Genomic DNA, 115,343 nt, shown 5'->3' with positions numbered 1-115,343 from the left:
GCTGATATCTATGAGCATCACGCTGGCTGCATGTATTATTGGATCGTCATTGATATTGGCATCCTCTAATATCGAAAAGAATGCCACGATAAGATATGTAAGTATAAGTGGATTTATTCTATCGTTTATAATAGGCATAGTTCTCATTTTCATGATTTTGAAAGATAACTACAAAAATAGATAAAAATTAATAAAATATATAAATGAGTGTATAAAAATTAGATGCAAAACAAATTATAAATAAAATGAATTAGAAACAAAACAAATGAGTATTAAAATAAAGGTAAATAAAGTATGAAAAAATGGACATTAAAATGTAAATCTAAGCCCAGTGGCAATAAGTTTACAATTGAAAAGGGAATTTCGGATGAAATTGCTCAAATAATGATAAATAGATCGGTTGCAGACGATGGTCTAGATATGTTTTTAAATCCAAATCTAGATTTTTTAAGAAATCCATTTTTGCTTAAAGATATGGATAAAGCAGTCGAAAGAATATATTCAGCTTTTTCGAGAAATGAAAAAATATTTGTTTACGGCGATTATGATGTTGATGGAGTATCTTCAACATCAATTATGATGATATTTTTTGATAATATCGGATACAAAAACGTAGATTTTTATATTCCGAACAGGCTAGAAGAAGGATATGGACTTAATACAGATGCGATCGACTATTTAAAAGAAAATAATGCAGATTTGATAATTACGGTAGATTGCGGAATTACGTCTGTAAACGAGGTGGAATATGCTAGAGAAAAAGGAATAGATGTTATAATAACTGATCATCATGAATGTCAGGAAAGACTTCCGAATGCGGTTGCAGTAATCGACCATAAAAGACCTGATTGTGATTATCCTTTTAAAGGTTTATGTGGCTGTGGAATTGCTTTTAAATTAATTCATGCTTTGAGCGGAGATGATTTTTACAAGGATATCTACAAGTATCTGGAAATAGTTTCGATTGCTACAATATGTGACATGATGCCTGTTCTAGATGAAAATAGGATCATTGTAAAAAATGGTTTTGAAATGATAGGAAAAGGCGAAAATATCGGAATGAAGGCTCTTATTGAAGTATGTGGATTGGTGGATACAAAGATTAATAGCTCACATTTGGGATTTGCATTGGGACCAAGAATTAACGCTTCCGGAAGGCTAGGCTTTTCAAATTTGGGGGTTAAGTTATTTACGACAAAGGATACAGAGGAGGCAAAGCGAATTGCCGAAATTATGGATATTAATAACTCGAAAAGACAAGAAATAGAATCAGCTATTTTTTTAAAAGCGGAGGAGCTGATTGAAAAAAATAGCTCTAGCAATGACAAAGTACTCGTCTTGGCTTCTGAGGGATGGCATCATGGAATAATAGGTATTGTAGCTTCGAAAATAACTGAAAAGTATTATAAGCCTTGTGTTTTGTTGTGTATAGAAGATGGTGTGGCAGTTGGCTCTGCAAGATCCATTAAAGGCTTTGACTTGTTTTCAGCACTGCTTCAATGTAAGGAATATATGATTAAATTTGGTGGTCATGAGCAAGCTGCTGGAATGACAGTAAAGGAAGAGGATATCGAAAATATAAGAGTTAGGCTAAACCATGCTGCAGAATATTCTTTGTCAAATGAAGACTTGATTGAGGAAATTAAAATTGAATATGAAATATCTGAGGATAGTCTTAATCTAGAATTTGTGGATAGCCTTCATGACTTGGAACCATTCGGAATCAATAATCCAACACCGTATTTTTTGATGAGGGACTGCATTGTTAAAAGCAAATATCTTATTGGAAAAGATAAAAAACATTTGAAGATAGGCATTGAAAAAGAAAAAAGCTTCGAGTGTGTGGGATTTGGTATGGCTCATTTATCGGAATTATTTGAAGCTGGAGACAGTATAGATTTGGTATTTAAGGCGGATAAAAATACATTCAATGGAAGTACAAAAGTTCAGCTTTTAATAAAGGACATTAGGTTAAATAAAACAAGGTCGGTTTATAAACATACTAATTTTTTTCGTGAGTATGCTAATAATGTTTTGAGCTATTGTGAGAGGGTAATAAATGATAATAATAGTGATTGTGCCAACAATCATTATTATTTAGAAAGACCATCCAAAATTGTAGATAACATAATCAATCGTAATAATAAAAGAGTGGAAAATATAGCCGAATTATTCGATGGAAAAAATTTGATTATTATAAATACCTTAAACGGAATGTTTAGATTATTTTCCGACATAAATATATTGAACAATGAAAAAATAGAGTTCATTTTCATATCAAATATTGATAAAAGAGATATTAAAGGATATAATAAAATTATTATGTATGATTATCCAAATAATTTAGATGAAGTTTATTATATACTTGAAGAAAAAGATGAAAATACTGATATCATTATGAATGTTAATGAAAGTGATTTTGTGCATTTAATGAGAGAATTTTCTAGCATGAAATTTGACAGAGATAAATTTGTTAGAGTTTACAAGTATTTGGACAATCTGTCAATTGGTGAGCTAAATATTGGAGAACTGGTCGAAAATACTGGAGTACCAGTAGTTAGTGCATTGTTGATTATCAATATTTTGAAAACAGAAGATCTAATAGATTTTAATATCAATTTGGAAAATGGAGCTGTCAGCTTCAAGCTGTTGCCAAGACCTGAAAAAAAGGTAAACCTTGAAGACAATGTTATCGTAAAAAAGATATCTAGTGATTTAGAAAAATTCATTAAAATGTACAGCTTGGATTAAATTGGTATTGATTAGATTAAATTAAATGTAAAGAATTATATTAAACATATAGAGATTTAATCATATACAATCGAATTGAATAATATTAAAAGAAAATAAAATAAATATAGACTAAATATATAAATATTTATGGAGGGAAGCATGGACTTATCAAAAAAAATTAGAGAAATTAAGGATTTTCCAAAGCCAGGGATTGGATTTAAGGATATTACAACACTTTTAAAGGATGGAGAAGCCTTTAGATATACAGTTGATTGTATATCCGAGAATCTTAGAAAGCATAATGTGGATATTATTGTAGGACCTGAGGCCAGAGGCTTCATTCTAGGAACACCTGTTGCATATAACCTGGGTGTAGGCTTTGTACCGATAAGAAAACCAGGAAAATTGCCTGGAAAAGTAGAATCCTATGAATATAGCCTTGAATATGGAACAGATGTTCTTGAAATACACGAGGATGCGATAACAAAAGGGATGCGTGTAGCAATAGTTGACGATTTATTGGCTACAGGTGGAACTGTTGCAGCTACCACAAAATTGATTGAAAAGCTTGGTGGAGAAGTGGTTTCTATAGAATTTTTGATTGAACTGGACTTCTTAGATGGTAGAAAAAAGCTTGATGGTTATAATGTAAATACTTTAGTTCATTATTCTGAAGAATAATCAGATGACGGTCAGTTTGAAAGGGGTGAAATTATGAGCGATAACGAAATAATTTATGATGAAGATTTGAAAAAATTAATAAATAAAATATTGTCATATTCACCTAATGCTGATTGTGAAAAGGTGGTAAAGGCATATTATCTCTCCAGGGAAGCTCATGAGAACCAGTTCAGAAAATCTGGAGAACCGTATTTTATTCATCCTGTAGCTGTTTCAAATATCTTGGCAGATATGCAGCTGGATGTTGATACGATTTGTGGAGGACTTCTACATGACGTTGTAGAAGATACTGAATATGAAGAAAAAGATATAGAAGAAATGTTTGGCAAGGATGTCGCTATTTTGGTTGATGGGGTAACTAAGCTTGGTAAGATAAAGTATATGACTAAGGAAGAATCTCAATCTGAAAACCTAAGAAAGATGTTTCTTGCAATGGCAAAGGACTTGAGAGTTATTCTGATAAAGCTGGCGGATAGGCTTCACAATATGAGAACCTTAGAGTATATGAATCCAGACAAAGCCAAGTACAAGGCTCAAGAAACCTTGGATATATACGCAGGTATTGCTAATAGACTTGGTATTTCTAAAATCAAATGGGAATTGGAGGACCTGTCTCTAAGATACTTGGATCCAGATGGATACTACAGCCTAGTAAAAAAAGTAAGAATGAAAAGAGAACAGAGAGAATCCTATATCGAGGATATTGTAAAGCTTTTAAAAGAAAATTTTACAAGCTCAAGCATTCCTTGTGATGTATACGGGAGACCAAAGCATTTTTATAGTATATATAGAAAGATGAAAATCAAGGATAAAAGCTTTGACGAGATATACGATTTGATAGCAATAAGAGTAATTGTAGATTCTGTGAAGGATTGCTATGGTGTTTTGGGTATTATTCATACTCTTTGGAAACCAATGCCAGGTAGATTTAAAGATTATATAGCTATGCCAAAGCCTAATATGTATCAATCATTGCATACTACTGTTATTGGCTCTGATGGCGAGCCACTTGAGATACAAATTAGAACTCACGAAATGCATGATATTGCTGAATACGGTATTGCCGCCCACTGGAAATATAAGGAAGGTAAGTCCGATGAGGCAATTTCAAGTGTCGATGAGAGATTACAGTGGCTTAGAAGGATGATGGAGTGGGAGAAGGATGTTACCGACCCTCATGAATTTCTTGACGCTTTGAAGGAGGATGTATTTAATTCTCAGGTTTATGTATTTACCCCTCAAGGTGAGGTGGTAGAATTGCCAAATGGATCTATTCCAGTAGATTTTGCCTATAGAATTCACTCAAGCATAGGAAACAAATGTATTGGAGCAAAGGTAAATGGAAAAATTGTTTCCTTTGAATACAAGCTGAGGAATGGTGATATTGTTGAAATTCATACATCTTCAAATTCTCCGGGACCTAGTAGAGATTGGCTTAATATGGTCAAAACCTCCAATGCTAGAAATAGAATTAGGCAGTATTTTAAAAAAGAAAGAAGAGAAGAAAATATTGAGCGTGGTGCTGCCATATTAGAAAAAGAATTCAAGAGATTGAATCTAAATAAAAATGATGAAAATGTTCAAGCTGCTTTGAGAGAGATTTCTAAAAAGTTTAATCAGCCAGATTATGACGATTTTTTGGCAACAGTCGGGTATGGTGGAATTGCAGGAAATCAAGTCGTAACAAAGGTTAGAGATTTTATTTTAAAGGATGCTAGAAAGCAAGAAAAGGAGCAAAAAATAAATCAAGAAGAAGATATTGAAAAGCATAATGCTCTTGAAAATGAAAAGCTAAAAACTGCAGCAAAATCAAAAAAGAGAGAAAAAAGGCATACAGGTGTTCAAGTTGATGGTTTGGACGGTATTTATGTAAGATTTGCAAAATGCTGTAGTCCACTTCCAGGTGATGATATAGTTGGATATATCACTAGGGGAAGAGGTGTGACAGTTCATAGAACTGATTGCGAGAATATTATTAGAGATAAAGAAAATAATGCTGGAAAAATGATTAATGTTTCATGGGTTGAGGATAATGATTCGAGGTTTGAGGCTGACATTCAATTGAATGCAAATAATAGAAGAGGAATTTTAAACGAGATAACACACGTGATTTCAAATGAAAAAGTAGGGCTAAATGGAATTTATGCTAGAAAGGGTTCGGAGATCGGCATTACGATTGATTTGACCCTAGAGGTAAATGGGATTGAGCAGTTGAATTACGTGATGAGAAAATTAAACAATATACCTGGTGTAGAGGATACATACAGAGTTCATAGTAGATAGAGGTGTATATGAGAGCAGTAGTTCAAAAGGTGACAGCTTCAAATGTCAGCGTTGATGGAGAAGTGGTTGGAAAAATAAATTCAGGCTTGCTCGTGCTGTTGGGTGTGGGCGAGGATGATGAGATAAAGGATGTCGACTATATGGTTGATAAGATTGTGAATCTTAGAATTTTCGAGGATGAAAATGAAAAATTGAATTTATCGTTGCTTGACGTTAGTGGTGAGCTGTTGGTGGTAAGTCAGTTTACTTTATTCGGTGATTGTAGAAAGGGAAGGCGTCCAGGATTTTCTGATGCAGCAAGACCGGATAAGGCAGATGAGTTCTATATTGACTTTGTGGAAAAGGCAAAAGCTTATGGCATAAATGTACAGACTGGAAAATTTAGAACACATATGATGGTTGAACTGATAAACGATGGTCCTGTGACATTGTTGATAGATTCGAAAAAAAATTTTTAGGAGGTCTTATGAAATTAGAGGTAATAGTGGACTCGATGATGCAAGAGAATACTTATATATATTATGATGAAAATACACTTGAGGCTGTCGTGATTGATCCAGCCCTTTGCTTTGATAAACAGAAAGCTTTTATAAAAAAGCATAATTTGGTCGTGAAATATATAATGTTGACCCATTCTCATGCAGATCATATTGGAGATGTGCTGGAGCTGAAGAAGCTTACAAATGCTCAAATAGTGGCAAATATCAATGAAAAAGAAATGTTAAATGATGCAAATAAAAATTTAAGTAATCAGTTTTTTCCATACCCAGTGGAGATAGAAGCTGATATCTATGTTTCAGATAGAGAAAAGCTGAAGATGGGAGAACATACTTTTTCATTCTTCGACACTCCAGGACACACTGAAGGTGGAATGTGTATTAGATGTGGAATGGATATGTTTACTGGAGATACTCTATTTATGGGGTCTATTGGAAGAACAGATTTATATGGCGGCGATTATAACCAGATGCTGAAGTCTTTAAAGAAGCTGTCAAAGATGGAAAATGATTTGGTTATCTACCCTGGTCATGGTCCTGCCAGTACCATTGGCAGAGAAAAAAATAGTAATTATTATATGAAATTGGTGATATAATGATAGATATACTTTTGATTGGACATGACTATAGGTATGAATTGTCTGAATTTTTAAAGCTATTTTCTTCTGAGTTTTCATTTCTTGAAAGCTCAGAAGTTTTTGACGTTAATAATGAAGATGAGTTTGACTCATTGGCAATATCAAAAAAAATTTATGAATTGAGTGATTTAGATAATGATATTTTGATCAATAGGCTGCATATTGATAGAGCTACACACTCTATTAAAATAATTTCAGAAACTATTGTCATAAGCAATAATATAGTAGCCTACCAAAAAGAATTATCCGAGCATTTAGATTTTGAAAAAAAATTTGCAAATAACGAAAAAAAAATAGATAATGTAATAAAGAGTGTTTCAAAGAGATTGATTCAAAAGAGTATGTTTGAATTTCTAAAGAATAGGTTTGATGCATACGTACCATGGGGGATTTTGACCGGAATAAGACCATTAAAAATAGTGCATTCATTGTTGGATGATGATTTATCTGAAGCTAAGGTCATTGATATTTTGAAAAATAATTATTTAATATCTGATGAAAAGATAGATTTGTTGATGAAGGTGGCAAAAAGGGAAAGAAAATACATTTATCCAGTAGATGAAGACAAAATCTCATTGTACGTAAGCATTCCGTTTTGTCCAACAAAATGTCTGTATTGTTCCTTTCCATCCCACCCTCTTGCAAAATTTGGCAAGCTGAGAGATTCATATTTAGAAAAATTGATACATGAGGCAAAGGGGCTTGGAGATTTAATTAAATTTCAGGGAAAGAGAATAGAAACTCTTTATATCGGTGGAGGTACTCCAACAGCATTAGATGCCGAGCAGCTCGATTTTTTGATAAGGGCTATTTTTGAAATATTCGATTTAGAACAGCTTGAGGAGTTTACTGTCGAGGCTGGTAGACCTGATAGTATAACGAGAGAGAAGCTAGAAGCTTTGAAAAGAAACAAAGTTACGAGAATTAGCATCAATCCCCAGACTATGAATCAAGATACACTTGATAAGATAGGGCGTAATCATACAGTTTATGATATAGTTGATTGTTTTTTGATTGCACGAGAGCTTGGCTTTGATAATATAAATATGGATTTGATACTCGGTCTTCCAGGGGAAACTCCTGATATGGTTGAAAATACGATGAAAGAAATCGTAAAATTAAATCCTGAAAGCGTGACAGTCCACACTCTTGCATTAAAGAGAGCATCCGATTTAAATATTAATATTGAGGATTATAAGAGTGATTTGACTTCCTATAAAAGTATGATCAGGATGATTGAAATATCTCAAAAATATATGAGTATGCATGAATATTTCCCATATTATTTGTACAGACAAAAACATATGCTTGGAAATTTGGAAAATATTGGATATTCAAAGGATGGAAAGGAATGTTTGTACAATATGCAGATAATGGAAGAAATGCAGTCTAATTATGCGATTGGAGCAGGTGCTGTTTCAAAATTTGTGTACTTAAAAGAAAACAGAATTGAAAGGGTAGACGATGTTAAAAATGTTGAAATCTACATTGATAGAGTCGACGATATGATAGATAAAAAATATGCGGAGGTAAAGAAAAATGGTTATTAGTGCTCCAAGAGGAACAAAAGACATAACTCCAAAAGAATCTTATAAATGGAATTTTTTGGAGAACAAATTCAAAGAGATTTGTTCGATTTACGGCTATGAAGAAATTAGGACTCCAATTTTTGAGCATACTGAATTATTCAAAAGAGGCGTTGGAGATACTACTGATATCGTTCAGAAGGAAATGTATTCCTTTGTCGATAAGGGTGATAGAGAGATTACATTGAAACCAGAAGGTACAGCAGGTGTAGTGAGATCTTTTATCGAGCATAAAATGAATGCTGATGCTCAGCCGACCAAATTATTTTATATAACACCTTGCTTTAGATATGAAAGACCGCAATCCGGTAGACAAAGGCAATTTCACCAATTTGGGATCGAGGCAATAGGGGGTGATTCTCCGTCACTTGATGCTGAGGTAATCGCTCTTGCTATGCAGTTTCTGAATGAATTGGGCTTGAACGATCTAGCTGTTTCAATAAACTCAGTTGGATGTCCTGTTTGTAGAGAAAGCTACAACAGACTTCTAAAAGACTACCTATTGCAGAAATCAGATGTTCTTTGTGATTTGTGTAATGATAGAAGAGAAAAAAATCCTATGAGAGTTATCGATTGCAAGAACGAGACTTGTCAAGCAAATATTGTTGATATACCTCTAATGGCTGATCATTTGTGTGAGGATTGTCAGAAGCATTTTGAAACACTAAAAGAATATCTTGATGAGATGAACATTAAGTATTCTGTTGATAAGAAAATTGTAAGAGGGTTGGACTATTATAAGAGAACTGCCTTTGAGATAATATCAAATGACCTTGGCTCACAATCTACAGTTTGTGGTGGTGGTAGATACGATGGACTTGTAGAGTTAATCGGTGGTCCAAAAGGTTTTAGTGGAATAGGATTTGGTATGGGTGTTGAGAGATTATTGCTGACACTTGAAGCAAACGACATTGAGATTGAAAATCCAAATAGGACTGATATATTTATTGTGACTATCGGTGAAAAGGCAAAATTGAAATCATTTAGTTTATTAAAGGAATTGAGAAAAGAGCATTTCTCTGCTGACAAGGACCACTTGGATAGAAGTGTAAAGGCTCAGTTTAAATACTCGAATAAGATTAACTCAAGGTTTACGATCGTTATTGGCGATGATGAACTAGAAAAAGATGAAGCAAGCCTAAAGGATATGGAAACTGGAGAACAGAGACTTATTAAAATCAGCGAAATAGTTGATGAATTGAAAAAAAGGAATCTAGATTTGAACAATGATTTGGATGCCTAGAGTAACTATCAGTTCGTTTGAGCTGGTAGTTATTGGATACAAACTAATAAATAGATGATTTAAAGCTTGGAGGTAAAAAAGTTGGATACTATTAAGGGAATGAAAAGGACTTGTTATGCAGGTAGTCTTAGACTTGACGATATAGGTAGAGAGGTTGTGCTTATGGGTTGGGTTCAGAAGAAAAGAAATTTAGGTGGATTGGTATTCGTCGACTTAAGAGATAGAGGTGGCATTGCTCAGATAGTTTTTGATAATGATGTCAGTAAAGCTGCTTTTGAAAAGGCAGAAAAATTAGGTAGTGAGTATGTAATAGCCATCAGAGGAAAGGTTTTTGAAAGGGAGTCAAAGAATAGTAATATTCCTACTGGTGATGTTGAGGTTTTTGCAGAGGAAATAAGAGTATTAAATGAATCTCAGACACCACCTATTTACATCAAGGATGATGATGAAGTGGGTGAGGCTTTAAGACTTAAATACAGATATCTTGATCTTAGAAAACCGAAGATGCAAAAGAATTTGATGCTGAGAGCAAAGGTCGCAAATGTAGTAAGAAATTATTTAACAGACAATGATTTTTGTGAAATAGAAACACCATTTTTGATAAAACCTACTCCAGAGGGTGCCAGAGATTACCTTGTACCTTCAAGAGTAAATCCTGGAAAATTTTATGCATTACCACAATCACCACAGCTTTATAAGCAGCTGTTGATGGTAAGTGGTATGGATAGATATTTCCAGATAGTTAAGTGCTTTAGAGATGAAGACTTGAGAGCTGATAGACAGCCTGAATTTACTCAGATAGACTGTGAAATGTCATTTGTCGATGAGAATGATGTTATGGAAATAATGGAAGGAATGTTGAAAAAAATATTCAAAGAAGTATTGGATAAAGACATCGTGACTCCTTTTCCAAGAATGACATTCGCTCAAGCAATGGATAAGTATGGCTCTGATAAGCCAGATACAAGATATGGACTAGAGCTTGTGAATCTTAGTGATGTAGTGAAAAGCTGCGGCTTTAAAGTATTTGCTGACTGCGCTGCAAGGGAGGGATACTCGGTTAGAGGTATCAATGTCGTTGGTGAGGCAGATTCTTTTACAAGAAAAGCAATCACACATTTGGAGGAACATGCAAAAACATATAAAGCAAAAGGCTTGGCATGGATGAAGATTACAACTGAAGGTGTTACATCGCCAATTGCAAAATTCTTTAGTGAAGATGAGCTGATAAATATTCAGAATGCCATGAAGGCAAAGGTAGGAGATCTTCTGCTATTTGTTGCGGATAAGGATTCTGTGGTTTATGATTCATTAGGGCAGGTTAGAATAGCTGTCGCTGATAAATTAAAGCTTGCAGATCCTGATAAGTTTAATTTACTATGGGTTACTGAGTTTCCTGTATTTGAGGAGGATGAAGAAAACGGAAGATTTATCGCAAAGCACCATCCGTTTACGTCACCGATGGAAGAAGATATAGATAAATTAGAAGACAATGATAAGCTTAAATTAAGAGCAAGAGCGTATGATATAGTATTAAATGGATACGAAATCGGTGGAGGCTCTATTAGAATTTCTGATGCAAGGGTGCAGGAAAAAATGTTCAGAGCGCTAGGACTTTCTGATGAAGAGGCGAATAACAAATTTGGATATTTGTTGGAAGCATTTAAATTTGGAACACCTCCTCATGGTGGTTTAGCGTTTGGGTTGGATAGACTGGTAATGCTGTTGGCAGGAGCTGAAAACATCAGAGAAGTCATCGCATTTCCAAAAAACCAAAATGCTGTCTGCACAATGACAAATGCACCTACAGAGGCGGAGATCAATCAGCTAGAAGAATTGAGTATCAGAGTATCCCTAGAAGACAAGGAGTGATAACTATGGATCAAAGAGGCTATATTCTTGAAGTAACGAGTGATGATACAGCGATGTTCAAGATGCAGAGACTATCTGCGTGTGCGAGCTGTGGAAAATGCATTGGGGCTAGCAATAGCGAATCTCAGGATATTATTGTCGAGGTACAGAACAAAATCGGTGCAAAAAAGGGACAGTATGTTGAGGTGTCAATGGAACAGATAGATGTGATGAGAGCAATATTTATCGTTTATGGAATACCTCTTATAGCGTTGATAGTCGGCTCGGTAGCATCATTTTATCTGCTTGAGAATATCGGATATACTGGAAACAAATTAGAAATATTGTCATTTGTTTCTGGGCTTGTATTGACGGGAATTTCGTACATTTTCATCAAGAGGAAGGATAATTCTTTTAGAGAAAGCAGGAGATATATGCCAACTGTCACAAGGATAGTGGGAGATATTAAGCCTGAGAATGTTTTAGATCAATTTTCGAATTAGAAAAAATAATAAAAAATAATAGACAGTAATAAACAATTAATCGTTATAAAAATTTTTGACGATAAAATTATAGGAGGATAACAATGGAATTATTAGAAGGATTAAAAGCACAAATCGAAGGTAAGAATATTAGGATAGTTCTTCCAGAGGGGACTGAGCCTAGAATATTAGAAGCTGCAGCAAGATTAAACAAAGAAGGTATACTAGTACCTGTATTGGTAGGAAAGGCTTCAGAGGTTGAAAAGGTAGCAAATGAAAATAATTTTGATATATCTGGAATAGAAATTTTAGATCCAGCAAGCTACGGAGAGTTTGATATGATGGTTGATTCCTTTGTTGAGAGAAGAAACGGTAAGGCGACAAAGGAAGATGCTCAAAAAATATTATTGGATGAAAATTATTTTGGAACAATGCTTACATATATGGGTAAGGTTGACGGAATGGTTAGTGGTGCCATTCATTCAACTGGAGATACTGTAAGACCAGCTCTTCAAATCGTAAAGACAAAGCCAGGTGTTTCCAGAACAAGTGGTGCGTTTGTAATGCTAAAGGATAATACAAGATATATATTCTCTGACTGTGCTATAAATATCGAATTGGATGCTGAAGGATTGGCTGGTGTTGCAGTTGAAAGTGCCAAGACTGCAAAAATATTCGGTATAGATCCCAAAATTGCAATGCTGAGTTTTTCGACAAAGGGATCTGCAAAGCATGATTTGGCGACTAAGGTTGAAGAGGCGACAAAGCTTGCAAAGGAAATGGCACCAGAGCTTCCAATAGAGGGTGAAATTCAATTTGATGCGGCAATAGTTCCATCAGTTGGGCAGCAAAAAGCACCAGGCTCTGAAGTGGCTGGATACGCAAATGTATTTGTATTCCCATCTCTGGAAGCAGGAAATATAGGCTACAAGATTGCTCAGAGATTGGGAGGCTTTGAGGCTTTAGGTCCAATACTTCAAGGCCTAAATAAACCGATTACAGATCTTTCTCGTGGTTGCAGTGCTGATGATGTGTACAAATTGAGCATAATTACTGCTTGTCAGAGTTTATAACAAAAATTTTAGGTATCCAAATAAAAATATTATTAAAGTGTTCAGTTATGGGTATCATAGAATTAATAACAAAAACAAATTGTTAATAATTTTTGGAGGATACATATGATAAAAGAAATAAGTCCATATATTGTATTAAATGGAAACGGTAGAGATGCAGTGGAATATTATAAAGACGTACTAGACGCTGAGGTTAGAAAGAAAAAATATGTTTAGCGTTAGACTGTACCCTTAATGATGTTGTTGAAATCGTAAATGATACAGAATAACAACTGTAAAATCACTTAATTATATATTAGGTGGTTTTATTTTTTTATCCTAAAGTTAATACCGGAGTTTTTAATGATGGGAGATTTCTTAAATAGTTTTCTTAAAAATTCCTTTTCATCTTCAGATAGCTTTTTATATTTTAGCTGAAAAGAATTACAGAAAATTTCAATGAATTTATCTATATTGTTTCCGGAAGAAATCATAATCTGACGAATTTTCTGTAATGATAGGGTATTATCATCTTCAGGAATACTATCAATATCCTGTTCATGATTTTTGCAAATATCTTTTATAATACTATTCCATATTTTATGGGTAATATGACAAAAGAAGTCTTCTTCACTTATCTGTGCAGCCAAGAGAGTTTTTAATGGAACATCTTCTTCTATATCGGGATTTTGACTGATAATTTCAGTTCTGACATTCTCAAGAGAAGTATTTAGGTTATTAAAACGCCCTGTAGCAATACCATCAACAAAGATTTCCGTATCAGCCATAAGCTCCTTAAACTTATCGTGTGTAGCAATTTCACAAAGTAAACGGTTATTGATAGAACCACTTAACAATAAATCAATCATATCATCACTCAAGTGTAGATTAGTCAGCTCTGTATTTGGGTGATTTTTATTTTCCGTAAGACAAAGTAAGTAATCAGTAGATACATTGTAAAATTGTGCAAGTGTAACCAAATTACCATGATTGATTTCTTTATAGTCATCATTTTCATAGTTTCCTAAAGCAGATTTTGAAATGCCTGTTAGTTTAGCAAGCTCTTCTAAATTTAGATTATGTGCAACTCTTAAATCTTTTAAGCGTTCCTGTAAGGTTATTTTACACTTCATAACAGATAACCTCCTTGATACAAAATATTCTCATAAATATTATATCACGCCATTTCCACAATCGTGGAAAAGTGGGAACAAAAATGGATATTCCAAGATTTAGGATATCGGGAATAGAAACAAAAATGCAATATCATACAGACATAAAGAAAAATTATTCTTTGACAATTGAATGATCGGTATGTAAGGATATGTATCTATGGGGAGGCGGTGACATTTTGAGTATCAGAAAAGAGCCTGCCAAGTAGAAAAAAACGTCGCTGTAAGATACAGGGGCAGGAACTATACCAGGCGAAACCGACATAAAATTAAAAAAATTTTGCAATAAATACTTGCAAAAATTTTTTGGAATGATATATTATATAGATAAATAGAGATTAGAGGTGACTAACGAGATGAGAAATAGAATTAGAGAAGTTAGAAAGATTAAAAAGATTACACAAGCAAAGCTTGTTGAAGATATAAGCATTACAAGGCAATATATAAGTTTAATTGAGCTAGGAGAGGAAACACCGTCATTAAAAGTTGCAAATGAAATAGCAACTGCTTTAGGAACGTGTATGTATGCAATCTTTGATTTAGATGGTACTGGTAGATATAGGTGTCCATCTTGTAATTGTAGCTAATAAACACTAGTTAAAATAGTGATTAAAATTTACAAGGAGGTGAGGTTTATGAATTATATGAATCCTCAGCGGTACAAAAACGGAGACAGAGAGGGTTTGAGAGGTTGAGAAGAAATTTAATATTTAAAGAGGAGGCTTTTATGAACAAGATACAAAAACATATAGCAGTGATGCTTTCGATGGTGATGTTATGCACAGTTGTTTTACCGAATGCAGTTTATGCTAGCGAACTAGGTTCGGAAAGTCTGATAATTAACAATGAGAGGACAAAGGTTAACACTGATGTGGTCTATGTGGATGACGAGGAGGGAAATATAGTTCCTGTAGAAATAACAGAAACTATATATTATAACGGAAATAGTGGTATAGTTCCGATGGATTTTTCACCTAAGGCGAAAGTAGGTGAGAGGCGTACTTACACAGTAAAAATATCGAATGAAGCTATGGGCGTTCCGTCATTAGTTGGTGGAACATTGAGCTTGGCTGCTAAGAAAAAAGCGGTTAAGATTTTGGCAAAAGCCATAGCAAAAAAAATAGGATCTAGTTTTATACCGGGATTAAACTTTGTGTCATGGGCTTTGGGAGCAGCAGCTTTTGCTAATGCAGTTAGTGGTAAGGCTGGAATTTCAGTAACAGTGGGTCTCAAATATACTAGAACATATTTGCATAAAGAAGGATACCATGTTTACGGATGGTCTCCTACTAGCTTATCGGTGAGAAGATATTAGTAGGTATGGATTATGGGAAGTAAGTACAGGTATGTTCTATCAATACTACAAATAGTAGTTGGAATACTTGCCGCGATAGTTTTTATTAAAACTATTGTATATGGAGGCAAAGTGGAATTGAAACTAATATCGCTAATGGCAATGATATTAGGTGTAGTAAATGGAGTTCGATGTATACGTGAAATAAATAAACATTGATAACAATGATTATTGCAACTCATGATGATAGACTATTCTAATCATGCAACAAGATAATTTTAATGTAAATATAACGAAATGTTTATAAATAATGGTTCTTTGTCAAATAACGTTGATGAAGTCAAAATTAAAATATTTTTATTTTTTATGCTGCAGTATCAAGCTCATTTGAGCTTGAACTGTAGCATATTTTATATCTATTTCTTAATAATATTCTTGCTCTCAAATTTCTAAAGCTTCTAAATCCGAAGGATACTTTCTTAAATGTCTTAATAATGTTATTATTACCTTCAACAGAGGCATTTGAATATGTCGTATCTATTGCATTTATTACATACTCTCTATGTTTTTTCAATGTTGAGATGCTTGTATGGAAGCACTCTGGAATATAGCTTAAATCTTTGTCCAGTATCTTATTTATTTCATCTACATCTCTTAATTCAACAGATTGAAGGAAGTGTTGATAAAACTTATGGGCATCCTTCAGTTCCTAGTTGAAAGAAAGTATTTCTCTTAATATTTCCGAAGAATTAGTCAGATTCTTGTAGCATCTATATGAATAGAACTCCACACTATTTAACTCCCATTCCTTTGCCAGTATTATTCTCCAATATCTCTTTAAAACCCTGTAATTATGCGTATTGGTCTTCATAGTCTTCATAATATTAACTCTTTTTATATTCATATTCCTTGTCATTAGCTGTACTATATGAAATTTATCTAATACTATCTTTGCGTTAGGGAACATTTCTCTTGCAATATCAATATATGGAGCGTATATGTCTGTAGTTATATATCTTACCTTTTCTCTAACCTTTAACGGATACGAAGAAAAATACTCTTTTAGGTTGAATTTCCTTCTATCTGATACAAGGTCAATTATTTTGCCAGTACTAACATCTACTAAATTAACGCTCATTGAAGCCTCTACAGATTTTGTAGACTTGAATTTTTTAATGCCCTGTGGGTACATCTATTCCTAAAACTTCGGGTAAATGATGCTTTCTATTCGTTACCTCTGTGCTTCTAAGAACCCTATTTACAGTAGAAGAAGACACGTAATGCTCCTTAGATATTAATTTAATTGACTTGAATTCACAAAGATCACCAATTATTGAACGTTTTACATCATTACTGATGAAACAACCCTTACTAGTCAAAGATGTTTTTGCCATAAATGTTTTTTTACACGATTTGCAATAGAATCTCTGTTTTTTTACTCTTAGCAATATTGGATTATTTCCAGCTCTATTAAAAATAATTTTGACCATTTGGCTACCATTTTTTACGATGTTATGTCCTTCTTTATTAGAATTGCAATGTGGACAGTGTGATGGTTCATATGTCAAAATGGCATTTAATACACAATATTTTACACTTTTTATTGTTTCGAAAATTTCTTTTCCAGTTAATACTAAATTTTTATCGCCAATTCCTAAAATATTTGATATACTATTACTTGAAAACATGTTGAATCCCCTTTACTATTGTTTTTGACGACTTTATAGTACAACGGATTTGACATGTTTTCAATTTTTTTGAAAAAAATAGCGATGATGGTTTCCGAATTCATCTTTCGATGAATTTGAAAATTTTTACCATCAACGCTAAATATTATACAACCCTTTTTATTTGGGTCTATTATGAGTCAGACCCTACTTATATTATTAATACTATTTATTATTCTTTTTTACTTGAATCGTCAATCTTTCTATATGGATTGATATCATATCTACTTGACGTTCTATTCTTACCTAAGTTTACCCAAGCTACATATTTTAGCTTATCGTTGGTAGTTATGGCTTTTTTTAGCTGATATAGGTTGAAAACTCTTGAAAGTGATGCCATTACAAGTATTCCAAGTGCTATTCCAATACTTATTATTACAGAACGAGTACCTGTTGTAGCTGCTACTATATAGTTTTTCTGTAATATATTATATATTGTGTTGTAAAGACCGATTCCAGGTATAAGAGGAAGTATTCCAGGTATTACAATTATTATTGCAGGCTGCTTTAATTTTCTAGCCAAAATCTCGCCAAGCAGAGATACTGTAGCGGCTGAAATAAATGAGTAAATAATAGGATTGTCATAGTGAAAAGTGAGTACATAATACACAATCCATCCGATTCCTCCGACGATTCCATCATAAAGCAGAAATTTTTTTTGAATATTGAAAAACACTGCAAAGCCACAGGTAGCTATTGCGGAAAAGAAAAAATGTTGCCATATTGGTAGATCTGCCATTTTATATTCCTCCTATTCCAAGTATAACAGCCACACCGAATGCTATGGCAGTAAAAATCATAAATACTTCAAACAATCTTGCCGTTCCAGCCATCAGGTTTCCAGATATTAGATCACGCATAGATTTAATAAAAGCAACTCCAGGAATCAATGGCATAATTGAGCCGACTATCAAAGCAGAAGGCGTGTCAATATATCCTATTTTATGGAAAAATACACCTATCGAAGTAATTATGACTGACGATAGTATCGTGGAAAACATTACTATAGAGCTATATTTTATTGTCTTATCATAAATATATGTTGCCAATATCGATGTTAAGAATGTTAAAATATAGGTTAGTATCTGATTACCTCCAAGAATTGCAGCAAAGCTTGCAGAGCCAATTCCCGTTCCAGCAAGGTACAACCATGTCGGATATCCTTTTTCCTTGTCTATTTGTCTCAATTCTTTGATTTCTTCATTGATATCAGGGTCTATTTTATTTACGAAATCTCTTGAAAAGTTATTCAATAACGCTATTTTATGTAAATTTATTCCTCTTGAATTTATGGTTTTCATAAAACATAGACCGTCGAATTTATCATCTGAGATAATTAAAACAGTCGGAGTAGTAAAGCAGTTAATGTGATTATATCCCCTTGATTTACATATTCTTATTACGCTATCTTCAACTCTATAGGTTTCAGCACCATTTTTTATGAGCAATTCTCCCAAATATAAGGCCAATTTCAATGTACTCATCTTGTATTCTTTATCTTCAAGTCTGGCTGTTATTTTCATTATTCTCTCTTGCTCTGGATCTAGTATCATGTCTTCAACAGTTTCTTCCTCAACAATATCTTCTTTAATAGTATCTTCTGCTATAGTATCATCGTTTTGGATTTCATTGTCAACGTTTGAAGTTATGCTGTCAGAAGCAAGCTTATTTTTTTCTAAGTCCTTTTTATTTTTTTCAATCATCTCTTGATTATTTTGAAAATCGTTGCTTGTGCTCAATTTATTACCCCCTTCCATGATTTTTTACATATACTAATATACACTATTTTATAGTAATTTTGTACATATTTTTTCGAAAAATTGTTTATTTTTAATCGAATTGTTGTTAAAAATATAAAATAAGATAGTTAAGTTTAATTTTAGTATTATAATAGATAATAATTACATTTGAAAGTATGATAGAATATCATATTTCAAAATTAAGAAGGAGGTAGCTATGAATAAAAAGATAACGTGTGTTTTATCTATGTGTTTAATCGCAGGTATGACATTAGCATTGTGCGAAAATATAGTGAATGCAGATGAACTTACAAATAATTATTCTGTTGATGAAATACTAAGCTCTGAAAATATAAAAACAGAAGATATTTCGTCGAGTATACCAAAGACAGAAAATCCTGTAAATAATTCAATTAAAATTTCGAATATTGATGACAAAATTAATAGTTTATATATGGATTTAGGGAGGGATATTAAACTTCCAAGGACTGTCGACTTAGGCTCAAGCACTATTAGTGGAAAGCTGGCAAATGGTGTTGGAGTTACGGTATATAAAGTAAGTAGTGAAGAATTGGAAAAGGGTAGTATTGTTTTAAATTCCAGTATGAGCCTGAGCGATACGAAATATAGTATTCAAAGTAAAAATGGAGAGTTTTCAATTAGATTTGATAATACAAAGCTAAAGGAAAATGAACATTTTATAATTTGTGTTTCGTACTCTATTACAGATTCGTCTGGAAGGGACATTCACAAAACATTTTTATTTGACACTGTATATCAGAAGGATAGTGCTGAAAATGATCCTGCTGAGCCTCAAAACGAAAATAGGATAAGTGGTAGTGATAGATATGTGACAAATTTAAATTCGATAAAGAAGAGCTATAAAAAGGGTGATTTTGACACAGTTATAGTGTCATCAGGTGATAATTTTGCCGATGCTCTAGCTGCTGGACCGCTGTCAATGAAAAATAAATATCCAATTTTGTTTGCAGGAGGAAACGGAATTAGCTCTGATGGGTTGAAATTTCTGAATGAGTATGGAGTTAAAAGTGTCTTGATTGTCGGTGGTGAAAGCTCCGTACCGAAGAATGTCGAAACACAGCTTGTCAATATGAACGTTAGGAGAATTTCAGGAGTTGATAGATACGAAACATCAAATAAGCTATTGTCAGAATTTGGAATGGCTAGGCATCTAATTTTGACAGATGGAAGAAAATTTGCTGATGCACTTTCTGCAACACCGCTTTCAAAAAAATTAAATTCTCCGATATTATTGGTAAATAATTTGACTAATGTACCGACAAATATCGATAATTATTCGGATGTGTATATTATCGGTGGTAAAAGCTCTGTAAATCAATCGGCTGAAAACAAATTAAAGGAAATTAGCAATGGAAAGAGTGTATATAGAATATATGGGGGAGATAGAGTACAAACCTCATATCAGGTTGCCAAGCAAACAAAATATGTTTCGAATTTGGTTGTCAATGGAAACAATTTCCCTGATGCTTTGAGCTCTGCGAATTTGGTTGCATCTAATCCCAGTAATCTTTTACTGATAAATAAGGCTGGTTATCCTACTTATATGGCTGAGCTTATAGAAGGAAAAGCAAACATTGTAGTGGGTGGATACAATTCGGTTATGAAAAATGTATTTAATTATTAAAACCTAGTAAAGAAAAACATCTAATTTGATATATGAAAGCCAAGTATATTGGAATTGAATTTTATTAAAAAAAGCATAATGGATTTTTACCGTAGGCAAGAATATTGCCTACGGTTTTTCTATGTCTAAAACATCGGATATACATTGAAAAAACTAAAGTATAAAAAAATATTAAAACTATCTTGATTTTTTCTTAATTTTTGTATATAATCTTTATTGTTTAATAATAATAAACCTTAAGTTTAGTTTTTGGTTACATGCTGTTTAGTCATAAATGACAAATAGTTTATTTAAAGTAAATAATTTTAGGTATAGATTAGGAGGTGTAGGCGGCTATTTTAAGATGGTCGCACATTATTATGGATATTGGAGAAAAAATTAAGCGCTTGAGGAGTGAAAAACAACTCACCCAAGAAGAGCTGGCAAATAGATGTGAATTGTCAAAGGGGTTTATTTCACAGCTGGAAAATAACCTTACATCTCCATCAATTGCCACGCTTATTGATATATTGGAAATTCTAGGTACGAATTTAAGAGAGTTTTTTGCTGATGAGGTAAATGAGAAAATTACTTTTAAAAAAGATGATATGTTTGAGGTCGAAGATTTTGATGATGGATACACATTTAGATGGCTGGTTCCAAATTCACAAAAGAATGATATGGAGCCTGTTATAATTGAGATAAAACCTGGTGGTAGATACAAAGAGGAAAAGCCTCACGAGGGTGAGGAGTTTGGTTATGTAATAAAGGGTACAATTTGCCTTTATATGGGAAATAAGAAATTTAAGGTAAGGAAGGGTGAAAGCTTCTATTATAAGCCAAAAGAAAACCACTATATATCGAATGAGGGAAAGACACCTGCTGAAGTTATCTGGGTAAGCTGTCCTCCTTCTTTCTAATTTGAGTATTAAAGGAGTGTAGAAAGTGAGTAATAAATTAATTGAATTAGTAGATGTTTCAAAAACTTTTGATGATAATACGGTATTGGATAAGTTTAGCTTGGCAATAAGTGAAAATGAGTTTTTGACTTTGCTGGGACCAAGTGGCTGTGGAAAGACGACACTTTTAAAAATTATTGCCGGCTTTGAATTTGCTGATGAAGGGGATGTTTATTTTGGTGGGTATAAGGTGAATAATGTTCCCGCATACCAGAGAAATATAAATACTGTTTTCCAAAAATACGCATTGTTTCCACATATGAACGTTTTTGAAAACATTGCCTTTGGACTAAGGATAAAAAAGATAAACGAGGCTGAAATTGCTGAAAAAGTTAGAACTATGCTTTCGTTGGTATCTTTATCAGGCTTTGAAAAGAGAACTGTGCAGTCTTTGTCTGGAGGTCAGCAGCAACGTGTAGCAATAGCAAGGGCTTTGGTAAATGAGCCAAAGGTGCTTTTGTTAGACGAGCCACTAGGAGCATTGGATTTGAAATTACGCCAAGAAATGCAGGTTGAATTAAAAAAAATTCAGAAGAAGCTGGGAATAACTTTTGTATTTGTTACTCATGATCAAGAAGAAGCGCTAAGTATGAGTGATACTATAGTAGTGTTAGACAAGGGCAAAATTCAGCAAATAGGAACGCCTGTCGATATTTACAATGAGCCTGAAAATTCATTTGTTGCTAATTTTATAGGAGAGAGTAACATAGTTGACGGAATTATGCATGATGATTTTGATGTAGAGTTTTGTGGTAGGAGATTTGTCTGTGTAGACAAGGGCTTTGAAAAAGGAGAAAAAATAGAGGTAGTTATAAGACCAGAGGATATTCAGATGGTGAAGGCAGAAGAAGGAATGTTAAGAGGCATTGTTAAATCGTCGATATTCAAGGGAGTTCACTATGAATTAGAGGTTGAAGAAAATGGAAGAATGTGGCTTCTGCACAATACAAAAACTGCAAGCGTTGGAACAGAGCTCGGAATGTCATTAAATCCGGAAGATATTCATATTATGCATAAAAGGGAGGCATAATGGATGAAAAATAAAAGAATTAGAACGACTGAGGTCGATAAAAAAGAAGCTAGATTGGCTTATCCATATGCTGCATGGTCACTTATTTTCATAGTAGTTCCACTGGTTTTGGTTGTATTTTATAGCTTGACTCAAAAGGATGCAGATGGAAATTTATTTTTTACTGTGAGCAATTACGGAGATGTTTTTGAGCCGTTGTTTTTAAAGGTATTTGGAAGATCTTTTCTACTATCTGGTATTGCAACCTTGGCATGTATATTGATTGGCTATCCAGTTGCATATATCATATCACAGATGAATTTGAAAAAAGGTGGAATTTTGATACTGCTATTTATTCTTCCGATGTGGATGAATTTTTTGTTAAGAACATATGCTTGGATTGCAATTTTAGGAAAACATGGACTATTGAATAATCTACTTGGATTATTTGGTATACATCCTAGCTCAATACTATATACTAGTGTGGCAGTTCTGCTCGGGATGGTGTACAATTTTCTACCATTCATGGTTTTGCCGATATATACTACTTTACAAAAGATAGATAAGGAGCTTATCAACGCTGCAAGAGATTTGGGTGCAAATAGCTTTACCGTATTTAGGAAGGTTGTCTTTCCTTTGAGTATGCCAGGTGTTATGAGTGGAATAACTATGGTCTTTATGCCTTGTGTTACTACATTTGCAATATCAAGACTTTTGGGTGGCGGTAAAACCATGTTGGTCGGTGATTTAATAGAGCAGCAGTTTACTACTGTTGGTGATTGGAATTTTGGATCATCTCTTTCGATTGTAATGATGATAATAATATTGATATCAATGGCGATAATGAATAAAATTGACAGAAATGTAGAAGGAGGAGAATCAAATGCAAAGAAATAGTAGAAAACTTGATATTTTCAAAAATATCTATTTGGTGCTAGTGTTTATATTCTTGTATGCACCGATTGCAGCATTGATTATATTCTCTTTTAATAAGTCTAAATCAATGGGGCATATCACGGGTTTCACCTTGCATTGGTACAAACAGCTATTCAGTAATGAATCGATTTTGAGTGCTTTATACTATACAATAACGATAGCAGTGATTGCTTCAGTAGTTTCCACTATTTTCGGAACAATTACGGCAATTGGAATATACAAAATGAATAATAAGCCCAAAAAGATATTGCTAAATATAAACTACCTGCCAGTTCTAAACACTGAAATTGTAACAGGTATAGCAATAATGAGCCTTTTTGCATTTTTCAAAATGGATTTTGGCTTTAGGACGATGCTGATATCACATATTATGTTTTGTGTTCCTTATGTTATTTTGTCAGTTCTTCCAAAGCTAAGGCAGCTGCCTGAAAATATTGAAGAGGCGGCACTTGATTTAGGAGCAACACCTTGGTATGCAATTAGAAAAGTTATCATTCCACAGATTAAGCCTGGTATTATTTCTGGATTTTTGATGGCATTCACTATGTCTATTGATGATTTCGTAATTTCTTTTTTTAATACTGGAAATGGAGTGAGTAATTTATCTATAGAAATCTATGGCATGGCAAGAAGAGGTATTAAGCCAGAAATAAATGCGTTGTCAACATTGATGTTTACAACAGTATTAATTTTGATAATATTAGCCAATAGAAAAGATTCAATAATTAGAAATACTGTTAACAGAAGTGAGATTGATTAGGAGGATAATTTTTTGAATAAGATATTAAAAAAATCAAAAATATTTGTAATGATTTCAGCAGTACTTAGCTCCTCAATATTATTTGTAGGGTGTGGTGCTACTAGTCAAAATTCTTCGAAGGTGTTGAATGTTTACAACGTTGGTGATTATATAGATGAAGCTTTGATAAATGAATTTGAAGAAAAAACTGGAATAAAGGTTCAGTACTCAACATACGATACAAATGAAATGATGTATCAAAAGGTCAAGAGTGGTAGTACAAAGTATGATTTGGTTTTTCCTTCAGACTACATGGTTCAAAAGATGAGTAGAGAAGGGCTTTTAAAGAAAATCAATTACAATAACATTCCAAACTACAAATATGTGGATAAGGAGTTTCTAAAAAATACCTATGATCCAACAAATGAGTACTCTGTGCCGTATATGTGGGGAACTTTGGGTATTGTGTACAATAAAAAGAGGGTCAAGGATAAAGTTGATTCTTGGGATATATTGTGGAATCCAAAATATAAGAAGAATATTTTGATGTTTGATTCTGTTAGAGATACTATGGGAGTTGCTCTGAAGAAGCTTGGATATAGTATGAATACAACGAATCAGGAGGAAATCAATAAAGCTAAGGATTTGTTGACAAAGCAGAAGGCTTTAGTTTTGGCATATGTAAATGATGATGGAAAAGATAGAATGGTTGGAAATGAAGCTATGATGGGAATTTTCTATTCTGGTGATGTACCGATGATGGTTGAAGAAAATGAAGATTTAGCATATGTGATTCCAAAGGAGGGCTCCAACAAGTGGACCGACGCAATGTGTATTCCAAAAACTTCGGACAATCAGGATTGGGCAGAGGAGTTTATCAATTTTCTTTGCGATCCGGATGTAAATGCGAGGAATACAGAGTATATTGGCTATTCAACACCTATCAAAAAGGGCTGGGAGCTACTTCCAGATGATGTCAAGTATGATAAATCTCTTTATCCTGATGAAGAAATACTCTCAAAGTGCGAAGCGTTTTTGGATTTGGAGGAAAATATCAAAAAATATGATAGAGCATGGGTTGAGCTAAAGAGCAATTAGAAAAATTTTGATGATATTAAGATGATATTGAACGGATAGAAAATATATCATTATTTTGTTCTTGAATTGATGTGTACTTTATGGTAGAATTACAAAGTATTAAGTATGGCAGATGATCGCGTGTTTTCACACGAGGAAAGTCGGAGCTCCACAGAGCAGGGTGCTAGGTAACGCCTAGTGAGAGCGATCTTAAGGATAGTGCAACAGAAATAAACCGCCATTTTTGGCAAGGATGGAAAGGCGAGGTAAGAGCTCACCAGCATATAGGTGACTATATGGCTATGTAAACCCCACCTGGTGCAAGGCCAAGATAGGATTAAGAGATGTTGCTCGCATCTCCCGGATGGTAGGCCGCTTGAGCTTGCCGGTGACGGTAAGTCTAGATAGATGATCATCTAATACAGAACTCCGCTTATAGCCATGCTTAATTAAAATAAAAACAGGGTCGATATTAATCGCATTTTTCGTAGGTAAGATAGTCTTGCCTACGTTTTTTTGTTAGAATACATGTTCTAGATATGCGTGACACTGTTAGAGTTCTATCGTGCTGAGATGCTTTTATCGGCAATAATAAAAGGTACATTGCGTAAAACAGATTAATTTTTTTATCAAAGGCTTGATTTTGCAAGATAAGCTACAAAATTTAATATATTTTATTTCATTATTACTCTTGTTAGTGTATAATAGTAAGTAATAATGTTTATTTGTAAAACTTGACTATATTATAAGGAGTGAAGGTTTTGAATGATTTTGGTAAAATAACAATTAAATCGGTTGTATCCGATGTTGATAAAAAATATATAAGAGATAGAGAAGAATTGAGCTTAAATTTGGATGAGGCTTTAAAAAATAAATATATAAAAGTTGGAAAAGACGAAGAAAAATATATAGAGCTTTTGAGATATAATATTATTTTCTATAAATCTATAATAAAAAAATTGGAAGTTATTATAGAGATGTGGGTTCAAAATGGAGTTATTTCAAGTACACAGTCGGTTGAAAAGAGCATTGTGAATATTACAAACTCCTCAAAGGAATACGTAAATATCGCAATGAAAAAGGGTAGATTATATTTGAACGACAAGGACAAGAAGATTTTTGTATCTTATGACAATTCAGTTGGTTTAAAGAGAATTGAAAAAGTAGAAAATGACTATAAGATACTTAACCTTTATAAAGATATATTGAGTATGATGATAAGCGTTATATCTGAGGATCCTATAAAATATAACGTAATTTTGGATATGAGCATTGAGAAGCTGAAGATAGATATAATGAATGAAGTATTTGTGATGATAAATGAGATACTTTTTAGTGTAGAAAGAGAAAAGGATAGCTTTACTGATGAGGCTTTGGTGGATGAGGACAAGCTTTATGATGGAAATATCGATGATGAAGAAAAATGCTTAGGATTTAAAAAATATGTTGCAATGATAAGCTCACCTGAAATTTCTGTCAGAATAAATGACATTTTTAGATCGTCGGTGGAATTGGAAAATATCGATGAAGAGGATGCGAATTTGTTTAATCCAGATTTCAAGGATTATATTTCATGTGCTGTTATTTTGATGGATTATGTTTCAGCTGAAAACAGAGTATTATTAAAAAATATTTTTAGAATGTTTATATCCAATAATATTACACAGGCTCAATTTGAAGAAACGTTTGATAAAATAGTTATTGATAGGACGTTTGTTGATAAGAGAACTTGGCTAGAATGTCAAAATATGGTTAAGGCTGAGTTTAATCTTGAAAATAATAATTTCTTTGGAGAAAGCAAAATTGAGACTGAGGAGATACTGTCTCTTAGCGATAGACTGGATATTGTCGAAAATCTTACTGAAGATATGAGTGTTGAAGAGTGTATTGATTACATGAAATATAGTAAGCCTAGATTTGGAGATGGAGACTATTCAGATACAGAAGGCGGCTTTGCTAGTAAGCTAAAGCAAGGCTTATTCAGTTTTTCTGAGAAGCTTAAATCTAAGGAGGACTCTTACGATCTAACAGATGAGTACGGCGAGGAAGAATATCACGAATATGATGAGTATGATTACGATGCTTCATATTATGCTGACGATGAGGATTTGGAGGACTATGAAAAAGGGAAGTCAGGCTTTATGTCAAAGCTTAAGAATTTCTTTAAAGGGAATGACTATGATGAATTTGACGACTATGAAAACTGCGACAAAGACGATGATTTTGATAATGAATATGATGATTTTGTCGATGGTGAGGATGAAACAATAGATTCAAGGTTTGACGAAAAATCTCCAATTCAGGATAAAAATGCAGTTGCAATTTTGAAGCTACGTGAGAAAAACAAGAAAAGAGAGTTAGCAAAGCAGAAGGCCGAGATAAAGGATCTCAAAGATGAAAGAAAAATAGCTGAGGAAATCAATAAGGTTGGTATTGGTAGCTTCAAAAACAGCGAAATTGTATTTACTGAGAATGATGTTGTCTATAAAAAGAGTGACGGGAATTTCAAGTCAAAAAGTGAGGAAGTATTCCAAAGCAAAATAGATGGTCAGATATCGTTTGACGATTTCAATGGAAGGGTTATTCCACAAATTGATGATAGAAAAATAGAAGCTAAGGATATGAAAAATGACGATGAGAGAAGCGACAATGAAGCTATAATATCAAAAAGTAAAGATGTAATAAAGCATAAAAATGAAGATAGCAAAAAAGTTGAAGTTGAAGCTATTGACGACAAAAAAGAGGCTTTCGAGTCTGAGCTTAAAATAATCAATTCGAAAAAAATTGAAAAAAATGGATCTGTAAAAAATAATGATACCTTTGAAGAGCTAGAGAATCTAAAATCTATGAACACTTCTGATTTGCATGTATTGAATAAGTCTTCATTGAGAAAGGCTAATATTGAAGAAAAAAATTCAGTAAAGGCAGCTCGTAGAGCTTTGGATAAAGCTATAGTCAAAAATGAAGATGAGGATATAGAAAAGAGAGAATCAAGTGCCTTATCTAGAAACCTTGGTAATTTTAAGGATAAGATAATCCAAAAAAATGAGGAAAGGCGAAAAAAGAAAGAGGATAGAGAATCCGAAGGTGAGATGTTTCCAAAATCTGTTGTGATAAGAGATTTTGTTATTGTCGCAGTTTTACTTGTGGCGATCTTTGCTTCTTATGTATACATGATAAAAGGATTCAATAGACCTAGTGTTGAAGAAACGAATAGAGCTGCAAAGCAGACTCAGACAACTGGAAAGACAAAAAATACTTCTAATTCAGATTATGATGGTGCTGCAAGCAGCAATACAAAATCAACAACTGAGATTACGCAGAAAACAGAGGCTGAAAAAGAAAAGGATGAAATTGAAAAGAAAGCCAGTGCACTGGACAGAGAAGCTGAAAATTATAAATCTGGAAAGGGGACATATTACACCGTTTTCGTAGGTGCTGTGAAATCAGAAGATGCAGCAAATACATATGCAAACAGCTTTGCAAAGAGAGGCGTAAATTCAAAGGTTGTAAGAAATGGCGGATTTTATATGCTAAAGGTTGGAGAGTATTTTGACATCAATCAGGCATATTCAGAATCATATAGAATAACCTCTAAGGGAATACAGAATTATGTTGCGACTCAGAACAAGTATTATGAGTTAAAGATAGAAGCATTCAAAATTAGAAGTAAAAACCTAAGTGTTGATCAGATAAAAACCGATTATAATGATATTAAAAATCAAATTTCATCTACTGGGAAAAATGATCAATATATTAAAAATTTAGATGAAATATATAATGAAGCATTAAAGAGTAAACAATAATCTACTTGTAAAAAGACGAAATAAAGGAGGAACAGATTTTGTTAAAAAATAATGAGAAAATTATATTTGAAATGAAGTCTGGATATAGTCTACTTGGTCTTGAAGGGTATGATTTGTCTGATAAATGCTTGCAAATTACTAACCTTGGAAATATTTTTATTTCCAAGGTTGATTATTTAGAGGATAATGAGGTAGACTATATAGGATATAGCTTCGAAAATGAACAGATAAAGCTAGAGGCTGAAATAGATAGAGAGAGTGTAAATATTATTGCTGAAGGTCTTAATTTTAAAATGATAAGAGAAAATTTTGAGCTTGACTTGAAACTCGATTTAATAATGGTGCTGGATTTAGAGGAGATAATTTCTATTTCAAGTGAGCTTGAAAACAATATTTTTGAATATAAAAATAATGCAATCATACTGAATAATGAGAAGCGAGCTATTGTCGGAGCTATAGAACACGACACTGATAAAGTGATTTTTTACAATATAAATTTTAGCTTTGAATTTAGGTTTACAGATATTGAATATTACTTGCCTAAAAATGACATTATATACTTTAAGGGATATTTTTATTCGGTCCACAGAAAAGATATAATAACAAAGATTTTATTATTGGGAAATGAAATAGAAAGAAAATTTCCAAAGGATATTTTTTATATAGTGGATAATAATGATAAAATAGGGGTTTTGCCCACAGAAGATGTTGTTTCTTATTGCAAACTGAGTGGATTGATAGCTTCTACTGGTTATGTTGATGCTCCGGCATTGATAATAAGACATTCTGATATGATAGTTATTTTCGACTTTGTATCCAAAAAAGAATTAAAATTTAGTAAAATGTCGTCTTTGATGATGTTAATCTCAGAAGGTGGAAGTTATATACTTCACGATGGCAGTGATTTTTTTAGTATAGTTATTGACCTAGAAGCTTTAAAGAAAATAGGCTTGGATAGATTGGGGAAGATAAAAAGCAAACACTTGGGGTTTACAAAAGGATTTATGCCAGTAGTCGTGGAAATCAACGATGAGAATATATTAATAAAAAGCTCAAATAATGACGAAGGTAAAAATAAGATATTTTCTATTAAAAAATCAGATGTATCAAATATATCGGTAAAAGAGACAAATACAGCTGGAGATAACTATGTAGAGGCAGAATTTAGATTTGGTGATAAATTTATCAAAATTAACTTAATGAGAGAATTTGTGACAGAAATCTCTACAGAGGTGTTTTCTGACTATCAGAATTCAATAATAGATGTAGTTCCAAGAAAAGAAGTCTACGATAATTGGACAAAATCGGTGTGTGATATGGTTGCTTATAATTTTTTTGGACATATTTATGATTTAAAAAGGAGATATTCTCATATAACTGAAAATTCGAGCTTGCAGGACATGATCAATTTTATGAACAATTTATACGATGATATACATTTCCAAATCGAAAATGTGGATTTTTCTGCTGTCAGTATGTTTGATATACTTTTTAATAGTGAAAAAAAATACTTTAGCTCTAATGGATTTTCGTATGATATTTCGATAATGGAAAATTTGGAGAGAGTTTTCTATGATGTTAGAAACGATATAAAGATAGATTTGATTGATATATCGTCCTGTTTGGAGAATATTAATCACTTTATTTTACCGGAAAAATTGAGAGCATCAACTATAAATAAAATTAATGAAGGACAATCCTATCAGCTTGCATATTTTAGTAGGTTGGCATTGTCTAAGCTGAATCATCTCATTTATAATTTACTTCCTTCATATGTTTCTAGAATCGTGAGTAATATTTTTAGGATTTATGACACTATATATGATAACTACTCGATTTTATCTGATGAGGAGTTAAAAAATGAGATTATAGCTAGGATAAGAAATGCATACATTTTCAAGCAATATATTATAGAAGCTAATTCAAATGTAATTAGAAATGATATTATAGAGGATTTGTACTCTATTGTAAAATTTTCCTCTATGAAGATAGATAGTGAGTTTTATTATTCCGGCGGTTACAGGTAGGTGATACTATGGTTATAGATGATATTTTGAATAGAGATTACAGGCTGTGCAATTTTTCAGATAGAGAAAAAAGCGTTCTATATAGGGAGGTTGATTTAGATAATTTAATATTGGAAAATTTAAAATTAAACGAAATTTCCACAAAGGATACAAAGTCTCATGAAAATTATTCAGTTGGCTTTGATTTAACAGAAGAGAAAGAGGTAAAAAAGGATGAGTAGTATTTTATTAGCTGGTGGAGCAGGATATATTGGAAGCCACACCGCAGTTGAATTATTGTTGAGGGATAAAGATGTGATAATTGTTGACAATTTTTCAAACAGTAATCCAAACGTTATTGAGAGGATAGAAAGTCTGGTTTCAAAGAGAGTCAAGTTTTATGAATTGGATACAAGAACCTCAGAGCTTGAGATTGTGTTTAAGGAAAATGAAATTGATGTCGTAGTTGATTTTGCTGCTTATAAGGCAGTTGGCGATTCCGTAAAGGAGCCCCTTAGCTACTATGAAAACAACCTGTGTTCTTTAATAAATACATTGAAATTAATGAAAAAATACAACGTAAATAAATTTGTTTTTAGCTCTTCGGCAACTGTTTATGGTGATGTGAATGTTGATATGTTACCTACAAGAGAAGATTATCCCAGGAGTGCAACTAATCCATATGGAAATACCAAGCTTATAGGAGAAGATATTATAAGAGATTTGGGAAGGGCTGATGTAAATTTTAATAGTATTGTGTTGAGATATTTTAATCCTATTGGGGCACATCAAAGTGGTTTGCTAGGTGAACAGACAAATGGTGTACCGGCGAATATTATGCCTTATTTAACGAAGGTAGCTATTGGAGAACTACCTTTTTTGAATATATTTGGTAATGATTATGATACAGAGGATGGAACGGGTGTAAGAGATTATATACATGTGGTTGATTTGGCAATTGGTCACGTCAAGGCAATTGAGAGACTTTTGAAAGTAAATAACGGTGTTGAATTTTTTAATCTTGGAACCGGCAAAGGATATAGTGTCATGGAATTAGTAAGAGCCTTTTCCAGAGCATCGCACATGGAAATACCTTATAAAATTGTTGATAGAAGGGATGGAGATGTTGCAATGTCATATGCGGATCCAAGTAAAGCCAAAGAAATTTTAAATTGGGAAGCAAGTCTAGGCATTGATGAAATGTGTAGAGATTCTTGGAACTGGCAAAGTAAAAATCCAAATGGCTATGATGATTAATTTTTAAGTATTGATATTAGGCTTGTAGATATTGATCAAAATAATTCATGTCGATAAGCCGGGAGGAAAAAATGATAAAGAAAATAGCATATCTATTTACCATTGTCTTTGTTTTACTATCTCTTGGTGCTTGTACTACACATGACAAGACATCAAGCAGCGATAAAGAGTCAGTGGAAAAAATAACTAATAATAAATCTGAAATTACTATTTATTTACAAGAGGGACAAAAACTAGATGAAAAATATCTTAAAGATGAAAAAATCGCTGTGAATTATCTGCCCAAAATTGAAGGTAAATACACCGAAAAGCAGGCTGATATGATTGCGAATAATATTGATAAGCATGTGAAGGTCTTGATTATTTCTTCAAGTAATAATGGGTTATCATCAGTTTTCGAAAAGGTTAAGGATAGGTTACCAGGAGTAATAACAATTTCTTGTGATATGGAGGAATTTAACAACCATTCTCTTGACGATCTGTTAAAGGATTCCAGTATAGATGTTGGCTTATCTGTATCTAATACAAATAACTTGCTTATTGGTGTAAAAAATTCAATACTGATGAATGCAAAAAAGTTTGCTTATATTTATAATACAAATGATATTGATATCACAGATCTTGAAAAAGCGAAAAAATACTGTAAGGAAAATAATATGGTTTTCGATGAGATAAAGGTCGATAAAAAAATTGATGACAAATATTTTAATGAGATTGTCGGTAAAATTAGCAACATAGAAGATACAGCTGTTTATTCGTCAAGCGAGGATGTTTCTACATTGCTGTTAAAGAATTTCTTTAGATATAAGTATATCCTTCCGAACCTTAATAGCGGAAATGATGGCAGTATTTTTTCGCGAGAATTTGCTATGGAAAAAGAATATGAGTCTATGGAAAGAAAAGAATTTGAATCTCTTGTTTCAAAAAAACTTAAGGAGGAAGGCTTGGCAGGAAAGCTGGGTATGATAATTGAGGATAAAAAGTCAGTACCAATAGAGATATCAATTGAAATCGCAAAATATATGTACGAGAATAATTTTATGATTGAGGAATGCTATAGAGATGTATCTCTTGTGGCTAGAGGCAATAGAAATTTAAATCTTTCTATAGCACCACAAAAAATAGGAAATTCAGCTGGTTATTTTAGATATCTTAATATCGTGCCGAGAGTATATTAGGAGGAAGATGATATGATGTTTTTTAGAAAAATAATGACAAGCATGTCTCTGATGCTTGTTGCTACATTTTTACTGACAGCATGTAGTAACAAAAATAACTCTACTACTGAGATTTTAGATAAAAGTGGAGATAATAAAACAAAAATTGCTTTGCTGATACAAGATAAATCCGAAAATAAAACAAATTTTGATGCTGCAGAGTCTATTATTGCAAGCAAGGAATATCAGCGTGAAAAAATGGATAATTCCAACGTTGATATCAAGCTTTTTAAGCTGCCAAAAAATTACAACGAAAATGAAGAAGAAGTTTCAAAGATTTTTGGTGATATAGAAAAGGATAAGGATATTAATGTTCTAGTAGTATCGTCAAATGAAGCTGGTTTGACAAAATATGTTAAAGGCTTGAAGGGGAAAAGAAAAGATGTATTGACTATAAGTGCAAATCTTGCTGATAATGACGATGAATTAATAAATACCTTTGATTTAAATTTCAAAAATATGGATGTGAATAAAGCGAAGAGAGTAGTAGACTTTTCAAACTCGTTAGGAGCAGAATTCTTCTATTATTTTGTTGATGAAGGTCAGAAAAGTGATAAAAAGACCAAGGAGACTATAGATCTTATGAAAAAAACGGCATTTGAAAACAGTATGCCAATAGTAGAGATTGTAGTTCCGGATAATTTGGATAGATATGGTAAGAAAATGCTTGTATCAAATAAGATAGATGAGCTGATAATGGAAAAAGGAAAAGAGATTAATGTTTTTGCTTTCAATCAGGACTATGATGATATATTGCTAAGTAAGGTCATAAAAAACGGAATATATATTTCTGAATTTTCAAGTCCGAACATAGATAAGAAAATGTTGAATTATTTTGGTATTGGATATTTATCTAGAAATTCCGAGGATTATGGATGGATGAATACTCAAATAATAAATTATCTGGGAAAATATGGAATAGAGAGACATATAGGCTCAATAGGGGCATTGCAAGAGCCATTTGTTTTACAATTTGCAATCGAGCTCGGTATAAGCATGAATGCAAAGGAGCAGGCTGTGAGTAAGGCGTACAATTCCTATTATCTGGAAAAAATATCAAATATTAGATGTAACATTTCGTCAGGATTTATCAACAAAAAATCAGGTGTGGGTAATTTTAAATATGTTATTCCAGATCAGATATCATATTAATAAAATAGATTTCTATTATAAATAAGAAAAATTTGTGAAAAAACGAAAAAAACTATAAAAAAATTTAAATTTAGTATATAATAAACACTTATAAAAATACTTTATTAAATTATGCATTAAAAAAGATTAAAAGGAGTGATTTTGTGATGGTTATGATTATACCGAAGAACTACAAAAGTGAGTTGGATGTTTTGGAGACTCAAAAAGCTATAAAAAAACTGAAGGACTTTTTTCAAAATGAATTGAGTAAAGAGCTTAATTTATTGAGAGTATCATCTCCACTGTTTGTATTACCAGAAACAGGAACAAATGACAATTTAAATGGAATTGAAACTCCAGTTAGTTTTAATGTGCCATTTATGAATAAGAAAGCAGAAATAGTTCAATCACTTGCAAAATGGAAGAGAACAGCTATAAAGAAATATAATATTCCTCAAAATGAGGGAATTTATGCAGATATGAATGCTATTAGAAAAGACGAGGAGCTAGATAACCTTCATTCTCTATATGTGGACCAATGGGATTGGGAATATAATATTCCTAAAAGTGACAGAACATATGAAAAGCTTGTTTGGATAGTTGAGAAAATATTTGACGTATTTAAGAGAACTGACGAATATATGTTGTCTTTGTATCCATATTTCAAACCGCTATTACCAGAGAAAATTACATTTGTTTCCACTCAAGAATTAGAAAACGAATGGCCAAATCTAACTCCAAAGGAGAGAGAAAAAAAAATCGTTAAAAGACATGGAGCTGTTTTTTTGACTGGTATTGGAAAATCATTGGAATCAGGGGAAAAGCATGATGGAAGATCTCCTGACTATGATGACTGGGATTTAAATGGTGATTTTTTATTTTTCAATCCTGTTTTAGATGACGTTATTGAGTTATCTTCTATGGGAATAAGAGTGGACGAGGAATCCTTGGAAAGACAGTTGGAAATAGCAGGAGCTGAAGATAGAAAGAATATGGACTATCATAGAGATTTATTAAATGGTGATTTGCCATATACTATAGGCGGAGGAATTGGACAATCGAGAATATGTATGTTCTTTCTTAGAAAAGCCCATATAGGAGAGGTTCAAGTAGGAATTTGGCCTAAGGGTATGATTAAGGAATGTGCGAATGCAGGAATTCATTTATTGTAATAATTGATTTATAGTTTGATAAGGGAGGAAATATGTACAAGCTATCAGGTGTATTATTGAGCGAAGATGAAATTAAACAAAAAGTCAACGAGTTGGCTCAGGTTATCGAATCAGATTACGAGGGACAAGATATTTTGCTAGTTGGAATTTTGAAAGGTGCGAGTGTTTTCGTTGCAGATTTAATGAGAGCTATAAAATTGGATGTTAATATAGATTTTATGAGTGTATCTAGCTATGGAAGTGGTACGACTTCATCTGGAACAGTGAAAATACTAAAGGACTTAGATGTAGATATTGATGGTAAGAATGTGTTGATAGTAGAGGATATTATAGATTCTGGAGCTACATTGAGAAATCTATATGATACCTTGATGACTAGAAATCCAAAAAGTTTAAAGCTATGTACTTTACTTGATAAACCTAGCAGGAGAAAGGTTAAGATTGATGTAGACTATGTAGGATTTGTGATTGAGGATAAATTTATTGTAGGTTATGGAATTGATTACGATGAAAGGTACAGAAATCTTCCATATATAGGTATAGTCGAGGATTTATAAAATGTTTCGAAAAAAATATTTTTTCTTTGACATAGATGGTACGATTGCTGTAAATTTTCCGAGGGTAATTCCTGAATCCACCAGACGAACAATTAACGCACTTATTGAAAGAGGACATTTTGTAAGTATTGCAACAGGTAGAATGCGTGCAATGACGAAGGAATTTGTAGATGAATTTGGAATTACAAATATGGTGACCGATGGAGGTAAAGGGATTGTACTAGATGGTAAATTTGAGGTTGAGCCACTTGAATATTATCCTATAAAACAACTGATAAGGGAGCTGGACGAAAAAAACATTCCTTGGGCAGTATGCCTGAGTGATGAATTGATTTGTTACTCAAAATATTCAAATTTTCAGACCTTGATGGAAGGTGCTATAAAGATTAAAGGCTATATTGATTTCGTAGCTATGCCCGACTTGGACATAGATATCGAAAGGAATATTTATAAGGGTTTTGTATATATACGAAAAGAACAAGAGAAGGATATTGAATCACTAAAGCATGTGCCCTATACCAGATATCAAGAAGACTATATTATTTTGGAAGATGATGATAAATCTATAGGAATAAAAAAAATAAGAGATAGAATGAATATCGATGATAGAGATATTGTGGTGTTTGGTGACAATACTAATGATATAAAGATGTTCAAGCCTGAATGGACTTCAATTGCAATGGGAAATGCTGTGGAAGAATTGAAAAAGATGGCAACCTTCGTTACGAAGGATGCTGATGATGATGGAATAGAATTTGCTTGTAAGCATTTTGGCTGGATTGATTAATTGATTTTTTAAGGTATTGCAAATAGAAGGTGATTTTATTTGCAATACCTTTTTTAGGAAGGATTTATTGATAAAAATGAGTAAGGTTATTGTTATTGGAGGAGGACCTGCAGGGATAATGGCTGCATATTTTGCATCTCAGGCAGGCTCTAAAGTCGTATTGATTGAAAAAAATAAAATGCTTGGTAAAAAGCTGAGAATTACGGGTAAGGGAAGGTGCAATATTACCAATGCGTGTGATTTAGATGATTTTATTTCTAATATTTACCACAATGGAAGTTTTATGTATAGTTCATTATACTCGTTTACAAACGATGACCTAATAAATTTATTTGAAAAAAATGGTCTTAAATTAAAGATAGAGAGAGGAAAAAGAGTATTTCCGATGAGTAATAAAGCCATCGATGTAGTAAATACATTAGAAAAATTGATTAACAATAGAAATATTGAAATAATTTTTGGAAAAAGAGTAGATTCAATAATTGTTGAAGGTAAGCTTGCAAAAGGTGTAATATTGCGAGATGGCAAAAAAATATTTTCCGACACAGTTATATTGGCAACAGGTGGAAAAAGCTATCCACTGACAGGCTCTACTGGAGATGGGTATGCTATTGCAAAGAAATGTGGTCATACAATAACAGAGCTAAAGCCTGCTTTGGTTGGGATGAATACAAAACCAATTCCAAAATCAGAAATGATCGGTCTACTTTTAAAAAATGTATCAATTGTGCTTTACAGAAATGGTAAAAAGATATATGAGGATTTTGGAGAATTGGAATTTAGAGATTATGGTATCGATGGAGCCATAGTAAAATCAGCCAGCTGTTATGTGAAGGCCGATAAATCGGACTATAAGGTTATTCTAGATTTAAAGCCTGCACTAGATGAAAAAAAGCTTGATGACAGGATTCAAAGAGATTTTAGAGAAATGAACAACAAATGCTTTAGAGAGACGCTTAGGAAGCTCCTACCAGCAAAAATAATCGATTGTGTCATAGACTATTCAGGTATAGATCCCGATAAAATGGTTCATCAGATTACAAAAGAGGAAAGAAGGAGACTCTTGAATGCGATAAAAAATATGGAGATTGCTATTGAAAGTTTAAGACCAATTGATGAGGCGATAGTAACCTCAGGCGGTGTTAGTATAAAAGAAATAAATCCTAGTACAATGGAATCAAAAATTATTGAAGGTCTTTTTTTCGCTGGTGAGATAATAGATGTTGATGGATATACTGGTGGCTATAATCTACAGGTAGCATTCTCTACTGGTTATTTAGCAGGCATAAACTCAATTAAAATTTAGACTTGTAAATTATCTCAAAAAATATAGTCTATAGCTTTTATAAAAAATGATAACCTATAATAGATAAAATAAACAGAAAAATAGAGACTACAAAAATAGAAGAAAAATGTAGTCTCTATTTTAGATTGTTAAATCTTTGTTACATAGTTATAAATTTTTTCATTTCCAATATCAATAACACCAGTGTTAATATACTTGACAATGCAATCTATGTCCCATTCTGTCAAATATTGAGTCGGAATTTCAAGAACATAACCGTGATTTTCTAGCTCTGACTTGAGTTTGAAAATACTTGAACATGGTGCTTTATTTGAATAATATTCTGTATATTTACCTTTATTATTCAATAAACTTTCATTTTGTATTCCTATTAAAGTTTCTACATAGCTCTTGTAACACTCTTCAAAATCACAAACCGAAATTTGATTTTCTGAAAGAATTTTTTTAAACGAAAAGTCATTCATCATATAGCGAACAAATTGTTCAGATGTAAGCTTGCCAGAAATAATACCTTTTTGATATTTTCTCAATACTTTTTTTGTCTGGGCATAGATTTTATAACGTGTATTAAGATCAAATTCAATAAACAGCATAAAACCACCCCTCAATCTAATTCTACAATAAAAAATGAAAAAAAGCTATAACTAAAATATAAAAATATTATAAAAATTAATTACAATTGAAAAAATAAAAAATTCATTTTACTATATAGAAAAAAATTAATATGTTATATATGCTTAATTATTAATATTTCAATAAATTTAAATACGAATAAATAGATATTTTGTTATTAGGAAAATATTAAGAATAGAAAAAAACTATATATATTATTATATTATTAGAAAAAAACTATAGTTAGAATTATTGAATATTATTTTATTGACATAGCAAGTTTAATAAGATATACTTTAAGAAATTTGTGTTGCAATTATTGATGAATTATTTAATATTCTTGGTATAATTCGGCAAATATATTAAAGTATAAACATCAGGAGGTATTATGTTTAAAAAAGAAAAAAGTACTGAAAAAATAAAATTAAAGGATATAGATGACAGTACACCAGAAGAGAGAGAGCAACAAAGGCAAAAACTGAAGAAAATCAGATATGCTGCTATTGCGGTTGTAGTTATTTCTGCCATTGCGTATTTTCTTGTGCCAGGAGTGAGAGAGAATGTATCAAATGCAGTAAAGGTTTTATCGCAATTTGATTTGAAAGTCGTGATCAGGTATATAAGGAGTTATGGAGCCTATGCAGCAGTCATTTCTTGTTTGCTGATGATACTTCAATCTATTGCAGCTCCGATTCCTGCATTTATAATAACTTTGTCAAATGCTGCAATATTTGGTTGGTGGAAAGGTGCGATATTATCTTGGTCAAGTGCCATGCTAGGAGCAGCACTGTGTTTCTTTATTGCCAGAGGATTGGGTAGAGAGGTTGTTGAAAAGCTTACTTCAAAGGGATCTTTGGAAAGCATAGATGTGTTTTTTAAGAGATACGGCAAACACACTATAATGATTTGCAGATTGTTGCCATTCGTTTCGTTTGACGTTGTAAGCTATGCAGCAGGTTTAACCTCCATGGGATTTTGGGAGTTTTTTATAGCAACAGGCATAGGTCAACTTCCAGCTACAATAGTATATTCATATGTGGGTGGAACCTTAAGTGGAGGTGCTCAAAAACTATTTATTGGACTTGTATCTCTATTTGCGATTTCAATTTTAGTTGGAATGATAAAGAAGATTTATAATGATAAGCAGAAAAAGAGAGAAGAACGATTGGCAAAGGAAGAACAATAGAAAACGAGCCAAAGAAAATTTATAAAAAAATAAAAGCTTGGTAATAGAGATACTCTATTTATCAAGCTTTTATTTAATCAAATTTATATTAAGGGTGTGTTTTTTAGTTAAATAGTATGATTTTTAGTCACACTATACTATTTTGTTGCCATCCTTTATAAAAAAGAACGAAGAGCCCGAAATAACAATTAAAGACGAAATCACTCTTATTGAAATTGATGTAGAATGACATGCCATTGAATGGTTATTACATATTCCAATAATTGAATTTGATGGAATAATAAATAGTATCAATCCGATAGCTATTATTGTAAGTGGGAGAGAAGTTTCTTTTCTCCAGCACTCTATTGATATTACAAAAAGTATTATGGAAATTAATACTATACTGATACTCGTATAGTGACACTTCATAGGCATTGATGACATAGATTTGCTGTGATTACAAACTGGAGTAATGATTCTAACAAATAATATCATCAATAGGCTAAGAAGAGCAACTAAGAGATTTATTTTCTTTTTCATATGCTTTTCTCCTGTAAAAAAATTGTTACTACTATTATATAATATAGTAGGTTTTTTTTGTTATTTTTTTATAAGTATTGAAAAAAACAATAGTAATATTTTATGATATAGAAAAAACAAAAACTTGAAGAAAGTATACGTCGAGGAATAGAGGTGAAAAAATGAATTTGTTTAGGCTTGGATTTCTAAATGTTTGGAGAAGAAGAAATAAAAACATATTATTAGGTGTCGTTTCCGCTGTTTCAATGTGCATTTTGGTAAGTGTCATATCGGTGTTTTTTTCCATAAAAACATCCTTGGATATTTCTTCACGACGGTTGGGTGCAGATGTTGTCATAGTTCCAGATTCTGTGGAAGCTGATGGAGAGGAAATAATGTTTACAGGAGTTCCAAAAATGATTTATTTAGAAGAAAGTAAACTTAAAAATATTCCCATAGACAAGATAGAAAATATAACAAGCCAGTTTTTTATTAAAACCTTATCAGAATTTGCATGCTGCACCTTTGAAAAATCATACAGAGTCGTTGGGATTGATCAAAAAAGTGACTTTATTATGAAGCCATGGATGAAATCAAATATCATACCAAAGCTTGATGACAGGGATGTGATTTTGGGTGCAAATGTCGAGCTGGAATATAAGGATGAAATATCGATAATGGGAAAGGATCACAGGTTTAAGGGTAGGTTAGAAAAAACAGGAACAAGCATAGATGATACTATATTTGTTTCTATGAAGGAAGCAAGATATTTGGCAAGAGAGTATTATGACATAGAAAATAAAAACTATTTTCATGGAATACCTACAGATAGATTGATATCTGCGTCATTTATCAGGCTAAAAAATGGTATTGATGCTGAGAAATTTGCTAGTGATATAGAAAATTCGATTGATGGAGTAAGAGCATATTCAGTTGTTGTTAGTTCTCAAAATATGAAGGATAGGTTTTATGGTTTTGGAAAATTATTGGCTTTTTTTACAATAGGAGTTATCATTATATCATTGGCATCATTATTTGGCATGTTTAGCTTGATGATTGGTGAGAGAAAAAAAAAAATTGGTTTTTTGAAAACTATGGGGTTTGAAAATACAGAGTTGATTGCTGAAATTTTATTTGAAATTATCTTGATTGTTGGCGCTGGAGGAGCTGCGGGTAGTATATTTGCAATTTCAATTTCTTCCACGATAATAAGATATCTGAGTTCATTTATGATAATTCCATCAAATTCTTATGATGTTATTGAGTTTGTTCAGTATGGAATTGCCGGTGTGATATTATCGTTGGTATTTAGTGCTGTTATTTCAAGCCTTCCTATTTATTTTTTACTCCACAATGATCCAAAGGATATTTTTTCTAACGGAGGTATGACAAATGACTGATAAGGCTATTACGCTAAAATGTATTTCGAAAAAATTCTCGCTCGGAGATCAGGTAAAAAGTGTGCTTCAAGACTTAGACTTTGTTATTGATAAAGGGAGATTTATTTTAATTACAGGTGAATCGGGGGTTGGTAAATCAACCTTGCTCAATATCATGGGATTGCTTTCAAAGCCGAGCGATGGTGAAGTTACAATCTTTGGGAATGTTTCGGTTAACGATAATTCTGATTTATTGAGAAAAGTGTTTGTAAGCTTTGTTTTTCAAGAAACTGTGCTGCTGGAAGCATTGACGATTAGAGAAAATATCGATTTAATGAGATGCTTGTGGAAAAAGAACAAAAGAAGAAATTCTTGCTTCTATGAAAATGTCAATGAAATTGATTTAGAAGACGCGATAGACAGCCTTGGTATGAGAGATTACTTGGAAACTCTGCCAGGAAAGCTTAGTGGCGGTCAAAAAAGAAGGGCGATGATACTTATGGCAGTAGCGAAAAATTCACCGATATTGTTGCTTGATGAGCCTACAAATGATCTCGATTCAAAATGGGTTGATAGGGTGCTTGATTTTATAAGAAGACTGGCAAATTGCGGTACGACAGTCGTAATGGTGAGTCATGATAAAAGAGCTGAAGGCTATTGTGATGAGATATATGAAGTAACTAATGGAAGATTGAGATTGATAAGAAAAGAAAATGGTAAAAATCTCATAACTATAGATAAAAACAATCGACATTAATATAATAATTGTTTTTATCTATAGCTTGCAAGATAAGAACGTATTATTGTCAAATGGATAGAAAATTGGTGTATAATAAGAGGAAAATTAATATCTTTGGAGGTAATCATGAAAAATTTAAAAAGATTATTTTTAAGTACAGGACTTGCATTGGTAGTTGGCTTATCATTAACGGCTTGTGCAAATAAAACAGAAAATGCTGAATCTAGTTCAGAAACGAAATCAACAGCTGCCCAGGTAGAAAAAGCTGGTGTAACAGAAGAAAAGCCTATTTTGGTTGACAAGGAAAAGAAGACAGTTACGGTTTTGGCAAAGGTAAATGGAAAATATTTCGATCAAGGTACTAGACATGCCCTGGTTTTTAAAGATGGGAAATTCGGAGACAAGCCAATACTTGTTTCAATGGCAGATCAAAACACATTCTATAACAGTCTAATCGAAATCGGTGCAAAACCAGGTAACAATATGAATCCTGAAAATGCAGAAAAAACTCAGGTTGAAGGTGATAAAATCAATGTGAGTGTTACATGGGATGCAACTGAAAAAAATTATGACATCAATGAAGTTGTAAAGGATAGTAATGGCAAAAAAATAGATATGAGATTCGGTGGTAACCAGGAAAGAGCAAAGGATAAGAATACAGGCTGTCTTGCATGCTTGGATAGCTGTCCAGTTGGTATAGTTTCAAATCATACATATGCTTATGGATCAGTTGAAAAGAGAATGGAAGCATCTTTTTCAGGAAATTCTGAGGTACTTCCAGCTGATGGTACATATGTAGCAGTGACATTTGCACTTGCTCAGTAATATCAAGATGAATTTGGAGAAGGCTAGAGGAATACTGTTTTATCTTGTCTGTGGTTTTTTTCTAGGCATATTGGTGGACTATCTTATCACACTTAGTGTTTGGCTGGAAATGAGAGTACATTTAAATCAGATAGTTGTTGTATTTTCTTTGCTTGGTGGTGTCATAGGATTTTTTTATAGGAAGATAAGGTATGCGGTGTTCTTTCTTATTGAGATATTGACGTTAATAGTAGCGATGTTGCTTGGAAAAGTTGAATTGTTTTTTTATTATGTAAAAGAGATTTTTTATTTAGAAATAGGCGTTGAAAATATTAAATTACCGACACTATTGATACTGCTTTCTATCAATGCTTTGTTTTTTGTGTCCTATATAGCTAGTAAAATGCGGAAGCGATAAAATAGGTGTATATTAGTGCTTTGATAGTAAGAAAAAATAATTGATTAGTTGTTTACATAAAGAGAGTTATTATATTTTGGAAAAACATCGATGATGTCAATTATACCATCACTCAAGTGTAGATTAGTTAAATCTATATTTGGGTGATTTTTATTTTATGATAAAGCGAGAAGATTTGCACTTCATAAAGGATATCCTCCTTGATATAAAATATTATTAAAAATTTTATACCATATCAATTCCACAATCATGGAAAAATCGAAAAACAGGCTTTAATTCCAACTTTATGGACATACGGGAAAAATAGCAAAAATAACCGACGAAAATTAAAAATAAATTATGCAATATATACTTGAAAAATTCTTTTAGATAAGGTACATTATAAACAAATAGAGTTAGAAGCGAATAATAAAATGAGAAATAGAATTAGAGAAGCTAGAAGGATGAAAAGATTATACAAGCAAAGCCTGTCGAAAATATGAGTATTACAATACAATAATATCAGTTTAATAGAGTTAGGAGAGGAATAGGCTATGAGGAATAAGCAGAGGTATGCTCTAGCAATATTACAAATAATAGTTGGTATGCTTGCCGCTATAGTTTTTGTTAAGACTATTGTGTATGGAGGCAAAATTGAAATGACATTAATATCACTAATGGCAATGATATTAGGTGTAGCAAATGGTGCTCGAGGTATATGTGAGATAAATAAAGACAAAGCTTGATAATAGTGAGCTTAAGTATTTTTTCACTTACTATACTCTTACCACCTAAAGTTGAAATCTTTTCAACTTTAGTCTTAGATATAAAGTCTTTAAGTGATTTAGGTAAAGAATTTGCTTGCGTTAATAAAATCGGAGTACCATTAGTTCCAGCTACTGGTCCAATAACTAATGCGTCCATCCAGTGCTGTCCATTAGCTACAAAAATTTCATTAAACTTGGAGAATTTTTTACTGGCTATCTCAGTAGCTGTTTCATATCTTGATGATTTGCTCAGTCTCTCTGACACTGTTGGCAATGAAGCTTCAAGAGCTTTAGCTACCGAATTATATCCACCAGCTATAGTTACCTTCTTTATTTGAAGCTCTGAAATAGTATCCTTTATTACTTTAGGTAGTTTATTGGAATCAACTAATAATATTGGAAATACTTTTTCAGCTTCAAATGGTCCAACTGTTAATGCATCTGGAAAGTTTTCTCCTGATGCTATAACTGCATTCCCCAATTTGCCAGTTATTCCTGCTACTACCTTGGCAACTTCTGATGATGTAGCATATCTATCTTCACCTGATATTCTCTCTATATTGTCCTTGTCAAATTAGATAACTGCTTTTGAATATTTTCTGATACAGAAGACCTTCCGCCTACAATGATTTACTCCAAGTTTTTGAATTTCTGAGGCTACTTTTGTATCCAATTTATCTCTATTTACCAATAATATTGGTGCTTTTAGTAATTTTGCGATAACAGATGAAGTCATAGCATCCGGAAAATTATTGGATTCAACTATTATTACTTTATCAGACTTATTATAATACCTCTTAGAAACTTCTATAGCAGTTTCAATTCTATCTACGCCACTTACTCTAACTACATAATTGCTTGCAGTATATGCTTTTGATGATGCATCTGATATTGGTTTTACCTGACTTGCTTTTAATAAAACATTTATTATATGTTCCTTTCCGCTGTCCGAAAAACCTTGACTTAGGATTGTATATTCTTTATCCATAGATTTTAGTATTTCCATACTTTTGTCATTTAATTCTTCAGCAGTTAAATCCTCTATAAAATGAACAAACTGTATTGGGTTACCATTTTTATCTACTTCTCTTACCTTTAAGTTATATCTATTTTGCACAGGTTTTTCATCGCTTTCAGATATAACTTCCATGACGTAGCTAAACCCATCTTCTGGATATAGAAATCCTTGCTTAGATACTTTGTATTTTTTTCTATTTCATTTATTTTTTCATTTTTTACCTCCTGATTAAAATAATATATAACACATACATTTGACTCATATACAAATTTCAATTATTTTAGTTTATAAATATAAATATATCATTCAAAAATTTGCACTTGATTTAACAGCTCAGCTTGCATAAACATAAGTCAGTCATTGAAATCAAATATCCTAAATAAAAGCTGACGGGCTATAAAATCGTTTTCAAAAAATATTACGTAAAATTTACTCTGCTTTTTTTTACATTTTTTATTGTTTCGAAGTTTTCTTCTCCAGATAATATTAAATTTTTATCTTCAATTTATAAATATTATACAACTCTTTCCTAATAAAATCTTCAAATTTTGAAATTATCAACATATATTTTTATATTATTTAGTTTGTGGTATAATAATAAAGACAGCTTATTTGAGGCAAAGATTATTTTATGGTTTATATTGTAGGTAAACAGTTAGAAAATATTTAAAATAAATATGAGGTGTAAAGATGATTGAATTTAAAAGTGGCAAATTAAAAGAAGGAATATTAAAAAATTATGTTGAAAAAATTGATCCTTTCTATATGGAAAATGAAGTTACAGCAGAAATGATGGAAAAATTTGAGTTGCTTGATTTGAATGATTTGGAAATCGATGATTTGAGTGGTATTGAGTATGCAAAGAATATTAGACTTCTATATATAGCAAATAATAATATTGAGGATATATCACCTCTTGGCAGTTGTTCAAAATTGGAAATTTTGGATTTTCATAAGAATAAAATTTCAGATATTTGGCCATTGGAAAAATTAAGAAGGTTGGAATATTTAAATATTTCATACAATGATATAACTGATGTAATGGCGTTAAATGATATACCGAATATAGATAGTATCAATATTAGAGGAAATACTATTGAAAATAAATTACCTCTAAGACATATAAGATTTGTCAAAAAATAAAAAACTGGAAAGGTAACAATATGAGAAAATTAAGCACATATGAGTTAGGTGAAGGCATTAGTCTTGCTCTTATAAAAAATAATAAATTCAAATCCAATATTATTTCTATTTATTTTATAAAAAATTTGAATAGAGATGATGTTACACAGGTTTCGCTTTTGTCCAATATTATGTCTTCCGGGTGTATGAAATACAAGAGTATGAAAGCAATCTCAACGAGGATGGATGAATTATATGGGATGTCTATGACGAGCGGAGTTTATAAAATAGGAGAAAAATCTCTTTCATATTTTAAATTTCTAAGTATATCAGATAGATATTTGGACAAGCCGATTTTGAACGATGTGATCGAATTTATCAATGAGATTGTATTTAATCCGTTAATTATTGATGGTGGGATAAATCCAGACATGTTAGAGCTTGAAAAGATGAATCTAGTAGATGAAATTCAATCAAAAATTAATGATAAAAAAACATATGCTTTGATTAAATGCATAGAGAATATGTGTGACGGTGAACCATATTCGATTGAGAGAAGTGGTTATATTGATGATTTGGATGCAATAACTTCAAAGGATTTGTATGATACATACAAAAGCTTGATATCGACATCAAAAATACTAGTTACGGTTGAAGGTGATATTGATCTAGATCGCACTAAAAAAATTGTTGAGAATACCTTTAATTTTCAGAGAGCAAATGTTGTCAACATAAACAGAGAAAAATTTGATATAATACCGAAAAAGGTTAGGTATATTTCTGAAGATTTGGGAACTAATCAAGGAAAGCTTGTGATTGGGTATAGAACACGAGTCGATTACAAGAATTTCAAAGAGTATTATAGTTTGATAGTAGGAAATAGCATTTTTGGAGGAGGTCCACATTCCAAGCTATTTAACAATGTGAGAGAAAAAGAAAGCATCTGCTACTATGTATCCTCAAGCATCGAAAAATCAAAGGGATTGATGATAGTTAATTCAGGGATAGATGCGGATAACTACGAGAAAGCACTCGAATTAATAGATAGAGAATTTGAAGCAGTTTGCATGGGTGAGTTTACAGATATGGAAATGGATAATGCAAAAAAGAGTATTATCAATTCCTTAAAATCGTCTTGTGATTCGATTTCAGGAGAAAGCGAATTTTTCTGTAATCAATTTATTAGTCAGACAAATCTTGATTTGAATGAAATAATTTATTTTGTGGAAAATACAAGTAGAGAAGATATTGTAAAGATCATGAATAAAATAAGGAAAGACACTGTGTATTTTCTAAAATAGAGATAGATATAGATTGGAGGTTATATGGAAAAAATATATAACGATAGCATTAATGAAGAGCTGTTTTCTGAGGTATTAGAAAATGGATTGGAAGTATATTATCTGCCAAAGAAGGGATTCGAAAGCAAATACGCAATATTAGGTGTTAATTTCGGATCAAATGACTTGGACTTTATTTCAATAGAAGATGGAGGTAGAGTGAGAGTGAATGAAGGCATAGCCCATTTTCTGGAACACAAGATGTTTGAACAACCAGATGGTAAAAATGCCTTTGATAAATTTTCAGAGCTTGGAGCCAGTGCAAATGCATTTACAAGCTTCAATATGACGGCATATCTTTTTTCGGCAACTGAAAATTTTTATGAGTCTTTGGAGCATTTGATTAGCTATGTTCAAACTCCATATTATACTGATGAAAATGTCGAGAAAGAAAAAGGAATTATTGCTCAGGAAATAAAGATGTATGAGGATGATCCAGAATGGAATGTTTACTTCAACTGTCTAAAGGCTATGTATTCGAAGCATCATACTAATATTGATATCGCTGGAAGTGTTGAAAGTATTTATAAAATAACTCCTGACGAGCTATATAAATGTTATAATACATTCTACAATCCTGCCAATATGAAATTATTTGTAGTAGGTGATCTGGATTTTGAAGAAATAATCAAGGCTGTAAAAAAATCCAATAATGTTGAAGCTGTTTTTTCAAAAGATATAACGAGATTTATGGATGAAGAGCCACAGGAGATAAATAAAAAAATTATAGAACAGGAATTTACTGTCTCTTTGCCGATGTTTTATTTTGGATACAAGGATTCAAGCAAAATAGTATCACCTGATGAATCGTTGTTTAGAGAGGTTGTTACTGATATACTTTTTGACATTATTTTTTCTGAAAGTGCACAGCTTCATGAAAATCTATATAATAGTGGTTTGATAATCGGTAATATAAATGGTGGTTATACGTCAAATATTGATTATTCATATGCTGTGGTCACTGGAGCTTCAAAGGATCCTCATCAAGTAAAGAAAATCATCGATGAATATATCGATGATTTAAGAGAAAATGGGATTGATGATAGAGAATTCGAGCTTAATAAAAGAAAAAAAATCGGAGGATTTTTGAAGTCATTTGATTCCATACCATTTATTGCTAATAGCTTTCTAAGATATAGGTTTAAGGGCATTAACCTTTTAGATTACTTAGACGTTCTTAACAGAGTTCAAAAAAGTGATATAGAAAGGCGTTTAAATGAATTTTTTATTGAAGAGCAGAGTGTAATTTCAATCGTAAAACAAAAGGAAGATGGCGAATAATATGCTATTAGGTGAAGTGAGGGGGAATTTTTTTGAATAGAGTTGCTTTTTCGATTTTTGGAATAGATGTCATGTGGTATGGGATATTGATTGCTATTGGTATGATATTGGCTATAGTAATATCATCTAGAGAGGCGAAGAGAGTCGGTTTTGATGAGAATAGTGTAGTTGATCTTTCAATTCTCTTACTTCCGCTTTCGATTGTAGGTGCGAGGCTGTACTATGTTATATTCAACTGGGATTTATACTCTCAAGATTTATCTCAGATAATTAATACAAGAGGTGGCGGTCTAGCCATTCATGGTGGTATTATCGTGGGGATAATTATCACGTTTTTGTATGCGAGGCATAAAAAAATAAATTTCCTTAAATTTTCTGATGTCATAATATTGGGATTACCAATTGCTCAAGCAATAGGCAGATGGGGGAATTTTATTAATCAAGAGGCATATGGTGGTCCAACAGATCTACCATGGGGAATAATAGTAGAGGGTCAAAAAGTTCATCCTACTTTTTTATATGAATCAATATGGAATGTTATGGTATTTGCATTGATATTTTATAAGAGGAAAAACAAGGAATACGATGGACAATTGCTTGCATATTATTTAGTTATATATTCCTTGGGGCGTTTCTTTATTGAAGGATTGAGGACCGATTCATTGATGCTCGGACCACTTAGAGTGGCTCAGGTAATAAGCTTACTTGGAATTGTTTGTGGATTTATTGTTCACTTGATTTTAAAGAAAAGAGGCAAAGATGGAATTTAATCATGTTTCTGTATTATTGGACGAATGTATCGAAAACTTAAAAATAAAGACAGATGGAGTTTACGTTGACTGCACGATGGGAGGAGCAGGTCATAGTAGAGAAATTGCAAAGAGAATTACTGGAGGTGGTAAGCTGATATGCTTTGACCAAGATATAAATGCCATAAACGTGGCGAGAGAGCGATTGGCTGAGTTTGGCGATAAGGTAATATTGGTTCACAGTAATTTCGAGAATATTAAGGATGAATTGGCAAAGATAGATATTTTTGAAATTGATGGTGTTTTAGCAGATTTGGGAGTATCATCTCATCAGCTTGATGAGCCTATTAGAGGCTTTTCATATATGAATGATGCACCATTGGATATGAGGATGGACGATAGAAATTCAATTTCGGCATGGAATATTGTCAATGAATACTCTGAGGAGAATTTGCACCGAATAATTAGAGCTTATGGTGAGGAAAACTGGTCTAAAAGAATTGCAAAATTTATTGTGGACTACAGGAAGGAAAAAAATATTGATACTACCTATGAATTAGTTGAAATAATTAAAAAAGCAATTCCTCAGAAAGCCAGACAAAATGGACCTCATCCTGCTAAGAGGACATTTCAAGCTATAAGAATAGAGGTAAACAATGAATTGGGAGCTATAAACACTCTTATTGAGGATGCAGTTTCATTATTGCGTAATGGAGGAAGAATGTGTATTATTACATTTCATTCTTTGGAGGATAGGATTGTGAAAAATCAATTCAAATATTTATATCAGGATTGTATATGTTCACCTGATTTGCCATTTTGTGTTTGTAATAAAAAAAGGGAGATAGAAATAATAACAAAAAAACCAATACTCCCTTCTGACTATGAGGTTGAGATTAATCCAAGATCGAGAAGTGCGAAATTAAGGGTAGCGGAAAAATTGTAAAGCTGTTATTATATAATTTGGAAAAATTGTGGGGAGCCATAAATTTTAGGAGGAAAGAATGAAGAGTTTAACTGTAGCGGAGATAGTCGATTCCACCGCCGGAAATTTAATATCACAATGTGAAGCTGACACCATGGATAATATAGTTATCGATAGTAGAGATGCAGGGGAAAAATCAATGTTCGTTGCCATTATTGGCGAAGCACTTGATGGACATTGTTTTGTTGAATCAGCATATGCAAATGGTTGTAGAACATTTCTAATAAGTTCTGTGAAAAATATACCTGAAAAAGTATTAAAAGACTCCAATATTATTTCGGTGGAAAACACTGAGCTTGCTCTTGGAAAAATATCAAAATATTATTTGAGTAAATTTGATGTAAGAGTTATAGGTGTTACTGGAAGTGTTGGAAAAACAACTACAAGAGACTTTGTTTATTCTGTGGTTTCGAATAAATACTGTTCAATAAAGAATGAAAAAAACTTTAACAATCAATTTGGTGTACCACTGACTATATTCAATATAAATGCTGAGCATGAAGCAGCGGTTATTGAAATGGGAATGTGTGGCTTTGGTGAAATAGATTACTTGGCGGAGATCACCAGACCACAAATAGCAGTAATATCAAATATTGGTCTATCTCATATTCAGAGTCTCGGATCGCAAGAGGGTATTTTTAAAGCTAAAATGGAGATATCAAACTATTTTGATGAAGAATCTATTTTAATAGTAAACGGTGATGATGAGTTTTTGTCAAATATATATAGAGACAGCAAACTCGACAAAAATAAATATAAATTTGAGGTTCAGTCTTTTGGAAAACTGCCAACGAATACGATTTATCTGAAAGAATATAGGGTGCTAGAAAATAAAGCCACAACATTTATTGCAAAAATTGAGGGTATTAAGGATGGTGTGGAATTCACTATTCCGACTGTTGGAGAGCACAATATATACAATGCTCTTTCTGCTATTCTTGTCGGTATAAATATGGGTATGAGCGTTGATGAAATTAGAGATGGATTTAAGAATTTTATTCCAACGAAGGACAGACAGGATATATTAAATACTGATGACTTTACTATAATCAACGATGTATACAATGCCAGTCCAGATTCCATGATAGCTTCTTTGAGAGTATTGTCAATGTATGATGATAAAAGAAGAGTAGCAATTCTTGGAGATTGCCTTGAAATGGGGGATTTTGCAGAGCTTGGTCATAGAAAAATTGGCTTAGAGGCAATTGGAAAGGCAGATATTGTGATTACAATTGGTGATAAATCTCAGTTTATTGGAATTGAAGCAAAGGAAAAGGGCTTTGATCTTAGCAATGTATACCATTTCGAATCAAAGCTGGAATTGTTTGAAGAGCTAAGGACTATATTGGAAAAAGATGATGTTATTCTTGTAAAGGCATCAAGAGGGATGAGATTTGAAGAAATTGTAGAGTATTTAAAGGAGGGAATAGATGATTAGTTTAAAGGCTTTGACGGTAACATCTATTATGTCATTTTTGCTTGTAATTGTTGTGGGTCCAATGCTTATACCAGTTTTGCACAAGTTTAAATTTGGACAGACTGTTAGAGATGATGGACCACAATCACACTTAAAGAAAAATGGAACTCCTACAATGGGTGGATTGATGATTATTATTTCAATACTTCTTGTTAGCTTGATTAGAGTTGGATTTGGTAATGAGATTTTGATGGCATTATTGTGTATGCTTGGTTTTGGCTTGATAGGTTTTCTTGATGATTTCATAATTATTAAACGAAAAAGATCATTGGGTCTAACTCCAAAACAGAAAATTGTATTACAGGTTGTTCTATCATTTGTGTTGGCTTATTATAGATATGTAACTATCGCTGATGAGATTCAATTTATTGTACCTTTCTTAAATACTGGAATCAATATCGGTATAATGTATATTCCGATAGTAATGGTGGCGATTATAGGTACAGTAAATGCTGTGAATTTGACTGACGGTCTTGATGGATTGGCTAGTGGTATAACGGCTGTGGTTTCTGTGTTTTTTATTTTATTTGCATCAGTAGTCGCAAATAATTTTGAAATTTCCCAAATGGGAGCAGCTACTTTGGGCGCCTGTGTTGGTTTTTTATGCTTTAATGTTAATCCCGCAAAAATTTTTATGGGTGATACTGGTTCAATGGCACTGGGTGGTGCTGTTGCTGCTTTTGCTCTTTTTACGGATACAGTGCTTGTCATTCCAATAGTCGGAGGTATTTACTTTGCTGAGGCACTATCAGTGATGATTCAGGTTGGATATTACAAGAGAACGAAGAAGAGAATTTTTAAAATGGCACCTCTACACCATCATTATGAACAGTCAGGATGGCCAGAAACAAAGGTTGTCTTTGTGTTTTGGATTGTTGCAATTATACTGGCTTGGATTGGTATTGTTGCGATGTTTTAGAAAAAATAATCATAGACATAGTTTTAACTATTAAAAGCTTGTAAAGCAAACCACATTTGTAAGTATAATATGAATGTGGTTTGTTTTTTTGTTATGATATTATTTGATGAGATTTTTAATAATATAAGAAAGATTTAAATTAATTAGTATTTATGATATAATTAATATGTAAATTTTGAATGAATTTTACTTATAAATTGAAATAGAGGTGAAATAATTGTTTGGAGAAAACAAAGTATTGGTAGTTGGTTTGGCCAAATCGGGACTTGCTTCAGCCAGGTATTTATTGGAATGCGGAGCAAAAGTAATAGTATGTGATTCAAAGTCTCAGGAGATGTTAGCAGATACAATAGAAGATTTAAAAAAGCTTTCAAACATTGAGTTTATTATAGGAAGGAATGCAAATTATGACGAAATAAGAGATGTAGATTTTATCGTTGTATCTCCAGGAGTTCCCTTGGAGTTGGATTTCTTGGTTAAATCAAAGGAAAATGGAAAGAAAATAATAAGTGAAATTGAGCTGGCGTATAATGTTGGATTGACAAAAGGTATTTCTTTTGTCGGCATTACTGGAACAAATGGCAAGACAACGACAACTTCAATTATGGGCGAAGTATGTAAGGCTGCAGGCAAGGAAACATATGTTGTTGGAAACATAGGGAATCCAGCTATTGAAGCAGTAAAGAATGCTGGTAAAGGAGCTTATCTAGTGACCGAGTTATCAAGCTTCCAGTTGGAGAGTATTGAAAAATTTAAGCCGGTGGTTTCTACTGTTTTAAATCTCACTGAAGATCATTTGAATAGACACCATACGATGGAAAATTACGCAAGTGCAAAGGCAAGAATATTTGAAAATCAAACAAAAAATGAAATTTGTGTTCTCAATTATGACGATTCCATCACGAAAAAAATGGCTACTGACAACAATTCAAAAATTATGTTTTTCTCTAGAAAAAATAGAGTTGAAAATGGCGTATTCTTAAATGAGAAAAATGAAATAATATTCTCAGAGGATGGGTGCGAAAAATATTTTATGAAAGTAGAAGAATTAAGTCTACCAGGTGGACATAATGTTGAAAATTGTATGTCTGTGATTTGTATGTCCTTGGCAATTGGAATAGAAAAGGGTGTAATCATAGATGTACTAAAAAAATTTAAGGCTGTTGAACATAGGCTAGAATATGTTGATACAATCAAGGGTATTGATTTTGTAAATGATTCAAAGGGAACTAACCCTGATTCTACTATCAAGGCTGTTCAATCATACAAAGCTCCAATAATTTTGATTGCAGGTGGGTATGACAAAAATAGCGATTTTAATAAATTGTTTGAAATTGCAAAAACAAATGTGAGAAGTGTTCTTGTCTTGGGGCAAACCGCAGAGCTGATTGAGACTACGGCGAGAAATCATGGGATAAAAGAGGTTATCAGAGTATCTACAATAAAAGAAGCTGTTGAGAAATCAATTGAAATAGCAAACGAAAAGGATGTAGTACTTCTATCTCCGGCTTGTGCTAGCTGGGGAATGTACAACAATTATGAGGAACGCGGGAATGACTTTAAAGAATGTGTTAGAAAATTGAGAGGGTACTAAGATGAAGATAATTTTATCTGGAGGCGGAACTGGTGGACATGTTTATCCAGCGATTGCAATTGCAAATAAAATCAAGGAGGAACACCCTGATTCAGAGATAATTTTTGTAGGTACAAAGATGGGAATAGAATCAGAAATCATTCCGAAATACGGTTACGATATTAAATTTATTGAAGTCAAAGGCTTCAAGAGAAAGATAGACTTTGAAAATGTGAAGAGAGTATTTATGTTTTTGAAATCTTTGACAGATTCAAAGAAAATAATAAAGGATTTTAAACCAGATTTGGTAATAGGAACAGGTGGCTATGTAAGTGGTTCAATAGTATTAAAAGCCAGCAAAATGGGTATAAAAACCTGTATTCACGAGCAGAACTCTTTTCCAGGTTTAACAAATAAAATGCTATCCAAAAATGTTGATTTTGTGTTGACGAGTTTCGAGGATTCTCATAAAAGATTTCCAAAGGAAGCTCAAGATAAATTATTTATCACTGGAAATCCTGTTAGAGGAGAGATTCTAACTGCAAGGAAAGATGAATCTAGAAAAATATTAGGGATTCCATCTGATAAAAAGATGTTGCTTGTAGCTGGAGGTAGCGGAGGCTCTGAGGAAATCAATGATGCATTGAAAAATACGATAACCAAGCTAGTTGAAAGAGATATTGCCTTTACAATTGCCACTGGAAAAACATATTACGATAAATTTGTAGCTGAACATAAGGATATTGATTATAAATCTTACCAAAAAATAGTTCCTTATCTTGATGATATGGCAAACAATCTGGCTGCCTGTGACATTGTGATAGGTAGTGCTGGTGCAATTTCTATGGCTGAAATGACAGCAGTTGGAGCTCCAGCTATAATAGTTCCTAAAGCATATACGGCAGAAAATCACCAGGAATACAATGCGAGGAGTCTGGAAAATGCTGGAGGAGGGATCTGTATAACTGAATCAGAGCTAAATGCAGATAGGCTTGATAAGGAAATATTTGAATTGCTGGGTGATGATGAAAAGCTGAAAAAAATGTCAGAAGCGAGTAAATTATTCGGAAAAAGAGATGCAATTGACTTAATATACAAAAAAATTCAAAAAGAATGCATTTTCTTGCAAAAAAAATAAAAAATACCTTGCAATAAGTGTGTTTTTTAGGATATTATAGAATAGATAGAATATTATTTTTTGAAAAGAGTATATTAGTGATTGTTGAGTAAAATTGATAATAGACTTTTTGATTATATATATTAGTGCGAATGGAGGTTTAAAAATGTTAAACTTTGTAGAGGAAAGTACAAACTCTGCCAATATTAAGGTAATTGGAGTTGGAGGCGGAGGAAATAATGCTGTAAATGTCATGATTAGCTCTGGTGTAAGAGGAGTTGAATACATAGCAGTAAATACCGACAAACAAGCTTTAGATAATTCTAAGGCGGAAAATACATTACAAATTGGAACTAAATTGACAAAGGGTTTGGGTGCTGGTGCGAATCCAGAAAAAGGTAAAAAAGCAGCAGAGGAGTCTGCTGATGAAATTTCAAAAGCGATTGAAGGTGCAGATATGGTGTTTATCACTGCCGGAATGGGTGGTGGAACAGGTACTGGCGCAGCTCCAGTTATTGCTCAAATTGCAAAGAATGCAGGAGCTTTGACTGTTGCTGTTGTGACTAAGCCATTTTCTTTTGAAGGTAGAGTTAGAATGAATAAAGCCGAAGAAGGAATTGCAGAGTTAAAAAAGAACGTTGATACTTTGATAACAATACCAAATGATAAAATCCTTCAGATAATAGAAAAGAGAACTTCTATAACAGACGCTTTATCAAAGGCGGATGATATACTAAAGCAAGGTATACAGTCTATTTCAGGACTAATTTCAGAGGCTGCATTAATAAATCTTGACTTTGCAGATGTTGAGGCTGTGATGAAAGATCAGGGATTAGCTCATATGGGTATGGGTACTGCTTCTGGGGAAGACAGAGCAATTGTTGCTGCTAAACAGGCTATTGAGTCTCCATTACTTGAAACTACAATAGATGGTGCTAAGGGAGTGCTTATCAATGTAACTGGTGGAAGCGATCTTGGCTTGTTAGAGGTAAGTGAAGCTACTGATATTATTAGGCAGAAATGTGATCCAGATGCTATGATTATTTTCGGTGCTGCAACTAGGGATGATTTTGGAGATGAAATTGTAATAACAGTTGTTGCAACGGGGCTACAGGATGCATCGGATGATTTTTTTAATACTCCGCAGTTGAGAAGACAGCCGGTTTCTTCTACTCCGAAATATAATGAAATTCCAAGAGTTAGTGATACTCCTAAGGTTGAGACAGTAGCTCCTGCAGAAGAAACTTTTGCCAACAGCTTTGACGACAATGTCACTGCTGGAGATGACGATATGGTTATTCCGACTTTTTTAAGAAGAAAGAAATAAATATCTATATAAACAAAATAGGCTCAACATTAGTTGAGCCTATTTTGTTCGGTGATTTTGGAAGGAGATGAATTTATGCTTTGTCCGTTTTGTGAATGTAAAGAATCAAAGGTATTAGACTCAAGACATATAGATGCAACTTCAATAAGAAGAAGAAGGGAATGTGAAAAGTGTAGAAAGAGATTTACTACATATGAAAAGATAGAGCTGATACCTGTTATGGTTATAAAAAAAGATGGAAGTAGAGAGTCATTTGATAGAGATAAAATTAAATATGGACTTATAAGGTCTTGTGAAAAACGACCAGTTCCAGTTTCTAAGATCGATGCAATTGTCGATGAAATCGAATCAGAAATCAATAAAAAATGTATTGATGAGATTGAAACGACGAAGATAGGTGAAATGGTTATGGATAGATTGAAAGATGTTGATGAAGTCGCATATGTCAGATTTGCATCTGTATATAGACAGTTCAAGGATTTAAATACATTTGTAAACGAGTTGGAAAACATCCTAAAGGAAAGAAGTCGTGACGATGAAAAGTAGTAGTATAATTAAGTGTGGGTTTTTAGATCTATTCTCATCAGGAGAATATGACAGTTCAAAATATCTGTACTCATATATAGATGGAGTTTCAGTGGCAATTACCAAGAGAAAATACGATGCGAAAAATGATGCTGATATGAAAATAGTTTGTGACGAGCTGGGCTTTAACTTCGAAAAGCTGACTTATAATAATCAAATTCATTCTTCAATAATACGAAAAATAGATGAGTCAAATATTTCTGAAATAAAAGATGCAGATGCATTGATAACAGATTTGAGGAATGTTCCCTTGGTTGTATTTACGGCAGACTGTGCACCTGTTGTAATCATCGATGAGAAAAATTCTGTTGGAATAGCTCATGCAGGCTGGAGAGGATCCTATGGAAATATAGCTGTTAAAACCATTGATGAAATGGTAAATAATTATAATTCAAAGGCTTCAAGTTTGAAGGTTATAATTGGACCATGTATAAGTGAAGGCTCTTATAATGTTGGTTACGAATTGATAGAAAAATTTTCATTGATGCTTGAAGAAAATGGAATTAATGTAGATGAGGGTAACAAATTCTATTCCGAAATCGATGGAGTTTACTATTTGAATTTGGTTCAGGTAAACAAATTGCTGTTGATCAACAGAGGAGTTAATCCTGAAAATATTCTTGAAGCAAATATTTGTACTGCTTTGGATGACGATTTTTACTCCTACAGAAAAGATTCAAGGACATCTAAGAGAATCGGTACAATTGTTGAAATTAGAGAGGAAGTGTAAAATTGAATAATGAAAATAGAGCAATAGTGGCTGTTGTTGGAAGACCTAATGTTGGGAAGTCTACTATATTTAATAGGCTTACTGGGAAGAAAATATCTATCGTTGAAGATACTCCAGGTGTTACAAGGGACAGGATTTTTGGAGAGGTTGAATGGCTTAATAAGTACTTTACAATTATCGACACTGGTGGTATTGAGCCAGAATCTGATGATGTAATAATATCACAGATGAGAAATCAGGCATTGCTGGCGATTGACATGGCACATGTTATTCTATTTATTGTTGATGGAAAAGGAGGACTGACTGCTGCCGATAAGGAAGTAGCTGAAATTTTAAGAAAAACAAACAAACCAGTTATATTAGTAGTAAATAAGATTGATTCTATGAGTCAGTTTGATAACATCTATGATTTTTACGAATTGGGGCTGGGTACTCCTTTTGCAATTTCTGGTGCAAATAGTATGGGACTAGGCGATTTGTTAGATGAAGTTGTGCTAAATTTCCCAGAAGGTGTAAATACGGAATATGATGAAGATATAATAAGAGTTGCTATAACAGGAAAACCAAATGCTGGAAAGAGCTCGATATTAAACAATATTTTAGGTGAAGACAGAGTCATCGTGTCACCGATAGCTGGAACGACTAGAGATGCGATAGATACATACTTTGAAAGTGGGGGCAATAAATTTCTTTTGATAGATACAGCTGGTATAAGAAGAAAAAGCAAAGTATACGAAAATGTGGAAAGATTTTCTGTAATAAGATCTATGAGTGCAGTTGATAGGGCGGATGTTGTTCTTATTGTAATAGATGCAACTGAAGGTGTTACTGAGCAGGATACAAAAATTGCAGGTATTGCGCACGATGAAGGTAAGGGCTGTGTTTTTGTAGTCAACAAATGGGATCTAATAGAAAAAGATAATAAAACTATGGGTAACTTCAAAATGAGTATTCGTGAAAAATTTCCATTCATGAGTTATGCTCCAATTGTATTTGTTTCTGCTGTAACAAATCAGAGGATTAAGAAGATACTTGAAACAGTCGTGGAGGTTTCTTATGAGCAAAATAGAAGAGTTACTACTTCTGTGCTAAATGAAGTAATTGGTGAAGCGGTAATGTTAAATCAACCGCCGTCTGATAAAGGTAGAAGGCTGAAGATATACTATGGTACACAAACAGGTATCAAGCCTCCAACATTTACGCTATTTATCAACGATATAGAATTGACACATTTTTCATATACAAGATATTTAGAAAATAGATTAAGAGAAAATTTTGGGTTTGAAGGAACATCTATAAAGATCGAATATAAACAAAAAAGCAGATAGGTAGGAGGATTAACTATGATTGGCTATATTTCTTTTATAGTAATATCGTATTTGTTGGGTAATATTTCTAGCTCCTACTTTATCAGTAGGCTTGTTTTTAATACAGATATAAGAACTATGGGATCAAAAAATCCTGGAACTACAAATGCATTTAGAGTGTTTGGTAAAAGAGCCGGAATCTTAACTTTTATAGGTGATTTTTTGAAGGGAGCAATTGCTGTGCTAATTTCAGCATACCTTGCTAATAGATTTAATTTTGATGCTAATTTAGCGAGATATATCGCCGCAATTTCCGTGGTTTGTGGACATGATTGGCCGATATTTTTAAAGCTTAAAGGTGGGAAGGGTGTTGCAACGACGTATGGGGCTATGCTAGTGATTGCACCATTACAGACTGTTGCAAGTGGTTTGTTCTTTTTCATCTCGTTGTTTACAACAAAATATGTTTCGTTGTCGTCAATGTTGGCAATAATGCTATTTCCAATTTTGATGCTTACTGTAAAGGATTTGAGTGGACTATGGGTTTGCTTAATTCTTTCAGCAATGGTAGTATATAGACATAAATCAAATCTACTAAGATTGATAAACGGCACAGAACCTAAAGCTGGGTTAGGTTTTAAGAAAAAAAACACTGAGAGTGGTAAGTTATAAAATCTGCTAAATTTATAGAAGGAGATGTACTGAAATGAGAAAAGTTTGTGTTCTTGGAGCAGGCAGCTGGGGGACTGCTTTGTCGATGGTTTTAGAAAAGAATGGATATGATGTCTGCTTATGGACTAGAAGAGAAGAGCAGTGTGACGAAATTAATATAAGACATACGAATGAAAAATACCTGGATGGAATAGTATTAGGTAAAAAGATCAAATCCACAACGAATATTTTTGATGCCATAAAAGATGCAAAATTAATAGTTTTGGCAGTGCCTTCTCAAAAAATTAGAGAGATATGTAAAAAAATTTGTGGTGACATTGCTCGAGACCAAATAATTGTAAATGTGGCAAAGGGAATTGAATCAAAGACAGGAAAGAGAATTTCTGAAATTTGTTTGGAGGAAATGCCAAATAACAAATATTGTATGTTATCCGGTCCCTCTCACGCAGAGGAAGTATCAAGGAATATTCCGACTGCCGTAGTCGTAGCTGCAGATGAACTCGAAATATCACAGAGAGTTCAGGATTATTTTATGAATGAGTTTTTTAGGGTTTATACTAATGATGACTTGATTGGAGTTGAGCTGGCAGGGGCGACAAAAAATATTATCGCTTTTGGAGCAGGGATACTGGATGGTATAGAGTTTGGAGATAATTCCAAGGCGGCTTTGATGACGAGAGGGCTTACCGAAATAAGTAGATTTGGCGTGGCTCTAGGTGCCGATTTATCTACATTTTCAGGTCTTGCTGGCATAGGTGATTTAATTGTTACCTGTACGAGTATGCATTCTAGAAACAGGAGAGCTGGTATACTGATAGGCGAAGGCTTAACTGTTGAAGATACTGAGGAAAAAATCAATATGGTCGTTGAAGGTATAACAGCGACGAGAGCAGTTTTTAAAAAGGCAAGGCAGCTCAATATCGAGATGCCGATAACTGAATGCATTTATCGTGTATTAAATGGAGAAATTGATCCGAAAACAGGAGTTACGGAATTGATGACAAGGTCAAAAAAGCACGAAAATGAATTTATTTTCAAGCTTTAGCCCTAAAATTCAATAAAAAACTCTGATATATGAATTATTTTTCAAAATAATAGATACAAGAATAGAAGTTTTTGTTATAATATTATATATGTGAGTTTATGCTTATTTTCATTTTTGAAGAAAGTATAAAATATTAATAAACTATTGTGTGGTGATTGGATGAATAGCAATTTATTTGATAATATAGAGAATGTTAAATCAAAAATTGAAAATGCTTCAAAGAGAGTAGGCAGAGCTTCAAATGAAGTCTTACTACTAGCTGTGACAAAAACTGTTGATACTGATATCATCAATGAGGCTATATCTATGGGGATAGTAGCTGTGGGTGAGAATAAGCCTCAAGAGTTAACAAGAAAATTTGATGAAATTGGACCGATAGTTAAATGGCATCAGATAGGAAGCTTACAGACCAACAAAGTTAAATATATTATTGATAAGGTGGATTTGATTCATTCATTGGATAGATTTGCGTTGGCTGAAGAAATTGAAAAGAGGGCATCTGCTATTGATAGGGAAATAGAGTGTCTGGTTCAAGTCAATATTTCCGGAGAAGAGTCAAAGCATGGCTTACCAAAAGAAGAGGCAATAGATTTTATTAGAAGCTGTTCTGAAAAATATCATAGAATAAAGATAGTTGGTCTTATGACGATGGCACCATTTGATTCATCAGAAGCTGAGATTAGAGCGGTTTTTTCTGAGCTGAAAAAGCTATCACAAGATATTTTAGCTCTCGATTTTGAAAATGTCGAAATGAGAGAGCTGTCCATGGGAATGAGCAATGATTTTGAGATAGCTATCGAAGAAGGTGCGACAATCGTTAGAGTTGGATCGATGATTTTTGGAGATAGAAAATATTAGAGTTATTCATAAATAATACAATTTAAATTTAGAGATTAATTGCTGGGAGGTAAATTATGGCAGGTTTTAAGGATAGAATGGGAAAACTGAAAAATTGGATGATTATCGATGATGATAATACGGAAGAATATGAAGCCTATGATGATGGATATGATGAGTACGAAGAGTATGATGATGGGTATGATGATTATGATGAATCAGTAGATAGTTCGTATTCATCTGTTTCTGCGAGCTCGATATCAGAGTATCATGGTCACAATCAGATGAAGGTTGTCATCGTCGAACCTAAGCTTTATGATGATGCTGCTGTTATAGCTGATCATTTAAAAATGAAAAAGACTGTTATCGTAAACTTGGAAAAAATGACACAATCAGAAACAAAAAAATCTATTTTTAATTTTATGAATGGTGCTGTCTATGTATTAGATGGAAACATTCAAAGAGTAAATAAGTCAATTTTTATTTTGGCACCAAAAAATGTAGATGTTGATTCAAACATGAAAACAGAATTGGAAAGTAAGGCGACATTTCCTTGGCAGAAGTAAGTTGCGAGTAGATAGGGGACAAATAATATGGAAGTCTTAAAGATAGCACTTATAAAACTTATTGATATAATAATTTGGGTAGTTATTGCGAAATCAATATTATCTTGGTTTCCGGGAACACAGGATAGTAGGTTTTACAGAATATTAGACGATTTTACCAGTCCTATTGAAATTCCAGTGAGGAAAATATTTGGACGATTTATGACAGGACCACTAGATTTTACTCCAATGGTCGTGATAATCGTTCTAATGATAATATCTAGATTAGTGTATATGTTTCTATAGATAAGTGATAATTATGGATAAACAAAAAGTAACATCTTTTATCAGAGATGAGGACCTAAAGCTTAAGATGTATAATATCGTCGATTTGTGTAGCTTGGTTTCGAAAAAGCACATACCTAAAAACACAGACTTTCTGAATCCTTTTGAAGTGAAGACTGCAGTGTCTATAATTAATTCCGAGCCTGATTTGAAATATATTGTAGACGGTGGTTACTCTGGTTGTGAAAGAGCTATTATTCACATTTTTCCTTATTATTGCGATATAGATGATGTTGGTGCAGGGTTGCGCTTTTTAGAGATAAAAAATAACGACAAATTTGGATCTGCAAATCATAGAGACTATATGGGAGCTTTATTGAGCTTGGGGATAAGGCGAGAAAAAATAGGTGATATTTTAGTACATGAAAAATATTGTCAAATTGTTGTTGATGAAGAAATTTGTGATTTTTTATTATACAACTTTAAAAAAGTAAAAAAATCCAACGTTGATGTTAGAGAGATACATAGGGAATTAGTTGAAGCTCCTCAGCAAAATTACAAAGAGAGTTCAATTTCAGTTTCTTCGCTGAGAATTGATAGCATTGTTGCTTCTGCATATAACCTTTCGAGGAGTGAGTCTATTAAATTAGTCAATTCTGAATGGATTCAGGTAAACTATGAGAAGATTACTCAGCCGTCGTTTCAGGTCGAGGAGAACTCAATCGTATCTGTGAGGGGGTACGGAAAGTTTTTGATTAAAGAGCTTGGTGGAATTTCAAAAAAAGGAAAATTTAGATTATCAATTAGCAAGTATTTGTAAATTTTTATAGTTAGGAAGTGGTATATATGATAACACCCGATATTTTAGAAACAAAAGAATTTAAGAAAGGCTTTAGGGGATATAATGAAACAGAAGTAGATGAATTTCTTGATGAGGTAAAAGAGAGCTATGAAGTTATACTTAAAGAGAATGATGCTTTGAAAGAAAAGCTTGCCATGTATATGGATCAGCTGAGCAAGTATTCAAGTATTGAAGATACTTTAAAGGAAACTCTTATAACAGCTCAGAGTGCAGCTGAAGATACTACGAATGCAGCGAATAAGAAGGCAAGAATAATAGTTCAAGAAGCTGAGCTGCAGTCAAAGCAGATGATTGACAAGGCGAATAATAAGGTAGTTGAAATAAGAAATGAATATGAAGCTTTGGTAAAAGAGTTCAAAGTTTTTAGAATAAAATTCAAGTCGTTGTTGCAGGATGAAATCAAAAATGTAGATGATATTTTTAGTGATATAGAAATCGATGGAGACAGCTTTAACAGAGCTACTACACCTGTTACTTTTGAAGCGACTGGAACTATGAGAATGGAAGTTTTGGAAGATGTTCAGGAAAAAGAGGAAATTAATAATGTTTCTAGTGAATCGACATTAGTTATGGAGCAAGATGATGATGATGTGCCTAGCATGACAGGTTCACCTGAAGATATTTTCAACATAAAGTAGAATAATTCATTTGTCGTCAAGTTATAATTTTTGTGTATTTTTAAAATTTTTTGAAAATTTTAGAAAAATTTTATCAAAAATACTTGACGATTTTAATTTATTGCAATACAATATTATCTAACAAAAGAAAAAGCGATGACGAAGACAGTATCATATTTATAGTTTCGAGCGAGTCGGGTATGGTGTGAGCCGATAAATGATGAAATATGAGAATATCACTTCCGAGCAGAAGGCTGAAAATAATAGTAAGCCGACCGGGTAGTTCCGATATGGACTGAAGAGAGCCTATATTATTTATAGGAACTAGGGTGGTAACGCGATTTTAACTCGTCCCTTGCATATGCAAGGCGACGAGTTTTTTTATGAAAAAAGAGTTACTAGGATATATTTATTTTTAGAGAAGGAGAATCAATATGGAAAAAGAATTTGTGTTTGAGCCGCTTAGTGATTGTGGTATATCAAGAGCAGAAGAAGACACTCTTAAAAGGTGGAGAGAGGACAACATTTTAGAAAGAGTTTTGGAAAAAGGAAAGAATGATCCTACATACGTATTCTATGAAGGACCTCCAACAGCAAATGGTAACCCAGGTATTCATCATGTAATATCAAGAACTCTTAAAGACTGGGTTTGTAGATATAAAACTATGAGTGGTTATAAGGTTCCAAGAAAAGCAGGCTGGGATACTCATGGTCTACCTGTTGAATTGCAAGTAGAAAAAGAGTTAGGACTTTCTAGTAAGAAAGCGATAGAAGAATACGGAATAGAAGAATTTTGTACAAAATGTAGAGAATCTGTATTTACATATGAAAAGCAATGGCGTGAAATGACTGAGAGAATGGCTTATTCAGTTGATTTGGACGATCCATATATAACATTAGACAATGATTATATTGAATCTCTTTGGTGGATTCTAGATAAGTTTAATAAAGAAGGTCTGCTTTATGAAGGTCATAAGATACTTCCATACTGTCCAAGATGTGGGACTGGTCTTGCATCACATGAGGTAGCACAGGGATATAAGGAAGTAAAGAGCAATACTTTGGTAGCAAAGTTCAAAAAGAAAGGAACTGAAAATGAATACTTCCTTGCTTGGACGACAACTCCATGGACATTGCCTTCAAATGTGGCCTTGACAGTAAATGCCGATGTTGAATATCTAAGAGCAAAAAAGGGTGACGAAGTATATTATTTGGCAAAAGTATTGGCAGATAAGCACTTGGGTGAGGGTGAATATGAGATCCTAGAGGTCTTGAAAGGTAAGGATCTTGAATACATGGAATATGAACAGCTAATGCCATTTGTCGAAGTCGATGGTAAGGCATTTTATGTGACTTGTGCAGATTATGTAACTGTTACTGATGGTACTGGTATAGTTCACTCTGCACCAGCATTTGGTGAAGATGACTATAATATGGGTAGAGCATATTCACTTCCATTTGTTCAACCAGTTGATTCTGAAGGAAAATTTACTGCTACACCATGGCAAGGAAGATTTGTAATGGAGGACGGACTTGATATTGAAATAATAAAATACTTGGCTGGTGAAAATAAGCTTTTCTCAAAAGAAAAAGTAGAACATAATTATCCACACTGCTGGAGATGTGGAACTCCATTAGTATACTATGCTAATCCTGGCTGGTACTTAGAAATGACAAAGCTAAAGGACAAATTAATAGAGAACAATAACGGTGTGAATTGGTTCCCGGAATTTGTCGGTCAGGGTAGATTTGGAAACTGGCTTGAAGAATTAAAGGACTGGGCTCTTTCAAGATCAAGATATTGGGGTACTCCGCTTCCTGTTTGGAAATGTGAATGTGGCAAAATTGAAACGATTGGATCGAGAGCAGAATTGGCTGAAAAGGCAATAGAAGATGTAGATCCTGAAACAATAGAATTACATAGACCATACATAGATGAAGTTCATTTGACTTGTCCTGACTGCGGAAAGTCAATGTCAAGAATACCTGAGGTTGCGGACTGTTGGTTTGATTCTGGAGCAATGCCCTTTGCACAGTGGCATTATCCGTTTGAACACAAGGAAGATTTCGACAAATTGTTCCCGGCAGATTATATCTGTGAAGGTATAGATCAGACTAGAGGCTGGTTTTACTCATTACTTGCGGTATCGACATTTGTTACTGGAAAATCACCATACAAAAATGTACTTGTAACAGATCTTGTATTGGACAAAGATGGCAAGAAAATGTCTAAGTCAAAAGGAAATACAATAAATCCGTTTGAAATGTTTGATAAATATGGTGCAGACGCATTAAGATGGTATTTGTTATATGTTTCTCCACCATGGACTCCAATAAGGTTTGATGAGGATGGCTTGAAGGAAATTATGTCTAAGTTTATAGGAACGTTGAAGAATACATATAACTTTTTTACACTATATGCAAATACAGACAAGCTAAATCCTACTGATTTCTTTGTTGAGTATAAGGATAGACCTGAATTGGATAGGTGGATGCTTTCTAAATTCAATAACCTCGCAAAGGAAATTGAAGAATATCTAGAAGTATTTGATGTAAATAAGGCAATAAGAAGAATGACTGAATTTTTGAATGATGATTTGTCTAATTGGTATATAAGAAGATCTAGAAGAAGATTCTGGGGAACTGAATTAACAGAGGATAAGAAGTCTGTTTACAATACAACCTACGAAGTGTTAAATGGATTTGTAAGAATGGTGGCTCCATTTGCACCATACTTATCTGAAGAAATGTATAGGAAATTAACTGGAGAATATTCTGTACATTGTGCAGAATATCCAAAGAGTAATCCTGAATTAATTGATGCAGAATTAGAAGCAAAGATGGATTTAACAAAGAATTTGGTAACCTTAGGAAGATCTGCAAGAGAAAGCTCAAAAATCAAGGTTAGACAGCCAATAGCAGAAGTATTGATAGATGGTAAATATGAAAATACAATATCTGATTTGGTAGAATTGATAAAGGAAGAGCTTAATGTAAAAGAAGTAATGTTTGCAAAAAATCTTGATGAGTTTATGAATTTCTCATTAAAACCAAATTTTAAGGTTTTAGGACCAGTTTTGGGTAAGAATGTAAACGAATTTGCAAAAATTCTTTCATCACTTGATGCACACAGTGTAGTTAACAAGTTAGAAGCTGGAGAAACTGTTAAGGTTGAAGTTGCTGGAAAAGAGTTTGAATTTGACAAAGAACAGGTGTTAGTGAATATAGAATCTAAGGAAGGATTCAATGTTTCAATGGAAAACAACTTGTTCGTAATATTGGATACTACACTGACTGATGAGTTAATAAAAGAAGGACTTGCGAGAGAATGTGTATCCAAAGTTCAGCAGATGAGAAAAGCCAGTGGATTTGAAGTTCTTGATAATATTAAGATATACTATAATGGTGATAGTGAAGTGGAGTCTGCATTGAGAGCTTTCGAAGACTATATAAAGACAGAAACTCTTGCCGTATCAATAGAAAGAGTTGAATCTTCAGATTTAGAGGTTCAAAACTTAAATGATCATGACACAGGTTTAAGGGTTGAAAGGGTAAAATAAAAATATTTTCTCTTTTAGATATTAAATAAAGTTTAATTATTTAATTATAATATTGCTTACAAGAACAAAATAATAACAACAAGAAGCTGCTGACAATATTAGCACTGATACAATAACAACATTGATTGAAGTGGACTATTGATTCAGCATCTTTTTGTTTGTGCATATTTTTTTATTATTTAGTGAAAATTGTGTGGTATAATATTGATAAGTGGGAGGTGTTATTATGAATAGATTTATAAATATAGACTCAAATTTGGATTCACTAAAGCTGAAAAGCATGGAGAAGCATTTGTATGAAAATATTGGTGAAGATGAGTTTATAATTCCTAAGGCTATACCTTTTAAGGGGATAAATACTGATATGTTGTTGATAAAAGATAGCAGAATAGTTTTTATTAAATTTATGGACACCTCTGAAGAATTGTTTTATGTTCTTGACGAAGAAATAATAGAAATCATGAACGAAGAGTATAACCAGCTTGCTGAGAATATGAAAAAAAATTATCCACAAATAAATTTCAACTATATATTCGTTATGCCATATATTGATTTGATTGAAGAAAAGTACGATAGAGATGAATTTGTAGATTCTCATATTATTTTTGGTAAGTCTGCACGAGATGCTTTGCTATCATTTGATAGTATGGGTGAATATTTTTCAAAAGAGAATGATGAGGTTATTCTAACTATGTTTATTTATAAAGTATGTACGGAGTATTTCACATTCACAAATGGGTTGAACCTATCAAAAAATCTAAAAAAGCTATCGTTTTCTGACAGCAACTTAGATTATAAGATAGCTATGATGGATGATGAGCAAATTGTTGACGTATCTTCTGTAAATTATGGTAATCATTTGATACAGGGAGGATCAGGATCTGGGAAGAGCTCAATTATGCTTGGTAGAGTAATAAAATTATCAAAAATATATCCACACCATAAGTTTTTACTGTTGACTTATACGAAGCATCAGTATGTAAAATATAAGGAACAGCTAGAATTACTACAGGTGGATTCCGACAACATTGAAGTACACACGCTTAGCTCCTTTGTTTTTAAGCTGGCAAAGATTTATGAACTTGTTATCGACTATAATCTATTTAAGAGAAATTATGATAAGGCTTTTAGCAATATCATGAAGCAAATTAAAAACAGTATTAAAAATAAGAGAGTATTTAAAGGAATATTCGTGGACGAAGGTGAAAACTTTACTGAAGAGGAAATTGAGCTAGTTTATGAATTTCTTTATAAGACGAAGAGAATCTTCAATGTCAATTTCTGTAAGGCATATAATATAAACAATAATTTAAATATTTTCAAGTGCAGATTAAAGGTGCTGGATTTTGAAGATGAAAAAATATTAAACAACAACTATAGGCAATCAAAAGGCATTGTTGAATTTGTAAATAGATATTGTGAGAACGCAAATAACTTTATTGCAGATATAAGAGGTAATTTGGCAACCGATGTATTTACAAAAACTAATCCAGTATGGAGCTCGTCAAAAAAGGTTAATATTGTTAGAGTGGATGACTTGGATGATCAAATAAATTCAATAGTATGGGAGGTTCAGCATTTGGTAAATGATTTGGGCTATTCGTACAATGATATTGCAATAATTTTCCCTTACAATAAAAAGAAATTGAAAAATGGTAAGATAATTTATTTTCAGTATATGCTGAGGAAAAGCCTTGAGGATGCAAATATAGAATATATTTTACCAGACGAAGATATAACTGATATCACTATCAAGAGAGGAGTGACTATTTCAAATATATATTCAGTTAAAACACTATCCTTTAAAGCAGTTGTTGTTTGTGAGTTGGAAATGCTGTATAATCATTATGTGGATTTTGATAAGCATGATTATCAGGTAAATGATTTTGTAGGAGATTTAAATAAGGTTTACACAGCGATGACTAGGGCGGAGGAAGCTTTAAGTCTGATTGTGTCGTACACACCGGAAACAAGCCATATTATTAAGCTAATACATAGCAGTGAGCTGGATTTAAAATAATAAAGGAATATAAAAATAAAAGCACTAGTAGTCAAACTTAACATCGTAGTGTAGTTTGGCTACTAGTGCTTGTGTTATTTACGAGAAAAGGAAAAATGCAAATACAATTATTCCTAAGATTATTCTATATATACCAAATGCTTTAAAGTCGTGTTTCTTTATATAGCCCATAAAAAATTTGATGACTATAAGAGAAACTATAAAAGCAGTTAGAGACCCAATAAACATTATCAACCATTCAAATCCTGAAAAGGCGAATCCAGCCTTCACAAGTTTTAGTAAACTTGCTCCTAGCATAGTAGGTATTGCTAGAAAAAATGAGAATTCTGCAGCAATAAATCTCGACGTTCCCAAAAGCAAGGCTCCTATAATAGTTGAGCCAGATCTAGAGGTACCGGGAACTAGTGCTAATATTTGAAATACACCTATCAATAAAGCAGTTTTATATGATAAATTACTGAACTTTGTTATTATTGGTCTCTTATGTCTAGCTTCAATCCAAATCATTATTATACCATAAATAATTAAAGCGGCAGCAACGACTGTCGGCTTAAAAAAGACTGCATCAATTTTCTTTTCAAATAGTACACCAATCACACCAGAGGGTATAACGGCTATTAAAACCTTAATCCATAAATCCCAGGTTGCTTTTTTTGCTTTTTTACTTTTGCTACTAGAAAATGGGTTAAGCTTATCGAGGTAAAGTAAAATAACTGCAAGTATTGAACCAAATTGAATTACTACCAAAAATGTATCAACAAATTTCTTATTTCCCGCTAGATGAAGAAATTGATCTACTAGTATCATATGTCCTGTACTACTGACAGGTAACCATTCTGTAATACCCTGGATTACGCCGAGTATTATCGCTTTCAAAATTTCTAACAATGTTTTCCCTCCAATTCAAATTTTCATATTAAAGTATAATATAACATAAAAGAAAGATATTATCAACTTAAATGAACATAATTTCACAAAATAAATGTTTAGAACTAACTTTTCATTTGTTATTAATATATCTTATTTATTAGTAAAACTATTAATAATTAAGTTATTATAAAAAAGAATGAGATAAATATATTAATAAAATTTTTAAAATTTACAATATACATATTGTAAAAAAATCATTTTTATATTATACTAATATACAGAATAATCAGGGAGGTAAATATGTATACTGATGTTGATACTACTATTTCATTTTTGGTAAAATCATTACCAACAATCTACAACAATTTTTACTTGGAGTACATCAAACAATTTATTCAAGGCAAAGACATTAACAAAACTCAAATTAGAGCAATTACCTTTATTTATAACTACGGTTCGATAAGCATGACTAATTTATGTAGTATGCTCAATATCGAAAAAGGTAGTCTGACGAGTATGATTGACGATTTATCAGATAAGGGATATTTGTTAAGAATTAGAGATAAAAAGGACAGACGAAAGTTCAATATTGCGTTGACTAGAAAAGGCGAATTGCTTTCTGAAGATTTTATCGAACTATTGAAGGAATCATTGGAAGAACGAATTAGAAAAATAGATATTGATGATCTTGATTCTTTTATTGACTCTTTAAAAAATATTATGGGGGTTATGGAAAAATTTGAAAAAGATGAACAGTAAGCTTACGTTTTCTATGATTCAAAATAAGCTGACCATTAATACGAAAGATATTGATGATCAGCTTTTTGATATAATAAATGATTTTTTATTTCAATTTTTTTATTGTTATTTATTTCCAGCAGCTTTATAAGCTTCAAGACCTAATCTCAAGCACTCAGCAGATGCTTTTAAATCGTCACAATTTAAGATATATGCAAGTCTAACTTCATCCTTACCAAGTCCTGGAGTAGCGTAGAAGTTTTCAGCAGGAGTAGCCATTGTAGTAGCTCCATTGTGTCTGAATTCCTTCAACATGAAGATAACAAAATCTTCAGCATTTTCAACTGGAAGCTTAACCACCATGTAGAATGCACCTGTAGGTTTTTCGCAAACTACACCAGGTATTTTCATTATTTCTTCATATAAAGTATCTCTTCTCTTGCAGTATTCTTTGTTTACTTCTTCTAAATAAGATTTAGGTGTTTTGTATAGCTCAGCAGCACCAATCATTTCTAGAGTTGGAACGCAAAGTCTTCCTTGGCAAAGCTTCAATACTTGAGCTATAAACTCTTTATTTTTTGAAGCCAAGGATCCGATTCTAGCACCACATGCAGAGTATCTTTTTGAAACAGAGTCTACAATTATTACTCTGTCCGCAACGTTTTCTAAGTTTCCGAAGCTAGTGTATTTTAATCCATCATAAACGAATTCTCTATAAACTTCATCAGAAATTATCCATAGGTCTTTTTCTATAGCAACTTCAGCTAACATCTGCATTTCTTCGATTGTATATATAGCACCTGTTGGATTTCCAGGATTTGAAATCAATATTGCTCTTGTGTTTTCGTCAAGTGAAGCAAGAACTTTTTCCTTTGATGGAAGGTGGAATCCTTCTTCAGCCTTTGTAGTTATTGGTTTTATCTCAACGTCAACGCTAGTGGCAAAGCCATTGTAGTTAGTGTAGAAAGGTTCTGGAACTAATATATTTTCTCCAGGGTTACATAAAGTCATCATAGCGAATAATAATGCTTCAGAACCACCGTTTGTAATCAGTATTTCGCCTGGTTCATAGTTTATATCGTAGCCTCTATAGTACTCGATCATAGCATTTACTAACTCATCAGAACCTACTGAATCGGCATATTCTAGAACAGATTCGTCGAAATCTCTGACAGCATTCATAAATCCTTCTGGAGTCTTTATATCAGGCTGACCGATATTTAAGTGATATACTTTAACCCCGTCTTTCTTTGCTGCTGTAGCAAATGGTACAAGCTTTCTTACTGGTGAAGCTTGCATTGAACCTACTCTGTTTGAAAATTTCATTTCATACCTCCATAAATTAACATTTTGAAAATAGTAAAGAAAAAAATAAAAAACGTTTTTCCTTTATATTTTATAATATAGCACATTTTTTTATAAAAATAAATATTAAATAAATAAAAAACAATTGATTTTTTTAGTATATTAATAAGTGATAATAGCTCAATACAGCTAAATGCTTAATTATTACAAGAATTCTGATAAATCAAAAAAATTTTTTAAAAAAATCTACATAATTTAGATTAAAAGCTGTAAAGTATGTTAATATATATATCATAGTAATAAATAATAGATTTGTATTTATTGTAGGAGTTTTATTATGAAAGAAATTAGAAAAGATGTAATGACAGGGGATATAGCTATTTATTCGACAACGAGAAATAATAGACCACACGACAAAGTGAAGATAAATGCAGCTTTTGAAGCAACAGAAGAGGAGTATGTTGAAGGCTGTCCTTTTTGTAGAGGAAATGAGTCTTGGTGTGGTATTCCAAAGGGCGAGATTATAAAAAATGGAAAATGGGTAGCTAGGTCAGTAGGTAATAAATTTCCAATCGTGGATATGACAACAAAAGATATTTTTGGTCAACATGAAGTTTTGATTGAAACACATAGACACAACGGCAGCTTTTATAACATGAGTGATGAAGAGCTTTGCGATTTTTTTAGTCTATTAGTATCAAGATATAAGGAGCTTAAAAACCTAGATGACATTAAATATGTCAACATTTTCAAAAATTCGCAAAAAAACTCTGGAGCATCGCTTTTGCATCCTCATACTCAGATTATATCATTTAATATAATTCCACCAGAGGTTCAAAAGGAGCTTGATATTGCGGAGAATTACTATACTAGAAACAATGAGTCACTATACGATAATATCGTAAATGAAGAGCTAGAGTATGAGAACAGAGTTGTATTTGATGGAAAATACTTTATAGTATTTGTTCCATATGCAACTAGATATAGTGGTGAAATAAGAATAGTGCAAAAAGACAAAAACAATTTTGATGAATTGTCTGGAATTTATATTGATGAGCTATCATTTATAATTGGCAATTTATTTAGAAATTGGGGAAAATATCAAGGTGAAATACCATTTAATATGATCATACATACTTGTCCAGTTGGCGAAAAGTATAGAGCTGTATACAGAACGCACTTTCATATAATACCGAGAATATATAATTTCGGTGGATTTGAGCTGAGCTCAAATATTTTTGTTTGTAGCTCAGATCCAAATGAGCTGGCAAAAGAATTAAGGTTTAATTCTAAAAAATAATTAAAGGGTAAAAGGAGAAAAATTATGAAATTTATTTCGTGGAATGTAAATGGGATAAGAGCTGCTTTGCAAAAGGGATTTTTGGAATATTTTAAGGATATTGATGCAGATATATTTGCCATTCAAGAAACTAAGTGTCAAGAAGGTCAGGTTGAGCTTGAAATAGAAGGCTATTATCAATATTGGAACTATGCAAAGAAAAAGGGATATTCAGGAACTGCGATATTTACAAAAAAAGAACCATTAACAGTATCCTATGGAATTGGAATTGAGGAACACGATCAGGAGGGCAGGGTTATTACTTGTGAATTTGATGATTATTACTTCATAACAGTATACACACCAAATTCTCAAACAGAACTGAAAAGGCTAGATTATAGAATGAAGTGGGAGCTTGATTTTAGGAATTACCTTTTAGGCTTAAATAAAAATAAACCAGTGATAGTATGTGGGGATCTAAATGTTGCCCACAAAGAGATTGATTTAAAAAATCCAAAAAACAATAGAAAAAATGCCGGATTTACTGATGAGGAGAGAGAGAAATTTACAGAGTTTTTGGAAAGTGGCTTCATTGATACATATAGACACTTTTATCCAGATGCTGAAGGTGAATACTCTTGGTGGTCTTATAGGTTTAATGCTAGGAAAAACAATGCAGGGTGGAGAATTGATTATTTCTGTACTTCGAAAGATTTCGAAGATAGATTATTGGATGCTAAAATTCACAATGATGTTATGGGGTCAGATCATTGCCCAGTAGAATTGAAAATAAAGTAGTGTTTGTATTATTGAAGCAAAATTCATAAAAATATTACGATAATATCTATATTTTTATTGAAAATTGATTAGTAATGTTATATAATAAATAGAAAAAATATGTATGCGAATAAAAAATATTTTTTTGAAAAAATAATTCGCATTTCAGGAGGTTAGTATGTCGGAGTTATTATATTACATAAAAAAGAACGAACATTCGTCTGATGCTCTAGAAAGGATTCTTAGTGACAACAAAAATATTAAATTTGTTTCTCTTATGGGTGTCGATTTGGGGGGGCATGCGACTGATGAAAAAATTCCAGTTAGCTTATTTCTAGACGACATTGATTCTTTTTTAAATTCTAGTATTCAAACGGATGGCTCTTCTGTTGAGCTGCATGATATAGCAACATTAAACAATGCCAAGGTAGATTTAATGGCGGACAAAGATGCGACATGGTTTGTTGACTATAATCACAATTTCTATGATGAAGAAACGGAGAAACCGATCGGAACCTTAAAGATTCCAGCATTCCTTATTCACGATAACAAAAAAGTTTGTTCTAGAGCTACGTTGAAGAGGGCTGAGGAGCATTTCAAGCAAAGCATCCTAGATATTATCAACAAATATCCTCAGGTTTTAGATAACACAGATATAAATTCTCCTGAAGAAATAGAAGAAATAGGGCTGACATCTGCTACAGAGCTGGAATTTTGGGTTAATACTCCAGAAGATAAAGCAGATTTGGAAAAATTGTTCGTTTCTCAAAGTCTAAAAGAGCAGTACTGGAAGAGAACCCATGGTATAATCAGAACTTGCTTGGAAATGTGTTTAATTGAGCTTGAAAGATACGGACTTGAACCTGAGATGGCTCATAAGGAGGTAGGTGGTATACATAGCTCAATTAACAATGAAGGATCGACAAATCATGCAATGGAGCAGCTTGAGATTTCATGGAAGTTCAATACGCCTTTACAGGCAGCGGATAACGAGTTGTTAGTTAGAGAGGTAGTATATGATATATTTGAATCACATGGACTTGAGGTTAGTTTTAAAGCAAAGCCAATTCATGGAGTAGCAGGAAGTGGAGCACATGCTCATGTTGGAGTTAGTGCAAAGCTAAAAAATGGTAAAATTGTAAACCTATTTGCTCCCAAGAATCTTAGAGACGATTATTTGAGTCCAATCGGATATGGGGCATTAATGGGTATATTAAAGAATTATGAGGTTTTGGCTCCAATTGTAACAAATACGAATGATGGATTTAACAGACTAGTTCCTGGATTTGAAGCACCTGTTTGTACTGTTACATCTTTGGGACATTCATATGAGATACCATCAAGAAATAGATCAGTACTGGTAGGATTAATCAGGGATATTGAAAATCCGAAGACCTTGAGATTTGAATTGAGGTCTCCAAATCCTCAGTCGAACAAGTACCTTGTAATATCAGGTTGCTATCAAACTATGTTGGATGGTATTTTGGCAGTAGTGGAAAATGGAAAATTCGATACAAAGGAATTGGAAAAGGAAATATCAAAGTCAGAGGAAGAAATAGGTTTTTATCTTGAAAAGGGAAGAAAGTATAGAGATGAAAACAATGTATTTGAATTCTACACATTGGAAGAAAGAAACAAAATGTTCGGTATTCCACCAGCAACCGTATATGAAGCGATGTTAAATTTTGAGAACTATCCAGAAAAGCTAAAGGTATTGACTTGTGGAGATGTGTTTACAGAGAGTATCTTAAATTCTTTCAGGGCCGGATCTCTTGATAAATGGAAAAAGAAGCTTTCTTCAAGAATAATTGATAGAAATATTAGACTGCTTAGAACCTTCGTAAAGCTTCATACAAGTGAAAATATGGATGCATTGGATGAGGTAATGTGGGATTCAATTGTTCAGATTAAATTTGATTTGATGAAGAACACGTTAAAAGGTCCTTCAATATATGGTATGATAAAAAATGCTATAGATCTTGGCAACTATAAGGAAGCATCGGATTTGCAGATAATTGCGAAGTCAAAAATGGAAGAAATACAGCAGCTATATGTAAATTATAGAAAAAATATCTATTAAAAAATTAAGATATAAAAAAGTACAGAAACAAAAAATATATAAAACTGAATTATCTAGTTGAATATATTTGATGAACACAAAAAGGTAGAGTATCAGAGGGTTATTATTCTGATACACTACCTTTTTATGTTTAAGCATTTTTGAACTATGTTAATTTCAATTAGATATTATATAGATGTTAAGTCTGATAAGAAAAGCTCGAACATTATACCATCATTTCTGTCAAAGCTATCAAGCTTTGAGGTATATTCCACTGCTTTTTTTATAAAGCCTGTTGCCGCTGTAACAGCCTTTTTTAGTTCGAGGCCTCTTGTAATCAGCCCTGAGACTATCGATGTGAAAATATCTCCCGTTCCGCTAAAGCTCTGTTTATTGTAAAAGCTGCCGACCCTAAAGAATTCTTCATTTGTAGCACTATAACAAACATTATAAATTGTATCTCCTTCAATATATCCTGTGATAATTACAGTTTCAGGACCCAATTTTGATAATTCTCTACAAATTTCATATAGGCTATCATCTGAAGAATATTTTTCATCAGCTCTTTTTCCGAGTAATAGATTTGCTTCGGTTAAATTAGGTGTAATCATATTTGCCATTCTAACAAGCTTTTTCATTTCCTCGACATTTTCTTGAGAAAAAATAGGGAATATCTCTCCAAGATCTCCTAATATGGGATCTACTATTACAAAAGAGCTAGGATTAAGCTTTATTAAATATTCAACCGATTTGATTTGCTCTAGCGACCCAAGAAATCCACTGTAAATTGTATCAAAATTCTTACCTAAGCTGTTCCAAGTTTCAATGTATTTTTTCATGCTATCTGTCAAATCTACAAAAGTATATTCAGGGTATCCGGTTTGGCTAGAAAGGACAGATGTAGGTAAGGGGCAACATTGGCACTTTAGAGCAGAAATTATCGGCAAAGCAACTGTTAATGAACATTTTCCTATTCCAGAAATATCGTTGATACAGGCTATTTTTTTCTGCATATTGACCTCCAAATATTTTTATTCATATACTATTGATAATGATACCATATAAAATACTCTTTAACAACTTAATCGATATTTTAATTTTAATTTGGCTGATTGTTGTTGACTAATTGTCAAAAGTATGTTATCTTAAGTAAAGATGAGTCACATAGCTTTGTGGTGACTCATTATACTTTAGGAGGAAATATTTAATGAAAAACGGAGTAGTAAAGTGGTTTAACAATGAAAAAGGATTTGGATTTATATCTGTTGATGGAGAAAATGACGTATTCGTACATTTCTCAGCAATCCAGGGAGAAGGATTCAAGTCTTTAGAAGAAGGTCAGAAGGTTGAATTTGAAATCGTTGATGGTTCAAAAGGCCCTCAGGCAGCTAACGTAACAAGAATATAAGGTTGGATTTATTATAATATAGATTATTTTATAGAATAAATACATTAATAATTTTGGATTACAAATGCGAGGATTGGCTTATGCCAATCCTTTTCTTGTTCTTACATAATAAAAATATATCACCAGGTATAAGTCAATTTTGGTATATAGACTATTATGTGGATACTTAATTTTTTTCATTGAAAATATTGTATTAAAAATATCGTATTAAAAATATCGTATTAAAAACTGCTCACAATTTTTGATATTTTAATGATAAAAATAAGGCTTGAGTTAAGGTACTGTGTTATACTGATTATAGAAAATATGTCATTTTAAGAGACGTATCTTAAAATGCTTAAAAAATATCACAATGTTTTATTAATTTTTAGAAATTGATAATTTATAAAGGAGTAAGTATGAATATTTTGTTTTTTTTAACACCGAAAAGCGAGGTTGTACATGTGTTGGACACAGATGAAATAAGAGAAGTATTGAGAAAGCTAAAGAGTCACAAGTTTTCCTCAATACCTATATTAAACAAAGATGGGAATTATTTAGGTACAGTAAAGGAAGGAGATTTGCTTTGGTTTCTGGAATCAGCTCAATCATTTAGTGATACTGTACTGACTACGAATATTATGGAAATTCCTAGAAGACTTACTAATGAAACCGTGAAAGTCGATACAAATGTAGAGGATTTATTTACTGCCTTGATTAGCCAAAATTTTGTTCCGGTAATAGATGACTCAAATATATTTATTGGTATAATAAAAAGAAGAGACGTTCTTTCATATGCTTGTATGAGATTAAAGGAAGAGTAGTCTACTTACAAAACTCATAAAGAAGGTACAAATAAAAAAGCATACCCTACATTCATTTTTCATACGTGGAGAATGTGGGTATGCCTTTTATTTGAGACTCTTATGAGTCTGCCCTTTTTAAAATTCAACCAGTCAAAAAAGATTGGTGTATGTATTTAGTTAAAAAGTTATTGCTTTGTAACAAGAATTGCTATTTTTCCTTCTGGGTTATATGATACCTGTACTAGAGAATTTCTTTTGACTTTTACAAAATCTTCTCCACCATACTTAACATCTAATTTGACAGGTTTCTTTCCCTGTTTAATCAATAAGACGTACTCGTCTTTATTTTTCTTGTCTACACTTATTAAATTACCAACATAAGGCAAAAATTCTTGATATTTTTGTCCTGCTTTTTTCATGTAGAAGTAAGCAGCTACTGCGACTAAAACATCAGCTATTAGTATACCCCACCATGGGACTTTTACGACAACACCTATTATCAAAAAAACTATTAGAAGAATCAAAAAAGGTGCTACTTTTTTCATCATCAGTTTTCCTATAATATCATTTGCTTTTTTTTCTGGTCCAGACATTGTTTTTTGTCTGGCATATTGTTCGGCGAATTTATCTCTTATGCCCATATAAGCCTCCAATCATTAATAATTATTAAAAATACCCTATTAATTTTATCATAAATATTATAAAATTAAAAGTGAATATTGAAAGTTTGGAGGTTACACCTTGAAAAAAATATTTGAAAGCATCAAGAGCTTGTCCTTTTTAGAATTATATTTTAGACTTATATGCTTGGTTTTTTGGCCAATTTACTGGTACGATTGGATTGTTATAACAATACAGAACTATAATTTAATTCTGTTTAATATTTATTTTGCAATGGATATAATCTTCATTGTGTTTTTGATTATAAAGCGCTTTGTAAATGCAAAAGCAACCAAATGGTATTTTTGTTTTATGCTAACTACATCGTTAGCATATTTGGTTTCGCTATATAGTAATATGATTGCTCCGCGAGATGTTACTTTTTTATATATAAAAATAATGTTATGTCTTTTGATGATTTTTTCGTCATGGAGACTTATCAAGGCTGAGGAAAATGATGTTGGAGTAGTGGGGGTACTGTCAGGGATTCTGCTTTTGGTTCTGACCTACTTTTATTGATACCTATAGACATATTTAGAAAATAATGTTATTATTAGAGCGTATGCAAAAGTTAATATAACGGAGGAAAAATATGACAGATACTAATTTTTTGGCCAAAATAGGCGATAAGATAATCACAAAGGAAGATATTGAAGCGGCAATGAATAGCTTGGATCAATTCCAAAAATCTCAATTTGACAATGAAGAGGGAAGAAAGAGAATATTGGCTGATTTGATTAATCAGGAATTATTCTATCTTGATGCAATTGAAAACAAGCTAGATCAGGATGAAAATTTTATAAAAGAGATTGAACTAATTAAGGCGAATATGTTGAAGCAGTATGCTATTAACAAATTATTGTCTGCTGTTACAGTTGATGAAGATGAAAAACTAAAGTTCTTTGAAGAAAACAAGGAACAGTTTATTGAAGAAGAAACTGCTACTGCAAAGCATATATTGGTTGACAATGAAGATTTGGCAAAGGAGGTTGAATCTAAAATAAATAAAAAAGAAATTTCTTTTGAAGATGCAGCAGTTCAGTATTCAACTTGTCCATCTAATATGAATGGCGGTGATTTGGGTACTTTTGGAAGAGGTCAGATGGTTCCTGAGTTTGAAGAGGTAGTATTTACTATACCAGTAGGAAAGCTTTCTTCTCCTGTAAAAACTCAGTTTGGATATCACTTGATTCTTGTCACAGAAAGAACTGAACAGAAGCAAAGTGAGTATGAGGACGCAAAAAAGGATGTTGAAACGTCTTTGATATATAAAAAACAAGGAGAAGCCTTTGTAGGAAAATTAGACGAATTGACGAATAAATACAAAGATATTCTTGTGATAAATAAAGCTGAATAGTATTAGGGCAAAATTTTAAATTCTTGTTCATGTAGAGAACTTACATTCATTCAGAAAGTATGAATGCTGTGAGTTCTTTTTTATTATGCGAGTATGTATATTTGTAAATGGTGTGAGGAAAATTATTATTTAAAATAGAATTTGTGGTATAATTAATAGTGAGAATTTGCGTCAAATTAATAATATATTTAGATTTTTTTGATAGCATATTATAATGACGTTTTTAACGATGAATAACTAGATTTAGAAAGCTAGCCGCTAATTGCTTTTTTAAAGGAAAGGATATTTAAAAATATGAACAGGGTACTCAGTTATTACAAAAAGTATATCCTATATATACTATTGATGATAGTAGTTTTGATAGTGCAGGTGAAATTTGAGCTTTTGTTGCCTAAATATACATCCAATATCGTAAATATAGGAATACAGCAGGATGGATTGACAGATTCAATACCAAAGGTTATGGATGAAACTACTTACGCAATGGTTATTTCCCTATCTGAGGAAAAAGAAAAGAGCAGTATTGCAAAGTCATATGAACTATGGCAACCAAAATCAAACGATAGTAAGAATAATAAAATAAAGCTTGAGAATAGTAACACAAAAATGATTCCTGAGGACAGATTCAATACGAATTATTATGTGCTAAAAAATGAGGCGAGTACAGCTACTCTTGGTAAATACATGAGTAACTCTTTGGTAAATTATGCAAAATATGTTTCTTCAAGAGTAGAATCCTCCTCAAAAACGAGTTATCCAATAATCGGAAATGCAAAATCACTACCAGATTTTATGAAAAAACAGATTGGTATTAAAATTGTAAAATCAATTTATAAAAGAAATGGTATTGATATTAAAAAAATACAGAAAGATTATTTGTGGAAAACTGGATTATTGATGGTTATTTTGTCATTGGTTACAGGTGGGCTATCAATTGCAGTTAGCTATTTGAGTTCAAGAGTTTCTGCTTCCGTTTCGAGAGATTTAAGAAAAGATTCATACAAAAAAGTTCTTACATTTTCTAATAATGAATTAAACAAATTTTCGATTGCGTCATTGATAGCGAGGGGAACAAATGATATTCAACAAGTGCAGCAATCCTCTGTTATGCTGTTGAAATTTATATTCTATGGACCAATTATGGCAGTCGGTGCCTTGTACAACGTATTTAAACTTGATGTATCAATGGTTTGGATAATCGCTTTGTCTGTTGCAGTGACGATTACAGTAATAATAATTATCATGAGTAGAGCATTGCCAAAGTTTAGATATATACAAACCTTGGTCGATAAACTAAATTTGGTAACAAGAGAATTTATTTCCGGTATTGAGGTAAATAGAGTTTTTGGAACTCAGAAATACGAGGAAAAAAGGTTTGATGACGTTAATTTAGATTTGACTGAATCAAACTTATTTATGAATAGATTGATGTCAATGCTTCAGCCTGGAATGATGTTTATTATGAATGGAACAACACTTCTTATCATATGGATTGGAGCAAAACAGATAGATTCTGGTAGCATTCAGGTTGGTGATATGATGGCATTTATAGAATATTCTATGCAGATAATAATGGCATTTTTATTTATTTCCATGGTGTCTGTGATACTACCTAGAGCGATGATTAGTGCGAATAGAATTGGTGAAGTTTTAAATACTGAAGTATCGATAAAGGATGATGGCGAATTGACTAGAGTGCATAATCTAGGTACGGTGGAATTTAGAGATGTTTCGTTTAAATATGATGGAGCTGCAAAAAGTGTATTGGAAAATATCAGCTTCTCAATAGATAAAGGACAAACTCTTGGTATTATTGGCTCAACAGGATCTGGAAAATCAACAATAGTAAATCTAATTCCTAGATTTTTGGAAGCTTCATCTGGAGAAATATTTATTAATGGAGAAAATATTAAAGATATATCTTTAAAGACTCTTAGAAATATAGTTTCGATTGTGCCACAAAAATCTGTTATTTTCAGTGGTACGATAGCTTCGAATATAGAATATGCCCAATCAGTTAGAAATAACAAACGATTGATGATAGCATCGGATATCGCTCAATGTGACGAATTTGTGAATGAAAAAAAGGATGGGCTAGAAAGCTCGGTATCACAAGATGGTTCGAATCTATCAGGTGGACAAAAACAGAGAATTTCCATCGCCAGAGCAATTGATAGAGATTCTGAAATATTGGTCTTTGATGATAGCTTTTCTGCATTGGATGCAAATACTGATAAAAAATTAAGAAAATCTTTAAAGAAAAATTTATATGACAAGACGGTAATAATAGTGGCGCAAAGGATAAATACTATTATCGATGCGGATAAAATAATCGTTCTTGATGATGGTAAAATAGTAGGTCAGGGTAACCATGAGGATTTAATAAAGAGTTGCGATATATACTATGAAATTGCGAAATCACAGCTGTCAGAGGAGGAAATAGAAAATGGAAAACAATAGAAAAAACTTCTCTAAAACAAGAAAGCAAAAAAGAGAAAAAGAGAATAGCTCTGTAAAATTCTTTGGAGTTATGAAAAGATTGCTTAAATATGCTGATGAAGACAAGATGAAAGTAATTTATGTTTTTGTATTTTCAATTATTTCAACGGTGTTTACGATTGTAGGACCAAAAATATTGGGAAAGGCTACTACTGAAATATTTAATGGAGTAATCAGAAAGATAAATAATATTAATAATGGAATAGACTTTTCATATATATTGAAAATAGCATTGATTCTCCTTGTGTTGTATGTAATCAGCTCTATTTTCTCATATCTACAGTCATATGCTATGAGTTCAGTTGCATTGAAGATATCATATAGATTGAGGAAAGAAATTTCGGAAAAATTTAATAGACTACCGATTTCGTATTATGATAACAATGAAAGAGGAGAGATAATTTCTAGAGTTACAAACGATGTAGATACGTTGAGTCAATCTCTAAATCAAAGCTTGGTTATGCTTATTACATCGATAATCACTGTCGTAGGTGTTTTTATTATGATGTTATCCATAAGCCTAGTCATGACTATTTTTGCGTTGCTAATGATTCCCTTGATAATGATTGTAATGTCGATGGTTATTCGGAAATCACAGCATTTCTTCTCACTGCAGCAGAAGTATTTGGGAAGAATAAATTCAAAAATAGAGGAGTCTTTTTCAGGACAAAATGTTATAAGAGGCTATAATGCTGAAAAGTTTGAGCAGCTTGATTTTAACAAAACAAATAATAAGCTATATAATTCTGCATGGAAATCACAATTCTTATCTAGTGTAATGATGCCGGTAATGCTTTTTATAGGAAACCTAGGCTACGTAATGATAGCTATACTTGGGGGATATATGACTATATCTGGAAAGATTGTTGTTGGTGATATACAAGCATTCATACAATATATGAGATCCTTTACTCAGCCATTAAGCCAAATTGCTCAGATAATGAATATGTTTCAGTCGACGGTGGCTGCTGCAGAGAGAGTATTTGAGTTTTTAGATCAAAAGGAGCTTGATTTTTCAAGTACAGATACAATATGCGAAGATAAGCTTGAGGGGCATATTGAATTTAGCCATGTTGACTTTGGGTATGATAATAATAAGCTGATAATCAGAGATTTTAACTTGGACGTAAAGCCTGGACAAAAAATTGCAATCGTAGGTCCGACTGGAGCCGGAAAGACAACTTTGGTGAAATTGTTGATGAGATTTTACGATATCAGTTCTGGAAATATCTATATTGATGGGAAAGACATATATTCAATAGATATAGAAAGCTATAGAAAGAATTTTGCTATGGTTCTTCAGGATACATGGCTGTTTAGTGGGACTATAATGGAAAATTTAAAATATGGAAACGTATCTGCTAGTGATGAGGATGTGTATAGAGCTGCTAAGGCGGCATATGCTGACAGATTTATACTGACTCAGAAAAACGGTTATGACACTGTATTATCTGAAGATACAAAAAACATATCTCAGGGGCAAAAACAATTGTTGACTATTGCTAGAGCAATCCTTTCAAACCCCAAAATATTGATTTTGGATGAAGCCACTAGCTCAGTTGATACGAGAACAGAACAGATGATACAAAAGGCAATGGATAATTTGGTTAGGAATAGTACTAGCTTTATTATCGCTCATAGACTATCTACCATAAAAAACGCAGATTTAATATTGGTAATAAAAGATGGTAATATAATTGAGTCTGGAACTCATGAAGAATTGATGGAAATGGGGAGCTACTACAGAGTACTGTATAATTCTCAGTATGAAAATTTGGAGGAAATTAATTGATGAAGATAGATTGGAATAAAAAATATACAACCATTGCAATATATTCTTTCTTGGTAATCTGTGCAAGCATTTCGTTTTATTTGGCTGTTGTACAGTTTACAAAACTAAGCGAGTTGTTAAATTCTTTTTTTACAATATTAAAGCCTTTTATCATAGGTTTTTCAATGGCATATTTGCTCAATTTTGTTCAAAGCTTCTTTGAAAGAAATATTTTGAGAATTTCGAACGGAAGTATGAAACTAAAGGTAGTTAGGATTTTATCGTTATTGGTAACGTATATCACAGTTTCTATAGTTATAGTTTTATTTTTCAAATTTGTGCTTCCACAAATTGCAGAGAGCATCTCAATTTTGATTAGAGACTTTCCGACGATTGTCAATAATTTATACCAACAGGTTGATAAATTTATCAGCAATGTAGATATTTCGTCCTCTGCTAGAGATGCAATAAACACTCAGGTCAATATTATTGGAAAAAAATCAATTGACTTTGCGACAAATTTCATGCCATACTTTGCAAACTTCTTTGTAAATATTGTTAAGGGAGTATGGAATTTAGTTCTTGGATTGATTATTTCGATTTATATATTGGCAGATAAGGAAGGATTCTATTGTCTTTGTAAGAAGTTTTTGTCTGCGATGCTTACAGATGAAAGAACTGATAGAATTTTGTATATTGTCAGACTATCCAATGACATATTTGGAAAATTTATCGTTGGAAAGATTATAGATTCTGCCATAATTGCTTTCATTACATTTATAGCATTATCAATAACAAATATGCCATATAAGATACTTTTGACCTTTATTATCGGCGTAACAAATGTGATTCCGTTTTTTGGACCTTTCATCGGTGCCGTTCCATCTATATTTATCGTTTTATTTGTAGATCCAGTGAAGGCTCTTTGGTTATCAATTATTATATTGATAATTCAACAGCTAGACGGAAATGTAATAGGTCCGAAGATTCTCGGTGGATCAATCGGAATATCATCGTTTTGGATATTGTTTTCGTTGCTGCTTGCTGGCAAATTTTTTGGAATTGTGGGAATGCTATTGGGAGTACCTGTATTTGCAATCATTCATACAATAGTAGGAGAAAATGTCAACGATAGATTGATAAAAAAAGGACTACCAACGAATAAAAGAGAATACGAGAATAGATAGTGTATATTAGGAGAGATTGATATGGAAAAAATAGCATTAGCAGGTGGCTGTTTCTGGTGCATGGTGAAACCATATTCTTCATATGAAGGTATAGAGGCTGTTATTAGTGGTTATACTGGTGGCTCTACAGAAAATCCAACATATAATGAGGTTTGCTCTGGAAATACTGGACATTACGAAGCGGTCGAGATTTCATTTGATAACAGAAAAATTAAATTGGAAGAAATATTGGACATTTTTTGGAAACAGATTGATCCGTTTGATGATGGAGGTCAATTTGTGGATAGAGGAAGTCAATATTCTTCTGCAATATTTTACACAACTGATGAACAAAGAGAAATAGTAGAAAAATCGAAAAGGGAAATTGAAAAAAATTATGGAAACGGAAAAAAAGCCTTTACTGAAATACTTCCATTAAAGAAATTCTATCCTGCAGAAGACTACCATCAAAAATACTATGAGAAGAATAAAAATCACTATAATACTTACTACAAGAATAGTGGAAGGTACAGCTTTGTAAAGTATTTTTGGGATAGGAATAACAAAGCTAGAAACATTCTTAAGGAAAAACTGACAGATCTGCAATTTGAGGTTACTCAAAATGATATGACAGAAGTACCCTTTGAAAATGAGTATTTTGACAAATTTGAAAAAGGTATTTATGTTGATATTGTTGATGGAACGCCACTGTTCAGCTCTACTGATAAATTCGATTCGGGATGTGGATGGCCAGCTTTTTCAAAACCAATTTTTGATACATCAGTAATGGAGAGAACAGATTTTTCTCATGGTATGGAAAGAGTAGAGGTAAGGAGTATGTCAGCAAATAGTCATTTGGGGCATGTGTTCGAGGATGGACCAACAGGACTAAGATACTGTATTAATTCAGCCTCTCTAAAATTTATTCCTGTTGAAAAGATGGATGAGCTTGGCTATTCTGAATACAAGAGATTTGTTGAGTAAATTGAATAACCTGTAAATTATAGTAAAATAGGAAAGAAATGGAAAGATCATATTATGGAAAAATTGTACTATAGAAAAAGATATTTAGATTCATTGGAAACGACTATCAAAGAAATAGTGCTTTCAAATGGTAAAGTTGGTCTGAGGTTTGAAGAAGATATTGTTTTTCCAGGTGGTGGAGGACAAGCAGCTGATATAGCAAGCATTGTTGATAATTCTAATAAAATATTTGAAATTCTTTCTGTAGAGGAAGATGAAGTAAATGGAAATTTGCATTATGTAAATGAAGCTTCAGATTTTAATGTTGGAGACAGAGTGAATATAAATATCGATTGGAAGCATAGAGAGGATAATATGCACCAGCATTCTGGACAACATGTATTATCAGGGTGCTTTTATAAGCTCTTTGGTAGAAATACTACTGGACTACATATTGGAAAATTGATTTCGCAGTTGGATATAGAAGGGTTATTTGACGATGAAATGGTGTCGAAAATTGAACTATATGCAAATGAAATAATCCAACAGTCTATTGAAATAGAAAATTATGTATCAGAAGATGATAATATTGTGACGAGAAGGAAGCTTCCAGAAACAGATAACGGAATCAGAATTCTTAAGATAGGAGATCTGGATATAAATGCTTGTTGTGGTATTCATGTTTATAATACAAGCGATCTAAAGCTTATAAAAATAGTGAGGTACTATAAAAATAAAAACGGAACCAGATTTGAATATTTGGTTGGCAAAAGAGCTGTAGATTTCGTATTGAAAAGAGAGAATGTGTTTGGAAAAATATTGAACCTTTATAGCTGCAATGAGGATACGATAATTAATGCTTTGATGAATGAAAGGCTGAAAAGGGATGAATTAGTGCTGGAAAAGAAATATCTAGAGAACAAGCTATTGCCAACAATTTCGAATGAGCTTATGGATAGTGGTGAAAGCACTTTCGGTGAAATAACATTGATAACAAAGGTTTTTTCGAACGATCAAAAATGGTTAATTGAGGATTTAGGAAGATATATTACCGAAAATAATAGAGCGATCGTTTTTATTGCGAATGAAAAAGAAAATAATACGGAGATACTACTACAGTGCTCTAAAGCTATATCCGATGAATATCATATTATAAATATGGGACAGCTGTGGAAGGAAAGCTCACATATAGTTAGAGCCAAGGGCGGTGGTTCAAGGTTTTTGGCTCAAGGCATTTGCGAAAAAGCTGAAGATATTTTAGTTTTTTTTGCAAATATAAAAAGTAGTATAAAAAATGAAAAATAAGAAAAGGAGTGTTTTATGACAAAAACTGGATTAATTATTCTTGGCATTTTGCTAGTGTTCTTCTTGTATTGTTGTATCTCTAATACACTTGCTAAAAACTATGTTGTAAGAAACGTCGTCGGAATATATGTTTTAATTCTAGGAATTCTTTCTGTTATTAGATCGTCTTCTGGTGTAATTCATGGTTTTTACTTGGGGATTGTTGCGATTATACTATCGTTCTTGTCATTGATAGTTTTCAAAAAAGATTATAATAAATGCAGAATTATCAATATTATTGCTTTGATAATATCATCAATTGGAACATATTTTGCCTATATTAGGTAAGGTATGTATTATTGGGTTCTTGGGTTCCTGTATGCTAGATTGCATTCAGGAACTCAATTTTAACTTCATATATTAATTTTTGTTTAAGATTATATTATTTGTATTATTTATATTATCTGTATTATTTATATTATTATGTTTAAGATTATATAAAATATGCTACAGGCTGAGTTAAACTAGACCTAACACTGTAGAAAAATACTTCTATTCCATTATTTTATTAGGTTGTATCCATTTATAATCAAAGATGTCAATTTATCTGATACAATTGTTGCATCAAAGAATATCTTGTCATTATTGTTGGGATATGTGAAATACCCATCAGCAAAAACATACTTGTCGTTTTTGTGAAGAGAAGAGGTTACAACCTCAATATCACCATCACTAGAAATCAAATTCTTTAATCTGGTCTCAATAATTGATTCATATTTCACAGTATCTTCAGTGTCCAAGCTCTTTGATTGGTATTCGAACCTAGAGGGTATATTGCTTTTTTTAGCAATACCAAAGTTATTAGTGAATTTAGCTAATACGAGCACTGCGAACACAAGTATAATGCCAGCATAAATCAGCTTTACCCAAAGAGGTAACCTATCGGAGCTAAAAAATTTCATCCTTTTTTTTGTTTGTTGATTTATCTGTTCCCTCATTTTGTTTATGTCATACTGTATTACGCGATTGTCGTTGATAACATTTTTATGTGAAGAAGCGTGAGAATGTCTACTGTTTATTGTTTTTTTTCTTTCGGCAAAATTAATTGTTTTTCCAGAATTCTTTTTCGAATTATCACCCATATTAATCAACTCCTTTACAATAAAAATGGAGGGTATATAATACCCAAATTATCACTTACATTATATTAAATTTAAAGCAAATAGTCAATAAAATACTTGATAATAGTCGACAATATTTTGATAAAAAGTGAAGTTAAATTGTGGAAAATAATTAACTTTTGAGTTTTATTAATTAGATGATACTATAGAAACAATTCTGTAAATATGATAAAATATTATAGTAATATGAAATCTACTGAAGCAGGAGGGGTAAATGTGATATTTATTGGTAATAGATATGAGATAACAGATAAGCCAATTTACATAGAAGAAAACAAACTCTACAATGCATATGATTCTGAAAAAAATGTGGATGTAAAGATAAAAATAATTGAAAACAATAGATATATAAGTTTAGATTTTATTCCCAATTTGATAGATGAGAGTGTTGTTGTTAGCGAATTAAAATGTCCATACATTTTGAAAATAATCGATGTTGGAGTGCATAGAACTGTCGACAATCTTTTATACTACATAGTGTATGAAAATTTCAATGGAGTTTCACTAGCTACTCTTAATAAGGGAGCATATCTGCATTTAGAAGCGTTGATTAGGATTTCAACTCAGGTTGTTAAGACATTGCAGGCCTATAGTTCGCTAGGAAAAAATCACGGCTCGTTAAAGCCTAATGATATACTAGTTGATGATAAATACAATATAAAAATAGCTGATTTTGGTATAACAGAGGCAAATAGAGGAACAAATATAAGATGCTCAGGTAACTTGAAATACCTTTCGCCATCTCAGTTAAGTATAGATTTTACAGATATGAAGACTGATCTTTACTGTTTGGGCCTAATCTTATATGAATCGACGTTTAAAAAATTTCCTTTTAATCAAGCAAACACTGAAAAACAATTGATAAGGGCAATTGATAAAGGTGTAATTTGGTCAAAGATTAATTTGAGTGGACAAAATAGAGATTTCATTGAAATAATAAAGAAATTATTAGAAAGAAATGATAATCTTTGCTACAAAAACTATAATGAGGTAATTCTCAGCTTGAGTCATTTTATGTATAAAAGCCAAGAGGAGTTAGAAAATGCCGATTTATCTGAGCCTGATTTGGAATCTGTGTTACATAAGACAGGGAGAATTAGTCCAGAAGAAATGTACAAGACTAGCAAAATCAGTTTAACAGCTATTGAAAAAGCACTTGAAAAGCCAAGTAAGGGAAATAATCAATTAGAAAAGAAAAAAAATAGCAAAAAAGAATCTAAAAAGATTAATAAAAAGCAAAATCAGCAGAAGAAAAAGAAAAACGGCATGTTAAAAAAATTGGTGGTTGTAACGATTGTACTTCTAATAATAGGAAGTATGCTGTATTCGTTCCTTATTTAAATTCATTTTGTTTTTTATCTTGACAATAATTTGCTTAAATGATAAAATAATAAAGGTTATTTAAAAAATATAAAATAAACACAGCAACGGGATTCTTAAAAGGTGCCGATGGTTTTTTAGGAAGTTGAGCGTGCTGGAGGTAGAAACCAAGGAGGAAAAATAATGTCAGTAATTTCAATGAAACAATTACTAGAAGCTGGTGTTCATTTTGGTCATCAGACTAGAAGATGGAACCCCAAAATGGCGAGATTTATATTCACAGAAAGAAATGGAATATACATCATCGACTTACAGAAGACAGTTAAAAAAATTGATGAGGCTTACAAATTCATGCAAGAGGTTGCAGAAACTGGAAAGCCAATCCTTTTCGTAGGAACAAAGAAACAAGCTCAGGAAGCTATCAAGGATGAGGCTATTAGATGTGGAATGTTCTACGTAAATGAAAGATGGCTAGGTGGTATGTTGACAAACTACAAGACTATCAAAACTAGAATTCAGAAGCTTAGAGAGCTAGAAGCTATGGAAGAGGATGGAACATTTGATGTTCTTCCTAAGAAGGAAGTTATAAAATTGAGAGCTGAAAAGGAAAAGCTAGAAAAATTCCTAGGTGGTATCAAGGATATGCCTGAATTACCTGCAGCAATTTTTGTAGTTGATCCAAGAAAAGAAAATATAGCTATACAGGAAGCTCACAGATTAGGAATACCTGTAATAGGAACAGTTGATACAAACTGTGATCCTGATGATTTGGATTTCCCAATACCAGCAAATGATGATGCTATAAGAGCTGTAAAATTAATAACTGCTGCAATGGCAAATGCTGTAATCGAAGCTAGACAAGGTGTTGACGATGTGGCTGATGAAGTGTCTGAAGTAGAAGAAGCTGAAGATGTTGAATCAACAGAGGAAGCTTCAGAAGTAGAGTAGTTAATACATTATTGAGAATGCTTATGGTAAGGGCTTTGCCCTTACCATTTTATAAATAATAAAAACTAATTAAAAATTATTTTACAGGAGGATTTTACGATGGCTATTACTGCACAGATGGTAAAAGAATTAAGAGAATCAATAGGCGTAGGAATGATGGACTGCAAAAAGGCTCTTACAGAAGCTGATGGGGATATGGAAAGAGCAATAGACATTTTAAGAGAAAAGGGATTATCTAAGGCTGCGAAGAAGGCTGATAGAATCGCTGCAGAAGGTTTAGTTACAATTAAATTAAACGCTGATAATACTGTTGCTTCGATAACTGAAGTTAACTCTGAAACAGATTTTGTTGCAAAGAACGAAGATTTTAAGGTTTTCGTTAACGACGTTACGGAAATGGTTCTGGATGGAGATTTTTCAGATGTTGCTACATTACTTTCTGCACAGCATAAAGAAGGAAAAGCACTACAGGATGTATTGAATGATAGAATTGCTACTATTGGTGAAAAGCTTGATGTGAGAAGATTTGAAAAAGTTTCAACTAATGGTGTTATCTCTGGATATATCCACGGTGGTGGAAAAATTGGTGTTCTTGTAGTATTAGATACTGATTCTAAGGATGAACAGATTTCAAAATTAGGAAAAGATATTGCTATGCAGGTTGCTGCGATGAATCCAAAATATATATCAAGAGATGATGTAGACCAAGAATACATTGCTCATGAAAAGGAAGTATTAACTCAGCAAGCGTTGAACGAAGGAAAACCAGCTGAAATCGTTGAAAAGATGGTTATTGGTAGATTGAATAAGGAGCTAAAAGAAGTTTGTTTGATGGATCAGGTATATGTAAAGGATTCAGAGCTTACTATCTCTAAATTGGTTGCTTCTGTAGAAAAGTCAGTTGGAAGCTCTATCAAAGTATCTAAGGCTGTTAGATATGAAGTTGGAGAAGGAATGGAAAAAAGAGAAGAAAACTTTGCTGACGAAGTTGCAAAGCAATTGAAGTAATTTTGAATTTAAGAGAACACTTTTGTGTTCTCTTTTTTAAAAAACAAATGTAATAAAGGAGATATAAAATGGCTGAACCGGTATACAAAAGGGTATTATTAAAAATAAGTGGAGAAGCACTATCTGGTGGAACTGGATTTGGAATAAATAATGAGGTACTTAGAGAGATTTCACAAGGTATAAAGGAATTAAACGATGTAGGAGTAGAAATTGCCGTAGTTGTAGGTGGAGGTAATTTCTGGAGAGGAAGAACTAGTCAGGGTATGGACAGAACAACTGCTGATTACATTGGTATGCTGGCGACTGTTATGAATGCGATGGCATTACAGGATTCACTAGAAGATATAGGAGTACCTACAAGAGTTCAAACTGGAATAGAGATGCGTCAAGTTGCTGAGCCATATATTAGAAGAAGAGCGGTAAGACATTTAGAAAAAAAACGTGTGGTAATTTTTGGTGCTGGTACTGGTAACCCATATTTTTCAACTGATACTGCTGCAGCATTGAGAGCCGCAGAAATGGAGGCCGATGTAATTTTATTGGCGAAAAATGTTGATGCGGTATATGATAAGGATCCAAAGATTCATCCAGATGCAAAGAAATTTGTAAATCTTTCTTATATGGAGGTTATCAATAGAGAGTTAAAGGTTATGGATTCAACTGCGACTTCACTTTGTATGGATAACAGAATAACAATAAAGGTCTTCGAACTATCAACAGAAAACATCATAAAGGTTGTATATGGAGAAGATATTGGTACTACAGTTGAATAAATTAATTCTTGAATAAGAATTATATGATGGTGTAAAATAAATATAACGGTTGATATTATAATAATTTTTTAAAAAATCAGTAATGTTTTTATGGAGGAAATATTATGAAATTAGATGTACATGTACAGCTTGAAGAGCAAATGGAAAAAACAATAGAGGCTCTAAAATTTGAGTTTGGAACAATTAGAGCTGGTAGAGCAAATCAGTCTATGTTGGATAAAGTTAGAGTAGATTACTATGGAACACCTACTCCTGTTAATCAAATGGCGGCTATTGCAGTATCAGAAGGTAGAATTTTGACAATAACACCTTGGGATAAATCTAGTATCCATGCAATAGAAAAGGCAATTTCCGAATCTGATATTGGTATTGCACCAACTAATGATGGCTCAGTTATAAGACTTGTAGTTCCACAGCTTACAGAGGAAAGAAGAAAAGAGCTCGCAAAGAAGGCTTCTAAAGCTTCTGAAGCCTTCAAAGTAAGAATAAGAAATGAAAGAAGAGATGCTAACGACAAAATCAAAAAACTGGAAAAATCTGGTGAACTTACTGAGGATGATGCTAAAAAAGCAACTGAAGAGGTTCAGAAAATGACTGACAAATATGTAAAAATAATTGATCAGTTGACAGATGAAAAAGAAAAAGATATTATGGCTGTATAATAAAAAAATGCAATCAATCCTACCATGGTAAAATAGCTGTGGTGGGATTTTTTATTTGTTGTATATTATTTTATTTTTATCTATCCATAGGTGATGAATATGGGGTATAATATAGTTATACACTTTTTAATATTGAAAGTGATTTGAAATTATAACGGAAAGGACTTATTTTTAATACATTTAGCTATGAAACAGAATTATTATGATATTGATATAGAAAAAATTCCAAACCACATTGCTATTATTATGGATGGTAATGGGAGATGGGCAAAATCAAAGTTTATGCCGAGAACATATGGACACAAAGTCGGAGTTGAAACGATAAGAAAAATAGTAAAAGAATGTTCACGATTGGGCGTAAAATATCTAACGTTATATGCATTTTCTACTGAAAACTGGAAAAGACCTCAAGAGGAGGTATCAGCTTTAATGGGACTTTTAGTTACCTATTTGAAAAATGAATTGGATGAATTGCATAAAAATAATGTAAAAATACTGACTATTGGGGATATTTCTAAATTACCAAGTGTCTGTGTTGATGAACTGGGAAGATCAATTGAAAAAACAAAAAATAATACGGGAGTTACACTAAGTCTTGCGCTTAACTATGGTTCAAGGGATGATATAAAAAAAGCAGTCAAAGAAATTTCTAGAGATGTTTCAGATGGTAAAATTAGTGTTGAGGATATTGATGACGATATGATTTCTAAGTATTTATATACAAAAAATATAATTGACCCTGATTTGGTTATTAGGACGAGTGGTGAACAGAGATTGAGTAATTTTTTGTTATGGGAGGTTGCTTATTCGGAGTTTTATTTCACAGATATTCACTGGCCGGATTTTGATGAGAAAAACCTACAAAAGGCTATTTATTCGTACCAGAAAAGGGATAGAAGATTCGGGGCAGTAAAATAGGAGGAAGCTTATGAAACAAAGGTTAATATCAGCAATGTTTTTGTTGCCTTTATTGATATTATTGGTCATTAAGGGTATACCACTATATATTGGTGGAGTGATTTTGATGTGTATTGCATTGCACGAATTTTATTGTGCCTTCGAAAACATGGATATTTACCCTGTAAAGGAATTGGGGTATATATATTCTGTGATATTACTCTTCGGAAATATATATCAATGGAGAAGTGAAACTTTTTCATTGCTACTTTTCGTTGTATTTATGGTTGGAATGATCTATATTCTTACGCAAAAAAGAAATATTCTGGAAATTTCAATCACTTTTTCAGGGATAATGTATGTATGCTTTTGCTTTAATTATATTATCAATACTATTGACTATATAGATGGTGGAAATATTTATGTCTGGTTGATTTTTATTATTGCATTTGCTACGGATACTGGAGCATATTTTGTAGGAAAAAGCTTTGGGAAAAAGAAGCTGATTCCTAATATTAGCCCTAATAAAACCATTGAAGGTAGCTTGGGTGGGGTTGTATGCTGTGTGTTATTTAGTTTGATATTTGCATTAATTTTTAGGCTAGATATAGGTAAGGTACTTGTTCTGTCTGTTTTTGGATCTGTATTTGGTCAAATAGGAGATTTGTTGGCATCTTCAATAAAAAGATATGTTGGAATAAAGGACTTTGGAAAATTGATTCCAGGTCATGGAGGAGTATTAGACAGGTTTGATAGCGTTCTTCTAGTAGCACCATACGTGTATTTGGTTCTGCTATATTTCCAACATAAGCTGTAATCGGATTGTTATTTTGGAGGGGGTATTTATGAAAGCTTTTAAGAAAATTTCTCTCATATCGATGGTTTCGATAATTTCGCTTACTGTATTATCTGGATGTTCTGAAAAGAATGACTTGAATTCAAAAAATGAAAATAAAAAATCAGCGATTTCAAAAAAAGTAGAGACAGATGTAAATACAGACTTACTAAATAAATCTGGTATGGATATTGAATCAAGATATCTACTGCCAGAGGGATATAAGAGAGTAGAAGCTAATAATGATTCTTTCGCCTATTTTTTGAGACATGAGAAGCTGAAGCCATACGGAGAAAAATCAAATTATTATAATGGCGACAAAAAACCAAATCAAGGTGTTTATGATTCTGTATTTGATGTAGATTTGGAAGGAAAGAATTTACTACACTGTGCAGATGCTTGCTACAAGTTTATTGGAGATTATCTGTATAAAAAAGGAGAATATTCTAAGATGAGATTCAAATTTGTTTCAGGTGGTGTTGCAGATTTTGGAAAATACACTAGAGGATATAGAGTAGATCCGGAAACTGGAGAATATTTTCTAATGTCAGAGCCTTCAACAAATGAAAGCGTATATAAGAGGTTTATGACTGTGGTATACGCGTATAGTGGAACTCTTTCCTTGGTGGAGGATACATTTAAGGTAAATATAGATGATATAGAAATAGGCGATATGTTCGTAATAGGAGGAACTCCAGGGACTAAGAGAGTAGGACACGCTATTATGGTGGTTGATATGGCAGTAAATGGTAATAAAAAAATAGTTATGTTAGCACAGTCATATATGCCTGCACAGCAGACTCAAATATTGATCAACAAAAACAATAAAGCTATTTCACCATGGTACAGTATTGATGAAATAAAAGAAAATGGAGAATTAAAGACACCACAATGGACATTTAAATTGGATGAGTTAAGAAGATTTAATGCTCAACAATAAAATTTAATGTTTAAAAATAGACTTTAATATTTAAAAGCAGAAATTAATATTCAAAAAATAAAATTTCTATTGATACCGATTGTTATATGTAACAGAAAAGCTCATAATATACCCTTATAAGAGTATATATGAGCTTTTGATATTGGATTATATATTATCAATTTCCTTTAGAAGTGTATTTACTATTTCTTCTTGAGGAACTCTCTTGATTATTTCTCCTTTTTTGAACAATAGACCGACACCATTTCCGCCAGCAATTCCAATATCAGCTTCCTTTGCTTCTCCCGGTCCATTTACAGCACATCCCATAATGGCAACAGTAATGTCCTTTTCGAGATGTTCTATTTTTTGTTCAATCTCGCTTGCAAAATTAATCAAATCAATTTGACACCTTCCACAGGTAGGACATGAAACTATTTTTATTTTGTCATTTAACAGTCCTATACTTCTCAGGATTTCTTTTCCAACGCCTATTTCCTCCGTTGGATCGCCTGTCAAAGAAACTCTGATAGTGTCTCCAATACCATCTACCAAAAGTCCGCCTATGCCGATAGAAGATTTTATTGTTCCCTTTTTTATACCACCTGATTCTGTTATTCCCAAATGGAGTGGATAGTTTACCTTTGATGATATCAATCTATATGCTTGAACTGATTTTATTACATCGGAATTTTTTAATGATATAACAATATCATCGAAATCCAAATCCTCCAGTATTTTTATATGGCTTAATGCGGATTGAACCATTGCTTCCGGAGTAGCTGAGCCAAACCTTTCGATAAGCTCCTTTTCAAGAGAACCTCCATTTACTCCAATTCTAATCGGTATGGATCTTTTTTTACAGCTTTCCACAACCATTCTTACCCTTTCTATATCACCGATATTTCCAGGATTTATTCTTATTGCATCAATACCCTGGTTTACTGCTTCAAGAGCAAGTCGATAATCAAAGTGAATGTCAGCTACAATTGGAATATTTGTGTTATTTTTTATTTCACCTATATTTTTTGCTGCTGATAAATCGGGAACAGCAATTCTTACAATATCACATCCTACATCTTCCAGTTTTGCTATTTGATTGATAGTGGATTTTGAATCCCTTGTGTCGGTATTGGTCATCGACTGTACTGTTATTGGGGCGTCACCACCTATAAAAATATTTCCAACTCTTATTTTTTTTGTATGTTTTCTAAGATAATTCATTTTTTACCTTTCTGATATTAATTTCTAAAGAATAGTCTAACTATGTCCTTGTAGGTTATGAATAGCATGAATCCCATAAGTGCTATTAGACCAATTCCATTTATGTATCCTTCAATTTTTGCTGGAACTTTTTTACCACCTCTTAGACCCTCAAAAATTAGCATAATGATTCTCCAGCCATCAAGTGCAGGAATTGGAAGTAGATTCATAATTCCAATGTTCAAGCTTATCAGTGCCGTCATAAAAACTAGATCCAAAATCCCAGTTGTAGCTGCTTTTGAAACCATATTTACGACTCCAACTGGTCCAGAAAGCGAGTTCATTATTTTTCCGGATAACTGTCCAGTCACTAACTGCCACAAGAATATCAACATAGTTTTGGATATTTGATAAGTCGATACGATTGCTTGCTTTGGTGCTTGTAGCAAATCTGTCTTGTATTTTGGATTGATTCCAATTATATATTTTCCAGCACTTTTTTCTGGAATTACTGTTGTGGATTTATCTTCGCTTCCTCTTTTGTATCGGATAGTCAATTTCTTGCCGCCAGATTCCGAAATTAGCTTGCTAACGTCATTAAACGAATCTAAATTATTGTTATCGATTGAAATCAGCTTATCGCCAGACTGCAATCCCGCTGAATAAGCAGGAGAATTTTTTTGAACGATATTTAATGTCGTTGTAGGGAATCCAACAATTGCATAAAATGGTATCAATAGCAAAACACAAAGAACGATATTTGCCAGCGGTCCTGCTACTATGGACAAGAATCTTTCTTTTAAAGTCTTTTTGGCAAATGAGTTTGGATCATCTGATTCTTCGTCTTCACCTTCCATTGCGACAAAACCACCAATAGGTAATACCCTGATTGAATAAACTGTACCATTTTTTTTCTTTTTGAAGAGAGTAGGTCCCATTCCAATCGCAAACTCGTGTATAGTTACACCGGCTCTTTTTGCGAAATAAAAATGGCCTAATTCATGTATAAAAATTATTATGCCAAATACTAATATGGCTGCTATTATATTCATTTATTCACCTTCCTTATAATCAATTTAAAATATAACATTATTTTAAGTGGTCTCCAATAAATGACCTTGTCCATTCGTCTGTGTATAAAATATCCTCCAGTGTTGGATTTTCAATATAATTGTGCTTTTTTATCGCTAGCTCAATGTACTTTGGTATGTCATAAAAACCAATTTCATCATTTAAAAATTTTGAAACCAGCACCTCATTTGCTGCATTTAGTGCAGCACAATCTGTACCTCCATTTTCAAGGGCGTCATAAGCCAGCTTTAAACATGGAAAAACATCTAAATCAGGCTTTTCAAAAGAAAGATTAGCGATTGAAAAAAGATCAAGCTTTTCAAAATTTGATGGTATTCTGTTTGGATATGTTAGTGCATATTGGATTGGTACTCTCATATCGGGGCATCCCAATTGAGCGATGATTGAAGAATCTTCAAATTGAACCATCGAATGAATTATGCTTTGTGGATGAACATGAACTACTATATCCTTTGGAGCCACATCAAATAACCATCTCGCTTCAATTACTTCCAAGCCCTTGTTCATAAGAGTAGAGGAGTCTATAGTTATTTTTTGACCCATAGTCCAGTTAGGATGCTTCAACGCATCGTTTTTCGTTACGTTTTCGAGCTCTGATTTCGATTTTCCTCTAAAAGGGCCACCTGATGCAGTCAGCAGGATTTTGTCGATCTTGTTGCAACCTTCACCAGAAATACACTGAAAAATCGCACTATGCTCGCTATCAACTGGAATGATTTTCGCATTGTGTTTTTTAGCCTCTTCCATAACTATTTTACCGGCGGTTACAAGAGTTTCCTTGTTGGCTAGAGCAATTGTAGTTGAATTTTTTATTGCTTCGAGTGTTGGTTTCAAACCGATCATACCAACAACTGCTGTAACAAGGATATCAATCGTGCTTGAGGCAGCGATATTTATTAATCCTTCCATTCCATAGTATGCCTCCAGATTATTATATATGGAACGATAAGTGTCATTTTTGCGTTTTGATTCTAAAATTCTTAAAAAGTATTCAAATTTATATCTGTCAAAGATTGCAACCTTTTTAGGCTTAAACTCTTCTATCTGTTTTATTAACAAATCTATATTTTCGTTTGTTGTGATACCTTCTACCGAAAACAGGTCACTATGCTCTCTAACAATGTCAAGCGTTTGAGTACCTATTGATCCGGTCGAACCTAATATTGAAATTTTCATCTATTCACTTCCAATTCATATTTTTATTAATTTATAGAAATAATTATACTTTCTATACCTAAATTGTAGCTTAAAGAGAAAAAATAGACATGAATAAAAAAAATTAATGGTTTTGATTTATATTGACATTTGAATAAGTACACAATGTAAAGAAAAATATCAATGTGCTAATACAAAATTACTCAATTGATAAACAACATAGTAATATATATCAAAAAAATCAATTTAATATACTAAATTAATAAATAAAAATATATTAAAATAATAAATACTGTAATTATTCAGTGTTGACATCGGATTTTTATAGGTGTATATTATTGACAAACGAAGGATGATTTTTAAAAGAGTATGAGGTGATACAGATGTTTGAAATAAAGCAAAACTCAAGAAGGAAAGATAATGCAGATTTTACTGAAAGTAGAGTAATGGACAGCAGAAAAAGCATAGATAGATTTATAAACATTTCACCCCCCAATTATATAAAAGCACTTGAGTATACAATGCCAAAAAAATCCATGATTCCAATTATATTGATTAGCATTATGGATAGGGATAACAAAATTAATATGACATTAGATGAGCTGTCAGAGCTTCTTCAATATCCAAAGACAGGTTTGTCGGTAATCTTCGGTGAATATAAAAGACGAGATTTTTTGCGAAAAATAAGGAATGGTATGTATATGATAAATCCATTGATTTCATATAAGGGCTCAAAGTATGAGAGAGATAAGTTGGTGTATAGCTATAATCAAATAAAGAATGGGAATGGTGGTTTGAAATGAACTTGAGTATTGATAGAGAAGTTATGAGATGGTTTGACTCTTTATTTAAAAGTCAAAATGATGTGATTAGTATAAATAATTTTATATGCAAACTTGATGATTATGATAAAGGTATGATTGGTGGAAAAGTAATATCATTGGGGAAGTATTCTACTAACTATTGGAAGTTGGAGTTTAACTTATCTGATTCATATTTACTAAGATTGAAAAAAAATATTCATCCGTTATTTAATGAATATTTTTATGAGGAGTTGACACTATATAATGACGATAATATGTTTACTACAATCAATAGATTTGTGATAAGAGTTTTTAATATTGTAGCAGATTATGAGTATGATGTAAGAGAAGAGGCCTATTATATCAATTATAATAGATATTTTGTAGAGCTATGCAGGGGGATTAGTTATGGTAATGTGATAAAATTGGATTATGATGTTTTGATGCTTGTAAACAGTGATGACAATATAGTTTTTTTTAATGATGAAAATACAATTAAATTGAGTCTAAGATTTGATGCTGAAATGGGTGAGGATATACTCGACAGTTTGTTAGATCTTAGAAAATCGATAATAACAAGTAAGATTTATTAGGAAGGATGTGAAATATTATGAACGCAGAAAAAATGACATTAAGAGTACAAAATGCATTAAATGACGCTTTTTCGGAAGCAGTTAAAAATAATAATCAGCAAGTAGATTCGATTCATTTGGTATATTCTTTGATTAATCAAGAGGATGGTCTTATTTCAAGTATTCTGGAAAAAATGAATATAAAAACGGAATCAATTCTTGGAGCCTTAAAGAATGAGCTAAACAAGCTCCCAAGAGTAACTGGAGAAGGTGTAAATTCTCAGGGTGTGACAGCTACTAGAAAAATTAATGATATTTTGGTAAGGGCAGAGAGCATATCAGTTGATTTTAAGGATTCATACATAAGTGTTGAACACCTAATGCTTGCTATTTTCGATGTAGAAAAGCATACAAATATATCGAAAATATTTACACAATACAATCTAGATAAGACAAAATTTTTAGAAGTATTAAGAGAGGTTAGAGGTAATCAGAGAGTGGATACTCAGGACCCCGAGGGTACATATGATGCACTATCCAAGTATGGGATTGATCTTGTGAAATTAGCTCGTGACAATAAATTGGATCCAGTTATTGGTAGAGATGAAGAGATAAGAAGAGCGATAAGAATACTATCGAGAAGAACGAAAAACAATCCTGTTCTTATCGGTGAGCCAGGTGTTGGTAAGACAGCTATAGTTGAAGGCTTGGCTCAACGAATTGTAAAGGGAGATGTTCCTGAGGGGCTAAAAAATAAAACGATATACTCACTTGATATGGGATCGTTGATTGCCGGTGCAAAATATAGAGGCGAGTTCGAGGAAAGACTAAAGGCAGTATTGAAAGAGGTTACAAACTCAGATGGTAAAATAATACTATTTATAGATGAAATACATAATATAGTTGGTGCTGGAAAGACAGAGGGCTCTATGGATGCAGGTAATCTAATAAAGCCTATTCTTGCCAGAGGTGAGCTAAACTGTATAGGTGCTACGACATTTGATGAATATAGAAAATATATAGAAAAAGACAAGGCTCTAGAAAGAAGATTCCAACCTGTAATTGTTGATGAGCCTTCGGTTGAAGATACGATTTCAATACTTAGGGGATTGAAGGAGAGGTTCGAAATTCATCATGGTATAAAGATACATGATAATGCAATAGTGGCAGCTACGAAGCTTTCTGATAGATATATTCAAGATAGATTTTTGCCTGATAAGGCCATTGACTTGATTGACGAAGCTGGTGCAATGATCAGGAGTGAGATTGATTCGCTTCCAACTGAGTTAGATGATGTTAGAAGAAGAATGTTCACTCTTGAAACAGAAAGGGAAGCTCTGTTGAAGGAAGAGGATGAGAAATCGAAAAATAGACTGTTCGAGCTTGAGAGCGAGCTTGCTAATTTAAGAGAAGAAAATGACTCACTGACATCAAGATATGAAGTGGAAAAGGGTAAAATAATGGATTTAAAATCTTTGAAACAGAAATTGGATGATGCAAGGTCCAAGGTTGAAAGATATGAAAGAGAATATGACTTCAATAAAGCTGCTGAGGTAAAGTATGGAGAAATACCAAATTTAGAGGAGCAGATTAGAAAGCACGAAGAGGAATACTCTAGACAAGCAGAAAGCATACTACTAAAGGAGGATGTTACTGAAGATGAAATAGCAGAGATAATTTCAAAGTGGACAGGAATACCAATCACAAAGCTGGTGGAATCTGAAAAAGAAAAATTAATCAATCTGGAGTCAGTTCTCCATCAGAGAGTAGTTGGACAGGATGAAGCGGTTAAGGCTGTTTCGGATGCTATAATAAGATCTCGTGCTGGATTGAGCGATCCCAAGAAGCCTGTTGGTTCATTTATTTTCTTAGGTCCTACAGGTGTAGGTAAAACTGAGCTGGCAAAAACCTTGGCTAGAGAATTATTCAACAGCGAGGATGCGATAGTAAGAATCGATATGTCTGAATATATGGAAAAGCATAGTGTATCAAGGCTGGTTGGACCACCTCCGGGCTATGTTGGATATGAAGAAGGTGGGCAGTTGACTGAAGCAGTTAGGAGAAAACCATATTCGGTAATCCTTTTTGACGAAATAGAAAAAGCACATGATGATGTTTTTAATATTTTTTTACAAATTCTAGATGATGGTAGATTAACAGACAACAAGGGGAAAACAGTTGACTTTAAGAATACTCTGATAATTATGACATCAAATATAGGTAGTCATTTACTTTTGGAGCGACAAAGGAACGAAAATGATGCTCTAGATGTGAATGAAGCGGTTTTAAGCATAATGAGAGCTAGATTTAAACCTGAGTTTTTAAATAGAGTCGATGACATAATAATGTTTAAGCCTCTAGAAAAAGAAGAGATAAAGAGCATTATCGATATATTCCTTGATGACCTGAGAAATAGATTAGCAGATAGAGATATTGAGTTGGACATTACTGATGGAGCGAAAGATTATATCGTCGAAGTTGGCTATGATCCTGTATATGGTGCAAGACCTCTAAAAAGATACATAAATAATAATATTGAAACACAAATAGCGAAAAAAATAGTATTAGGATATTTTGAAAATGGAGATAGTATATTAATAGACAACCATGATGGAGAATTAATTATTAATAAGAAATAGAAATAAAAATAAGATTATTTCATTGAATATTTATAATTTGATTAATAATTTAAAAAATAGAGGTATTTTAGTAAGAAAACTATTATATCTCTATTTTATTGTTTTTTGAAAATGCTTTTTCAAAAAAACACTGAAAATAAAAAAATAATAAAACGTTTTCTTAATTTGTTGCAGATTTATTAACAAATTGTGAAACTAATAAAATTAGGAATATAAAGAATTGTTTGACATTACAGATAATTAAATGTATACTAAAAGAGAAATAATTTATTATTTAATTTAAGAGGAGGAAAAAAAATGAAGGTTAAATTTAAAGACTCATTGGTAATCGGTTTTGCGTTATTTGCAATGTTCTTCGGAGCAGGTAACTTGATCTTCCCACCATTACTTGGTGTAGTTTCAGGTACTCAGTGGTTTACATCATTTGCTGCATTCCTATTTGCTGATGGTGGTTTGGCATTACTTGGTGTTATTGCTCTTACTAGAACTGATGGTGACATGGAAGCATTATTTACAAGAGCAGGGAGATTTATCGGTGTCCTAATTGGTAGCTTAATGATTTTATGTATCGGACCTTTCTTAGCAATTCCGAGAACTGCAGCTACTACTTATGAAATAGGTATTAAACCTACAATAGGAACAGGTTTAAGTCCAATCATTTTTGCAATTATATTTTTCACTATAGTACTAATTCTTACAATTAAGCCATCAAAGGTTGTTGATATAGTTGGTGCATTTCTAACTCCTGCACTTTTGATATGTTTGGCTGTATTGATTATTAAGGGTATTGTAAGTCCTCTTGGACAGCCTTTGGAAAGAACTTTGGTTGATAATTTGGCAGTTAATGGTATTAATGAAGGGTATCAGACAATGGATGCCATGGCCTCATGTATATTTGCTGGAATCGTAATAAGCTCGATTAGACAAAAAGGATATACAGAAAGAAGCGTAATGGTTAAAGCTACAATAGTTGCAGGTATAGTTGCTGTTATTGGTATGGCATTTGTATATGGTGGTTTGACTTACCTTGGAGCAACAGTATCTCCTATATATGACAATACTGTTGAAAGAACAGCATTGATAGTTTCAATTACAGAGGGAATCCTTGGTGGAACTGGTAAAGTTATACTTGCAGTAATAGTTGCACTTGCTTGTTTGACAACAGCTATTGGACTATCTTCATCTTGTGGAAATTACTTCAGTCAGTTAACAAAAGGAAAATTGAAATATGAAGTAATCGTAGTTGTTGTTTGTGTATTTTCAGCAGTTGTATCAAACTTTGGTGTTGATAAAATAATTTCAATTGCAGCTCCAATTCTTGGTATGATTTATCCAGCAGTTGTTGCATTTATCTTCCTTGGAATGATTAATGACAAGATTAAGAACAATAATGTATTTAAGTGTGCAATTTGGGTTGCTGTTATACTAGGTGTTTTACATACACTTCCTGGAATCAAAGCTTTTAAAAACATGACAGCTTTAGCTAGCCTTGCTGCTGCACTTGATAAGCTGCCAGGTGGTAATATCGGATTCTTCTGGGCAGTGCCTGTTTTGATAGCAGGAATAATTGGTAGATTTATACCATCAAAGAATGCATAATAATTATATTTAGAAGATATTTTTGAGAGACAGAGTCTACTGTAAAAAAGACTCTGTCTTTTTTATAGGTAATAATGCTTTTATTATAGAGAGTGTATAGCTGTTACTGCTTGATGGTAGAAATATTCATAATAGCATCATAGATGTAGAATATTGTAGGAGCGTCTATTTTATGGTAGAATTAACTGAATACAAAAATGTAATCAGATAGTATATATAGCATGCAGAGGAGAAATTTATGAGTAATAATTGGATAGAAATAAAAATAAAAACAACTACAGAGGCGGTAGAGGCCATAACAAATATTCTTTTTGAAAATGGTGCACAGGGTGCTATGATTGAAGATCCAAAGGATTTTTTATTTCAAAAAGCTCATGAATATGATTGGGATTATGTAGAGGAAGATGTTTTTAATACAGAAGATGAGAATGTGTATATAAAAACATATATTTCAGAAGAAAATGATGTAGTGACTTTTATTGAAGCGATAAAAATTAGAATATCTGAGCTGAGAAATTTTGGAATAGATATTGGTGCAGGTGAGATTTTTACGGATAGTGTAAATGAAGAGGACTGGGCGAATAATTGGAAAAAGTATTACAAGCCTACCAAAATAGGTGATAGGATAGTAATAAAGCCGGAATGGGAAGAATATATCCCATCTGAAGGTGATTTGGTTATTCATATGGATCCAGGTATGGCGTTTGGAACTGGTAATCATGAGACAACAGGTATGTGTATTGAAAATTTGGAAAAATATGTTTCAGAAAAATCGACAGTATTTGATATAGGATGTGGAAGTGGAATTCTTGGAATAGTAGCGTCAAAATTAGGAGCCAAAAATGTTGTCGGAATTGACATTGATGAAATGGCTGTAAAAGTGGCAAATGAAAATATTCAGAAAAACAATGTGCAGAATGTTATGACAGCAATAGCTGGTAATATGACAGATAAAATCGAAGAAGGTGTGAAGGCAGATATCGTTGTTGCAAATATTATAGCGGATATAATAATGAAGATGTCAGGTAATGTCAAAAAATTGATAAAGGATGATGGGATTTTTATTTCATCAGGCATTATTTTGGCAAAGGTAGATGAAGTGTTGGAAAATTTAAAAGACAATGGATTTGAAGTTGTGGATGTTATCAAAAAGGGTGAATGGTCTTGTATAATTGCTAAATAACGGAGATATTATGGATAGGTTTTTTGTAAAAAAGGAATGGATAGATTTTGAAAATAATTCAATGACAATAAGAGGTGAAGATGTAAAACACATCTCGAAGGTGCTTAGATATAAGGTTGGAGATAGATTAGAGGTGTGTGATGGAGCAGATAATGAGTTTATTTGTGAGATAGTTGAAATTAACAAGGATAGCATCTTGCTGGGTATTATAGAAAAGAAAGATATGTGCAGAGAGAGCAATATTGAAATTAGGCTCTATCAAGGCTTGCCGAAAAATACAAAGATGGAAATCATTCTACAGAAGCTTACAGAGAGTGGAGTTTCAGAAATAATTTTAGTTGATACAGATAGAACGGTGGTAAGCGTCGATGAAAAGAAAAGTGATAAAAAGCTTGGGAGATGGGAAAGAATCATTTATGAGTCAGCAAAACAATGCAAAAGAGGAGTTATACCGAAATTGAAAGGGATTATGTCATTTAAAGATGCTCTGGAGGATATGAAAAATAACGACATTAATATTTCTCCATACGAAAACGAAAACGCACTGGGAATAAAAGAGGTTTTGATAAGTGATAATATTTTAAGTATTATCGAAAGAAAATTAAACCTTCAAGTAAAGCCAAAAATCGGTATTTTTATCGGACCTGAGGGTGGATTTACTGAAGAGGAAAATTTTTTGATTAGAGAGAATGGAGCGAAATCTGTAAAAATGGGACCAAGGATTTTTAGAACTGAAACTGCAGCTATTGTTGCTACAGCTATTGTACAATATGAATTTGGCGATTTGGGTGGAGTTTAGAAACAAAGATTGTTATTAGGAGGAAATATATTGAAAAAAGTTGCGTTTTACACTTTGGGCTGCAAGGTGAATCAATACGAAACTGAAGCGATGACGGAGCTATTTGAAAAAAATGGATATATAAGTGTCAATAGTGAAGAATATGCTGATGTTTACGTTATAAATACATGCACAGTTACTCACATGTCTGATAGAAAGTCAAGGCAGTATATAAGAAGAATGAAAAAGAAAAACCCAAATGCAATAATTGCTGTGGTAGGATGTTATTCTCAGGTTTCTCCTGAGGAAATATTGGACATAGATGAGGTTAATTTGGTAATGGGAACAAATGACAGAAAAGCGATTGTAGAAAATATCGATAATTTGACCGTCGATTCAAAGGTAAGTACTGTTGATGACATAATGAAAGTAAAAGATTTTGAATCGATTGAAATTAGTCAGACGAATGGAAGAACGAGGGCCTTTATTAAGATTCAAGATGGATGCGATAGATATTGTACTTACTGTATTATACCGTATGCAAGAGGAAGAATAAGATCGAGAAAAATAGATGAAATAGTTGAAGAGATAGAGCTTTTGTCGAGAAATGGGTTCAAGGAAGTAGTCTTGACTGGAATACATGTAGCATCCTATGGGAAAGATTTGAGAGATGGTAGTGACATATTGACAGTGTTGAAAGAAGTTCACAATATCAACGGAATAGAGAGGATTAGACTCAGCTCAGTAGAGCCGAAATTGTTTACAAATGAATTTATTTCTGAGATCTGTAGCTTGGAAAAGCTGGCTCCACATTTTCATCTTTCATTGCAAAGTGGAAGTGATGGAGTGTTACAGAGAATGAACAGAAGATATAGTGCTGAAGAATATAAAAGAATCGTTGAAATACTGAGAGATAGAATTCCGGATGTCTCGATAACAACTGATGTGATTGTAGGATTTCCTGGTGAGAGTAATGAGGAATTTTTAGAGACTCTAGGATTTTTGAAAGAATTAAAATTGATGCATACTCATATTTTTAAATATTCTCCGAGAAAAGGTACACCTGCTTCTATTATGGAAAATCAGATTGATTCTCAAACAAAAAGCTTTAGGAGTGGCGTATTGCTGAGCCTATGTACAAAAAATTTCAGACATTTTGTGGAAAAATTTAAGGGTAGAGAATTGAGAATACTTGTAGAAGAGCTGGATAACGATGGATATTATGAAGGCTTAACTGATAATTATATTAGAATAAAGGTGAGGTCAGACAACGACATAAGTGGAGAATTTGTCGATGTAAGAATATCAGATATTATGGATGATTATTGTATGGGTGAATTGATTTCAAAATCTTAACAAAAAACAAAATATTATCGAGAATAAAATCTTAACAAAAAATTAAAAAATATTCACATATTTTAACAAAAAATTAATAAATATTAAGAAAAACTTTATTGTTTGTGTTTAAAAGATTAAATATAATATTAATTAGCTATTAACAAACAATTAAGGGGTTGTAATATATGGGAGTATTATTTGGAAAAAACAGAGAAAAATTAAAAGAGCTAAAAGTGTGGGATATTTTGATTATTACATTTATTTTATTTTACTCAGCAATAGTTTCTTCAACTGAAGCTTTCTTGGCTACAGGCTCAAAGTCAATAATTCAAATAGAAAAAGTGACTTCTGCTCAAAATTACTACGCAATGCTTATTCAAGGCTCGTTATTGGTTTTGGTGTTTATCTATTTAAAACTGAGAAATTTCGATTTTTCGCAATGGAAATTTGAAATCAGTATAAAAACGATATTTAGTGCAGTGTTGATTTTTATACTTGTGGCATTAGTTATGGATTTACTTTCTCTTGCTTATTTTCATTTTATCGAGGTTGGTTCGTCAGCGAATATACAATCAACAAATAGTGATTTTAGCATATTGGGAATAATTTCATTATCATCTGTATTGTACGCTTTTTTGAATGGCTTTTACGAAGAAATATACTTTATAGGTATTTGTCTTTCAGTAAAACCAGAGTATAGAAAATATTATTTTTTATTATCTCTGTTGGTAAGATTTTCCTTTCATACATATCAAGGTATTTTTCTAGCGCTTGGGATATGCTTGGTGCTAGGTATAATATATTATATGTTATATACTAAATTTAAAAAAGACAATTTATTCTTATTTGCATTTTCGCATACAATTGCTGATATAATAGGTCTGGGTATTATCTCATACTTTTTGTAGAAAAGATATGAAAAAGGTTATATAATAGTAGTAGGAAACATAATACCATATTTTATTTTACTATTTTGGCTAAATGACATCTTCACAACATAGAAATAATGGGGATATAAAATGTTGTGGATGTGTAAAGCTTTGAGGAGGTTTATTATGATAATAACAACTACAAACAATATTGATGGAAGAGAAGTAGCTGAATACAAAGGAATAGTATTTGGAGAAGTTGTATCTGGGATTAATATATTGAAAGATATCGGTGCAGGTCTTAGAAATTTCTTCGGTGGAAGAAGTCAAGGCTATGAAGATGAGCTTTTGGTAGCAAGAGAAAATGCTTTGAAGGAAATGGAAAGCAGAGCTCAAAGCATGGGTGCTGATGCTGTAATCGGTGTAAAAATGGATTACGAGGTATTGGGTGCTGACAACGGTATGTTGATGGTTACATGTTCTGGAACTGCTGTGAAATTGAGATAATATAGCGAGAGGAGATGTTTATTTATGGATTGTATATTTTGTAAGTTGGCCAATGGAGAAATTCCAACAGATTTGGTATATGAGGACGAGAAGGTTGCTGCTTTTAGAGACGTGAATCCAGCTGCACCCGTTCATATTTTGGTTGTTCCAAAGAAGCACTATGTCAGTCTGGAAGACATACCATTTGATGAGATGTCGATAATTGCTGATATTCATTCTGCAATAAGAAAAATTTCAGATAAGGAAGGCTTTGCTGTAGATGGATATAGGATTATAAATAACTGTGGAAAAGATGGTGGACAGGAGGTTCCTCATATTCATTATCATGTTTTGGCTGGAAAAAAGCTGACAAAGCTTGTTACAGACTAATCACTGATTATTTACAAAAACTATTGATTAATCTAAAAAAATAGATTATAATATTATGGTATTAAACTAATTTATTTTAGGTTAATAAATCGCTAGTTGTAGGGAGGTGAAACAGATGTCAGAAGTAAGAGTAAGAGAGAACGAATCATTGGATAGTGCGCTTAGAAGATTTAAGAGACAGTGTGCTATGTCTGGCATAATGTCAGAAGTTAGAAAAAGAGAACACTATGACAAGCCTAGTGTTAAGCGTAAGAAAAAGGCAGAAGCCGCTAGAAGAAAAAACGCTAAAAGATAGTAATAAGAAGAGGTGAAGGGGATGTCCCTTAAAGAAAAACTGCAAGAAGATTTAAAGTCTTCTATGAAAAATAAGGATACTTTAAGAAAGTCAGTAATTACTTTGGTTAGAGCTGCTATCAAGCAATATGAAGTAGATAATCGTGTCGAGTTAGGTGATGCTGAAATAATAGATATTATTTCAAAGCAGCTTAAACAAAGAAATGATTCTCTAATTGAATTTGAAAAAGCTGGCAGAGAAGATCTAGTTGAAGAAACAAAATCTGAAATACAAGTTTTAAAAGAATACCTACCTCAACAATTAAGCGAAGAAGAATTAGAAAAAATTGTGATTGAAACCATTGCCGAAGTTGGAGCCACTTCAATGAAGGATATGGGTAAAATCATGGCTAGTATTAAGCCTAAAACTGCTGGTCGTGCTGATGGCAGAAAGATAAATGAACTTGTGAAAAAGAATTTTGTATAAATGAAATCCCTATGCTACTTGATGGTATAGGGATTTTATTTATACAAAATCGAAAGCCCTGACTGAAATTAAATCTTGAAATGATAAATTATAGAGGATATACAATGCTATTGACATTGTGAGATTTGCAAGTATTTTATATTTATGTTAAAATATATTAGCACAAAGTGGTTTTTACTCAATTTTGAGTGTTTTTATATTTTGTAAAAAAACTATATAAAATAGATTATTCGAGAGGTGATATTTTTGAAAGATTTTACATCCAAAATACCTACGCCAATAACATCACTAGCACTTGGCTGGGTAATTTTAGGAAATGTATTTCAAGGGGTGAATACTTTTTTGAGCGACTTGTGTATGGTGGCATCGTTGATATTGATTGTCCTGACATTTGCAAGTATGCTGTTGAACCCAAAGAAGATAATTGAAAGCTTTAAGACATCCGTTGGAATGTCTATGTTTACATCTATCACAATGGCGTTAATGATGATATCAATTTGGATGAAGGGTGTCTTTGGACAGGCAAATATTTATATTTGGGTTGTTGGAGTAATACTTCATAGTGTAATACTTGTTATCTTTACTATTAGGTATGTTGTTAACTTTAACTTTAATAATGTAACTCCTTCCTGGTTTTTGGTGTACACAGGACTTGGGATTGGAGCGATAACTTGTAGAGATTTCGGCATGATAGTTTTTGGGAAAGCCACGCTGAGCTTTATTGTTTTCGTTAGTGTGATTTTGGCGATTCCGATACTTATTTCGATTTTTGTTAAGAGACAGAAGGTAAAAAATGCTTACAAGCCATTATTTTCGTTGATTAGTGTACCATTAGGAATTATTATACCTGCGTATGTATTTGTCTCTGAAAAAGTTAGCTTTAGTATGGTGTTGTGGATGACGATTTTGCTACAAATAATTTTCGTCGTAGTTTTGATAAATAGTTTATTGCAGGCGTTTAATGGATTCTATCCAGGGTGGTCATGTTATACGGTTAGTAGCTCTATTACTCTGTATGCTACTTCGGTCGCAAAAGACTTATTTGCTTCAAAAAAATTAAACTATGGTTTTTTCCAATATTTGCTGGATGTAGAATATGTAGTTGTATTTATCATATGTTCAATTGTATTGTTGGCATATCTAATAAATGTATTAGATGATCCATCCACTGAAGGAACACATTTGAATCTGACAAGCTCAAACCACAATAGTGCTGCTATTAATAGATTTTCACTATCTGATTTATTTTCTTCAAGGAATAAATCAAAGAAAAGAAAATTATCTAGGGAAAAAAGAAAAAACAGCACATCTGATTTTGAAAAAAATGATAAGCTAGAAAAGAAAGCTGTAAGGTCGAGGTCTTCTAGAAAAATTCGAGAAACAGGTAAGCGTGAATTGGAAAATCAGGCTATTAAAAAAGAAAAAAAGGTTTTTGATGAGGAAGAAATGGATAAATTTTCTAGTTTGATTGACTAGATTAAAAAAGAAGAAAAAAAATATTTAGCATGAGATTTAGTTTAAGCAACTGGAATAATATGTAGAGGTGTAAATTTACCCCTACATATTATTTTATCATAAAAAAAATATTATTAAAAGACTTTTAATATATATTAAATCATAGTATATTATAAGTAACAAAATTAGTATCAATAATTGATACCGAAGGGAGATGTTTTTATGAAGATAGCTATATCTGGTAAAAAAATAAAACTTACAGAGGGTATTACAGGATACATTGAAAAAAAATTTAGCAAGCTTGAAAAGCTGCTTAATGACGATGCTGAATTAAGAGTTACAGTAAGTGCAAATAAGAAAGAAAAGCAAAAAGTGGAGGTTACTTTAGATAACATTAATGGTCATATTGTCAGAGCCGAAGATGTCCAGGAAGATTTATATTCTGCTATCGATATTGTTTGCGATAAGCTTAATAGGCAGATAGTAAAATATAAAAATAAATTCAAATCTAGAACTACGGGAAATGATACCATAAGATTCGAGCAGTTTAATGAATTGGTTGAAGAGGAGATTGATGTGCTTCCAGAGGAAAATGACTTGGTGTTTGAGAGAAGAAA

109 protein-coding genes, 1 other RNA gene, 1 pseudogene and 1 other annotated feature (2 of these 112 cut by a window edge) are annotated in these 115,343 nt (G+C 32.5%); of the genes and pseudogenes, 94 read left to right on the top strand and 17 right to left on the bottom strand.

Annotated features, from left to right (window positions below; genetic code table 11):
* The 11 genes from BM120_RS00810 to pta all read left to right on the top strand — a co-directional run.
* Positions 1 to 184, top strand: the end of a protein-coding gene (locus BM120_RS00810) for an ABC1 kinase family protein (RefSeq protein ID WP_091992595.1). 1,481 nt of this gene lie to the left of the window's left edge; the window shows 184 of its 1,665 coding nt (coding positions 1,482–1,665); its start codon lies off the left edge, out of view; the stop codon is at positions 182 to 184.
* A gap of 110 nt (positions 185 to 294) precedes the next feature.
* Positions 295 to 2,751 (top strand): single-stranded-DNA-specific exonuclease RecJ, encoded by a 2,457-nt coding sequence (gene recJ / locus BM120_RS00805; protein WP_091992594.1) that lies wholly within the window; start codon positions 295 to 297, stop codon positions 2,749 to 2,751.
* Between the two features lie 141 nt (positions 2,752 to 2,892).
* Complete coding sequence (locus BM120_RS00800; protein WP_091992593.1) at positions 2,893 to 3,414, top strand: adenine phosphoribosyltransferase; 522 nt, start codon at positions 2,893 to 2,895, stop codon at positions 3,412 to 3,414.
* Between the two features lie 33 nt (positions 3,415 to 3,447).
* Positions 3,448 to 5,697, top strand: a complete 2,250-nt coding sequence (locus BM120_RS00795) for a RelA/SpoT family protein (protein WP_330389276.1) — start codon at positions 3,448 to 3,450, stop codon at positions 5,695 to 5,697.
* Between the two features lie 8 nt (positions 5,698 to 5,705).
* Positions 5,706 to 6,155 (top strand): D-aminoacyl-tRNA deacylase, encoded by a 450-nt coding sequence (gene dtd, locus BM120_RS00790; RefSeq protein WP_091992592.1) that lies wholly within the window; start codon positions 5,706 to 5,708, stop codon positions 6,153 to 6,155.
* 8 nt (positions 6,156 to 6,163) lie between these two features.
* Positions 6,164 to 6,790 (top strand): MBL fold metallo-hydrolase, encoded by a 627-nt coding sequence (locus BM120_RS00785; protein WP_091992591.1) that lies wholly within the window; start codon positions 6,164 to 6,166, stop codon positions 6,788 to 6,790.
* Complete coding sequence (gene hemZ / locus BM120_RS00780) at positions 6,790 to 8,382, top strand: coproporphyrinogen dehydrogenase HemZ (RefSeq protein ID WP_091992590.1); 1,593 nt, start codon at positions 6,790 to 6,792, stop codon at positions 8,380 to 8,382. Before BM120_RS00785 ends, hemZ begins: the two co-directional genes overlap by 1 nt.
* A complete protein-coding gene (gene hisS, locus BM120_RS00775) occupies positions 8,372 to 9,661 on the top strand; it encodes a histidine--tRNA ligase (protein ID WP_091992589.1) in 1,290 nt (429 codons plus the stop codon). The genes hemZ and hisS overlap by 11 nt, the downstream gene beginning before the upstream one ends.
* An 81-nt stretch (positions 9,662 to 9,742) precedes the next feature.
* The gene (gene aspS / locus BM120_RS00770) at positions 9,743 to 11,533 is read left to right on the top strand and encodes an aspartate--tRNA ligase (protein ID WP_091992588.1); all 1,791 of its coding nucleotides are present in this window, start codon (positions 9,743 to 9,745) and stop codon (positions 11,531 to 11,533) included.
* 5 nt (positions 11,534 to 11,538) lie between these two features.
* On the top strand, positions 11,539 to 12,015 hold the full coding sequence (locus BM120_RS00765; protein ID WP_091992587.1) for a SoxR reducing system RseC family protein: 477 nt from the start codon (positions 11,539 to 11,541) through the stop codon (positions 12,013 to 12,015).
* 83 nt (positions 12,016 to 12,098) lie between these two features.
* Complete coding sequence (pta, locus tag BM120_RS00760) at positions 12,099 to 13,067, top strand: phosphate acetyltransferase (protein ID WP_091992586.1); 969 nt, start codon at positions 12,099 to 12,101, stop codon at positions 13,065 to 13,067.
* Positions 13,068 to 13,372: 305 nt separating this feature from the next.
* Here the strand turns inward: pta and BM120_RS00755 are convergent, their stop codons facing one another.
* Positions 13,373 to 14,179, bottom strand: coding sequence for a helix-turn-helix domain-containing protein (locus BM120_RS00755; RefSeq protein ID WP_091992585.1), 807 nt, complete (start codon positions 14,177 to 14,179; stop codon positions 13,373 to 13,375).
* 395 nt (positions 14,180 to 14,574) lie between these two features.
* Between BM120_RS00755 and BM120_RS00750 the strand changes: the two genes are divergently transcribed.
* From BM120_RS00750 to BM120_RS10795, 3 genes are all read left to right on the top strand, one after another.
* A complete protein-coding gene (locus BM120_RS00750; protein WP_091992584.1) occupies positions 14,575 to 14,805 on the top strand; it encodes a helix-turn-helix transcriptional regulator in 231 nt (76 codons plus the stop codon).
* A gap of 140 nt (positions 14,806 to 14,945) precedes the next feature.
* Positions 14,946 to 15,533 (top strand): hypothetical protein, encoded by a 588-nt coding sequence (locus BM120_RS00745; protein ID WP_091992583.1) that lies wholly within the window; start codon positions 14,946 to 14,948, stop codon positions 15,531 to 15,533.
* A 12-nt stretch (positions 15,534 to 15,545) separates the two neighbouring features.
* Positions 15,546 to 15,731 (top strand): hypothetical protein, encoded by a 186-nt coding sequence (locus tag BM120_RS10795; protein ID WP_091992582.1) that lies wholly within the window; start codon positions 15,546 to 15,548, stop codon positions 15,729 to 15,731.
* 145 nt (positions 15,732 to 15,876) lie between these two features.
* Here BM120_RS10795 and BM120_RS11025 read toward each other — a convergent pair.
* The 4 genes and pseudogenes from BM120_RS11025 to BM120_RS00725 all read right to left on the bottom strand — a co-directional run bounded on the left by BM120_RS11025 (position 15,877) and on the right by BM120_RS00725 (position 18,723).
* A pseudogene (locus BM120_RS11025) lies at positions 15,877 to 16,650 on the bottom strand (ISL3 family transposase).
* Positions 16,651 to 16,684: 34 nt separating this feature from the next.
* Positions 16,685 to 17,200, bottom strand: a complete 516-nt coding sequence (locus BM120_RS11020; protein WP_242941514.1) for a transposase family protein — start codon at positions 17,198 to 17,200, stop codon at positions 16,685 to 16,687.
* Positions 17,201 to 17,411: 211 nt separating this feature from the next.
* Positions 17,412 to 17,978 (bottom strand): threonine/serine exporter family protein, encoded by a 567-nt coding sequence (locus BM120_RS00730; protein WP_091992581.1) that lies wholly within the window; start codon positions 17,976 to 17,978, stop codon positions 17,412 to 17,414.
* Between the two features lies 1 nt (position 17,979).
* Entirely contained in the window at positions 17,980 to 18,723 is a 744-nt protein-coding gene (locus BM120_RS00725; protein ID WP_154537537.1) for a threonine/serine exporter family protein, read from the bottom strand.
* A 472-nt stretch (positions 18,724 to 19,195) separates the two neighbouring features.
* Between BM120_RS00725 and BM120_RS00720 the strand changes: the two genes are divergently transcribed.
* The 17 genes from BM120_RS00720 (at position 19,196) to BM120_RS00640 (ending at position 38,582) form a co-directional block, all read left to right on the top strand.
* Positions 19,196 to 20,644, top strand: a complete 1,449-nt coding sequence (locus BM120_RS00720; protein WP_091992580.1) for a cell wall-binding repeat-containing protein — start codon at positions 19,196 to 19,198, stop codon at positions 20,642 to 20,644.
* Positions 20,645 to 21,003: 359 nt separating this feature from the next.
* Positions 21,004 to 21,543 carry a helix-turn-helix domain-containing protein gene (locus BM120_RS00715; protein WP_091992579.1) on the top strand — a complete coding sequence of 180 codons (540 nt, stop codon included), beginning with the start codon at positions 21,004 to 21,006 and terminating at the stop codon, positions 21,541 to 21,543.
* Positions 21,544 to 21,568: 25 nt separating this feature from the next.
* Positions 21,569 to 22,612 (top strand): spermidine/putrescine ABC transporter ATP-binding protein, encoded by a 1,044-nt coding sequence (gene potA / locus BM120_RS00710; protein WP_091992578.1) that lies wholly within the window; start codon positions 21,569 to 21,571, stop codon positions 22,610 to 22,612.
* A 3-nt stretch (positions 22,613 to 22,615) separates the two neighbouring features.
* Entirely contained in the window at positions 22,616 to 23,488 is an 873-nt protein-coding gene (locus BM120_RS00705) for an ABC transporter permease (RefSeq protein ID WP_091992577.1), read from the top strand.
* Between the two features lie 106 nt (positions 23,489 to 23,594).
* Positions 23,595 to 24,287 carry an ABC transporter permease gene (locus tag BM120_RS00700; protein ID WP_442956742.1) on the top strand — a complete coding sequence of 231 codons (693 nt, stop codon included), beginning with the start codon at positions 23,595 to 23,597 and terminating at the stop codon, positions 24,285 to 24,287.
* 21 nt (positions 24,288 to 24,308) lie between these two features.
* The gene (locus BM120_RS00695; protein ID WP_442956741.1) at positions 24,309 to 25,364 is read left to right on the top strand and encodes an ABC transporter substrate-binding protein; all 1,056 of its coding nucleotides are present in this window, start codon (positions 24,309 to 24,311) and stop codon (positions 25,362 to 25,364) included.
* Positions 25,365 to 25,464: 100 nt separating this feature from the next.
* Positions 25,465 to 25,795: RNase P RNA component class A (gene rnpB, locus BM120_RS00690), an RNA gene on the top strand.
* A gap of 309 nt (positions 25,796 to 26,104) precedes the next feature.
* Positions 26,105 to 29,149, top strand: coding sequence for an SPOR domain-containing protein (locus tag BM120_RS00685; protein ID WP_091992576.1), 3,045 nt, complete (start codon positions 26,105 to 26,107; stop codon positions 29,147 to 29,149).
* 38 nt (positions 29,150 to 29,187) lie between these two features.
* On the top strand, positions 29,188 to 31,176 hold the full coding sequence (locus tag BM120_RS00680) for a hypothetical protein (RefSeq protein WP_091992575.1): 1,989 nt from the start codon (positions 29,188 to 29,190) through the stop codon (positions 31,174 to 31,176).
* An 8-nt stretch (positions 31,177 to 31,184) separates the two neighbouring features.
* Entirely contained in the window at positions 31,185 to 31,397 is a 213-nt protein-coding gene (locus BM120_RS00675; RefSeq protein ID WP_091992574.1) for a hypothetical protein, read from the top strand.
* Positions 31,390 to 32,412, top strand: coding sequence for a UDP-glucose 4-epimerase GalE (gene galE / locus BM120_RS00670; RefSeq protein ID WP_091992573.1), 1,023 nt, complete (start codon positions 31,390 to 31,392; stop codon positions 32,410 to 32,412). Before BM120_RS00675 ends, galE begins: the two co-directional genes overlap by 8 nt.
* Positions 32,413 to 32,483: 71 nt before the next feature.
* Complete coding sequence (locus BM120_RS00665) at positions 32,484 to 33,590, top strand: DUF3798 domain-containing protein (protein ID WP_091992572.1); 1,107 nt, start codon at positions 32,484 to 32,486, stop codon at positions 33,588 to 33,590.
* 12 nt (positions 33,591 to 33,602) lie between these two features.
* Positions 33,603 to 34,781, top strand: coding sequence for a DUF3798 domain-containing protein (locus tag BM120_RS00660; RefSeq protein WP_091992571.1), 1,179 nt, complete (start codon positions 33,603 to 33,605; stop codon positions 34,779 to 34,781).
* Positions 34,782 to 34,927: 146 nt separating this feature from the next.
* Positions 34,928 to 35,932 (top strand): aspartate--ammonia ligase, encoded by a 1,005-nt coding sequence (gene asnA / locus BM120_RS00655; protein WP_091992570.1) that lies wholly within the window; start codon positions 34,928 to 34,930, stop codon positions 35,930 to 35,932.
* 32 nt (positions 35,933 to 35,964) lie between these two features.
* A complete protein-coding gene (hpt, locus tag BM120_RS00650; protein ID WP_091992569.1) occupies positions 35,965 to 36,489 on the top strand; it encodes a hypoxanthine phosphoribosyltransferase in 525 nt (174 codons plus the stop codon).
* Between the two features lies 1 nt (position 36,490).
* Entirely contained in the window at positions 36,491 to 37,276 is a 786-nt protein-coding gene (locus BM120_RS00645) for an HAD hydrolase family protein (protein WP_091992568.1), read from the top strand.
* Positions 37,277 to 37,352: 76 nt separating this feature from the next.
* A complete protein-coding gene (locus BM120_RS00640; protein ID WP_091992977.1) occupies positions 37,353 to 38,582 on the top strand; it encodes a BaiN/RdsA family NAD(P)/FAD-dependent oxidoreductase in 1,230 nt (409 codons plus the stop codon).
* 128 nt (positions 38,583 to 38,710) lie between these two features.
* On the opposite strand, the gene BM120_RS00635 is transcribed toward BM120_RS00640, so the two are convergent.
* A complete protein-coding gene (locus BM120_RS00635; RefSeq protein ID WP_091992567.1) occupies positions 38,711 to 39,175 on the bottom strand; it encodes a hypothetical protein in 465 nt (154 codons plus the stop codon).
* 407 nt (positions 39,176 to 39,582) lie between these two features.
* Between BM120_RS00635 and BM120_RS00630 the strand changes: the two genes are divergently transcribed.
* On the top strand, positions 39,583 to 40,380 hold the full coding sequence (locus BM120_RS00630; protein ID WP_091992566.1) for a TVP38/TMEM64 family protein: 798 nt from the start codon (positions 39,583 to 39,585) through the stop codon (positions 40,378 to 40,380).
* Positions 40,381 to 40,512: 132 nt separating this feature from the next.
* Here BM120_RS00630 and BM120_RS00625 read toward each other — a convergent pair whose 3' ends face one another.
* Positions 40,513 to 40,902 carry a DUF4418 family protein gene (locus BM120_RS00625; protein ID WP_091992565.1) on the bottom strand — a complete coding sequence of 130 codons (390 nt, stop codon included), beginning with the start codon at positions 40,900 to 40,902 and terminating at the stop codon, positions 40,513 to 40,515.
* Between the two features lie 161 nt (positions 40,903 to 41,063).
* Here BM120_RS00625 and BM120_RS00620 point away from each other — a divergent pair, with 161 nt between their 5' ends.
* The 4 genes from BM120_RS00620 to BM120_RS00605 all read left to right on the top strand — a co-directional run bounded on the left by BM120_RS00620 (position 41,064) and on the right by BM120_RS00605 (position 44,221).
* Positions 41,064 to 42,281, top strand: a complete 1,218-nt coding sequence (locus BM120_RS00620; protein WP_091992564.1) for an ABC transporter permease — start codon at positions 41,064 to 41,066, stop codon at positions 42,279 to 42,281.
* The gene (locus BM120_RS00615) at positions 42,274 to 43,017 is read left to right on the top strand and encodes an ABC transporter ATP-binding protein (RefSeq protein ID WP_091992563.1); all 744 of its coding nucleotides are present in this window, start codon (positions 42,274 to 42,276) and stop codon (positions 43,015 to 43,017) included. The genes BM120_RS00620 and BM120_RS00615 overlap by 8 nt, the downstream gene beginning before the upstream one ends.
* Positions 43,018 to 43,125: 108 nt before the next feature.
* Positions 43,126 to 43,824: a YdjY domain-containing protein gene (locus tag BM120_RS00610; protein ID WP_091992562.1), complete on the top strand. Its 699-nt coding sequence runs from the start codon at positions 43,126 to 43,128 to the stop codon at positions 43,822 to 43,824.
* 7 nt (positions 43,825 to 43,831) lie between these two features.
* On the top strand, positions 43,832 to 44,221 hold the full coding sequence (locus tag BM120_RS00605; RefSeq protein WP_143076497.1) for a hypothetical protein: 390 nt from the start codon (positions 43,832 to 43,834) through the stop codon (positions 44,219 to 44,221).
* 612 nt (positions 44,222 to 44,833) lie between these two features.
* Here the strand turns inward: BM120_RS00605 and BM120_RS11015 are convergent.
* Complete coding sequence (locus tag BM120_RS11015) at positions 44,834 to 45,460, bottom strand: cell wall-binding repeat-containing protein (protein WP_242941532.1); 627 nt, start codon at positions 45,458 to 45,460, stop codon at positions 44,834 to 44,836.
* 81 nt (positions 45,461 to 45,541) lie between these two features.
* Entirely contained in the window at positions 45,542 to 46,117 is a 576-nt protein-coding gene (locus BM120_RS11010) for a cell wall-binding repeat-containing protein (protein ID WP_242941513.1), read from the bottom strand.
* 558 nt (positions 46,118 to 46,675) lie between these two features.
* Between BM120_RS11010 and BM120_RS00595 the strand changes: the two genes are divergently transcribed.
* From BM120_RS00595 to BM120_RS00490, 22 genes are all read left to right on the top strand, one after another.
* Positions 46,676 to 47,128 (top strand): leucine-rich repeat domain-containing protein, encoded by a 453-nt coding sequence (locus BM120_RS00595; RefSeq protein WP_091992560.1) that lies wholly within the window; start codon positions 46,676 to 46,678, stop codon positions 47,126 to 47,128.
* A gap of 20 nt (positions 47,129 to 47,148) precedes the next feature.
* The gene (gene yfmF / locus BM120_RS00590) at positions 47,149 to 48,408 is read left to right on the top strand and encodes an EF-P 5-aminopentanol modification-associated protein YfmF (protein WP_091992559.1); all 1,260 of its coding nucleotides are present in this window, start codon (positions 47,149 to 47,151) and stop codon (positions 48,406 to 48,408) included.
* Positions 48,409 to 48,432: 24 nt separating this feature from the next.
* Positions 48,433 to 49,728 carry an EF-P 5-aminopentanol modification-associated protein YfmH gene (gene yfmH / locus BM120_RS00585; protein ID WP_091992558.1) on the top strand — a complete coding sequence of 432 codons (1,296 nt, stop codon included), beginning with the start codon at positions 48,433 to 48,435 and terminating at the stop codon, positions 49,726 to 49,728.
* A gap of 32 nt (positions 49,729 to 49,760) precedes the next feature.
* Positions 49,761 to 50,498 carry a prolipoprotein diacylglyceryl transferase gene (gene lgt, locus BM120_RS00580; RefSeq protein WP_091992557.1) on the top strand — a complete coding sequence of 246 codons (738 nt, stop codon included), beginning with the start codon at positions 49,761 to 49,763 and terminating at the stop codon, positions 50,496 to 50,498.
* Entirely contained in the window at positions 50,488 to 51,423 is a 936-nt protein-coding gene (rsmH, locus tag BM120_RS00575; RefSeq protein WP_091992556.1) for a 16S rRNA (cytosine(1402)-N(4))-methyltransferase RsmH, read from the top strand. The genes lgt and rsmH overlap by 11 nt, the downstream gene beginning before the upstream one ends.
* 58 nt (positions 51,424 to 51,481) lie before the next feature.
* The gene (locus BM120_RS00570) at positions 51,482 to 52,900 is read left to right on the top strand and encodes a UDP-N-acetylmuramoyl-tripeptide--D-alanyl-D-alanine ligase (RefSeq protein WP_091992555.1); all 1,419 of its coding nucleotides are present in this window, start codon (positions 51,482 to 51,484) and stop codon (positions 52,898 to 52,900) included.
* On the top strand, positions 52,893 to 53,858 hold the full coding sequence (gene mraY / locus BM120_RS00565) for a phospho-N-acetylmuramoyl-pentapeptide-transferase (protein ID WP_091992554.1): 966 nt from the start codon (positions 52,893 to 52,895) through the stop codon (positions 53,856 to 53,858). The genes BM120_RS00570 and mraY overlap by 8 nt, the downstream gene beginning before the upstream one ends.
* A 217-nt stretch (positions 53,859 to 54,075) precedes the next feature.
* Positions 54,076 to 55,452, top strand: a complete 1,377-nt coding sequence (gene murD, locus BM120_RS00560) for a UDP-N-acetylmuramoyl-L-alanine--D-glutamate ligase (RefSeq protein ID WP_091992553.1) — start codon at positions 54,076 to 54,078, stop codon at positions 55,450 to 55,452.
* A gap of 1 nt (position 55,453) precedes the next feature.
* Positions 55,454 to 56,569, top strand: coding sequence for an undecaprenyldiphospho-muramoylpentapeptide beta-N-acetylglucosaminyltransferase (gene murG, locus BM120_RS00555; protein ID WP_091992552.1), 1,116 nt, complete (start codon positions 55,454 to 55,456; stop codon positions 56,567 to 56,569).
* Between the two features lie 145 nt (positions 56,570 to 56,714).
* The gene (gene ftsZ / locus BM120_RS00550; RefSeq protein WP_091992551.1) at positions 56,715 to 57,875 is read left to right on the top strand and encodes a cell division protein FtsZ; all 1,161 of its coding nucleotides are present in this window, start codon (positions 56,715 to 56,717) and stop codon (positions 57,873 to 57,875) included.
* Positions 57,876 to 57,950: 75 nt separating this feature from the next.
* Entirely contained in the window at positions 57,951 to 58,421 is a 471-nt protein-coding gene (nrdR, locus tag BM120_RS00545; RefSeq protein WP_091992550.1) for a transcriptional regulator NrdR, read from the top strand.
* Positions 58,411 to 59,190, top strand: a complete 780-nt coding sequence (pgeF, locus tag BM120_RS00540; RefSeq protein WP_091992549.1) for a peptidoglycan editing factor PgeF — start codon at positions 58,411 to 58,413, stop codon at positions 59,188 to 59,190. Before nrdR ends, pgeF begins: the two co-directional genes overlap by 11 nt.
* A gap of 2 nt (positions 59,191 to 59,192) precedes the next feature.
* Positions 59,193 to 60,518, top strand: coding sequence for a ribosome biogenesis GTPase Der (gene der, locus BM120_RS00535; RefSeq protein ID WP_091992548.1), 1,326 nt, complete (start codon positions 59,193 to 59,195; stop codon positions 60,516 to 60,518).
* Between the two features lie 15 nt (positions 60,519 to 60,533).
* Positions 60,534 to 61,169: a glycerol-3-phosphate 1-O-acyltransferase PlsY gene (gene plsY, locus BM120_RS00530; RefSeq protein ID WP_091992547.1), complete on the top strand. Its 636-nt coding sequence runs from the start codon at positions 60,534 to 60,536 to the stop codon at positions 61,167 to 61,169.
* Between the two features lie 34 nt (positions 61,170 to 61,203).
* Positions 61,204 to 62,214, top strand: a complete 1,011-nt coding sequence (locus BM120_RS00525) for an NAD(P)H-dependent glycerol-3-phosphate dehydrogenase (RefSeq protein ID WP_091992546.1) — start codon at positions 61,204 to 61,206, stop codon at positions 62,212 to 62,214.
* A gap of 159 nt (positions 62,215 to 62,373) precedes the next feature.
* On the top strand, positions 62,374 to 63,072 hold the full coding sequence (locus tag BM120_RS00520; protein ID WP_091992545.1) for a YggS family pyridoxal phosphate-dependent enzyme: 699 nt from the start codon (positions 62,374 to 62,376) through the stop codon (positions 63,070 to 63,072).
* Between the two features lie 56 nt (positions 63,073 to 63,128).
* Positions 63,129 to 63,617 (top strand): cell division protein SepF, encoded by a 489-nt coding sequence (locus BM120_RS00515; protein WP_091992544.1) that lies wholly within the window; start codon positions 63,129 to 63,131, stop codon positions 63,615 to 63,617.
* A gap of 27 nt (positions 63,618 to 63,644) precedes the next feature.
* Positions 63,645 to 63,902 (top strand): YggT family protein, encoded by a 258-nt coding sequence (locus BM120_RS00510; protein WP_091992543.1) that lies wholly within the window; start codon positions 63,645 to 63,647, stop codon positions 63,900 to 63,902.
* Between the two features lie 13 nt (positions 63,903 to 63,915).
* Positions 63,916 to 64,701, top strand: coding sequence for a YlmH family RNA-binding protein (locus tag BM120_RS00505; protein ID WP_091992542.1), 786 nt, complete (start codon positions 63,916 to 63,918; stop codon positions 64,699 to 64,701).
* Positions 64,702 to 64,727: 26 nt separating this feature from the next.
* Entirely contained in the window at positions 64,728 to 65,381 is a 654-nt protein-coding gene (locus BM120_RS00500; protein ID WP_091992541.1) for a DivIVA domain-containing protein, read from the top strand.
* A 126-nt stretch (positions 65,382 to 65,507) separates the two neighbouring features.
* Positions 65,508 to 65,719: a binding site (T-box leader), on the top strand.
* 75 nt (positions 65,720 to 65,794) lie between these two features.
* Positions 65,795 to 68,920 carry an isoleucine--tRNA ligase gene (gene ileS, locus BM120_RS00495; RefSeq protein WP_091992540.1) on the top strand — a complete coding sequence of 1,042 codons (3,126 nt, stop codon included), beginning with the start codon at positions 65,795 to 65,797 and terminating at the stop codon, positions 68,918 to 68,920.
* A gap of 226 nt (positions 68,921 to 69,146) precedes the next feature.
* Entirely contained in the window at positions 69,147 to 70,940 is a 1,794-nt protein-coding gene (locus tag BM120_RS00490; protein ID WP_091992539.1) for a UvrD-helicase domain-containing protein, read from the top strand.
* Positions 70,941 to 71,018: 78 nt separating this feature from the next.
* On the opposite strand, the gene BM120_RS00485 is transcribed toward BM120_RS00490, so the two are convergent.
* Positions 71,019 to 71,828 carry an undecaprenyl-diphosphate phosphatase gene (locus BM120_RS00485; protein WP_091992538.1) on the bottom strand — a complete coding sequence of 270 codons (810 nt, stop codon included), beginning with the start codon at positions 71,826 to 71,828 and terminating at the stop codon, positions 71,019 to 71,021.
* A 282-nt stretch (positions 71,829 to 72,110) separates the two neighbouring features.
* Here BM120_RS00485 and BM120_RS00480 point away from each other — a divergent pair, with 282 nt between their 5' ends.
* Positions 72,111 to 72,569 carry a MarR family winged helix-turn-helix transcriptional regulator gene (locus BM120_RS00480; protein WP_091992537.1) on the top strand — a complete coding sequence of 153 codons (459 nt, stop codon included), beginning with the start codon at positions 72,111 to 72,113 and terminating at the stop codon, positions 72,567 to 72,569.
* A gap of 105 nt (positions 72,570 to 72,674) precedes the next feature.
* Here BM120_RS00480 and BM120_RS00475 read toward each other — a convergent pair whose 3' ends face one another.
* Entirely contained in the window at positions 72,675 to 73,874 is a 1,200-nt protein-coding gene (locus tag BM120_RS00475; RefSeq protein WP_091992536.1) for a pyridoxal phosphate-dependent aminotransferase, read from the bottom strand.
* 316 nt (positions 73,875 to 74,190) lie between these two features.
* Between BM120_RS00475 and BM120_RS00470 the strand changes: the two genes are divergently transcribed.
* The 3 genes from BM120_RS00470 (at position 74,191) to BM120_RS00460 (ending at position 77,989) form a co-directional block, all read left to right on the top strand.
* A complete protein-coding gene (locus tag BM120_RS00470; protein WP_091992535.1) occupies positions 74,191 to 75,153 on the top strand; it encodes a galactose-1-phosphate uridylyltransferase in 963 nt (320 codons plus the stop codon).
* A 24-nt stretch (positions 75,154 to 75,177) separates the two neighbouring features.
* Positions 75,178 to 75,930 carry an exodeoxyribonuclease III gene (locus BM120_RS00465; protein WP_091992534.1) on the top strand — a complete coding sequence of 251 codons (753 nt, stop codon included), beginning with the start codon at positions 75,178 to 75,180 and terminating at the stop codon, positions 75,928 to 75,930.
* A gap of 157 nt (positions 75,931 to 76,087) precedes the next feature.
* Positions 76,088 to 77,989, top strand: a complete 1,902-nt coding sequence (locus BM120_RS00460; RefSeq protein ID WP_091992533.1) for a type I glutamate--ammonia ligase — start codon at positions 76,088 to 76,090, stop codon at positions 77,987 to 77,989.
* Between the two features lie 167 nt (positions 77,990 to 78,156).
* Here BM120_RS00460 and BM120_RS00455 read toward each other — a convergent pair whose 3' ends face one another.
* Positions 78,157 to 78,981 (bottom strand): pyridoxamine kinase, encoded by an 825-nt coding sequence (locus tag BM120_RS00455; RefSeq protein ID WP_091992532.1) that lies wholly within the window; start codon positions 78,979 to 78,981, stop codon positions 78,157 to 78,159.
* A 194-nt stretch (positions 78,982 to 79,175) separates the two neighbouring features.
* Between BM120_RS00455 and BM120_RS00450 the strand changes: the two genes are divergently transcribed.
* Positions 79,176 to 79,376: a cold-shock protein gene (locus tag BM120_RS00450; RefSeq protein ID WP_091992531.1), complete on the top strand. Its 201-nt coding sequence runs from the start codon at positions 79,176 to 79,178 to the stop codon at positions 79,374 to 79,376.
* A 398-nt stretch (positions 79,377 to 79,774) separates the two neighbouring features.
* Positions 79,775 to 80,179: a CBS domain-containing protein gene (locus tag BM120_RS00445; RefSeq protein ID WP_091992530.1), complete on the top strand. Its 405-nt coding sequence runs from the start codon at positions 79,775 to 79,777 to the stop codon at positions 80,177 to 80,179.
* 167 nt (positions 80,180 to 80,346) lie between these two features.
* Here BM120_RS00445 and BM120_RS00440 read toward each other — a convergent pair whose 3' ends face one another.
* Positions 80,347 to 80,802: a hypothetical protein gene (locus BM120_RS00440; RefSeq protein WP_091992529.1), complete on the bottom strand. Its 456-nt coding sequence runs from the start codon at positions 80,800 to 80,802 to the stop codon at positions 80,347 to 80,349.
* 100 nt (positions 80,803 to 80,902) lie between these two features.
* Between BM120_RS00440 and BM120_RS00435 the strand changes: the two genes are divergently transcribed.
* The 8 genes from BM120_RS00435 (at position 80,903) to BM120_RS00400 (ending at position 90,209) form a co-directional block, all read left to right on the top strand.
* The gene (locus tag BM120_RS00435; RefSeq protein WP_242941512.1) at positions 80,903 to 81,340 is read left to right on the top strand and encodes a hypothetical protein; all 438 of its coding nucleotides are present in this window, start codon (positions 80,903 to 80,905) and stop codon (positions 81,338 to 81,340) included.
* Between the two features lie 73 nt (positions 81,341 to 81,413).
* The gene (locus BM120_RS00430) at positions 81,414 to 82,178 is read left to right on the top strand and encodes a peptidylprolyl isomerase (protein WP_091992528.1); all 765 of its coding nucleotides are present in this window, start codon (positions 81,414 to 81,416) and stop codon (positions 82,176 to 82,178) included.
* Between the two features lie 294 nt (positions 82,179 to 82,472).
* Positions 82,473 to 84,638, top strand: a complete 2,166-nt coding sequence (locus BM120_RS00425) for an ABC transporter ATP-binding protein (protein WP_091992527.1) — start codon at positions 82,473 to 82,475, stop codon at positions 84,636 to 84,638.
* Complete coding sequence (locus BM120_RS00420; RefSeq protein WP_177187335.1) at positions 84,625 to 86,469, top strand: ABC transporter ATP-binding protein; 1,845 nt, start codon at positions 84,625 to 84,627, stop codon at positions 86,467 to 86,469. The genes BM120_RS00425 and BM120_RS00420 overlap by 14 nt, the downstream gene beginning before the upstream one ends.
* On the top strand, positions 86,469 to 87,635 hold the full coding sequence (locus BM120_RS00415) for an AI-2E family transporter (protein WP_091992526.1): 1,167 nt from the start codon (positions 86,469 to 86,471) through the stop codon (positions 87,633 to 87,635). The genes BM120_RS00420 and BM120_RS00415 overlap by 1 nt, the downstream gene beginning before the upstream one ends.
* A gap of 21 nt (positions 87,636 to 87,656) precedes the next feature.
* Positions 87,657 to 88,598: a peptide-methionine (R)-S-oxide reductase MsrB gene (gene msrB / locus BM120_RS00410; RefSeq protein ID WP_091992525.1), complete on the top strand. Its 942-nt coding sequence runs from the start codon at positions 87,657 to 87,659 to the stop codon at positions 88,596 to 88,598.
* Positions 88,599 to 88,652: 54 nt separating this feature from the next.
* Positions 88,653 to 89,882, top strand: a complete 1,230-nt coding sequence (locus BM120_RS00405) for an alanyl-tRNA editing protein (RefSeq protein WP_091992524.1) — start codon at positions 88,653 to 88,655, stop codon at positions 89,880 to 89,882.
* A gap of 15 nt (positions 89,883 to 89,897) precedes the next feature.
* Complete coding sequence (locus BM120_RS00400) at positions 89,898 to 90,209, top strand: hypothetical protein (RefSeq protein ID WP_091992523.1); 312 nt, start codon at positions 89,898 to 89,900, stop codon at positions 90,207 to 90,209.
* A 212-nt stretch (positions 90,210 to 90,421) separates the two neighbouring features.
* On the opposite strand, the gene BM120_RS00395 is transcribed toward BM120_RS00400, so the two are convergent.
* Complete coding sequence (locus BM120_RS00395) at positions 90,422 to 91,003, bottom strand: hypothetical protein (RefSeq protein WP_091992522.1); 582 nt, start codon at positions 91,001 to 91,003, stop codon at positions 90,422 to 90,424.
* A gap of 225 nt (positions 91,004 to 91,228) precedes the next feature.
* Between BM120_RS00395 and BM120_RS00390 the strand changes: the two genes are divergently transcribed.
* The 8 genes from BM120_RS00390 (at position 91,229) to BM120_RS00355 (ending at position 98,425) form a co-directional block, all read left to right on the top strand.
* Positions 91,229 to 92,383, top strand: coding sequence for a protein kinase domain-containing protein (locus tag BM120_RS00390; protein WP_242941511.1), 1,155 nt, complete (start codon positions 91,229 to 91,231; stop codon positions 92,381 to 92,383).
* Between the two features lie 162 nt (positions 92,384 to 92,545).
* Complete coding sequence (gene rpsB / locus BM120_RS00385; RefSeq protein ID WP_091992520.1) at positions 92,546 to 93,310, top strand: 30S ribosomal protein S2; 765 nt, start codon at positions 92,546 to 92,548, stop codon at positions 93,308 to 93,310.
* Between the two features lie 99 nt (positions 93,311 to 93,409).
* Positions 93,410 to 94,318, top strand: a complete 909-nt coding sequence (tsf, locus tag BM120_RS00380) for a translation elongation factor Ts (RefSeq protein WP_091992519.1) — start codon at positions 93,410 to 93,412, stop codon at positions 94,316 to 94,318.
* Positions 94,319 to 94,386: 68 nt separating this feature from the next.
* A complete protein-coding gene (gene pyrH / locus BM120_RS00375; RefSeq protein WP_091992518.1) occupies positions 94,387 to 95,091 on the top strand; it encodes a UMP kinase in 705 nt (234 codons plus the stop codon).
* Positions 95,092 to 95,195: 104 nt separating this feature from the next.
* Positions 95,196 to 95,753: a ribosome recycling factor gene (frr, locus tag BM120_RS00370; protein ID WP_091992517.1), complete on the top strand. Its 558-nt coding sequence runs from the start codon at positions 95,196 to 95,198 to the stop codon at positions 95,751 to 95,753.
* Between the two features lie 186 nt (positions 95,754 to 95,939).
* A complete protein-coding gene (locus BM120_RS00365) occupies positions 95,940 to 96,671 on the top strand; it encodes an isoprenyl transferase (RefSeq protein WP_091992516.1) in 732 nt (243 codons plus the stop codon).
* A gap of 10 nt (positions 96,672 to 96,681) precedes the next feature.
* Positions 96,682 to 97,467 carry a phosphatidate cytidylyltransferase gene (locus BM120_RS00360; RefSeq protein WP_091992515.1) on the top strand — a complete coding sequence of 262 codons (786 nt, stop codon included), beginning with the start codon at positions 96,682 to 96,684 and terminating at the stop codon, positions 97,465 to 97,467.
* A 28-nt stretch (positions 97,468 to 97,495) separates the two neighbouring features.
* On the top strand, positions 97,496 to 98,425 hold the full coding sequence (locus BM120_RS00355; protein ID WP_091992514.1) for a DUF4846 domain-containing protein: 930 nt from the start codon (positions 97,496 to 97,498) through the stop codon (positions 98,423 to 98,425).
* Between the two features lie 147 nt (positions 98,426 to 98,572).
* Here the strand turns inward: BM120_RS00355 and ispG are convergent, their stop codons facing one another.
* From ispG to BM120_RS00340, 3 genes are read right to left on the bottom strand one after another with little or no spacing between them, the layout of a single operon-like run.
* Positions 98,573 to 99,628, bottom strand: a complete 1,056-nt coding sequence (ispG, locus tag BM120_RS00350) for a flavodoxin-dependent (E)-4-hydroxy-3-methylbut-2-enyl-diphosphate synthase (RefSeq protein WP_091992513.1) — start codon at positions 99,626 to 99,628, stop codon at positions 98,573 to 98,575.
* A 17-nt stretch (positions 99,629 to 99,645) separates the two neighbouring features.
* Positions 99,646 to 100,659 (bottom strand): RIP metalloprotease RseP, encoded by a 1,014-nt coding sequence (gene rseP, locus BM120_RS00345; protein ID WP_091992512.1) that lies wholly within the window; start codon positions 100,657 to 100,659, stop codon positions 99,646 to 99,648.
* Between the two features lie 37 nt (positions 100,660 to 100,696).
* Positions 100,697 to 101,875, bottom strand: a complete 1,179-nt coding sequence (locus BM120_RS00340; protein WP_091992511.1) for a 1-deoxy-D-xylulose-5-phosphate reductoisomerase — start codon at positions 101,873 to 101,875, stop codon at positions 100,697 to 100,699.
* 362 nt (positions 101,876 to 102,237) lie between these two features.
* Here BM120_RS00340 and BM120_RS00335 point away from each other — a divergent pair, with 362 nt between their 5' ends.
* The 14 genes from BM120_RS00335 to hpf form a co-directional block, all read left to right on the top strand.
* On the top strand, positions 102,238 to 102,657 hold the full coding sequence (locus tag BM120_RS00335) for a replication/maintenance protein RepL (protein ID WP_091992510.1): 420 nt from the start codon (positions 102,238 to 102,240) through the stop codon (positions 102,655 to 102,657).
* The gene (locus tag BM120_RS00330; protein ID WP_091992509.1) at positions 102,654 to 103,250 is read left to right on the top strand and encodes a hypothetical protein; all 597 of its coding nucleotides are present in this window, start codon (positions 102,654 to 102,656) and stop codon (positions 103,248 to 103,250) included. The genes BM120_RS00335 and BM120_RS00330 overlap by 4 nt, the downstream gene beginning before the upstream one ends.
* 17 nt (positions 103,251 to 103,267) lie before the next feature.
* A complete protein-coding gene (clpB, locus tag BM120_RS00325; RefSeq protein ID WP_091992508.1) occupies positions 103,268 to 105,868 on the top strand; it encodes an ATP-dependent chaperone ClpB in 2,601 nt (866 codons plus the stop codon).
* Between the two features lie 297 nt (positions 105,869 to 106,165).
* Positions 106,166 to 107,467: a branched-chain amino acid transport system II carrier protein gene (gene brnQ, locus BM120_RS00320; protein WP_091992507.1), complete on the top strand. Its 1,302-nt coding sequence runs from the start codon at positions 106,166 to 106,168 to the stop codon at positions 107,465 to 107,467.
* Positions 107,468 to 107,705: 238 nt separating this feature from the next.
* Positions 107,706 to 108,650, top strand: a complete 945-nt coding sequence (gene prmA / locus BM120_RS00315) for a 50S ribosomal protein L11 methyltransferase (protein ID WP_091992506.1) — start codon at positions 107,706 to 107,708, stop codon at positions 108,648 to 108,650.
* A gap of 10 nt (positions 108,651 to 108,660) precedes the next feature.
* A complete protein-coding gene (locus BM120_RS00310) occupies positions 108,661 to 109,449 on the top strand; it encodes an RsmE family RNA methyltransferase (RefSeq protein WP_091992505.1) in 789 nt (262 codons plus the stop codon).
* Between the two features lie 30 nt (positions 109,450 to 109,479).
* On the top strand, positions 109,480 to 110,784 hold the full coding sequence (mtaB, locus tag BM120_RS00305; protein WP_091992504.1) for a tRNA (N(6)-L-threonylcarbamoyladenosine(37)-C(2))-methylthiotransferase MtaB: 1,305 nt from the start codon (positions 109,480 to 109,482) through the stop codon (positions 110,782 to 110,784).
* 167 nt (positions 110,785 to 110,951) lie between these two features.
* A complete protein-coding gene (locus tag BM120_RS00300; RefSeq protein ID WP_207645679.1) occupies positions 110,952 to 111,674 on the top strand; it encodes a CPBP family glutamic-type intramembrane protease in 723 nt (240 codons plus the stop codon).
* Between the two features lie 147 nt (positions 111,675 to 111,821).
* The gene (locus BM120_RS00295; protein ID WP_091992503.1) at positions 111,822 to 112,142 is read left to right on the top strand and encodes a putative heavy metal-binding protein; all 321 of its coding nucleotides are present in this window, start codon (positions 111,822 to 111,824) and stop codon (positions 112,140 to 112,142) included.
* 24 nt (positions 112,143 to 112,166) lie between these two features.
* Positions 112,167 to 112,511 (top strand): histidine triad nucleotide-binding protein, encoded by a 345-nt coding sequence (locus BM120_RS00290; protein ID WP_091992502.1) that lies wholly within the window; start codon positions 112,167 to 112,169, stop codon positions 112,509 to 112,511.
* Between the two features lie 115 nt (positions 112,512 to 112,626).
* Positions 112,627 to 112,806 carry a 30S ribosomal protein S21 gene (rpsU, locus tag BM120_RS00285; RefSeq protein WP_002844447.1) on the top strand — a complete coding sequence of 60 codons (180 nt, stop codon included), beginning with the start codon at positions 112,627 to 112,629 and terminating at the stop codon, positions 112,804 to 112,806.
* Between the two features lie 21 nt (positions 112,807 to 112,827).
* Positions 112,828 to 113,271, top strand: a complete 444-nt coding sequence (locus tag BM120_RS00280; RefSeq protein WP_091992501.1) for a GatB/YqeY domain-containing protein — start codon at positions 112,828 to 112,830, stop codon at positions 113,269 to 113,271.
* A gap of 246 nt (positions 113,272 to 113,517) precedes the next feature.
* Positions 113,518 to 114,747: a TDT family transporter gene (locus tag BM120_RS00275; protein ID WP_091992500.1), complete on the top strand. Its 1,230-nt coding sequence runs from the start codon at positions 113,518 to 113,520 to the stop codon at positions 114,745 to 114,747.
* Positions 114,748 to 114,948: 201 nt separating this feature from the next.
* On the top strand, positions 114,949 to 115,343 hold the 5' portion of the coding sequence (gene hpf / locus BM120_RS00270; RefSeq protein WP_091992499.1) for a ribosome hibernation-promoting factor, HPF/YfiA family. 157 nt of this gene lie beyond the right edge of the window; only the first 395 of its 552 coding nucleotides appear in the window; it begins with the start codon at positions 114,949 to 114,951; the stop codon falls past the right edge of the window.

Origin of the sequence: Peptostreptococcus sp. D1 (assembly GCF_900112955.1) — a bacterium.
Classification (GTDB): domain Bacteria; phylum Bacillota; class Clostridia; order Peptostreptococcales; family Peptostreptococcaceae; genus Peptostreptococcus.
The sequence above is the reverse complement of the archived record's forward strand: the minus strand, read 5'-3'. Positions and strand labels throughout refer to the sequence as shown.

Excerpts from the sequence above, each read along its gene's own strand:
- recJ (WP_091992594.1), top strand. The coding sequence starts at position 295 with ATGAAAAAATGGACATTAAAATGTAAATCTAAGCCCAGTGGCAATAAG.
- BM120_RS00800 (WP_091992593.1), top strand. The coding sequence starts at position 2,893 with ATGGACTTATCAAAAAAAATTAGAGAAATTAAGGATTTTCCAAAGCCA.
- BM120_RS00795 (WP_330389276.1), top strand. The coding sequence starts at position 3,448 with ATGAGCGATAACGAAATAATTTATGATGAAGATTTGAAAAAATTAATA.
- dtd (WP_091992592.1), top strand. The coding sequence starts at position 5,706 with ATGAGAGCAGTAGTTCAAAAGGTGACAGCTTCAAATGTCAGCGTTGAT.
- BM120_RS00785 (WP_091992591.1), top strand. The coding sequence starts at position 6,164 with ATGAAATTAGAGGTAATAGTGGACTCGATGATGCAAGAGAATACTTAT.
- hemZ (WP_091992590.1), top strand. The coding sequence starts at position 6,790 with ATGATAGATATACTTTTGATTGGACATGACTATAGGTATGAATTGTCT.
- hisS (WP_091992589.1), top strand. The coding sequence starts at position 8,372 with ATGGTTATTAGTGCTCCAAGAGGAACAAAAGACATAACTCCAAAAGAA.
- BM120_RS00765 (WP_091992587.1), top strand. The coding sequence starts at position 11,539 with ATGGATCAAAGAGGCTATATTCTTGAAGTAACGAGTGATGATACAGCG.
- pta (WP_091992586.1), top strand. The coding sequence starts at position 12,099 with ATGGAATTATTAGAAGGATTAAAAGCACAAATCGAAGGTAAGAATATT.
- BM120_RS00755 (WP_091992585.1), bottom strand. The coding sequence starts at position 14,179 with ATGAAGTGTAAAATAACCTTACAGGAACGCTTAAAAGATTTAAGAGTT.
- BM120_RS00750 (WP_091992584.1), top strand. The coding sequence starts at position 14,575 with ATGAGAAATAGAATTAGAGAAGTTAGAAAGATTAAAAAGATTACACAA.
- BM120_RS00745 (WP_091992583.1), top strand. The coding sequence starts at position 14,946 with ATGAACAAGATACAAAAACATATAGCAGTGATGCTTTCGATGGTGATG.
- BM120_RS10795 (WP_091992582.1), top strand. The coding sequence starts at position 15,546 with ATGGGAAGTAAGTACAGGTATGTTCTATCAATACTACAAATAGTAGTT.
- BM120_RS11020 (WP_242941514.1), bottom strand. The coding sequence starts at position 17,200 with ATGTTTTCAAGTAATAGTATATCAAATATTTTAGGAATTGGCGATAAA.
- BM120_RS00730 (WP_091992581.1), bottom strand. The coding sequence starts at position 17,978 with ATGGCAGATCTACCAATATGGCAACATTTTTTCTTTTCCGCAATAGCT.
- BM120_RS00725 (WP_154537537.1), bottom strand. The coding sequence starts at position 18,723 with ATGAGTACATTGAAATTGGCCTTATATTTGGGAGAATTGCTCATAAAA.
- BM120_RS00720 (WP_091992580.1), top strand. The coding sequence starts at position 19,196 with ATGAATAAAAAGATAACGTGTGTTTTATCTATGTGTTTAATCGCAGGT.
- BM120_RS00715 (WP_091992579.1), top strand. The coding sequence starts at position 21,004 with ATGGATATTGGAGAAAAAATTAAGCGCTTGAGGAGTGAAAAACAACTC.
- BM120_RS00705 (WP_091992577.1), top strand. The coding sequence starts at position 22,616 with ATGAAAAATAAAAGAATTAGAACGACTGAGGTCGATAAAAAAGAAGCT.
- BM120_RS00700 (WP_442956742.1), top strand. The coding sequence starts at position 23,595 with ATGGGGCATATCACGGGTTTCACCTTGCATTGGTACAAACAGCTATTC.
- BM120_RS00675 (WP_091992574.1), top strand. The coding sequence starts at position 31,185 with ATGGTTATAGATGATATTTTGAATAGAGATTACAGGCTGTGCAATTTT.
- galE (WP_091992573.1), top strand. The coding sequence starts at position 31,390 with ATGAGTAGTATTTTATTAGCTGGTGGAGCAGGATATATTGGAAGCCAC.
- BM120_RS00665 (WP_091992572.1), top strand. The coding sequence starts at position 32,484 with ATGATAAAGAAAATAGCATATCTATTTACCATTGTCTTTGTTTTACTA.
- BM120_RS00660 (WP_091992571.1), top strand. The coding sequence starts at position 33,603 with ATGATGTTTTTTAGAAAAATAATGACAAGCATGTCTCTGATGCTTGTT.
- asnA (WP_091992570.1), top strand. The coding sequence starts at position 34,928 with ATGGTTATGATTATACCGAAGAACTACAAAAGTGAGTTGGATGTTTTG.
- hpt (WP_091992569.1), top strand. The coding sequence starts at position 35,965 with ATGTACAAGCTATCAGGTGTATTATTGAGCGAAGATGAAATTAAACAA.
- BM120_RS00645 (WP_091992568.1), top strand. The coding sequence starts at position 36,491 with ATGTTTCGAAAAAAATATTTTTTCTTTGACATAGATGGTACGATTGCT.
- BM120_RS00640 (WP_091992977.1), top strand. The coding sequence starts at position 37,353 with ATGAGTAAGGTTATTGTTATTGGAGGAGGACCTGCAGGGATAATGGCT.
- BM120_RS00635 (WP_091992567.1), bottom strand. The coding sequence starts at position 39,175 with ATGCTGTTTATTGAATTTGATCTTAATACACGTTATAAAATCTATGCC.
- BM120_RS00630 (WP_091992566.1), top strand. The coding sequence starts at position 39,583 with ATGTTTAAAAAAGAAAAAAGTACTGAAAAAATAAAATTAAAGGATATA.
- BM120_RS00625 (WP_091992565.1), bottom strand. The coding sequence starts at position 40,902 with ATGAAAAAGAAAATAAATCTCTTAGTTGCTCTTCTTAGCCTATTGATG.
- BM120_RS00620 (WP_091992564.1), top strand. The coding sequence starts at position 41,064 with ATGAATTTGTTTAGGCTTGGATTTCTAAATGTTTGGAGAAGAAGAAAT.
- BM120_RS00615 (WP_091992563.1), top strand. The coding sequence starts at position 42,274 with ATGACTGATAAGGCTATTACGCTAAAATGTATTTCGAAAAAATTCTCG.
- BM120_RS00610 (WP_091992562.1), top strand. The coding sequence starts at position 43,126 with ATGAAAAATTTAAAAAGATTATTTTTAAGTACAGGACTTGCATTGGTA.
- BM120_RS00605 (WP_143076497.1), top strand. The coding sequence starts at position 43,832 with ATGAATTTGGAGAAGGCTAGAGGAATACTGTTTTATCTTGTCTGTGGT.
- BM120_RS11010 (WP_242941513.1), bottom strand. The coding sequence starts at position 46,117 with ATGGAAGTTATATCTGAAAGCGATGAAAAACCTGTGCAAAATAGATAT.
- BM120_RS00595 (WP_091992560.1), top strand. The coding sequence starts at position 46,676 with ATGATTGAATTTAAAAGTGGCAAATTAAAAGAAGGAATATTAAAAAAT.
- yfmF (WP_091992559.1), top strand. The coding sequence starts at position 47,149 with ATGAGAAAATTAAGCACATATGAGTTAGGTGAAGGCATTAGTCTTGCT.
- yfmH (WP_091992558.1), top strand. The coding sequence starts at position 48,433 with ATGGAAAAAATATATAACGATAGCATTAATGAAGAGCTGTTTTCTGAG.
- rsmH (WP_091992556.1), top strand. The coding sequence starts at position 50,488 with ATGGAATTTAATCATGTTTCTGTATTATTGGACGAATGTATCGAAAAC.
- BM120_RS00570 (WP_091992555.1), top strand. The coding sequence starts at position 51,482 with ATGAAGAGTTTAACTGTAGCGGAGATAGTCGATTCCACCGCCGGAAAT.
- mraY (WP_091992554.1), top strand. The coding sequence starts at position 52,893 with ATGATTAGTTTAAAGGCTTTGACGGTAACATCTATTATGTCATTTTTG.
- murG (WP_091992552.1), top strand. The coding sequence starts at position 55,454 with ATGAAGATAATTTTATCTGGAGGCGGAACTGGTGGACATGTTTATCCA.
- ftsZ (WP_091992551.1), top strand. The coding sequence starts at position 56,715 with ATGTTAAACTTTGTAGAGGAAAGTACAAACTCTGCCAATATTAAGGTA.
- nrdR (WP_091992550.1), top strand. The coding sequence starts at position 57,951 with ATGCTTTGTCCGTTTTGTGAATGTAAAGAATCAAAGGTATTAGACTCA.
- pgeF (WP_091992549.1), top strand. The coding sequence starts at position 58,411 with ATGAAAAGTAGTAGTATAATTAAGTGTGGGTTTTTAGATCTATTCTCA.
- plsY (WP_091992547.1), top strand. The coding sequence starts at position 60,534 with ATGATTGGCTATATTTCTTTTATAGTAATATCGTATTTGTTGGGTAAT.
- BM120_RS00525 (WP_091992546.1), top strand. The coding sequence starts at position 61,204 with ATGAGAAAAGTTTGTGTTCTTGGAGCAGGCAGCTGGGGGACTGCTTTG.
- BM120_RS00520 (WP_091992545.1), top strand. The coding sequence starts at position 62,374 with ATGAATAGCAATTTATTTGATAATATAGAGAATGTTAAATCAAAAATT.
- BM120_RS00515 (WP_091992544.1), top strand. The coding sequence starts at position 63,129 with ATGGCAGGTTTTAAGGATAGAATGGGAAAACTGAAAAATTGGATGATT.
- BM120_RS00510 (WP_091992543.1), top strand. The coding sequence starts at position 63,645 with ATGGAAGTCTTAAAGATAGCACTTATAAAACTTATTGATATAATAATT.
- BM120_RS00505 (WP_091992542.1), top strand. The coding sequence starts at position 63,916 with ATGGATAAACAAAAAGTAACATCTTTTATCAGAGATGAGGACCTAAAG.
- BM120_RS00500 (WP_091992541.1), top strand. The coding sequence starts at position 64,728 with ATGATAACACCCGATATTTTAGAAACAAAAGAATTTAAGAAAGGCTTT.
- ileS (WP_091992540.1), top strand. The coding sequence starts at position 65,795 with ATGGAAAAAGAATTTGTGTTTGAGCCGCTTAGTGATTGTGGTATATCA.
- BM120_RS00490 (WP_091992539.1), top strand. The coding sequence starts at position 69,147 with ATGAATAGATTTATAAATATAGACTCAAATTTGGATTCACTAAAGCTG.
- BM120_RS00480 (WP_091992537.1), top strand. The coding sequence starts at position 72,111 with ATGTATACTGATGTTGATACTACTATTTCATTTTTGGTAAAATCATTA.
- BM120_RS00475 (WP_091992536.1), bottom strand. The coding sequence starts at position 73,874 with ATGAAATTTTCAAACAGAGTAGGTTCAATGCAAGCTTCACCAGTAAGA.
- BM120_RS00470 (WP_091992535.1), top strand. The coding sequence starts at position 74,191 with ATGAAAGAAATTAGAAAAGATGTAATGACAGGGGATATAGCTATTTAT.
- BM120_RS00465 (WP_091992534.1), top strand. The coding sequence starts at position 75,178 with ATGAAATTTATTTCGTGGAATGTAAATGGGATAAGAGCTGCTTTGCAA.
- BM120_RS00460 (WP_091992533.1), top strand. The coding sequence starts at position 76,088 with ATGTCGGAGTTATTATATTACATAAAAAAGAACGAACATTCGTCTGAT.
- BM120_RS00455 (WP_091992532.1), bottom strand. The coding sequence starts at position 78,981 with ATGCAGAAAAAAATAGCCTGTATCAACGATATTTCTGGAATAGGAAAA.
- BM120_RS00450 (WP_091992531.1), top strand. The coding sequence starts at position 79,176 with ATGAAAAACGGAGTAGTAAAGTGGTTTAACAATGAAAAAGGATTTGGA.
- BM120_RS00445 (WP_091992530.1), top strand. The coding sequence starts at position 79,775 with ATGAATATTTTGTTTTTTTTAACACCGAAAAGCGAGGTTGTACATGTG.
- BM120_RS00440 (WP_091992529.1), bottom strand. The coding sequence starts at position 80,802 with ATGGGCATAAGAGATAAATTCGCCGAACAATATGCCAGACAAAAAACA.
- BM120_RS00430 (WP_091992528.1), top strand. The coding sequence starts at position 81,414 with ATGACAGATACTAATTTTTTGGCCAAAATAGGCGATAAGATAATCACA.
- BM120_RS00425 (WP_091992527.1), top strand. The coding sequence starts at position 82,473 with ATGAACAGGGTACTCAGTTATTACAAAAAGTATATCCTATATATACTA.
- BM120_RS00420 (WP_177187335.1), top strand. The coding sequence starts at position 84,625 with ATGGAAAACAATAGAAAAAACTTCTCTAAAACAAGAAAGCAAAAAAGA.
- BM120_RS00415 (WP_091992526.1), top strand. The coding sequence starts at position 86,469 with ATGAAGATAGATTGGAATAAAAAATATACAACCATTGCAATATATTCT.
- msrB (WP_091992525.1), top strand. The coding sequence starts at position 87,657 with ATGGAAAAAATAGCATTAGCAGGTGGCTGTTTCTGGTGCATGGTGAAA.
- BM120_RS00405 (WP_091992524.1), top strand. The coding sequence starts at position 88,653 with ATGGAAAAATTGTACTATAGAAAAAGATATTTAGATTCATTGGAAACG.
- BM120_RS00400 (WP_091992523.1), top strand. The coding sequence starts at position 89,898 with ATGACAAAAACTGGATTAATTATTCTTGGCATTTTGCTAGTGTTCTTC.
- BM120_RS00395 (WP_091992522.1), bottom strand. The coding sequence starts at position 91,003 with ATGGGTGATAATTCGAAAAAGAATTCTGGAAAAACAATTAATTTTGCC.
- BM120_RS00390 (WP_242941511.1), top strand. The coding sequence starts at position 91,229 with ATGAAATCTACTGAAGCAGGAGGGGTAAATGTGATATTTATTGGTAAT.
- rpsB (WP_091992520.1), top strand. The coding sequence starts at position 92,546 with ATGTCAGTAATTTCAATGAAACAATTACTAGAAGCTGGTGTTCATTTT.
- tsf (WP_091992519.1), top strand. The coding sequence starts at position 93,410 with ATGGCTATTACTGCACAGATGGTAAAAGAATTAAGAGAATCAATAGGC.
- pyrH (WP_091992518.1), top strand. The coding sequence starts at position 94,387 with ATGGCTGAACCGGTATACAAAAGGGTATTATTAAAAATAAGTGGAGAA.
- frr (WP_091992517.1), top strand. The coding sequence starts at position 95,196 with ATGAAATTAGATGTACATGTACAGCTTGAAGAGCAAATGGAAAAAACA.
- BM120_RS00365 (WP_091992516.1), top strand. The coding sequence starts at position 95,940 with ATGAAACAGAATTATTATGATATTGATATAGAAAAAATTCCAAACCAC.
- BM120_RS00360 (WP_091992515.1), top strand. The coding sequence starts at position 96,682 with ATGAAACAAAGGTTAATATCAGCAATGTTTTTGTTGCCTTTATTGATA.
- BM120_RS00355 (WP_091992514.1), top strand. The coding sequence starts at position 97,496 with ATGAAAGCTTTTAAGAAAATTTCTCTCATATCGATGGTTTCGATAATT.
- ispG (WP_091992513.1), bottom strand. The coding sequence starts at position 99,628 with ATGAATTATCTTAGAAAACATACAAAAAAAATAAGAGTTGGAAATATT.
- rseP (WP_091992512.1), bottom strand. The coding sequence starts at position 100,659 with ATGAATATAATAGCAGCCATATTAGTATTTGGCATAATAATTTTTATA.
- BM120_RS00340 (WP_091992511.1), bottom strand. The coding sequence starts at position 101,875 with ATGAAAATTTCAATATTAGGTTCGACCGGATCAATAGGTACTCAAACG.
- BM120_RS00335 (WP_091992510.1), top strand. The coding sequence starts at position 102,238 with ATGTTTGAAATAAAGCAAAACTCAAGAAGGAAAGATAATGCAGATTTT.
- BM120_RS00330 (WP_091992509.1), top strand. The coding sequence starts at position 102,654 with ATGAACTTGAGTATTGATAGAGAAGTTATGAGATGGTTTGACTCTTTA.
- clpB (WP_091992508.1), top strand. The coding sequence starts at position 103,268 with ATGAACGCAGAAAAAATGACATTAAGAGTACAAAATGCATTAAATGAC.
- brnQ (WP_091992507.1), top strand. The coding sequence starts at position 106,166 with ATGAAGGTTAAATTTAAAGACTCATTGGTAATCGGTTTTGCGTTATTT.
- prmA (WP_091992506.1), top strand. The coding sequence starts at position 107,706 with ATGAGTAATAATTGGATAGAAATAAAAATAAAAACAACTACAGAGGCG.
- BM120_RS00310 (WP_091992505.1), top strand. The coding sequence starts at position 108,661 with ATGGATAGGTTTTTTGTAAAAAAGGAATGGATAGATTTTGAAAATAAT.
- BM120_RS00300 (WP_207645679.1), top strand. The coding sequence starts at position 110,952 with ATGGGAGTATTATTTGGAAAAAACAGAGAAAAATTAAAAGAGCTAAAA.
- BM120_RS00295 (WP_091992503.1), top strand. The coding sequence starts at position 111,822 with ATGATAATAACAACTACAAACAATATTGATGGAAGAGAAGTAGCTGAA.
- BM120_RS00290 (WP_091992502.1), top strand. The coding sequence starts at position 112,167 with ATGGATTGTATATTTTGTAAGTTGGCCAATGGAGAAATTCCAACAGAT.
- rpsU (WP_002844447.1), top strand. The coding sequence starts at position 112,627 with ATGTCAGAAGTAAGAGTAAGAGAGAACGAATCATTGGATAGTGCGCTT.
- BM120_RS00280 (WP_091992501.1), top strand. The coding sequence starts at position 112,828 with ATGTCCCTTAAAGAAAAACTGCAAGAAGATTTAAAGTCTTCTATGAAA.